Genomic DNA, 115,343 nt, shown 5'->3' with positions numbered 1-115,343 from the left:
ACCGTTTAATTAAGTTTACTGCACTATCAAAAACCCTTGAGCATGATGCTTGAGGGTTTTTTTGAAAAAATCTATGATATGTGGTTGATTACGCTATCGCTCCCTCATTCATATTCTAACCAAATGGTTATATTGATCGCTTTTAAATCATTACTCCTAACTCATGCGGGTACGACTCAATATACGTATGGCGCATGCTACGTTCTTCATCAAATAACCACGCGATGACTTGCTTGTGTACCCTATCGCTATAGAGTAAATCATAATGGCTTAACCCATAAAAAATTGCTTTGCGCTCTTCAGGGACAAGCAGCGCATGCTCGCCTGTATGCTCACCTAACGCTGATTCTATAGTGACCAAACCATCACCCAACAGACTGGTAGCTTTATTATTATAATGACCTTCAACTAAGGTGGCAGCGACCAAATAAGCTTTTACATGTAGCGGTAATCGTGCTGGATGACGGAATTCTTGTGGCAACACATTGCGACCCTCAAGACACAGCCAATCCTCATCACGAATACTGCCATGACGCAGATCAATAATACCCGCGCTGCGCAAGTCGCCAAGCTTAGCAAGCGCCCCGGCAAAAGGCAGCTTAGCGATTCTATCTTGAACATAATAGCCAATACGCTCAAGGCTTGCACCTTGATGCGGTGAGCCTAAGGTAATGAGAATACCCACGCGCTGTACCCAATTAAAACCCTGCACTTTGCCAGAAAATAGCGCACTACGCGCCACCAAGCCGCCCATACTATGACCGATTAAATCAATTTGAGTAATATCAGGATGATGATTTACCAGATGCTGGAGCACTTTTGAGAAGTCGCGACCATTACTAGAAATCCGTTGTCCCGTATTATAATCAAGGTATAAAACGGTAACGTCCTGCTGCCTTACTAGGATACGCTCACCCAAACCATCATTTTGAAAAGGATCCCAGCTCAAATGGCTCATACATAGACCATGGCACAATACAATCACGCGTCCTGAGAGCGTGCCTTCTTGCAGATAGCCATATCTATCATAGAGCACCATCGGTATTGCCAGCGGATTTTCATGAGTCACTAGATGGTCACCCATAACCCCATTGAGCACATTGACCAGTCGTTTTAACTTTTCAGGCAGCGGTTGGGCATTTTTTTTATTTAATAGCGTGTCATATAAACGTACCCCTGAGGCGACGTTATCGCCTATCAGCCGTGAGGCATGTCGCACTGTCCCATAGATACGCCCAACCAGACCGCGTTGCCATTTACTTTGATTGCGGTCATTGAAGCGCCCTAATGGACGCAGTACAATCTCACGGTGAATGGCTTCGACAATATCAGTCACTTCAACCACACCCATGGTCGCCAGCTGAGCCAACCCTTCAAAAAAATCAACCAAGGAGACAGGCGTGCGCGTATCTAACTCAGCACTAACATCCACATTTGACGCGGTCAGCTCATCCACAGAGATGTAGTCCAATTGTGCTAATTGCTCATAGACATTATCTTGAAAATTCGCGCTAGATTCTGTATTAACGTTAGAATCAGAGTCAGACTGAATATCAGGCTCATTTTTACTATGAGCAAACAGGTCATGAATGGTATCGATTGGCTTGGTATGGGGCATAATTTTATTTTAATAATTTTGGCGGTAAGGGTGGTCTCATATAGTAGCCTGTTAATGAAAAAAACAGAAGAGAATGATGGTGTTAAGCTTATTCAAACGTACAGCTTATGCAAATAAAAAATCCCAAGTCAGGGCTTGGGATTTTTAAACATAAATAGCACGTTATCTACAAAGCTTGTGCGGCATCAAATAGGGTTACGGATAGTTTGCGTGAGACTGCACTTACTTTAGATTGTAGTTGCTTTAGGTCGGACTTGACGGCGCAAACGATTCTGCCAATATCACATCGCCATCTTCTTTAGTAATCATCACCGTCGCTGAACGCGGTATTTTGCCGCCTGCAACCGCGCCCCACTGATTGCCCGGATGCTGAATATTAATAAATAGCGTCTTAAAATCTGGGGTTAAGGTAATACCAGTCACCTCACAGCCTTCTGGTCCCACAAAGAAGCGTTTAATATTGTTATTATTAGCCGGCGTACCGACGCGGGTTTGCTGCCCTGCGGTCGTGATGGTCAGCGCGCCGTCACTCACATTACCGGGCAGCGCAGCAAGCAACATACAGCTACTGGTATCGGTATACGCGCCATCATCGGTTTGAATCCATAGCACCCCACGTGGGTCAAAATACAAGCCGTCTGGGGATGAAAAATCATTATTATCGTTTAGTTTTGAGAGATTTTCAGCCGATAAATCATGAGGCGCGGCGAACAGATAGATATCCCATTCAAAGCTTGTGGCTGCATGGTCGCCACCCGCTTCTGCCCAGCGGATAATATGACCATTATCATTGCCACGGGCTTTACCACGCGCCTCATAACTGCGTGGGTTGGTAGCTGAGACTGGCTGATCATCGCGTGTACCACGATATTTATTATTGGTTAAGGTCACATAAACCTCACCTGTGATTGGGCTAACCGATACCCATTCTGGGCGATCCATTTTGGTGGCACCCAATACATCTGCTGCTGCGCGCGTAAAGATAAGCACCTCATCTTGTCCATTAAAAGGCAGCTCACTATTGGTAGCATCTAATCCGTTTTGACCGTGAATGAGTGGTTGCCAACGACCGCTACCATCATCATTAAATATGGCAACATATAAGGTGCCCTCATCCATATACTTGCTACCAGCTTTTAGACCGCCACCAATATCGTTATTTGACCACGTGGCTTTGGAGACAAATTTATAAATATATTCGCCCCGAGCGTCATCACCCATATAAAATACAATCGGCTTGCCTTGCTCAACAGGGGCATAAGCGCAGTTTTCATGGGCAAAACGACCCAATGCCGTGCGTTTTTGCGGCACAGACTGCGGGTCAAAGGGATCAATCTCGGTGATATAGCCAAAGGTATTAAACCCATAACGATAGTCTTCCGCTGCCGTGACCCCAACCGCAGTCATATCCCAGCGCGAAAACTCATCCATTATCTTGGCATCTTTAGCCTCAGGCGTGTGCCAGAGATAATCCCAACTGGGGAAATTCTCTTTTGCCCCATAACGCTCTCGACCATAATGTTGCCCTGCCGTCAGTTGGCTGGCATCTTCACCACGGGCGAATACCCCTAAGAAATTCTCTTCTGTGGTCAAATATGTGCCCCAAGGTGACAGACCTGCGCCGCAGTTATTATTAATGCCACGCGTCTGATGCCCAGTGGGATCAAACTTGGTTTTGACCAAATCAGAGCCTGCCACTGGACCGGTCAATTGCGCCACTGTACTGCTGGTAATACGGCGATGATACTTTGAATTGGGTACCATCTCATAACCGCTACCATCAGCACGGCGCTTCATTTCAACCACAGCAACGCCATGACAATTGACCTCACGGCGTACATCACTGGCAAGCCTACGATTTTGGAAGATAGGCGCAGCATTATTGTCTTTAATTAAATGATAGCCAAATGGACTAAGCTCAGCGCTATTCACATATTCATGATTCATGACCAGCAGCCCATTATCAGAAGCCTTTGGGTCATAAGCGGCACCGTTTTTGCCAAAGAACCACATGCCATCATGGTTGTCACCCATGCGCCATTCAAACGACTCAGCCGACTGCTCGCGATTGTCCTTCCAGTCCTCAATGCCTGCCATCAGTGGCATACCAAGCGGCAATATCATCTCTGCCTTATAGCCTGCTGCCACACTCATCTCTGCCGCTTTAGAATGAGCAACGGCTTTGAACTTTAAGCTTTCAGGGCGGTTTAATGTCCCTGATGCAGGAATAGCCGCCGTATTATCGTTTTTAATCACGGGTCGCCCACCAAACTGACTGTCCTCGCTATTACAGCCTACCAACGGCAGCGTACCAAAAAAAGCGGCGGCGGTTAATCCGGTACCCCCTTTTAATAAACTGCGACGGTTGAGACGGCGACTGATAATGGTTTGAAAATCAATATTATTACTAGGGTTCGAGTCTTCAATTTCTTCGTGAGCAAGATTTTGCTTATTAGATAACAGGGTCATGTTCGGTCACCTTGGCAGTTGGTTTTGCAGGACAGGCAGATTCAATAAATAGGCTGTGAATTACATTAAGCATAGCGCGTGTAACAGAGATACATTACGCTGTATCCTACTGAGCATTGATGACGGTTTGATGACTTTTTAATAACATAACGGTTTTTGGTTAAATGCCCTCCATTTAAAAGCTCTACATTAAAAACAAAAAAAATCCCAAGTCAGCGCTTGGGATTTTTTTGTTTAAGAGTGTTTTTTTGACTAATTACGCGACGCGCATTTGCCATTCATGCGTACCCAATACCAAACGCAACTCATCGCCTGCCTGTAAGACGCCAACGCCACTTGGCGTACCGGTCATAATTACATCGCCTGCTTGTAAACTAAAAGCATGACTAATCTCAGCAAGTAATTCATAGACGGGAAACAACATCAGCGCGCTATCGCCATCTTGCTTAAGCACATTATTAATATATAGCTGATAACGCACCTGCGTAAAATCGTCAAAGGCGAATGGGTCAACCCAATCCGCAAGCACACACGCACCATCAAAACACTTGGCACGTTCCCACGGCTGACCTTTGTCTTTGAGTTTATTTTGCAAATCACGCAAAGTTAAATCCAGACCCAAAGTTACACCCCCAATAGCAAGCTTTGCCTGCTCAGTAGTTGCGTTGCTTAAGTCCGCCGCTAACTGAATGCATAGCTCTGCCTCGTAATGGGTCTCACCAAAAACCGCAGGATTTGGGCGGACTAAAGTGTTTTTAGCAGCAGCAACACAAGAAGCAGGTTTCATAAATAGTAGCGGTGACGTTGGCACTTCATTGCCGAGTTCACGTGCATGAGCGGCATAGTTACGACCCACACAAACGACTTTGCCGATAGTACTGCGCGCGTTACGATTTGCATCCGTATAAAGCTTTTTTTCATCACTAAAATGTACGCTATCTACAATTAAATCGGCAATCGGAGTGTGGGAAGATTGGCTCATAACAGGCTCTCATTAGAATGTGGAATCAGACTACTATCTATGATTTTTTACTACTTTTAATAGGCTACTTAAACTATTTAAACTTAGCTTCATCAACAAAGCGATACTTAGCAGGGATTTCTTTTTTCTCATTGCCTTCATCAGCGGTAAATAGCAATTTCGCGACGCCATTTACTTTTACTGAATCGATGCCTTCAATATTTTTCAAATCTGATAACTCAGGTAAATTAACAGGAATAGGCGCGTCGTTAGGGTTGCCACTCCATGTCCAAATTTTTGAGAAGTCTTTGCCTTTATCATCTGGAATTTCATTGGCAATCACATATTTATTTAAAATAGTACTAAAATGCAATGAGCGAATACCGCCGCCACCTAGATTTAAAAAGATAGGCTTGCCAAATACTGGCGCTGCATTTTTCTCAAACACTTCTGCTGGGTTCTGAATGGCGACAATAATAGCAGACTCGCCTACCATTGGAGCGCGCAAACCTAGTAGTAAATCTTCGGTTTTATGCGCATAGGTTAAGCCTTCGATATTTAGGGTATCAAAGTCAGGCTCTTGACCGGTTTTTGCTTTAATGGCTTTTATCAGCGATTTTGAGTGCGTCAATTCGTCACGTAATGTTCTGACACTACTCACATCTTGTACCACATCGCCTACAACCCGAAAGCGTATCAGCTGTTCACGATTGTGACGACGTTTGCCGTTTTTTTGCGACGAGTGAGAGGTGGTTAGATATACAAAACCATGATGGTCTGCCGTTAAGCCTTCTAAATCATCAAGCTTATGCTCAAAGCCTTGACTCAGCTTTAGGTTATCATCTGCATTTTCAATCAAACTGCCATTGTCTGAAATCTTTAAAATATTCAGCGCCCGATGCTCTTCATCTTCAACGATGAGTACGCGACCATCTGGAAGCTGCAAGGTTGCTGATGGCTCATAGATATCGTTAAATTTGCCCATGCCGTCTTCTGTCAAAGCGGGTGATGAGGCAGCATTAACCGAACTGCTGGGATAAAAAAATAAAAACAGACTGACCACAATAGCCGTCAATAAGGATGCAAGTATTGCTAAGCGAAGAACTGAAGGGGATGTTGCTTTGGACTGTGCTTGGCTCATATGGCGTCTCATAGTAAAGATAATGTATAGAACTTATTATAAAACGCCCTAAGGATACTCAGGAAATAAATTCTAAGCGTTAAAGTAACTCAATAGTCTGTTTAATGATTCTTTCTGCCTCAAATATTACTACTTGCTTACTCATAAACTATTTGGGCACTAAAAGACTCATCATTCGCAAAATAAAAAGGCAATTTAATATCAAACGCCTTTCTATTTATGCCTATTTTGTAGTTTGGTTAATCGGTAAATTTCTTATAATCAAGCATGACATAACGGGCATGCACGGCTTTTTTCGCATCGCCTTCATCTGCCATAAACACCATCTTAATCGTGCCATTGACAGTAATAGAATCGACGGCTTCGATATTTTGCAATGGCGCTAATTCTGGCGTGTCTATTTTTAACGGTTTGTCTTTAGGATTGCCCGACCATGTCCATATTTGTGCTTGCTTGTTGCCAGCGGTATCGTTGATTTCATTGGCAATGACAAACATACTTAAAACCGGATCAAAATATAGCGAGCGAATACCGCCACCATTTAAATCAAGGAAAATAGGCTGACCAAAGACCGGCGCTGCATTGCTGGTAAACATCGCCTCTGAATTGACAATCGGTACGATAATCGATGATTTTCCTGCCATTGGTGTACGCAGTCCGAGCAAGATAGAGCGCGTGCTGTTGTCATATGCTAAGCCCTCGATATCCAGCTTATTAAAGTCAATACTGGTATTCATACGGGCTTTAAATGCCGCATCAAGTACGGGCGATTTAACCATCGCATCACGCAAGGTGGTGACCGATGCCACGTCGCCTGCGATATTACCATTGACACGGAATCTGAGTAGCTGCTCACGGGTTGGATCGCGTTTGCCACTGGTATCCGATGAATGTGAGGTTACTGCATAAATAAAGCCTTTATCATCAGCGGTTAAGCCTTCAACGTCATTAAGCTTGCGTCCAAAGCTGCGTGTTAACTGCAAGCTTGCAACCGGATTTTCGCTTAAGCTACCATCAGGCGCAACCGTCATAATATTCATCGCCCGCTGTTCTTCATCTTCAGCCACTAATACGCGACCATCAGGCAGTTGCTGTACCGCAGACGGCTCATAGACTGCGTTTAGTGTACCCAAACCTGAAGCATCAAGCTGCGGCACCACCTCGGTACCTGCTGTCGGGTAAAAGAATATCAAAGCTTTTAAGAAAATAGACGCCAATACCGAAAGCAACATACCCCAGCGGAAAATCGCATAGGACATATTTAGCATTTTACCGTTACGCGCGGCAATTTGACCGAGCCAATACAGCTGATCACTCATGGCATGATAGGTCTCATCGCGATCACGCATCAAAATCTGCATACGCTCCCAATATTCTTCGCGGGTCAACTGCATACGATCTTTATTAATCAGCAGATTGACTTCGCCATCTGAGGAGCGATTGGCACGCGCTAAGTACTCACGAAAATCACGAAAATGCGCTTCACGTTTGATTAACGCTTTAAACCATTTAGAAAAACCAGTGAAATAGTGCGCTTTTTCAGGAGAGGCAGCAAGAATAGCAAAAAAGATAGAGGCAGCAGCGGTAAACATAAACATGCCAGCAGGCACCAAAAATGCAGCTGATGAGACAAAGATAAACGCCCCAGAAATCATCAACGCTGAGATGATAATGCCGTTTAGCGATATCATAATATTGGCTTTGGTCGCAGCCAGCGCGATTAAATCAAGCTCAGTACGTAAAGCATTGCGAAACATGGTTTCGACTGCTTTCGATGTGCCTAGCGGGGCTTTCGCGTCTGCTTCAACGGTGGTGTCTTTACTTGGTTTTTCAAAGCTAATATTCGTGCTCGGCTCTGGCTGAGCTGGCTTTTTCTTCTTCTTTTTCTTTTTCTCACTTAAATCTTTGGTTAAGCGTTCATCTAGCGGCTCATTTAGATTGTCATCTAAAGTTTCAGTCAAACTTTTATGCAATTTATCATCTAAATTGTCATTAATATTATCATTAGATGCGGTATCTAAATCTTTGCCTAGATAGTTTTGAAGATTTTTGTTTGAAATTTCACTCAACTTTCACCTACTTTTTCAATAAAACAACGTTGGAAATAACTGACAATGGCGTCTTAGCAAATAAGGAAAACAAATAATGCTTTAACGTCAAAAAAGGAACGTATTGAGACCAATACGCAAAAACATAGCGCTAGTGCATTGCCCTAGCAAGTTGTATGGGTAACATATTCTATACAATTATGGTCAAATCCGCCATTAGAAATAACTCATTAACAGTATCAATGAATAGCGGATAAGGAATATCAGAGAAGAAATAACGGCTAAAGAGTAGCAATCTAAAGGGCGTTCGGCGTACGTACCTCAGGTGGCACATAAGTCATATAGCGGTTCATACGTTTTTCAAACAGTCTAAAACTGAACAAAATCACCCATGATAATAAAAGATAGACGATACCTGCGGCAAAGAACAATTCCATCAAAGTATAAGTACGGGCGCTAATAGTACGCGCAACGCCAGTAATATCCATCAAAGCAATCGTCGATGCCAAGGCGCTGCCTTTAAGCATAAAAATAACTTCATTACTATACGCTGGAATCACAATACCAAAAGCACGTGGTAAAGTAATACGCGTCAGCTTCTGCCACTTCGACATGCCGATAGCGTCTGCCGCTTCAAGCTCTCCCACAGGAATGGTCTGAATTGCACCGCGAATAATCTCGGCTAAATAAGCGCTGGTATTTAAAGTAAAGGCAATAATCGCACACCAATACGCTTGACTCAGCACTGGCTCCCATAAGAAAGAATTGCGAACAAACTCAAACTGTCCTAAACCATAATAAATCAGGAATATCTGTACTAAAAGTGGCGTACCGCGAAAAAAGAAAATATACGAGAAGGGTAATAGCTGTACCGCCCAGCTTTTAGACAAACGCAACTGCGCTAGAATAAGCCCAAAAAATAGCCCGACAATACCTGATATCACTACCAATTGTACGGTTAATACCGCACCGCCTAAAAGGTCGGGTATATGATCAAAAATAACCTGCCAGTTCCAATCCATAAGACGCTCCCCTTACCCTTTAACTGATTGATGGGTTAGTTTTTTAGCATACCGCGCTGCTGGATTGGCGCGCCATTCAAGCCACATCATAAAACCTGTGATTAACATGGTCAGCCCTAAATAGATAATTGCTGCCGCCATATAAAAGGTAAAAGGCTGCTGGGTCGATTGCGCCGCACGCGAGGATTGATACATAATGTCTTTGAGACCAACGACTGACACCAAGGCGGTATCTTTTAATAGCACTAAAAACAAATTGCCCAAACCCGGTAACGCAATCTGCCACACTTGCGGCAAAGTAATGCGCCAAAAGGTCTGCAAAGGACGCATACCAATGGCTTGTGCAGCTTCATTTTGACCAATGGGAATCTCTTGAATCGCCATCCGCAATATTTCAGTTGCATAGGCACCAAAGGCAATCGATAGCGCCATGACCCCGCCCCAAAAGGCACTAATCTCAATATAATCGTTATAGCCGAATTTTTTGAGAATGGTCATGAGCAGCATAGAGCCGCCATAGTAAATAAAGAGCACCAATAACAGCTCAGGAATACCGCGCATCGTTGCCGTATAAACGGTCGCAATCTTACGCAGTAGCCAGACGTTAGACAACTTTGCTGTGGCACCAAGTAGACCTAAAATCATGCCAATAGCAACACTGGTTGCGGCAAGTTTTATGGTGACGGTTGCGCCGCTTAGTAATAGCGCGCCAAATCCTTGTAAATCAAACACAATTGTCCACTCAGTCTCTTTATAGGCGTCAGTTAACGAAATAATGATGAAAAAGCCACATCGCTTATAGATTGTCTCGGTGTTCGCAGCAGAGGCACGCACACAAGGCTATTCTCACAGATGAGACCTGTATCATGGGATAACCGATTGACTCGGCAAAAATGACTGGTGATTTTATCATATTCATGAGGCAGCATGTTACTGCTTGCAGGCAAAACGAGGGGCAAAATAGGCAGTTATGAGCTAAAAAGCGCGATAAAAAGCAGAAATTTAACGGTACTGAGCAGTCAATTCTAAAAACTGACTTATTTTTATCAAATAAATCAGCCTTTTACTGCATGGTATTAGAAAAGATGCCTACAAGTGATGTAGTACCTTTTGCTCATACTTAACAGAAAATTTAGGATTAACTAGCAAACTTATGCTGGTATTTTATAATGCTAAGCGTTAAAGATTTTTACAGATTTTAATTACTTTTACTATTGATAAGTGGCTTATTTATAGTCATACCGTTAGCCACTATTCCATCATCGCTTGTTATACCGAATAATGGAGTGCTAGTAGCAATCATGCCTCAAATAATTTTTTAAATATAGCGGTGACTATATTCACACCTATAGTATTCATAAGAAATTTATTAATAGCTATTTTGCAGCGCTCTCGACTGGTTTTGGTTGCGCATTGGCAGACGGATTTGATTCTACGGGTACGGCAAAGTATTTTTGATTAATTTTATCGTACGTGCTGTTGGCTTTGATATTGGCTAAAGAATTGTTAATCTTAGCCTGTAGCGCGTCACCGGGACGTACAGCAATGGCAAAATTGTCATTGATGTCAATCTCAGCCCCTTTAAGAATAAAACCGTCGCCTGCAGGTGAATTGAGCCATTGAATGGCTGGTAGTTTGTCAGATATCATGGCATCAACGCGCCCTGAACCCAAGTCTAAAAAGGCATTGCTCAAGGTATCATATAGTTTCATATCGGCTTTTGGATACGCTTTTTCAAACCACTGTGAAGAGATGGTAGCGCGCTGAGCCGCTATAGAATGAGCATTGATATGACTGTCTTGAGCAGGGTCAAAGTTGCTGTCTGCTTTGGCTAAAAATACCAACGTATTGCTAAAATACGGATCGGTAAAGGCAACTTGTTGCGCGCGCTCAGGCGTGACCGACATTGCTGCCACAACCGCATCGTACTTGCCTGCTTTTAGCCCGGGAATAATACCATCCCAGTCCTGCGCAGTAATCTCACAAGTGATCTTCATATCAGCACAAAGCGCATTGGCAATATCGACATCAAAGCCACCAAGCGTGCCATCGGCATTGGTATAGTTAAAAGGTGCATACGCCCCTTCTGTGCCAATACGCAGCACTTCACCCGTTACCGCCGTATTATCAGCGCCACCTGTAGCTTTTTTATCAGCCCCATCTTGCGACTGACTACAGCCTGATAACGTTAACGTACAGACAGCCACACTTGCTAGAATTGGATTTAAAAATTTACTCATATTCATCCTTGACTGTCTGTTACGTTAAAAACTATCAGGCGTGCCTGATAACTAATTACTATCATTGGCTATGACGACCATTGATTGCTATGCGCTGCCTTTATTTTGCTGCTTCAGCTTTCTTATCTTGTTGCGCGACTGCTTCGGTGGCTGCACCATTCACAACTGCTTTTTGAGCGGCGGCGGTAGAGCTGGTGCCAAAATAGCTGCCAGAGATTTGATCATAGGTGCCATTAGCGCGGATTTCAGCAAGGGCTTTATTAAATTTAGCCACTAATGGATCGCCTTTACGGAAGCCAATACCCATAGCATCTTTATCAGTGGTGATTTCTTGCCCTTTGACTTCATAATCTTTGCCAGCAGGGGTTTTTAACCAATCAATACCGGTGACTTTATCCGACATCATGGCGCGTACACGACCTGAAGTTAGGTCTAAATAGGCATTGTCTTGGGTATCATAAAGTTTGATATCTGCTTCAGCATGCTCATCTTGCAGATATTGTGAGGCAACCGTGGCACGTTGTGAGGCAACCGGCTGACCTTTTAAAGTACCAATGCTGACATCATCACCTTTTTTACCAATCAAAATAATGCTGGTATGAAAGTAAGGGTCTGAGAATTCAATTACTTCTTGGCGCTCAGGAGTAATTGAGATGCCTGCCATAATCGCATCAAATTTTTGCGCATTTAAGCCCGGAATGAGACCATCCCAATCTTGCGAAATAATATCGCAATCTGCTTTCATTTGCGCGCACATGGCTTCAATCAGCTCAATTTCATAGCCGATAAGTTTGCCATCGGCATCGGTATAACTAAAGGGCTTGTAGCTTGATTCGGTAGCGATTTTTATCGTAGATTGCTTACCATCAGTGGCATCGACTGCGCCATCTTCGGCTGGTGTGGTGCTATTGCTACAGCCCGCCAGCATGAGCATTGCAGCGCTAAGCGGGGCCAGCCACAAGGCTTTATAAGTGATTGACATTGACATGATTGTGTTTCCTTTATGAGTAAATTTACAGGTATATGACCTGCAAATTATTGACCCCTAATATATCTAACCCAAAGATGATGTACAAAAAAGGCAGTTGGTTAATAGCCTATTGACCAACTAAACTATTGACCGAAATTTTGCTGCTCAAGTAACGCCAGCTTACCGTTGCTACGAATGGCACTCATTGCTTTATTAAAGTTTTTTTGCAGCGGATCACCTTTACGAACAGCAATGGCAATATTGTCGTTATTGTCAATCTCATCGCCGACGATACCAAAGCCTGCTGGGTTGTCTTTTAACCACGATTTTGCAGAGACTTTTTCTGCTAAGACGGCATCACTACGACCTGATTTTAGGTCTAGATAGGCATTATCATAGTTATCATACAGCTGCACGGTATTGCCGTCTTTACCTTCATAATTGTCTTGTAAGTACGCGCCTGGCGTGGTTGACCGTTGACCACCAAGGGTCAGATTTTTAATAGTTTTTGGGTCAAAGCTGCCTTTGGTATCGGTCAGCCATACCATCGTATTGGCAAAATACGGCTCAGTGAAATCTACTTTTTCTTGACGCTCAGGGGTGATAGACATGCCGGCAATCACTGCATCGTATTTTTGTGCCAACAATCCAGGAATAATGCCATCCCACTCTTGGGCGACAATTTCACATTTGACTTTCATCTCATCACATAACGCATTGGCAACATCGATATCGTAGCCTGCAAGACTGCCATCCGCATTAGTATAGTTGAACGGAGGATACGCGCCTTCGGTGGCGATACGTAAGGTTTTGCCCGCCGCACCCTTATTATCAGCATTGGTATCAGAAGCATCTTGGGATGGGCTACAGGCACTAAGCGCTAGGGCGGCGGCGATGGTCATCGATGACCATAATAGGTGAGAAGTCGACATCGTACATTCCTTAGATTCCGATACTGGTTTCTGATATTGGTTTTTGACAAATGTTGCTGATACTTTTGACCTCTGACATCCATGCCAGCCAACGAAAACAATAACCATTTTGATAGGCGATAAACTCGTCGATAATACCTGACTCAAAAATCAAAAACAAACGTTTTAGGCATTGACTGTCATTATGCGGTAATAAAAGGTCTTATGAAAGACCCCTTATTGTTGCAATAGTTATAACCATGATTGCCATAACTATATTAATAGTTAGGTGAATAGTCAGTAAAAAAAGCTTCTAGCGATGAGACGCCATAAAGTCTCTAACGCGCTCAGATTTTGGATGGTCAAATACCTGTTCTGGCGTGCCAATCTCTTCAATAACCCCTTGATGTAAAAATACAACTTGGCTAGAAACTTCACGGGCAAAGCGCATCTCATGGGTAACAATCAGCATGGTACGCCCTTCTTCGGCCAGCTCACGCATAACCGCCAACACTTCATTAACCAGCTCAGGGTCAAGCGCTGAGGTCGGCTCATCAAACAATAATACTTGTGGATTCATCGCAAGGGCACGAGCAATTGCCACACGCTGACGTTGACCGCCGGATAAGTTCGCCGGATAAGCGTCTTTTTTATCTAGCAAGCCGACTTTGGCAAGCAGTTTTTCTGCATCGCTAATGGCTTGGTCTTTTTTAATCTTTAGAACCTGCGTTGGTCCTTCGATGATGTTTTGCAAAATCGTTTTGTGCGGCCACAAGTTAAAATTCTGAAACACAAAACCCACGCGCGCGCGTAAGCTTTCTAACTGCTTGGTATCTGCCGCCTGTAGCTCACCCGATTTGCTTGGCTTTAACTTTAGCGCTTCATTACCGATAGTAATGCCGCCTTGGGTTGGTTTTTCTAGCAGATTAATGCAGCGCAAAAGGGTAGATTTCCCAGAGCCGGATGACCCCAAAATGGAGATAACATCGCCATCATAAGCGGTCAATGAGACACCTTTTAGTACAGCCAATGAGCCATAACTTTTATGCAGGTCTTGTATGTCTAGCGCGATAGGACGCGTCGAATCTTTAGCGATATCAGGCATGGTGCAGCAGACTTCCAGTAGTGGTGAATAGATGAGTGGCGATAGATAAGCTATAACAATAAAAATATAGGACTGGCTAAATATTACTAAGAGATACCGCATTAAAAAGCCCAGAATGCGATAGCAATTCTGAGCTATTTTATCATTTTAATGAGCGCTGTGCTGCGTTATACGAATACGCCGCTACATAGCACGGCGCATTGATTGTAGGGTGCTTATTTTAAGCCACTTACTTTAATAAGTCGAGACATGCTCCTCTGACTCTGTGCCATCTATAATCTCGACATCATCAGCCGTTGCTACTGCAACATCATCATTTACGCCATCGGTCGTTGCCATACCATCATTGGCACTCGCCACGGCTACATTATCATTTGCCGTCGCCACCCCTGTCGCTTCTTGCTCAACTTGAGTTTGAGCATCGACTGCTGGGTCAGTCACAACAGGCTCATCTTTTTTACCGCAAGCGCTTAGGGTTAATGCCGCTGCTGCTAGGGTGACCATGAACCATTTGTTGTGCGTGGTTGCGGGCGAATTTTGCTCTGCTACTGTCTTTGATATCATCATATTCTCTCATCTGTAGTATATGTCAGTGATGCTTGGACATCTTCGATTTTTTGACTATTTTTTGATTGTACGGGCTAACTGTTTGCACTGACTAACTATACTGACAAAAAAAATCTTAACCTTAGTAATTGCTACAGCGTTGTGTTCATGATGCGTAACCAAGTTATCATATTTGGTAAAAGCGCATAAAACATACTGAAGCATTCATCTGTCATTTGGCACTGTTATAAAAAATTTGTAGCTATTCTTGAGGTTAGCGCTGGGCTTACTATCGAGCTTTTACTGTTCATAAAACAGCAACCCTGCTGGGTTTATAGACAGAACACTGATTAGAATTAAGAATGTAATTCACAAATTCAACTTTACTATCCGCCTAATCTGCTCTATGTTAAATAGCATGACGCTATAAAAGCGCATATCCTTCTGTTTTTATCTTAATATCCTGCTATAGCGCAGTTTATTTGCCTGTTGATAAGGGTAGTGGCATTAAATGCCCCTACTGTTATCAAACGACAGTCATAACGAGCCATTCTCAATACTTATATCATTGCATCACTTATAGGCAGCCTACTGACATTAAAATTGAGCGATAATTTCTGTAGCGCTATTTGACTGTGGTTTATCGCCTATCTATTATAACTATTTATAACTATCGGAATAAGGAAATTCATCTATGAGTCAATCGACTGCTTCAGATATCCAAACCTATATGAACACTGTTGGCAAGCAAGCACGTGCCTCCTCTCGTGCCCTTGCCGCTGCCAATACTGGCATTAAAAATGCAGCATTATTAGCCATCTATGACGAGCTATCTGCTAATAAGGACGCTATTTTAGCAGCCAATAAAGTCGATATGGACAATGGGCAAACAAACGATTTAGATGCTGCCTTACTAGATCGACTAGAGCTAAACGATGCCCGTTTTGACGGTATGCTGCAAGGTTTAAAGGATGTATCAAATCTTCCTGACCCTATTGGCGAAGTGACGGATATGACCTATCAGCCGTCTGGTATTCATTTGGGAAAAATGCGCGTACCGCTTGGCGTGGTTGGGATGATTTACGAGTCGCGCCCTAACGTTACTTTAGAGGCGGCTTCATTAGCTTTGAAATCAGGCAATGCCATTATCTTGCGCGGTGGTTCAGAAGCCTTTGAATCGAATCAAGCGATTGCCAAGTGTATTCATCAAGGGCTTAAAAATGCAGCCCTACCTGAGCATAGCGTACAAGTGTTACAAACCACCGACCGCGCTGCGGTTGGCGAACTGATTACCATGACTGAATATGTCGATGTGATTGTGCCACGTGGTGGTAAAGGCTTGATTGAACGTATTAGCCGCGATGCTAAAGTACCCGTGATTAAGCATTTAGATGGTAATTGTCATACTTTTATTGACAGTGATGCTGAGGCAAAAATTGCGATTGATGTTAGCGTCAATGCCAAAACGCATCGCTATGGTACGTGTAATACTATGGAGACATTGTTGGTAGATGAAGCGATTGCGGAGACATTATTACCGCAAATTGCCGAAGCCATTGTTGCAGCCGATGATGCCATGCAGCTGCGTCTTGATGATAAATCGCAAGCCATTTTAAATAATAATGCCAAGCTTAGTGGTCATTTATCAGCGGCTACCGATGCCGATTGGGATACCGAGTATTTAGCGCCGATTTTAGCGATTAAAATCGTCAGCGGTTTGGATGAAGCGATTGAGCATATTAATACTCATGGCAGTCACCATACTGATGTGATTATCACTGACAATTATAGCAAGTCGCAACGTTTTATCCGTGAAGTGGATTCTGCTAGCGTCATGATTAACGCCTCTAGCCGTTTTGCTGATGGTTTTGAGTACGGACTTGGCGCTGAAATCGGTATTTCAACCGACAAAATTCATGCGCGTGGACCGGTTGGATTGCAAGGGTTGACCTCACAAAAATGGATTGTCTATGGTCATGGTGAAACTAGAGCGTAATTATCATTCAAAATTGTGTTAATTTGATATAAAATGTATCTTTTATAAAAACGTCAGCGTTATTGCTGGCGTTTTTTTATATTTTAATGAATTACCTAAATTACTAATACGTTCAATTGTCATGAGTTAACTGGTGAACAAGTGGTGTTCTGATATGAACCAAACACTTCGCCAATATCATTTAACTATTACCTTTATAGAATCTTGCTAGAAAGCTACTTTTTGTATACATAAAATAGAGTTTATGTATAGGTAACTGATAGTAACATGACTTATTAGTAAGTTTATTAAGGCTGTATTAAGCATGAAAATTTTAATGTTTTTAAAGCCTTAGCTGACGTAATAGTTGATATTTTTGGGAAATTGCTTGGGCGCATGGCTCTAGGCGCAGAGTCACGATAAATGCTGGTACATTTGCTCTTTCAGCGACTTATGATTTAAACCTAAAATTAAGATAATACCAGCCTTATCCCGAATTTAGGTTCATTTATATTTATAAAAGGAGGGACTTATGGAAGTTACTTTGAATGGATATTACACGCTCATTTTAGCGACGTTAGTATTACTACTTGGGCGCTTCTTGGTCAAGAACATCAAGTTCTTAGAGGATTTTAATATTCCAGAGCCTGTCGCAGGCGGTCTGATTGCTGCTGCGATTGTATATGCGCTTAACTTAGTATGGGGTTTTAGTTTTAACTTTAACCAAGCATTGCAGACTGCGACGATGCTAATGTTTTTTGCCTCTATTGGTCTGAGTGCCGACTTTGGACGCCTTAAAGCAGGTGGCTCACCGCTGCTCATTTTTACGATTGTCGTCTCGGTTTTTATTATCTTGCAAGATGTGGTTGGGGTAGCCATGGCAAGCATGCTTGGGCTTGATCCGCTGCTTGGATTGGTAACCGGCTCTATCGCTTTAACTGGTGGGCATGGTACGGCAGGCGCATGGGGTGTCGTGTTAGAAGAGCAGTATGGCGTGGTTGGTGCCACCACTCTGGGTATAGCGGTTGCTACTTATGGTTTGGTCGCCGGTGGTCTGATTGGCGGTCCTGTGGCGCGTCGATTGATTAATAAAATGGGCATTAATCCAGCACCAATAAACCCAAATCAAAGTGAAGTGGAAAAGCTTGCTGGTAAGCAGTCGTTATATAGCACCAAGCATGATGAAGACAGTGATGACAGACAAGAAGAGATGTTTGAAAAGCCGGATAATATTCGTCTGATTACCGCCTCGTCTACTATTGAAAGTCTGGCTTTATTTGCAGGCGCTTTAGCCTTTGCTGACTTGATGACTATCGTTGCGGAAGGCACAGCATTTGAGTTGCCTACGTTCGTTTGGGCATTGGCAGGCGGCGTGATTATTCGTAATGCGCTGACTTTGGTCTTTAATTTTGATATGTTTGACCGCGCCATTGATGTGATTGGTAATGCGTCATTAAGCTTATTTTTAGCCATGGCATTGTTATCACTAAAACTGTGGGAATTGACAGATTTAGCTGGTCCAGTGTTGATAATATTATTGGTGCAAACTGTTGTCATGATTGGTTATGCTTATTTTGTTACCTTTAGAATCATGGGCAAAGATTATGATGCTGCCGTTTTAGCAGCGGGACATTGTGGTTTTGGTATGGGCGCAACACCAACAGCGATTGCCAATATGCAGGCGGTGACCGATCGCTATTTGCCATCACCTAAGGCATTTTTGATTGTACCGATGGTTGGTGCGTTCTTTGTTGATATTGTGAATGCGACGGTATTGCAGATATTCACTAAGTTGCCGTTTTAAGCTGTTGATGCAACGTAGTTAGACTAAAATGAATAAGGCTGGACTACGATAATGTAGCTCAGCCTTTTTATTTGTTATTAAACCTCTCTATAAAGATTTGAGTGAACTAACCTAGATCATTAACTAGTATTGAGAGAGTGATATTAGTAAAAAAAACTTATCAAGCAAAGGAAGAAGAGGAAGAAGAGGAATTATGAAATTTGTCGATAGCAAGTTATTTGGGAGAATTCACTCACCAGAGTCTATTGAAGAATTATTAACTTTAGTAAAACAACATACTCCTGAAAGACGTAATGTTTATTTCTGGAGAGGTCAAAGCAATATTCAATGGGCTATTCACAGTTCTGCATATAGAAGGTTAAAGAGAACTATGAGTGAAGTAACTGAGTGGCAAATGCAGCATTACGAGAAGCATTTGCTTGAACACGCTACTCATCAAGGGTATAGATACGATAACAGCAGAAAGCTTACAGATTTAGAGTTGTTAGCAAAACTTCAACATCATGGTGCTGCTACGAGACTGATTGACTTTTCTAGAAGTATCATGGTTGGTCTTTGGTTTGCTTGCTCATCTGAACCAGAACAGGCTGGGTTATTATTTGGATTTCATTCTCATTTTGTAGGAGGAGGCGAAAATAGAGGGGGAGTGACAGACTATGTTGAAGTATTCAAGGAAATAGAAAATGGTAATAACCCTATTGTATGGCATCCGCCAGTAGTTTCCAAACGCATTGCCTCTCAAAATGCTCAATTTCTCTATAGTCAAGTTGTCGAAAATAGTATTGGTAGTTTGGCTCTTAGTGACAGTCTCGACCCGTACATCTCTATAAATATAAGTCCTTCCTTTAAGAAATTGGCTTTAAAGGAACTATCAGAAACTTTCGATATACACCATTTAACTTTATTTCCTGATATTGACGGTTTTGGTTATGCTAGCAGCTTTAGGTTTGACGAGTATCAAAATGAACGATGGTAACAATTATAATTTGAATAGCGCATGCTAAGGTTCTTACGCCAAAAATTTAACATAGAGAACAATCACTTTACCGCAGGTTTTGCTAAAAATAGAAGACCTGCCAACAAAAAACCGCCTAGTAAATACTAAGCGGTTTTTTTATGACTTTTAATAAGAGCAATTAAAAATTACTGATTTTTAGCATAGACCGGAAGCTCTTTACAGATAGCTTCCACCTTACCACGGACTTCAGCAGTCACTGCTTCATCACCACGGCTGTCTAATACGTCACAAATCCAACCAGCTAAATCACCTGCTTGCGCTTCATTGAAGCCGCGAGTCGTAATCGCTGGTGTACCAATACGGATACCAGAGGTCACAAACGGAGATTTTGGATCATTAGGCACGGCATTTTTATTTACCGTAATGTGCGCATCACCCAACCATTTATCTGCTTCTTTACCAGTCATTTCTTGCTTAACCAAGCTGATAAGCATGAGATGGTTTTCAGTACCACCAGAGATGATTTCATAACCGCGTTGTTGAATAACGGTTGCCATAGCTTGGGCGTTTTTCACCACTTGCTGCTGATAGGTTTTGAAGTTGTCTTCTAATGCTTCTTTGAATGATACCGCTTTGGCAGCGATAACGTGCATTAATGGACCGCCTTGATTGCCTGGGAATACGGCTGAGTTCAGTTTTTTCGCCAGCTTCTCATCACGAGCAAGAATCATACCTGAACGAGGTCCACGTAACGTTTTATGCGTGGTCGTGGTAACGACGTCAGCAAACGGTACTGGACTTGGATAAACGCCAGCGGCAACCAGACCAGCAACGTGAGCCATATCAACCAATAAATACGCGCCAACTTCGTCCGCGATATCGCGGAAACGCTGCCAATCAACCACTTGTGAATAGGCTGAAAAACCAGCGATAATCATTTTAGGCTTATGTTCACGAGCAAGAGCGTCTACTTGGTCATAATCAATCAGACCAGAACCTTCGATTAAGCCATACTGCACGGCATGGTAGTTGATGCCTGAAAAGTTAATGTGCGCGCCGTGGGTTAAGTGACCGCCCGCATCAAGGCTCATACCAAGAATAGTATCGTTGGCTTTTAATAACGCTAAAAATACTGCTGAGTTGGCTTGGCTGCCTGAATGTGGCTGTACGTTCACATATTCTGCACCAAACAATTCTTTTGCACGATCAATTGCCAATTGCTCAACCACGTCTACGTGCTCACAACCGCCATAATAACGCTTGCCAGGATAACCTTCGGCATATTTATTGGTTAAATCAGTACCTTGTGCTTCCATCACGGCTTGTGAGCAATAGTTCTCTGAAGCAATCAGCTCAACATGGTTTTCTTGGCGAAGGCTTTCAGCGGCTAACGCATCAGCAAGTACGGGGTCAAATTCCTTAATCGAGATATCTTTAAACATAGTTATACCCTATATGATTTCTTTTATAAAAAGGAAGCTACTAAAAGATAGAAGCCTGCAATCAGCTTATCATGCTTAGCAATAGTGTTGCTGCGCTCATGTATACCTTATGCACAACTCGTATCGCTGTAAACCAGTGTAGCATGAAATTTTATCTGGCGAGCGCGAAAAAATCTCATCCTAGACTGATTAAATAACAAGTAACGACGGTATTAATGATGGTATAAATATAAGTGACTAACAGACGATAACCTATAAATATAAAGCATGATTTAATGTAAAAAATTTATTGAATATATCGTCGATACAATTTAAGAACACGGACATAGAACGGAAAAAGCTGTCCAATTGGTCAGCTTTTCTGACTCAATGCTAATGTTTTTAATCTACATATATAAATTTAATTTTTTAGTATTTGTTGGCAGAACTGCGGCAAAAAAGTCTCACTTATCAGCAGCGTACGCCCATACCAGTCGTAACACGTTTGGCGACACCAGCCCTCATCCGTAGGATAGATAGAGCGTTGATTCGGTAACGTTCGGCAGCGCTTAAATAAAACATAACCAATTGGCGTGCCCTTAAGCTGTTGCAACCGTCGCGCCTGCCCTTGCAAGCTTGTTAAAGGGAATATACTTTGTGCTGTCACCCACGGCAATTCATCATTGCCATATAATTGTGCTTCACGTACCCACGCCAGCTGCGGTCGATTTAGCGTCGCGCCTTGCAATCCTAACTGCCGCTTTTGGGCAATTGATAATAGGCGGTAGCCTTCAAAGCTACGCACCACGCGTAACGGTTGACCGGATTTTGCCTCAAGCATGGCGGTCAGCGAGCCATTAGTATCGAGCCATGGCAGCAATGCTGGCGGCGGCGATACTTTTGCTGACGTATTAAAGCGATTAGGGCACATAGTTAGTAACTGCTAATAAGGTGTAAAAAATACAGCATGAAATAAGAATATTAAAGCGTGCTATCAAAGTCCGGCATATTGTCCGCATTAAAAGGTAAAGCCGCGTGCGCCTGCTGACGATACTGCGCCATATGAGCACGGTCTTGGGCGCAAAAGTCACTAATTGCAGGTATAAAACGCGCGTCATAAATACGATGTAACGAATGCGTCGTCGTTGGGATAAAACCGCGAATCAGCTTATGTTCCCCTTGGGTTCCGGGGTCAAAAAATGATAAGCCTTGTTCAATTGCAAATTCAATCCCTTGGTAATAACACAGCTCAAAATGCAAGCTGTCGTACTCACCCAGCGCGCCCCAGTAGCGACCATATAAAGTAGTGCTCAGTGACTTTTTATCTTCATCGGGTACATCGTATAAAAATAAGCTACTGGCAATAATTTCTCCAGCACCATCATAAGCTTGTGCTAGCATCAAATGCTGCGGCATACGCTCTGCCAATGTACGAAAAAAGTCAGCGGTGAGATATGGTTGCTGCCCACGAACGGCATAGGTCATCACGTAGCAATGATAAAAGGTTTTCCAATCGTCATCGGTAATCTCATTGCCACATTTTCGGTGACAAACAATACCTTGTTCGGCTACTTTACGGCGTTCAGCACGAATGGTTTTACGTTTTTTTGCTCGTAACGTGGCTAAAAAATCCTCAAAATCTGTGAAAGGCTGACTATTTTCCATGATGTTTTTATTTTGCCACAAGAACTGGCAGCCCTGACGTTCTAAAATAGGAATATCAGCGGTAGATAAAGTATTATCGTCTGATGAAGATTGCAGCTTTTTGAACGCGCGTTCTAGTTCTATATCAGTTGACGCTGCTAGCGCGGCAAACTCTGAAGACACAAATAAGCCATGCCAGCTTGACGCATCTACTTGCTGGGCAAGATTATCAATACCCGCCATGGCTGTTTTAATAATTTCAGCATTAAGGCACTCGCCTGCTGCCAACCAAAAGCGCTCACCGGTAATCGGGGTAAAAGGCACACTCGTGACCAGACGCGGATAATAGTCTACGCCATAACGCGCATAAGCTTCCGCCCAAGCATGATCAAAAACGAACTCACCACGATGATGACCTTTTACAAATACGGGCATGACCGCAATAGGCTGGGCATTGTCTATCATAGCTACTTCATCAAATCTGGCAACATTATTGTCATCAGCGCGGTATATCATAATAAAAATCGGCAACCATCCTGCCGGCTCACCTATCGCACCCGTATCGATAAGCGCCTGCCAAAAGGCAAACGTCATAAACGGCGTGTCTGGTGTCTGCCATAAAGCTTGCTGCTGCCAGCCCATATCGCCCACGAGCGCGTACTGTAAACTCATAATGGTCACTGATTTCTGGATGAATAGGATTAGCGTAGCAAATTTTTACCCATAAGCGGGCATAATTTGCAAAATTGCTGTAGATATTGCTGCCATTAATAGGCAAATTAAGGTTAATGATATCACTGTCATCTTTAGGAGACACGCATGTCTACTTTATCGACTACAGCGTTTAGTACAACTATCAAATCTATCGTTACAGCAACTTTAATCAGCAGTTGCGTACTAATGATAAGCGCCTGTGATTCTCAAGATATTACCAATGAATCAACCGTAGGTAATAACAATATCGCACAGACCAATCCGGAAATAATTGTGCACAACAGTATGCAAGCTGAAAATTCTAACACTGACTTTAATGACCAAACTGTCAGTCCATTAGGCTATGGCGGGCTTAGCTTTGGGCAAACCATCACCCCTGAGATTATTACCAGTTTAGGATTGACCAAGGGCGAGCATGGTTACGATGAATGCTACTATTTGGAGGACGCAGCTAAAGACAGCGTCAAGCGTGACGGTGCTGTCTTTGAGCCAATATACTATCAAATAATAGATGGGAGATTGGCTCTGATTGGGGTTAATGCTGCTGATATCGACTTTTATACGGGTATCCGTAATGGTGATAAAGTAGATAAGATTATCTCAGCCCATCCTAACCATTTAAGTTATAGCATGGATAAATACGATGAAACAGGTGACTATTACCATTTCATTTATGACGTCCCAAGCCAAGCAAATGCTTTACCTTTACAGATTAAATACACGATGAAGGGTGGTAAAAAAATCGCAAATGCCAGTAGTATGACTCAACCCGTAGATAAATGGTCAGCTGAGCAACGAGCCCAATTACAAGGTCAGGTTGAAACCATTGAGCTGGGTATACCAGATGCTATTATGCTGGTTGAAGGCTGTTCATAGTCGTTTTAGTTTAATGGAAAACAAAAACCGAAGGAAGTAACCACATCACTTGTATGGAAAAGATGTTATTTGTCTCAATGACTGGTAGAATATGGTTCTTAATAGTTTATTATAATTCAGATGCATGAGATACGCGTGAAAGCGGTATACTTAGTTCATGATGCAAGATTGACATCGCCTCGAATTTATAGTGAGTCATCGACAAGTATCGACTGCCATGCCTGTATCAGCACTGTGCTACTCTACGGTAGACTGCCTTCTTAACATGAGTTAATAACAGAAAAACCATTAACAGAAGCCAGTCTGTTCATTACATGGTTTATCCTGCATCTGATTTAACTACAGCGCCTAGTATTTATTACCACGTAACGTATGGTTATTGCTCAGTAGAGTATTGCAAATTTTAGTATGACCAAAAATATTGCAAGGTTTAGTCATGCAATAAGACGCTGTAGAGCTATTAAATAACATGATATCTAAGCTCGATTATTAACAACAACCAAAAGGAATGCATTACTACATGTCAAATATTATTTATACAAAAACTGACGAAGCCCCAGCGCTTGCTACCTTATCTTTTTTACCTATTGTTAAAGCTTTTACAAAAACAGCTGACATCTCTATTGAAACGGCTGACATCTCTTTAGCCGGTCGTATTATCGCGTTATTTTCTGAGTTTTTACCAGAAGAGCAACGTATTCCTAGCGCCTTTGTTGCGTTAAGTGAATTGGTAAAGCAGCCTGGCGCTAATATCATTAAATTACCAAATATCAGTGCTTCTATCCCGCAGTTAAAAGCGGCGATTAAAGAGTTGCAGGATAAAGGCTATGACTTACCAGATTACCCAGATCATCCAGAAACGGATAAAGATAAAGACGCGCGCGAGCGTTATGACAAAATCAAAGGCAGTGCCATTAACCCTGTGCTACGTGAAGGTAACTCTGACCGCCGTGCACCAAAAGCGGTAAAAGCATTCGCCAGAAACCATCCTCATTCAATGGGCGCATGGAGTGCCGATTCTAAGTCGCACGTTGCGACCATGGATCATGGTGACTTTGCAGATACTGAAAAATCAGTAACTCTTGATAAAGCCACTGATTACCGTATCGTTCATATCGCAGAAGACGGCACAAAAACTGAACTAAAAGCTCCAGCGCCATTACTTGCTGGTGAACTCATTGATGCAGCAATCTTAAGCCATGATGCATTAGTAGAGTTTTTAGAAGAGCAAGTTAAAGATGCTAAAGCAGAAGACGTGTTGTTCTCATTGCATCTAAAAGCCACCATGATGAAGGTTTCTGACCCAATTATCTTTGGTGAAGCGGTTAAAATCTTCTTTAAAGAATTGTTCGCTAAGCATGGCGATACGTTTAAAGAACTTGACGTGAACGTAAATAATGGTTTTAGCAATCTACTTGCCAAAATCAAAGAACTACCTGAAGCAAAACGCGCTGAGATCGAAGCGGACATTGAGACCATCTACAAGAATAACCCAGACCTTGCTATGGTTGACTCAGATAAAGGCATCACCAACTTACACGTACCAAGTGATGTAATCGTTGATGCGTCTATGCCAGCGATGATTCGCAGCTCAGGTAAAATGTGGGGCGCAGACAACCAGTTGCATGACACCAAAGCCGTTATCCCTGATAGCAGCTATGCGTGCATCTATGATGAAACCATCAAATTCCATAAAGAGTTTGGCGCATTTGATCCAACGACTATGGGTTCAGTACCAAACGTTGGCTTGATGGCGCAAAAAGCTGAAGAATATGGTTCACATGATAAAACTTTCCAGATGACAGCACCTGGTAAAGTTCAAGTGCTCGACAGCGAAGGCAATGTATTGACTGAGCATCAAGTTGACACTGACGATATCTGGCGCATGAATCAAGTAAAAGACGCTCCGATTCAAGACTGGGTAAAATTAGCAGTAACGCGTGCCCGCGCAAGCGGTACTCCAACCGTGTTCTGGTTAAACCACAAACGTCCTCACCATGCTGAATTGATCAAAAAAGTTGAAAAATACTTAAAAGATCATGACACCGAAGGTTTAGATATTCGTATCATGCCAGTACGTGAAGCGACTCGTTTCACTTTAGAGCGTCTAAAAGAAGGTAAAGATACCATTTCTGTAACTGGTAACGTATTGCGCGATTACCTAACAGATTTGTTCCCAATTTTAGAGCTCGGCACCAGTGCAAAAATGCTTTCAATCGTTCCACTTATGAATGGCGGCGGGTTGTTCGAGACAGGTGCAGGCGGTTCAGCACCGAAGCACGTACAGCAATTGGTTGAAGAAAACCATTTACGTTGGGATTCACTAGGTGAGTTCTTAGCTTTGGCAGTATCTTTAGAGCATTTGGCAGTGAAAACTGACAATGCTAAAGCGCAAGTATTAGCTGATACGCTAGATAAAGCGACTGAAAAACTGTTGTTAAACAACAAATCGCCTTCACGTAAAACAGGTGAGCTTGACAACCGTGGCAGTCATTTCTATCTTGCTATGTACTGGGCACAAGAGCTTGCAGCCCAAACTGAAAACGCTGAATTGGCAGCACAGTTTGCACCACTTGCTGAAAAACTTGCCAGCAATGAAGATGCTATCATTAAAGAATTAAATGACGTTCAAGGTCAGCCTGCTAATATCGATGGCTACTACTTCTTTGATGAAGCGTTGGCAACTAAAGTCATGCGTCCAAGCCAGTTATTGAATGATACGATTGATTCTTTATAATCATGGTTATGCAACATGATTATTAGAGATAGTTATTAAAGATGGTTATTGAAGATAGTCATTAAATAACCAAGCTTATTAAGCGAATAAAACAACACCTCAACAGTTTATGATTGTTGGGGTGTTGTTTTTTTAGAAAATTTATTTTGACGACCTATTTTGGAGTATAGAGGTTATGGCAACCAGTCTAATTTTATTTAACAAGCCTTACGGTGTCCAAAGCCAATTTCGCGATGATAATGGCAATGCCCATACTACCCTTGCGCCTTACTTTACTGATAAGTCACTGCGCATTGCTGGACGCTTGGATGCAACTTCTGAGGGGTTATTGATTTTAACCAATGATGGACAAGTTAATAAAGCCATTACCCAGCCACCGCGTGCCACGCAGTTTAAAAATAGCAATAAGCAAGGCAAAACCTATTTGGTACAAGTTGAAGGATTGGTCAGCGCTGCACAGTTGGCAGAGCTAAGCGGTGGCGTGATGCTAAAAGATGGCAAAACATTACCCGCTGTCGCAAAGGTCGTGGCAGAAGCAGAGCTGCCTATACAGTTGTGGCAACGTAATCCGCCCATTCGTGAACGCAAAAACATACCCACTTCTTGGCTGATGCTAACCATTTATGAAGGAAAAAATCGCCAAGTGCGCCGGATGACGGCTCATGTGGGCTTACCATGTTTGCGTCTGATTCGCTGGTCGGTGGCAGGCTTTGAACTAGGAGAATTGGGCGTTGGTAAGTTTGTACACGTTCATTTAACTAATGAGGATTGCCGCCGATTGGGAATTACTCATTAGTTAAGGAAGTTACAAGCTTTTAAGGGTAGCGCCTCGAATGCGTAAGGTTTATCTGTTAATATTAAGTTTACTATGCTGTATTCCCTACCAACCTTTTATTATTAGCACTCATATTATTATTAGCACTCGTAATTAGAGCTTGTTGTTATTACTGTTTATTTGTAATACATAATCTCTTATCTATAACCAAACTGAGTGGTTTTCGCTCATTTTCACGCCTGTTTCAATTGAGGACATCTCATGACTATATCTAATACATCATTACGTTCATCGTACCGTTTTGCCTATTTAGCTACCAGTATCGCAGCAGCGTTTGCCCTAAGTGCTTGCCAGCCCAAATCCGAAGATACCGAAGCCACACTGACAGAAGAGGTTGCGCCAGAAGCTGAAGCACCACTTGCAGATACAGCAACAGACGCGCATGCTGGTCATGATATGTCAGCAACACCTGATATGTCCGATATGCTAAAAGAGTATACCAAGTCGATGACCGATATGCATGCTGAGATGATGGTTGGTATGGGTTATAACGATCCGGATACTGCCTTTGCCAAAAGCATGCTTGGGCATCACCGCGGTGCAGTTGATATGGCAAAAATCGAGCTGAAATATGGCACTGATGCTGCCATGCGTGAGCTTGCCCAACAGGTTATCGATTCGCAGCAGCCTGAGATTGATACTATGAAAAAATGGCTTGCTACCCATCCCGATGCTGCAAAACCAAAACCTGAAACGGCAGAGATGCAGCAGGCATTTGCCGCCGGTATGGATGCCATGCATGGCGAGATGATGGCAGGCATTGCTGACCCTGTGCCAGACATGGCATTTGCTCGTGGCATGCTCGCTCATCATATTGGTGCCGTCGATATGGCGAAGGTTCAGCTAAAATATGGTAAAGACAAAGAGATGCGCGAACTTGCCCAGCAAATCATTGATGCTCAACAACCTGAAATTAAAATAATGCAAGAATGGATGGCAATGTCTGGCAAAAATGATGGATTGATTGAAGACGAATTGCTTGAAGATGAACAAGAGCTAAAAGAAGAACAGCAAGCAGAGCAGCATGGTAAGAATCACGCTGACAAAGCAGGTTAATTATTTTAAAAAAACGTATTTTAATAAAGTGTTGTTATAAAAAACCTTTATACTTTTAAACCCTTAATTTTATAAAAGCTCATAAAAAGCCCTTGCAAAACTACTGTTTTAGCAAGGGCTTTTAGTATGTCTTTATCCATTTATACCGCTATATATTTAATTCTGATACTTAATTACTGAGACTTAATTACTAATAATGCGTCATAACCTCTAGCCACGCGCTCCATGCAGGTTCGCTTGGTTGCTTTTGAGCATTATTTTCTGTGACCTTGTTTTCTGCACTCTTATCAGCTTTTGCTAAACGCAAATTAACCGTATGCGGATAAGACGGACTTTGGCTAAGTTGTTCTTTATCTTCTACAGTATGCGGCGTAATCGTTACCCGTAACAGCTCATCACGGCGGAATAAATGACAGTCAATAGGTTGCTGGGCACTTCTCACCGTTGCCAGTTGCTTGGTATCCGCTTTGATACCACCAAGGGCAATAATCACATCATTTGCTGATATCCCTGCTTTGGCAGCAACGCTATCACGCTGAACCCGATTGACCAGTAGCCCTGCTAGCGTTTCACTACAGCGCATGCCCCACGGTACGTGTTTATGCACATTTTCCTTACTATCAGCTTGCATCATAATGCCATTATCGGACAGTAAAGTCTCTAGTGGCAGCTCATCAACCCCATTAACGTAGCGACTCTCAAAATCTTCCCACTCTGCTATCGGCATAAATTGCCCAATTACCACACTTATATCAGCGCTACTAATACCAATACGGCAGTTGTCATTGGCTTTAACTTGCTTATAAAATGCCTTAACCACGTCAAACAAACGATAACGACCGGCACTTTTTTCTAGCAAAGTTAAGTCCAAACAGAGCGCCACCAACGCCCCTTTATTATAATAACTGATACCTGCGTTGCCAGTATTTTCATCATTACGATACAGCTTAATCCACGCATCAAAACTCGATTCAGCAACGCTTTGATGGGCGCGTCCATGGGTTTGATAATAACGGCTGATTTGGTCGGCAAGTAGGGTTAGATAACTGGCTTTATCAATCACCCCAGATGCTTGCAACATAAAATCGTCAATATAAGAAGTAAATCCTTCGAAGACCCAAAGCAGTGGCGTAAACGCTTCTTGTCGCAAATCAACGTTTAGCATCACATCCGGCCGCACGGTTTTCACCCACCACGCGTGAAAATACTCATGACTACATAATCCTAAAAAACGCTGATAACTGACGCTTGCCAGCTCAGGCTCATTAATACTGGGCAAATCACGGCGCGGAGTAATCAGGCTGGTGGAATTGATATGCTCCAACCCGCCATAATCATTGCCACTGGCATAAGTCATAAAGGTATAATCGCTAAAGGGCGCATCACCCAGCCAATTCAGATACGTCTGGCAAATCTTAGTCACATCCTGCTGCAAACGACCTAAGTTGGCGCTGTGCTTGCCTGAGAGGAAAAAGCGATGGCTAAGCGTTTGATGCTCACTGTCTCGAATAATAAAATCAAATCGGTCTTGCACTGCAATCTCAAACGGATGGTCAATTAATTGCTCATAACTGTCGGCATATAATCCATAGACATGCCCAGCACCGTATTCACTGACGCTGCGTAAATGAGTGGCTTCTAGCCCACACGCCAACACCACTTTGTCTTCATTTTTATCTGCTAAAAATGCAGCAGGTACGAGCAAGCTTACTTGTATCGGCGACTGCTCTTGCCCTGCAACGGCTAATGCTAGTGAAGTAAAATTACCATACAAACGCTGTTGGTCAACATAGGCTGTGCGCACCGACAAATCATAGCAATACACTTCATAATTTACCGTTACTGACTGCCCTGCCTGCACATCTGGTAATTGCCACGTATGCTTGTCAATTTTTTGGGCGCGGTAAGATTTACTATCTTTAATAGCACCATTATCATCATTGCTACTACTATCATTGCTAATTTGATAATGCACTGCCGTGATATGGCGGGCAAATTCACGCATCAAATAACTGCCCGGAATCCATGCTGGCAACCACAATTGCGGCGCATCATTATCCGCAGTAAAAGAGAGCGTCATATCCACCAAATGCTCATAATAACGCGCAAAATTCACGCAATAATGAATAGCAGTCGGCAATGTAGCATCGGTCGTCAGTACTTGAGTCATAGTCTTGTCTTATAGTTAGCGGTATTATAATTAAGGTTCTTATCGTTATAGTCGTAATATGAATTTTATAGTCTTAAACTTGTCATTATAAATGGGTAATATTAACTTTATCATTATGGTAAGAGTCCACACGCCAAAACGCAACTGCCAAATATTTACTTGTACTTAATCACTGATAGTTAATCACTCATAGTCAAGTACTGACAATTAATTATTAATACGCTAACTTTGCCTCTCATCCTCTAAAATCGGTAACGCTTTCTAAGCTTATTTAATGCAATGAGCGCATAAATTTGCAAAATATACTGAATAATTTAACTTTTTTCACACTTTTACCTTGAAAGTTATTGTCGTCATCGCAATTAAAGATGCTAACTGCTATAGTTTCTCTAAGAAATAGTTACTTTAAAAAACAGTTACCCTAATAAACTGATGATAATTGACTAATGACGTGGCTATTTGGCTGGCTAATTGGCTTTTTTAGGTTTATTGCAACCGTATTTAAATTTTAAATCAAAATATTTAGGATAATTTATGACTACTATCGCAAAAGACACCGCCGTCAAATTTAACTACACTCTTAAAGATGACGAAGGTAATATCCTAGACCAGTCTCCAGAAGGTCAGCCATTAGCGTATTTGCATGGTCACAGCAACATTATTCCAGGTCTTGAGCAGCAGCTCGAAGGCAAGTCAGCTGGCGAAACTGTGAATGCAGTTGTTGAGCCTGCTGATGGTTATGGCGAATATCAAGAGCAAGCAGTACAGCATGTACCACGCTCTAACTTCCAAGGCGTTGATGATATCCAACCAGGAATGCAATTCCAGTCAGAAGCTGGTGGTCAAGTCATGTTAGTGACTGTAACTGACGTCACTGATGATGAAGTGATTGTTGATGCTAACCATCCATTGGCAGGCAAACGCTTGACGTTTGATGTAGAAATCCAAGAAGTTCGTGCCGCTACTGAAGACGAGCTGAACCATGGTCATGTCCATGGTGCAGGTGGCGTTGAGCACTAATCTAACCCGTCAATTTCGATGGTTAGTCTAACTGCTTAAACCAAAGAGCCAGTATTGCCTTAGCATTGTCTATGGCAATACTGGCTTTTTTTATTAATTATAATTATTGAAAATTAGTGAATCATTGAATACTACATTAAATAGTACAGACGTAAAAAAACCATATAACGGCAAGCGCTATACGGTTTTTTTACGTTTACATCCTTGTTCGTTATAAGCAATCTAATCCCGATATTGACCATAACTAAGCAGGCTTCCAGCCCTACCATCCATGACTAGCAGTTCATCCCTGAAACAATCTATAAGCTATTAATAACTTCCAATCCCTAGTTATTATTAATAGTATCGTTAAATTGTGCAGTGGGTCTATCATCGCAGATTGACCTTGCCTTGATAAGAGGTGGTAACGTCATTGCGTGTAAGCATATGCTTACGTTTCTTCTTATCATTGAATTTTACGATACACTATATTATTTTATGGCTGGTACAGATGCTTTTTGTGCTGGACTGGCTTTTGTATCAGCATTTAATACTTGAGGTTCAGCACTGAGCATCAAGTAAGCAGCTTCATTAATATACGCTTCATCCTCTGGTAGTTGCGGGCGCTCTAATGCCTTCATTTGGCTACGTTCTTCAAACTTGGCGTCCATTGCGGCTTGATAAGTATTCCAATTGGTATAAGGACTCTCGCCACTGGCTTTTAAGCGTAGATTTTCAGCTGCTAATGAGCGTTGTTCGACCAGCTTCATTTTGGCGCGGCGGTTATTAATATCTATGACAATTGGCTTTTTACCATCTTCCATATCGCGAATTTCATTGATGGCTGATAAATAAATAAACTGGGGATTTTTCTGCTGGCGAATTTTAGATTGTTGGTTTAACGTGGCAAGCGTGCTGGCTGTAAATTTGCCTTCAGGCTTATAAGGTGAGGTACTAATGGTATCCCAAGGCAACGCTTTTTTCTGTGCACGTTCACCAAAGGTTTCATCATCATAAATATTAACCAGCTCAACATCGGGAACGACGCCTTTATTTTGCGTACTGCCACCGGTAATACGATAGAATTTGCGCTGAGTTAATGTCGCTGAACCGAGTGCTAAATTATCCAGCTGAATTTGCGCTGAGCCTTTGCCTGTTGTGGTGTTACCCACTACCAAGCCGCGACCATAATCTTGAATGGCTGCTGCGAAAATCTCACTGGCAGACGCTGAAGCTAAATTGGTCAATACCACCAACTTACCATCGTATAACTGCTGACCGCCATCATCATCACGAAACACTTGGACATTACCACGGTTATCACGGATTTGTACCAACGGTCCGCTCTTAATAAACAGCCCGAGCATTTTTGCCACTTCATCAAGCGAGCCGCCCGGATTATTACGTAAATCTACCACTAAACCGTCAATGTTTTGTTTGTTCAATTCTTTAAGCGCATTTTCGGTGTCAATACTAACGCTGCGATAGTCCTCACCATTCCGGCGGGCGCGATAGTTTAGGTAAAAACTTGGAATCTCAAGCACGCCAATACGTTTAGGCGTGGCATCAATATTAGGTCGTTTGATTTCAACCACGCGCTGGGTAACGCCAGACTCTTCTTGTTGAATGATGTCACGTATCACCGTCACCGTACGGGCGCTGGCTTCGGGTGAATTTGGCTGACGTACTTTAAGAGTCACTGGCGTACCGCGCTTACCACGAATGAGGCTAACAATTTCACGCGTTGACCAGCCCACGACGTCAGTCATGGTTTTGCCGTCTTTAGCAATACCGATAATAAGGTCATTGGGCTTAATTTGTCCGCCTTTAGACGCAGGACCACCTTCTACTAAAGTGGCAATACGCGTGTAATCGGGATTTTTACGATCTGGACGAATAGAAACCCCGATACCTTCTAGTTGTAAGCTTGACTGAATTTGCAACTCATTTGCCTGAATGGGCGCGTAATAGTTGCTATGCGGATCATAAGTCAACATGGCGATATTAAGGATGGTTTCCATCACTTCATCATCGCTTAAACGCTGCATTTGTTCATGCTGACGCGATAGACGATTAAGCAGAATCTCATTTGGCGAGCGCTTATCATCACGTACCAAATCTTGCCCACGCGTGATATCAGGATTGGCTAAAAATACTTTTTCTTTTGCCTTTTCGTCTTCTTGACCTAAGGTGATACTAATCAGCTGGAATTTTAACTGGCGCGTCCAGTAATCTTGCTGGGCTTTTTTGGTTTTAAAGTGTCCCAGTTTTTCACGATCAAGAATAATGGTCTCTTTACCTGTTAAGCTTAACTTGGTATTTAGCAGCTTTTTGGTTAGAGCAAAGTATTCGTTAGAACGTTCACGGTAGCGCTCAAATATGTCGATACCTGCGGACAAATCGCCACGTTTTAGGCGGCTTGCAAACTCATTAGCATATTTCTTTTTGAATTCATCGACATCAGATTGTAAAAACAAGCTGTGATTAGGGTCAAGACTATCGATATACATGGTTAGGATTTCGCTGCCCATCTTATTATCGAGCGGCTGATTAAGATAATGACTGCGGTCAAGCAACGCTGCAACTTGTCTGGTGGTTAGTTTTTGTTCTGGAGTCTGGACGACACTTCCGGTTTCCGTATTTGCCACTGCTGTGCCGTAGCTTTGGGTCAAAATAATACCGGCAACGCCCACTGACGCAATACTGAGTAACCACTGTGCAGGTTGTTTTTTCATCATATACACCTAATTGTCTCAAAAATTTTATAACGGTAAATCCAACGATAGTTACCGCAAATAAGGATGCTTAGCATTGAATCATTGCTTAAAATAACTGGTGAGCATTTCTTATTAAACTTCTTATTACTTATTAAAAGTCACTTAATATTATCACGATCCTCTGTCTTGAACTGTCTCAAACTGTATAAACATCTTACACCTCACTTCAATAGGCATTCACATTTCAGTTATATTTGTTTTATTTTTAATTACTTTATAATCTCTTTATAGTTGGGGCAAAGCTTGCAATATTGACTTCACACTTCAATCTTATCATCTGTCATTATAGTTTTTCGTTATAGTTTGCTAAGTACAACGTGAGGGTGATTAACTGCCGCTTTATAATAGTATAATTAAAGCCAACGCTTTTATAGCAAATCTACGTATAACGAATTGTTCTTACCATTCTATTTTCTATAAGTCATCACCATAAGACAACCCTTTGGAGAGCACGCAATGTACGGCGTCTTAATGATAGATATCGATAGCACGGCATTAACGGCTGAAGATATAAGTTTAATCAAACAAGCACAAGTGGGCGGGGTAATCCTGTTTGCGCGCAATGTGTTACACGCCGCGCAAGTGCGCGAGCTGTGCGACAATATTCGCTATCATAATACGGATATTCTTATTGGTGTTGACCAAGAAGGCGGGCGCGTTGCGCGATTACGTGACGGTTTTACGCCGCTGCCTGCAATGGGTAAACTGGGTCAATTGTTTGATAAAAATCCCAGTCAGGCATTAACCTGCGCTTATGATTGCGGCTATTTAATGGCGGCAGAAGTGTTAGCAGTTGGCATTGATGTGAGTTTTGCGCCTGTTCTTGATATTGATGGCATTAGTCAGGTAATTGGTGATCGTAGCTTTCATGCTGATCCGCAAATCATTATCGCATTAGCCGCGCAACTGATGCGCGGTATGAAGGCAGCAGGTATGGCAACGACGGGCAAGCATTTTCCCGGTCATGGTTCTATTGCGCCAGACTCGCATGTGGCAGAAGCCGTTGATAATCGTCCAATGGCAGATATTATGGCGCATGATGTACAGCCATTCATACAGACGCTACCATTGTTAGATGCGCTGATGCCCGCGCATGTTATCTTCTCACAAGTCGATGATAAACCTGCCGGATTTTCCAAAATTTGGCTGCAAGATATTGTGAGAAAGCAGCTAAAATTTGATGGGGTTTTATTTTCTGATGATTTATCTATGGCTGGAGCGTGTGCGGTTGGTGATATTAGCGCCCGTGTCCATGCTGCTATTAAAGCAGGCTGCGATATTGCGCTGGTCTGCAATGATAGGGTTGCTGCCCACGAAGCAGCTGAAGCGGCTCGCGACTTACCCTACCCCAATCAACGCCGTATTAAAACCATGTGTGGTCAAATACCCGTCTGGCAAGGAGATTTAGAGTCAACGTGCCAACAGTTCCCTCATTGGCAACAAGCTAAAGAGACTATTTTACAGACGTTTTTTAGTTCGCAAACGCTGACAGCATCAGCCAATGATGCTTGTGACTTGGCAGACCCAACCAACTATAAGCTTAATAAGCTTTAAAATGAATACAATTTAAAGCTAATAAATTTTTAGTTTAATATCTTTTCATTTTAATAATAGGTCTTACTGATAAACTTGGTCAGTAAGGCATTTTTATAAAATCCTTCTCTATTAAAAAACCGCACCCTATAAAGAGTGCGGTTTTTTATTGAATATTATTGCTAAACAGCTTATAAAACTTATTATCTATTGAGCCTTAGCATTTGGGTCAAGTACTGTGCCACGGCTTGGATCATCACTATCTGGCAATATGTCATCATTATTGCTGTCTAATGGATTCAAATCTGGGTCTACTGTTACCGTAGGAGAGTTAATGGCGGTAGCCGCGCCATCGGTTGCAACGACTGTATCATTTTGAGCCGATTCGTCATAGACGGTGAACTCAATACGGCGGTTACGGAAGCGACCTTGCTCAGTCGAGTTGTCCGCGATTGGGTCAGTTTCACCCATACCTTTGGTGATAAGCTTCTCAGGATCAGCACCTTGCGACACCATGTAATCTTTCATCGCTTGGGCGCGCTCTTGTGACAGCTTCATGTTATAAGCGGCGTCCGCAGTTTTATCCGTATGACCAATGACCATCAGCTTCATATCAGGTACTTGTTTCATCAAATCCACAGCGCGGTCAAGCAGACGTTTGTTTTCATCAGGGATAACGGCTTCATCAACAGCAAAATTCACCACTTGCAGGCTTAAGGCACGCGCAACGTCACGCGGGCTTGGATTCTCACCAAGGTTATCCATGGCAGCTTGAGAGGCTGTTAAGCTATTGTCAATTTCGCTTTGTTCATTTAATGGACCTTCAGCAATCACAGTCATCGCAGGAACGGCAGCTTGCAAATCACTCACTAGCTTAGTTAGAGCAGTAGCATCAGGCGCGTTTACGATAATTTCTTCACCTTTAATCACTACGCTGGCATTAGGGACGCTTTTGATGATTGGTAAAATAGTCGCCAATTGGGCAGCGGCTGGCATGTCCATAGCAAAGTTATCATCCACATCTGCCTTACACTTATTGGCATCGGCACCAAACGCGGTATCCATGGCATTCATTACTGTGGTCTTAAGCGTCTCATCACCAACATTCATACGGCAGGCATATAGAGTATTTGCCATATCACCTGTGGTAATGCGTAAAGAGGCAGGTTCAACTGTGGTCGCAACGGCGGTTTGCTTGTCGCCATCCGTTTGCTGCTCTGTCACCATAGGCGTCGCGACAGGTTCAGGATTATTCTGACAGCCTCGTAGTAGCGCCCATGCCAATGCACCTAAAATAATCAAACCAATAATCGGTAGCAAGGCTTTCATAAAGCTGCCGCTTTTTTCTTCGGTATGCTGGAGAGGCGCCATACTCGTGGTATCAGAAATACGTGTGCCCGCTGGTGCTGCTGCAACCATACCCGCTGGCACTACAGCCGCTGCCCATGCCGGAATATGGCTATCAAAGGTGCTGCGATTGTCATTCAAAAACTGCGGTACAGGAGTCGTCCCTGCCAAGCTTTTAATCTCATGATAGGCTAAAGGCGCTGCCATCGCGACTAAGCCACGCGCAGCAGTGCCATCAACATTATGGGCAGTTGCAAGTTCGCGCGAAATACTGTCGCGCTGGCTACCTTCTGTCCACACTCGATCATAAAAACCCTGATCATCACGAGCAATGGTGTCATTACCAAAGCGCTCATAGGTGTCTTTATCCGCTAAGCGCGCCGCAAAAATCGCATAAAACTGCTCAAGTAAATTTTTCTTAGCAGGGCTATGGTCATCACCTAAGACTGCTGGGCTGACCGTTCGCGTTAAATGACTGATAATATCCATAATATACTTCCTCCGATTATAATTATTTAATGTCCATTTTTACATTGTCTTCTGTGTAGCATTTTTATTTTTGAGATATGTTATAAAAATATTATTTAACGCGCTTAACGGAATAGCGCGACGTCCTTATTATAGAATTGTGTGGGGTGTTGTCACAATCGACTCGCTGTTGTGTAAATGATACGAGAGGTAATCTTTCTGTTGTAACGCGTAACTAGAGCTAGCATTGGCTACGAATACATAACAAAAATGCTCCATACAAACGTTAAGTTGTATGGAGCATTTTATGTAGCGCTTTTAGTTGCACTTTAAAGATAAAGTATATTGCTTAATTCGCAGCATTTTTAATAGTCGCCTGATCTATAAAGACTGGCTTCTCTAAATCTGCTGTATCCGTATTCATTGGCATTGAAGATTGCGGCAATGGATTGTTTTGCGATGGTTGTGGTGGCGGTGCAACACTGTCAGTATTGTTATTATAAGCGGGTGGTGGGCTTTGCTGATTGCTAATGACATTATTGGCATTAGTAATGGGCGCGCTGCCGTTATATTGCATGGTGCCATTTACGCCATTATTAGACATACCGTTACTCGAACCACCATTATTATATGCACTATTATTATAGGTTTCATCATAAGTGTTGGCTGGCGGCTGCACAATGCCAGTAACAGGAGCGACGGTAGAGGCTGGTGCGGTAGAGATGATATTGAGCGTTGGCAATAAGTTGCGCACCCCGCCCACTAGCTGCTGAAGCTGACCGTTATCTGGCGCGTCTAGGCTCATGCTGTCATTTTGCAGTTGTAAGCGCGCAAATGGCGTGGCACGCATTAACATAAGGACATTAGGTAGGGTGTCGATATTGACATTGGTCAAGCTGGTAGCAACCCCTGACTGGACGCTAATCTCACAGATGCTTGCCTGCTCACTAAAGCTGGTCTGTAACGCTTGTTTTAATACCGTCTGTAAACCGATATCGCCAACCGTTGCTGAGCAAGCGTATAGATTGCCACTGTTGTCGACGCTTACTAGCAACTGTGCAGGGGTCAACGGCTGGACAGGTGGGGCAATCTCAGGCGTCGGTTCGCTAACGGGTGTGCTAACCGCCGTTTCTACTGGTACATCTTCCTTATCTTTTTTAAAGACGAACAGCCATAATAGTAAAATGGCACTGAGCGCCGCTGCCAATAATGCTAAACGGACTATTAAATCATTACGTTGATTGCGCGCGCGTATTTCTGCACGGCTGACATTGGCATCATTATCAGGTGCACGATAGGCTGCAGGATTGGCATGAATCGCATCCATACTGTCAATCATGCCGCCAATCAGATGCGCGGTTGCTGTCTCGCCAGTCGTTGACTCAACGATGACCGGCACAGAATCTGCAGCCAATAGCTGGTCGGTATGCGCGGCCGCTTTTGGCACTTGACTGTTGTTATAAATCAGCGCATCAGGTGCCAATGCTGACGCTTCATTAACCACAGCGACGACAGGTGCAATGACTGCTGCTGCCCATACTGGTAAATACGGGCGGATAGCAGATTGATGAAGCTGTAAAAACTCTGGTAGAAAATGCCCATTAGCGACCACTTTAAGCTCTTGATAAGCTAACTGAGCAGTGTTAACCACCAGCGCTTCGGTGGTTATTTCTGGAATGTGATGGGTCGCTGCCAATTCTTGAATCAATAAATGGCGCTGGCTGTCTTGCTGCCACAACTGTTCAAATAATGTAATGCGCACGTTGGATGAATCTACAAGGTTTTGTTCAATGTATTTTTGCTCATTAAACTGTAGCTGCTGATATACCTCAAGCACCGCCAAACGGCTAACCATGAGCGCATAAAAATGTTCTAATAAACTGATTTGTGCCACGTTGCCGCTGACGCCCAGTACAGCTGGGGTGACGGTTTGGTCGAGATGGGTCAGGATGTTCATAGTGAGGATAGTTACCAAGGTTGATGAATGTTATTGATTATTATTGTGGGCGCTTATCGTTGTAGGCAATTATTTGGGCGCTTATTAAAGTATCGTTATTACTGATGGTTACCACAAATGCTGTTATTACAAAGCTGTTGTAAAAAAGACGTTCAAGCATAGCGAAAGCCAGACGCTTAAGTTAGGCAGTCATTGAGCTTAATTTGTATGGGTATGTAACTTCTGTCGACCCATGATTGTGATTTTACGGTAAATTATCTAAGATAACCGGACATTACTAGAATTATTTTCCTTATCTGCTCTATGCGTTACTCTTATGCTCGTTTTCATACGTATTTACTGGCGACCACTCAAATATTGCCAATAAACTGTGAATGACTTTATCTATCAGGCTTGACCTAAGGATTGTGCTTTGCTCAACCATACGACGCTTATTATTATCATCACCGTTATTATCAGCTTATTGGCATGGCAAAATAAGGCACTGTTTAATCGCTTGATTTTTTATCCGCCAGCGATAACAACTAAGGGCCAATGGGATCGCTTTGTGACTCATGGCTTTATTCATGCCGATAGTATGCATTTATTATTTAATATGTTTACGCTGTACTTTTTTGGACGCGCTATTGAGGGCTTATATCGGCAGTTTTTATTTGGTTATGGCTTTGTTGTTTTTTACGTCATTGCTATTATCATTGCGATGATTCCAAGCTATCTTAAGAATAAAAACAATGCCAGTTATCTCAGCCTTGGCGCATCAGGCGGCGTGTCAGCGGTGCTGTTTGCGTTTATCTTACTCGCGCCTTGGGAGACGCTGTATTTGTTCGCCATTGTACCGATTCCAGCCATCTTATTTGCAGTGGCGTACGTGGCATATAGTATTTATGCCGATAGACGGGGCGGCTCGAATATCAATCACATGGCGCATCTCTGGGGCGGCGCATTTGGTATAATTGCTACTATTGCGTTGCAACCATCAGTGCTGCCCCATTTTATCAATGCATTATTATCGCCTAGCTTTTAGCATAACACCGCCATTATATTTTCTAGTTTAAGAATAACTTATGGTTTTGGCACTTTTTAATATTTAATAAATAACACTTTTAATAAATGATACTATTTTATGATTATAGACATTATTGGTGATGTTCACGGTTACGCAGATAAGCTGACTGGATTGCTTGAGCAATTGGGCTACGTGCATAACGGTGAGTGCTATATGCCGCCAGAGGGACATCGTGCGCTCTTTATTGGTGATTTGATTGATCGCGGTTCGCAGCAGTTGGCAACGCTTGAAACCGTCTTTGCGATGCTCGATGCGGATGTTGCTGATGCGGTGATGGGCAATCATGAATACAATGCGTTGGCTTTTGCAACGCTTGACCCTGACAACGACAATAACAATACTAGTGCCAGTGCTCAGCATTATCTGCGCTCGCATACTGAGGTGCATACACGCCAACATGAAGAATTTTTAGCGGAAGTGCCCTTTGGCTCTGAGCTGCATAAATACTGGTTGCAGCGTTTTTATGAGCTTCCATTATGGCTAGAAACTGATTATGGATGTTTTGTCCATGCCTGTTGGGATGTGGACAGCATGGCGGTGTTGAAACCGCTACTCACAGCGGATAATTGCCTGACGCCTGATGCCCTTATCAAGACAGCGCAACAAGGGTCGATATATTATGATGCGCTTGAGCGAGTCTTAAAAGGGGTAGAAACTGCACTTCCTGAAGGTTTGGTCATGGTGGATAAAGATGGTTCAGCGCGTACACAAGTTCGCGTCCGTTGGTGGCTAGATGAGCTAAACACCCGTACCATTCATCAAATTGCGCGCGCTCCGGCGTCGGGCTTGGCGCAAATTCCAGTCGATGCTATGGCGGAAAATATCAACTTTGCTATTAAAACGCATAAACCGGTGTTTGTCGGACATTATTGGCTAACGGGCAATCCTGAACCGCTTAGTATTCAAGTCATTTGTACCGATTATTCCGCAGCGGTTGATAGTGGATATTTAACTTGTTACCAGCTGGATACCAAGCAGCCCTTACCCCTGAGTGCCAATAATTTTGTGCAATATCGTCACGACTAGAACATCTATATACAGTCTATAAATGCGATTGTTAACGTGATTATTATAGTGGACAACCCTAATGACTTTACAACAAGGATGAAACTTGGCTTTACGGCTGGGGTAAAACTTTTGTATGATGGTCGTTTTGAGGATATCGCATCATGAGCACTATATCTGCTACTGTCAATACGAGTGAGGCACCCGCGCCTATCGGCTCTCCTGCTGGTCAGCCACTGGTTGGTATCATCATGGGCTCACAATCAGACTGGGCAACCATGTCTGCTGCCGCGCAATTGTTAGCCGACTTTGATATTGCTTTTGAATGCGAAGTGGTATCGGCACACCGAACGCCTGATAGATTGTTTGACTATGCAAAAAGCGCAAAGGACAATGGACTACATGTCATTATCGCTGGTGCCGGTGGCGCAGCCCATCTGCCCGGTATGTGTGCCAGCCAAACGCCATTGCCAGTATTGGGTGTACCCGTAAAATCATCTATGCTGAGCGGTTGGGACAGCTTATTGTCTATCGTACAAATGCCAAAAGGCGTGGCAGTTGGCACATTGGCTATCGGTTCTGCCGGCGCTTATAATGCCGCACTGCTTGCCATTCAAATCTTGGCACTTCATGACAATTTAATTGCCGAAAAGTTGCATAACTTGCGTCATGCTCAAACTGAAACTATTCTTGCTAGCCCAACGCCAGGTATTATTAATAGCTAATTCAAGACTCTATTTTAATAGCTGGTACTAATAAAGCACTTTTATATAGTTTTATAAATCTCTTTTATATAGATAGCTTTTACTATACAGTTTTTATAAATCGTTTACGCAGTATAAGGTGCCTATAGTGCACCTTTTCCTATTTTAATTTAGCATTATAAACTGCCTTTTTTAACGTGCCTTTTTTTAACGTGCCTTTTAACTCAATTAATATTCTATTCATTGCCCACTCAAAGAGCCTGCCATGACCACACCCAACGCTTATCCTATGACCCAAACCATTCGAACTATCGGTATTTTAGGCGGTGGTCAGCTTGGCATGATGCTCGCTGAAGCTGCCCTACCGCTTGGCTATCAGTGCGTATTTTTAGAAGACAATGCGGCTTGCCCTGCCAGTCTTTATGGGCGCGTCTTTAGTAATGAACAATTAGACGATTTTATTGCCGCAGCTGATGTGTTTACGTTAGAGTTTGAAAATACGCCCACTGCAACGGTTGAGCAATTAGCAAAATTATCTGCTAACGGTAGCAAACAAGGCATGTTTCCGCCACCAATTGCCCTTGAGATTGCGCAAGATAGATTAAAAGAAAAGCAGATGTTTAATGATTTAAACATCGCAACCGTACCCTTTATGGCAGTGAGTTCGCAAGCTGAATTACAGCAGGCGTGCGACAAATTGGGATTGCCAATTGTCCTTAAAACCAGTCGTGGCGGTTATGATGGCAAAGGTCAATTTGTCATCAAGCAAGCCAGTAATATCAAAGCAGCATGGCAAGAACTTAAAGATGCGGTGAGTGGCAAAGGCAGCTTAACGCCAACGCCTGCACCACTGATTGCCGAAGGATTTATTCATTTTAGCCGTGAAGTCTCTATCATTGCTGCACGCGCACAAGACGGTCAAGTGCGCTGCTATGACTTGGTAGAAAACCATCATCATCACGGCATTCTAGCTAAAACCCAAGCGCCAGCGGTAGGCACCAGTCATTTATTTCAGCAAGCAACTGATGCGATAACCACAGTGATGAATCGTTTGGATTATGTCGGTGTAATGGCATTAGAGTTATTCGTCACCAAAGACGCGCGCGGTAATGATTGCCTGCTTGCCAATGAGATTGCCCCACGTGTACATAATTCAGGGCATTGGAGTATTGAAGGGGCGATTACCAGCCAGTTTGAGAATCATATTCGCGCGGTGGTTGGACTGCCGCTTGGCGATACCGACAATGTCCATCCCTCCATTATGATTAATGTATTGGGGCAGTATCCGGATATTAGCGCCGTCCTTGCTATCGATGGCACCCATTATCACAGCTACCATAAAGGCGAGCGTGACGACCGCAAAATCGCCCATATTACCTTAATGCCCAATGACGTGACTGATTTAGAACCAGCGTTGGCGCGTTTGGTTGAAGTACTGCCGAATAAAGTAGGAATGGATAAAATCAGCACGGCAGTTAATGATAATAAAGCCATTCTTGATACTGAAAACAGTCAACAAGATGACACTCGAAATCCTGACAGCACAGTTAAGGCAAAAAAATAATGCAAATTTGGGTAGATGCCGATGCTGTGCCGCTAATCGCTAAAGACCTGATTATTAAAACAGCTGAGCGTACACAAACGGTAGCGATATTCGTCGCCAATCAGCCGATTAAGCTGCGCAAATCACCGCTATTGGTCATGACCGTGGTGCCGTCAGGGTTTGATAAGGCAGACGATTATATCGTTGACAATATCCAAGCCGGTGATTTAGCAATCACCAGTGATATTCCTTTGGCAAACGATATTCTGGATAAAGGCGGTAAAGTTCTCACCACGCGTGGTATGATTTATGATAAAAACAATATCAAGCAAAAGCTGAATATGCGCGATTTTATGGACACTATGCGTGGCACTGGCGTATTAGAATTGCAGCAAATGAGCGGGCAAAAACCGTACGGCGATCGCGATAAAAAAGCCTTTGCTGACGGGCTTAATAAATTGGTGCGCGGTTAATTGACGTAGCTGTTTACCTGTTTCTTCGCTCTTATTTTTAGAAAAAATCAAGCCAGACCGCTAGGGAAAGGGATAACCGCTTGTAAGTTTTTTGCGCCCGTGAGCACCATAAGCAAACGGTCAATTCCCACTGCAATACCACTACAAGGCGGCAGGTCATCACAAGCGGCAAGTAGATGCTCATCAATCGGCATGACAGGTAAGTTATGCTGGCGACGTAACGCGTTGTCTTGCTCAAAGCGCTGGCGTAACGCTTGCCCGTCTGCCAACTCATCATAAGCATTGGCAATCTCAATGCCATTGATATACAGCTCAAAGCGTTTTGCTACCAGATGACCGTCCTTATCAAGGGCGGTTTTTGCTAATGCGGCGGTCGCTGGCGGATAATCAATAATCAAAGTTGGCAACTCATGACCCAAATTTGGCTCAACGGCATGACTAAACAATAAATCCAGCCAACTTTGCCGACTGTCTTCTGCTAATGTAAAATCAAAGCCAGTTAAACCTTTGTCTTCTGCCACCGCCTGCAATGCGTCGATACTGGCAGTGAGTGGATGAATACCCACAAAGTCCATAAACGCATCAACATAACGATAATGGTTCAGCACGACCGTAGTGCCATAAAGCGCGGTTAATAATGTGCCCAGCTCAGCAGCTAAATCAGTCAAACTATAATGCGGTTGATACCATTCCAGCATGGTAAATTCAATATTGTGCCGCGTGCCGATTTCATTATCACGAAAAACGGGACAAATCTGATAAATAGGCACACGCCAGCTGGCAAGTATTCGTTTCATGGCAAATTCAGGCGAGGTATGCAAATAGTAGCTGCGCAGTCGGTCTTGATAGATGACATTGGCGCTTACCGATTGTAAAAAGGTATCCGTATTTCCCGCTTGTGATAGCAGTGGTGTTTGTACTTCCAATACCTGCCTTGCCGCAAAAAACTGGCGAATATTATCCAGCATTTTGGCACGCTTTCGCGCCATGCTTAGCGTCATGGTTGGTGCATAGATATTGCTAGAAGAAAGCGGATTGCTGGATTGGCTCATCATTATTTACTGTGTCTTATAAATTGTAAAAATTGGCAGTTAAATACTGATTTTTAATTTTAAGCTTGCCACTCACGGCGCAAATGATAATCGCGGCGGAGCTGGTCAAAATCTGCGCCATTTACTTGCCCATTCTTAAGCTTGGAGCGTAATGCTTGGTCATCTTGCATAATGTCATAAAACTTGACCAGTCTATCTGGATGAGCTTTTAGCTCTGACCATTGATACATATTGACGGGTAGTAGCTGATGCATCGAAAAAGATGGAATAACATTAAACTGCTCACATAACGCATCATAAATCATTTGCGTGCCTCGCAGCTTACCTTCTAAGGTATAGCCTGCAATGTGCGCCGTAGCAATCGCTAATTTTGATAATAATGACTCAGCAATTTGTGGCTCATGTTCAAACACATCAAGCACTACTTGACGACCGGTTTGCTCAATATCTGCCTCTAACGCTGCCGCCTCAATAACAGGACCGCGTGCACTATTGATTAACAATGTCGTGGCAGGCATGGCTTGTAAGGCTGCCGTGTCAATCAAATGCCGCGTAGGATACGGACTGCTATTTATGCCCGTCGCATCGGTCAGCGGCACATGCAAACTAATCGCATCACTTTGGCTAATAACTTCATCAAAGCTGGCATTATTAAACGTTGACGGCGGTAATAACGGGTCATAACCAAGCACTTGCCAGCCCAAATCGGTTGCATATTGCGCCAGTATACTGCCGATATTACCCAGCCCGATGATACCTAAAGTAAGTGACTGCTGCCAATAGTGCGGACGCAAGGTCAACATCGCTGTCAGTACATATTGCGCAACCGAATGCTTACTACAACCGGCAGCATTGGCAAAAGTGATATTGCGCTCCGCCAAATACGCCTGATCGACATGATCCGTACCAATCGTCGCTGACCCAATAAAGCGTACACTATGATTGTCCGCCAGTAATGCAGCATTAATAGGCGTCACTGAGCGTATTAATAAAACGTCCGGTTGCTCTTGTGCCAGTAGCTCTGCCGTAATATCACGCCCTGCTACGGTGATGATATTAACCGCTTGCGCATGCTCTTCGCCCAATGTATTTACATTAAAAAAATCATTGAGACTGGCAATATTGCTATCAGCAATAATGGTCAGTTTACGCGTGACTGTTGTCTCGGCACTGGCATTATCAGTATTAAAAGTAGAAGAGTTAGTAGGCATTTTATTGCACCTCAATTATGAAAATAAAGAAAAGTTGCTCAACACGGTTTTTAAATGCCGTTTTCTAAAATGATATTGCTAACTAAAGCGCCATGCACAGTATACAAAACAGCTATTTTTTAATAAAAAAAAGGTAAAGGACAGTGACAACCGCCCCTGTTTTACAAAAAAAACCTCTGAAAAGCCCTTTAAAATATGATACTGAATAACCTTAATTTAAAATCTAACGTTCTAGTAATCGTTTTTCGCGCTAGTCTTTTTTAACATCAATATCAATTACGCCATTAACATCGTCACCGCGTTCAGTCACTAGTAATGGTAACAAAATATCTGCCTCGTCTTCTTGCGGTGCAAAAATCTCATTTTTATGTTGCGATATCCATTCACGCCAGACCGCAAGCCCAATTGCCAACACCACCGGACCGATAAATAAGCCCACAAAACCAAATGCCGTTAATCCACCTAAAACACCGATAAATATAATAATAAATGGAATTTTAGTTGCACCGCTAATTACAATCGGGCGAATCAAGTTATCGACCCAACTGATTACCAAAATGCCCCATAGCGCAAGCCCAATCCCTTCAGCATTATAGCCTTGGCTTAGCAGCCAAACTGATACCGCACCCCAAGCAAAGGGCGTACCAAAAGGAATCAGCGCAATGACAAAGGTCACAATAGTGAGCAAAATAGGACTGGGCGCGCCGGCAAAATAATAACCAACACCCGCTAGCACTGCCTGCGCTAATGCCGTCAGCCCAATGCCATAAACCACTGCCCGCGTGGTACTGCCTACCGAATCAATATAACCATCAATACGATTGCCAATGATATTACGCAGCGCTTGGCGAATTTGGCGAATTAAGCTAGTGCCATCACGATAGAAGAAAAAGAGCGTCATCAATGCCATACCGAGCTTGGCAAGACTACTAAACACCACATCCAGCGCCACCTTACCATAATACAGATGCGACTGAATCCATGTTTGAAAGGCACTCAAGGTACCGGCAGGGTCCTTGTTAATTTTCCATAAAATGTCTTTGATTTGCTGACCAATAATGGGCAAGTCTTTTAGTGAATCGGGCACATCAACATAACCGACCTTAACCCGATAAATAAAATTGGTAATCAGAGTCATCGCTTCTTGCTGCAGGATAAATAAACCAACGACCAATGGCACACCAATGATAAGCGAGATACTGACGGTCATAATTGCGGCACTAAACCCCGAGCTAAATCTGACCTTTTCATTAAAAAACTTATAAATAGGAAATGTTACATACGCTAAAATCGCCGCCCACAATGCCGGCACGATAAAAAACTGCACCACCTGAAAACACAGGATAAATAATACGATTAATAAGGTAATCGCCAGCAAACGCTGAATAATGAACTCTTTGGTCCAGTTTTCCATCATAGTGTATTAATTAATCAGAGATAGCAGAAACAAATGTGTCCGTGCTATGAAATTTAGAGAAAAGACAATGCTATATATTGCGCTACCAAATAGCCGTACTAAATAAAAGTAGCGGATACAGTAAAGGTGTTCAACATAAACATGTCAGCGAGTTGCTGCCAAGATAATGGTCAACCGTTATTATGCAATAAGCGACTTCAAATAAATAATACTATGTTGTAATTTTTACTTACAATTTATCTCAGCGCCCATTCTATATTAAGCCAATAAGTGATTAACGACCTTATGAATCATGCTTGTTAGTTTACAGACTTCATTGGCATATTATTCATTGGTACATTAAGCGTAGGAAAACGTTGCAGCGTTCTCGTTGGCGGAAAAATTGATGGTATACTAACAGGATTATTCTGCATGTTTAATCCATGCTGACAGACCGTTAGCCCTATTTCACACCTGATGATAGGCGTTATTAAAGCCAGATTTAGGGGTTGCGTTGTGGCGATATATTTTTGCCTGTACGCAGCGGGCTTTATGAGCAAGTTGTTATTTTGATAAGTAGCCGGTACACGTTACCGCTATAGATTGCTAATAGGGCTGCTCTAATATATTGATCATAAGCACTATTTACTCATTGCTATTTAACAATCACTATTTAATAACCGTGATATTAATAACCTGTTTTTAATGAAGCGCTTCGGTGACACTTACCATGCATAGTCATGGGTTGTTCTAAGCCAAGCTTTATTTTCCCCATTTTGAAAGACATATTGATAGGAACAATAACAATGTCAAAAGACAATAAAACCGCTAACCCAACCGTAAAGGCTGTGGCAAGTGAAGCCACAGTAACGCCGGATAGCATCACGTTTGCGCTGGCTCAATCGCATTTTTTAGTAGGCGATATCAGCGCCAACGTTGAAAAAATGCGCGCTCTTGCCCTAGAGGCACGCGAGCAAGGTGCGGATGTGATTATCTTTCCAGAGCTTGCGTTACTTGGTTATCCGCCCCAAGATTTGCTACTACGCCCAAGTCTCTCCGGTCGTATCAAAAGCGCCCTGGCGTCGTTAAGCGATATCAATGATATTGTGATGATTATTGGCTATCCGCACGTCGACCATCATGGCACGTTTAACTCTGCTGCCATTTTGCATAATGGTCATCAAAAAGGCTTTTATCATAAGCAGTATCTACCAAATTATGGTGTGTTTGATGAACGTCGTTACTTTGATAAAGGTCGCAATCAAGTTTTATTTGACTATAAAGGCATTACCATCGGTCTGCTTATTTGTGAAGACTTGTGGGAAAAGAACCTTATCGCTGAGCTAAAACAACAAGGCGCTGAGTTGATTGTCTGCTTAAATGCCTCGCCATTTGAAGTCAAAAAACAAGAAACGCGTAAAATAATGTTGGCAAAACGCAGCCGCGATCATAAGCTGCCGATTATTTATGTCAATGCGGTTGGCGGTCAAGATGACTTGGTCTTTGATGGCGGCTCAATGGCAGTTCAAGCCGATGGTAGCGTGGCGCACGAAGCCGCCCGCTTCATGAATCAGCTGATGTTTGCTACTTTAAACGTTAATAACTTGACCTTTAACACGCAAACCAAAGCGCCATTAACCTTGAGCCGTGAGTCAGAGATTTACCAAGCCTTAGTAGTTGGCTTGCGCGATTACGTTAATTATTCAGGATTTACCGGTGTCATTATCGGGCTATCAGGCGGTATTGATTCAGCATTAACCCTATGTATTGCCGTCGATGCGCTGGGCGCTGATAAAGTCTATGCGGTCATGATGCCGTACGAATATACCTCAAAAATCAGCTTAGAAGATGCGCAAGCGCAAGCCCGTCGCCTGAATGTCTCTTACACGGTCTGCCCGATTTTTGATGCGGTTGAAGGTATCCGCCATACCTTAGCGCCTTTATTTAACAAGTCGCCTGCGGACACTACCGAAGAGAATATCCAAGCGCGCGCACGCGGTGTTATCTTAATGGCATTATCCAATAAATTTGGACATTTAGTCTTAACCACAGGCAATAAGTCTGAGTTAGCAGTAGGTTACTCGACTCTTTATGGCGATATGGCAGGTGGTTTTGATGTCTTAAAAGACGTTTATAAAACCCAAGTTTATGATTTAGCCAATTATCGTAATCGCTTAGAGGACACGCCGGTTATCCCTGAGCGCGTCATTACCCGTCCACCATCGGCTGAGCTGCGCGCTGAGCAAACTGACCAAGACAGCTTGCCAGATTATGATGTGCTTGATGGTATCTTAACGCTTTATGTCGATGAAGACTTGGGCTATAAAGATATTATTGACAAAGGTTTTGATGGCGATATGGTCGCCAAAATCATTACGATGGTAGATAATAGCGAATACAAACGCCGTCAAGCGCCTATCGGCACTAAGGTCAGCCAAAAAGCCTTTGGTCGTGAGCGCCGTTATCCGTTGGTCAACAAATGGACGCTAAAAGGCTAATTTCATCTTAGCTGCTTTAGCTCTGTATTACAGACGATAAGCCAGCATGAGACATAGTGTTTATAATATCCAATATTAGCTGGGTGCTTGCCCAGCTTTTTTAGGTTTAGAATATGAGTTTTTTCTAAAAAAATTCCATATTCATTTCATTTTTAACTTACTTCTCTTCTATTATGCTTAGCCTTTTCCATCTTGATCTTCCCTATTATTAACGGTCATTTTGTCCGATTTATATCCGAGTATGTCATGAGTTTGCTAACTGCCAGTCTGTTTATTTTCATATTAATTGCGCTTAGTGCTATTGTGTCCAGCTCCGAGCTGGCACTGGCGTCTTCTCGTAAAATTAAGCTGCAAGTCATGGCAAAAGAGGGCGACGTTCGCGCCTTAGATGTGCTCAATGTGCAGGAGCAACCGGGCAGCTTCATTACTGTGGTACAAGTGGCGCTCAATGCGGTAGCGATTTTAGCCGGTGTCATCGGCGAGTCAGCGGTCAGCCCTTATTTAGAGCGCTTATTTGGTAATGAAACGGTTGGTTCAGTATTATCCTTTATTCTAGTCACCAGCGTTTTTGTGCTATTTGCGGATTTGATGCCCAAGCGCTTGGCAATGTCTAATGCCGAACCTATCGCGGTCAAAATGGTTCGTCCGATGATGTTTTTAATCTTTATCTTTAAGCCGATTATTTGGGTATTTGATGGTGCGGCAAATGCTTTTTTTAAAATGCTTGGGATATCAACTGTACGCCAAGACGATATGACCTCAGAGGATATTTACGCCATGATGGATGCAGGCGCAGAGGCGGGCGTACTAAAAAAACATGAACACCATCTGATTGAAAATATCTTTGAGATGCAAGAGCGTACCGTGACGTCGGTGATGAATCCACGTGAACATATTGTCTATTTTGATAGCCAAACGCCTACTGAACACGTGGTTTCGGTGATGATTAAACAGCCGCACAATAAGTTTTTAATCTGTCATGATGACGACCTAGAGCATATTATTGGTTACGTGGAATCACGCAGCTTTTTGGCGTCGGTACTCGAACAGCAAGAAGTGGGCTTGACCGATAAATCCTTGTTAAAACCGGCGTTATTTATTCCTGATACTTTATCGCTGTTTGAAGTGTTAGAAACGTTCAAATCAACAGGCGCAGACTTTGCAGTGATTGTGAATGAATATGCGCTGGTTGTTGGCGTTATTACCCTAAAAGATGTGATGAGTATCGTGATGGGCGAGCTGGTGACATTGGAGGAGCAGCCTATTGTGCAGCGCACGGATAACTCGTGGCTGATTGATGGGATGACACCCATTGAAGATGTGATTCGGGCGTTGGGGATGGTCAATCTGCCGCACAGTGAGAACTATGAAACCATTAGCGGTTTTATGATGTTTATGCTGCGTAAAATTCCAAAGAAAACCGACAGTATTAAATATGCCGGTTATCATTTTGAGATTTTGGCAACCGATCATCTTAAAATCAATCAGCTGTTGGTGACAAAATTTGATATTGAGTAGTTTGGCATCGAGTAAGGTGTTATTAAGTAGTTTGATATTAAAATACTCAATATTGAACCATAAAATAGCTAACGGCTAATGCTTATGAAAAGGATTAGCCGTTACCCTCCCCCTTTTAACCTCGCGCGCCAAATATCGCTGTACCAACGCGCACCATCGTCGAGCCATTCGCAATGGCATCTACCATATCGTCACTCATACCCATGCTCAGCGTATCCCAAGCACTCAGTTCTGGATGCTGCTGTTTAATGGTGTCAAACAGTTGCTGGGTACGCTTGAAAGCATCAGTATTTTCTTTAGCAGGAATAATCATCAAACCGCGCAGTTGCAAGCGCTCATAGCTTTTAATCGTGTTAATAAGGGTAGATAACTCATCCGGTTGACAACCTGACTTGCTGTCCTCTGCGTCAATATTAACTTGAATCAGCACATTAAGTGGCGACATATCTTCTGGACGCTGCTCGTTTAGACGCTTGGCAATAATATCGCGCTCCACGGTTTGCACCCAATCAAAATGCTCAGCAATATCCCGAGTTTTATTACGCTGAATACTACCAATGTAATGCCACACAATCTCTGCACAATCCGTGTCATCCTTTAATACAGTGATTTTCTCAATTGCTTCTTGCAGATAATTTTCCCCAAAATCATGCTGACCTTGTTTGGCAAGAGTAGCAATCATGGCAGCGGGCTTAGTTTTTGAGACTGCTAGTAATGTCACTTTTTCAGTATCCGCATGTTCTGCCTGCGTACACGCCTGCGCAACTTGCTGGCTTACCGTATTCCAATTATTGATAAGAGATTCAGAACTCATAAATTACTCATTGTTGTCAGTTAAAAGAATAAAATTTAAATGTAGCAAGAAATCAAAGCCACTAGGGCAATAAAAAATTCCAATAGGCAGCGCTATAGCTGTACCCTTACCCATTATTTAATGTACTATTGTCTATTAATAAGAATAAAAAAACGCATAGCTTGTCATTAGTCACCATCATTACATAAGCTATTTTTACATTTAATAGCCCTTATTGATGGTGAAAGCTAAAGAGTATTGTTATTATATTGTTACAATAGCTACGGTCGATTAACAGCCCTTGGTAATTTACGAGAATCAGGCACGTGCATCACCATTATTTATAATAAAACAATATGACCCATTCGATAAGTTACTCACTTTTATTCATAGCTCCTTTGTTATATGTGCTTTTTATATTTTCTGTCTATTTCTATTTCTATTTGTCGCCAGTCACCGCTAGGAATTCTTTACCATGAGCGAAAAAAATAATTTAAGTATTGAAGATTTGCTGCGCTTTACGGTCAAGCATAAAGCATCGGATTTGCATATTTCTGCTGGTATGCCGGCTATGATTCGGGTTGATGGTGAGATGACCCGTATTAATATGCCAGAGATGACCCATCAGGTAGTGCATCAGCTTATTTATGACATTATGAATGATAAGCAGCGCGCAGATTTTGAAGAATTCCTTGAGACTGACTTTTCTTTTGAGATTCCGGGTTTGGCGCGTTTTCGGGTTAACGCCTTTAATCAAAATCGCGGCGCTGGTGCGGTTTTTCGTACTATTCCCTCTAAAGTGTTGACCATGGAAGATTTGGGCATGGGTGAGGTATTCAAGCGAGTCTCAGACTTTAAACGAGGCGTGGTGTTAGTCACCGGTCCAACAGGTTCAGGCAAATCAACGACACTCGCAGCAATGATTGACTATATCAATGAAACCCGCAAAGAGCATATTTTAACCATTGAAGACCCGATTGAATTTGTGCATGAATCTAAAAAAAGTCTAATCAATCAGCGCGAAGTTCACCGTGATACTTTAGGTTTTGAGCCTGCATTACGCTCGGCATTGCGTGAAGATCCAGACGTGATTTTGGTCGGTGAGCTACGAGATCTTGAAACCATTCGCTTGGCATTGACCGCTGCCGAAACTGGTCACTTGGTCTTTGGCACATTGCACACCAGCTCGGCTGCCAAAACCATTGACCGAGTGATTGACGTTTTCCCTGCAGCTGAAAAAGACATGATTCGAGCAATGGTTTCAGAATCGTTACAAGCGGTCATCTCGCAAACCTTATTAAAACGCCAAACCGGTGGTCGAGTGGCTGCGCATGAAATCATGCTCGGTACGCCTGCGATTCGTAACTTAATCCGCGAAAACAAAATCGCCCAAATGTACTCCTCTATCCAAACCGGAGCCGGCGATGGCATGATTACCCTCGATCAAACCCTCAAAAATTTAGTGGCAAAAGGCACAATTAGCAAGGATGTGGCGCGCCCTTACGCCAAACAGCCGGAAGCTTTTATATAAAATAAAGGCATCAATAGTTAGCGGTTTTTGACCCCTGTTTGTGCTTTACGGCAAACGTTAGTCAGACTAACTAATAACAAATACTACTAACCAATATTACTAACCAAAACGCTATGATTGTGGGTACGATATGGATTTCGATAAACTACTGCAACTGATGATTCAAAATAACGGTTCTGACTTATTTATTACCGCAGACGTTGCTCCCTCGATGAAGATAAATGGCAGTATTCGTCCGGTAGGAAAAACACCACTGACGCCTGAAAATACATTAGCACTGGTCAACAGTATAATGAGCAAAAACCAGCAGCAAGAATTTGCTGAAACCAACGAGTGCCAGTTTGCCATTACAGATGCCGCTCAGCAAGCGCGTTTTCGGGTCAGCGCCTTTATGCAGCGCGATATGGCAGGTATGATTCTGCGGAAAATTGAGAATCAAATCCCCACTGTTGAAGAATTGCGCTTGCCCGCCTCATTAAAAGCACTTGCCTTAAAAAAGCGCGGCATTATTTTGTTGGTTGGCGCAACGGGTACGGGCAAATCAACAACGCTTGCCGCGATGATTGGTCATCGCAATCAAAACTCCCAAGGTCATATCATTACTATTGAAGACCCCATTGAATTTGTACATCAGCATCAAGGCTGCATCATCACCCAGCGTGAAGTCGGTATCGACACTTTGACCTTTGAGGCAGGATTAAAAAACACCTTGCGCCAAGCGCCTGACGTTATTTTAATTGGGGAAATTCGCAATCGTGAAGTCATGAGTTATGCCATTCAATATGCTGAAACTGGGCACTTAGTCTTTGCTACCTTGCACGCTAATAATGCCAACCAAGCCATTGACCGTATCATTCACTTTTTTGAATCTGACCGTCATAGCCAGCTGTTTATGGACTTATCCTTAAACCTTCAGGCAATTATTGCGCAGCAGCTTATCCCAACGCCAGATGGCAAAAGTCGCCGTGCCGCCATTGAGATTTTGTTAAACTCGCAACTGATTAGCGACTATATTCGTAAAGGCGAGGTACACGAGATTAAAGACGTCATGACCCGCTCGCGCGATAGTGGCATGCAAACCTTTGATCAGGCGCTATTTGATTTATATGAAAATGGCGAGATTACCTATAATGATGCCATCAGTCATGCCGACTCACCCAATGACTTGCGCTTAAAAATTAAATTACACAGTAAGAACGGAAAGCAAAATCTTGATGCCGGGTCGGAACATTTATCTTTGGATATTACCTAACCTATCTTTTGATTAGCATAACAACCTTACAAAAAAACAGCGCTTATTATCAGCGCTGTTTTTTTATTTGTCTTTTTATCTATCGTACATGATTAACAACGACAAAGAAAAAAGTTGCCAGTCATATTTTACTGGCCCTTTTAATCAGTAAAGTCTTACTTAGCACTATCGCGACACGCTTGATTGTTGCAAATACCGTATAGCACCAGAGAATGTCCTGACAGTTTAAAGCCGTGTTCTGCAGCAACTTTCAACTGCTCACTCTCGATAATATCATTATGGAACTCAATAATAGAGCCGCACACATCACAGACTAAATGGTCATGATGCTTGGCTTGAGCAATCTCAAATACCGACAAATTATTTTCAAAATTATGACGCTCAACGATGCCCGCTTGTTCAAACTGGGTGAGCACTCGGTAAACAGTGGCTAAACCGACATCTTCTCCTTGTTCAATCAGCGCTTTATACACTTCTTCCGCGCTCATATGATGCAGTTCCGCACTTTCAAGCAATTCTAAAATTTTGATACGTGGCAGAGTAACTTTAAGTCCTGCTTTACGTAAATCTTGATTGGTAATAGAAGCCATAATGTATCCTTTGACTGTGACAGTCTTCGCAAATAAAAGTAAATAAAAGGTCATCAATATAGGGGTTATAAGAGCCGCAACGAGCCATTTGCTATAATAATAGGAGGTTCATAAAAATAACGGCAAGCAATAGCTTAGCATTATTTACTCATGTTAGGGTAAGTGCATGAATTTACACCATAAACACAGTATGATAGCCAAGAGGATGCGGTAAATAATGTCGTAAGTGGTAGGCAATTGCAAGTAAATGACGTATCATTTATCAGTGATTGCCGGTAAGACTTGCATTCGCTGCACTTAGCCGCGCCTAACCCATTTCTTATGAGTCATCTTACCATGATAAAGCCGTTAATTTTTCGTACCCTAAATCCTAATTCTAACCCTTTACGCACACTGACGATGAGCGCTGTGCTCGGTATGACAGTTGCTCTGTCGGGCTGCTCTATGCTGAGCGTCTATAAAATCGACTTACCGCAAGGCACACCAATTACCCAAACCGATGCGCAAAAGCTCAAAGTTGGCATGAACCAAAATCAGGTACTGTATATTCTTGGCAGCCCTGCTATCAGAGACACGCTAGCACCGAATCGTTGGGATTATATTTACGACTATAAAGCTGGTACGGAAGGACGTCGCAAAGGGATTGCTGATGTAAAAAATGCCAGCCAGCATTTGATTATTTACTTTGATGCGAATGGTATTGTTACCCGTATTGAAGGTATTGAAACCCTACCTACTGCTTAATCCATATTCATAATAAAAGTTGCTGTATTAAAGATGATCATTTGCATTGGTAATTTAAAAAATGGAAATCTTTAAGCTGGCAATAAAAAAGTGACACCCCTTAGGATGTCACTTTTTTTATGTCTGCATTACCGTTACGCATTATTGATTATATTTGACTTTTTGGGTGCTTTTATTTTTGCGCTGAGACATGGGGTCTGCGCTTAAGCTGCGATATACCTCGATACGATCTAGCGACTGCAGCACATAGCCAAGCGGTTGCTTTTGCGCATAAATGCCCACATGCCAACGCTTAGCGGTCGGTGTATCTAGCTGCGTAACCGCTTCACACCATGTTGCCAACTCAGGAAACTGAATCAGCCACTTTGCTTGTGCCAACGCTTCATATAAAGTTGTACCTGTTGCAACTTGTAAGCTCTGATAATGTTGGCGCTCAGCAGTTTCAGCATACGCCAAATGCACCGTGATTAGCTCAGCCATTGCATCACCCAACCTATCAATGCCAATATCAATGCCAATGGCACGACCAGACGAATCGCAATGCGCCATAAGTTATATAAGCCTTCATTACTAAAGTTTAATGACTTGCGCAAATGACTTATTTTCATACGCCAACCTGCAAAAATCGCCAACAATAACACCGCTATAGTACTGATAATCACCAATATGCCTACCAGCCATGCAGTCGGTAGTGCTATCACCAGCACCAAACCGATCACTAAAGTTATGAGTAAGCTGACTATTAATCCAAACTTATGCGCCAATTGCTGTGCCGCATAATGGAGCAAGTAGCTGGCAACAAATATCACCCCAACCCAATATAGTAGCTGACCAATAGGCGGCAACGCCAAACCACTGATAAATAATGCCACCATCCCAACAACAAGCTGCAATAGCCAAATTGGCAAGACTAATTTGGTCGCGCGATAATTGCTAAGCTGGGCATTCTTTGCCGCACGCACACTGTTAGCATCAAGCTGACTGTCATCCACTGCAGTAATAGCTTGCTTAGTCACCAAATGCTGACCAAACCAGTACAGACCCGTACCTGCGCCAACGCTGACCAATGCCAGCGCTACGGCATGCGCCCATTCACTTAAGCCAATATCTGTCATGGCAAAATTGACTGACGGCACACCGCCTACAACGCCCATGACCAAACCTATGACCATAAGCCCTAAACCAATGGGCAATGGCGCAACCCCAAGCAGGCTAAGTAACACGCTAATCACCATTAAGCCAGCTGCAAGCGCAAAACCTGGGATAGCAGGACTACTGTCTAAAGCCGTTAGCGCTGACAAAATGCCCTCACTGGCACCTGATATCACTAAGGCAGCAATAACGATAGAGACGAGCGCTGCCAACCAGCTAAAACTGCGCCATAAAGGGCTGGCATCGGCCTCACGCGTTAGCTTCTGCATCCCAGCAACAGGTGCTTCAGTACTACGATAAGCCAGCGCTATCTCGGCATAAATGATTGGTAATGACACTAATACCATCGCCAATAACCAGAGTAACCAAAAGTCAATCTCACCAATAGACGCCGGAGCAAACCAGCGAAATAATAATAATGGCAATAATGCTGCCATAAAATAAGAAGCATAGCGGATCATCATAATCTTAATCCAAACGAACAAAAGTGAATATCAGAGAGTCTAAATTAGGGATAATAAAACAGCAATCATGAAATATAAAGTGATTATAAACCATCTTATTTTGACAAGCTTTCTAAGTATAGTTTCATACAAGAATAAGGGCTCAGTAGCAAAGAGTATGGCTATAAAAAAACCCCGAAATCGGGGTTTTTTTAAGATAGCATCGTGCCGTAGTGACTCAAGCAGTGCAAGCTAAGCAGCGCTTTCGTCGCACTAATTAGTGAATCGCACTCACATAATCTGACAAGATACGAATATCACGATCTGACAATCTTGAGGCAACCGTTTGCATCATGCCGACTTCGCCTTCTTTCGCGCCATCATTGACACGCTTTTGATCTTCACTAGCGATGTCATCTTCACGACCTGCGGCACGGAATAATTTGAGCTGGGTTGCAATATATTCAGCATGCTGACCGCCTAAACGCGGGAATGCTGCCCATGTATTACCAGCGCCCTCTGGACCATGACAACCTGCACAGCCAATAACGCCGCGCTTTTTGTCGCCACCCAAGAATATTTTACTCGCTTCTTGCGCGGTTGCTGGATTGCCATAACCCACACCCCAAGGCTTTTGGCTGGCATAATAGCCGGCAACGTTGGCTAAATCTTGCTGCGATAAGTTAGCAACTTGTGATTGCATGATACCGTTTTTGCGGTAACCCGCTTTAAAGTTCACCAATTGCTTATATAGATATTTGACGTTTTGACCGCCCAAATTTGGTTGCGCAGGAACGATACTTACCCCGTCAACACCGTGACAAGCAGCACAAACCGTTTCAGCGATTTGTTTACCTGCATTAAGGTCATATTCAGGAACAGTGATAGCAGCTTGTACGCTGAAACTTGCAACACATAAGCTGGCGGCAGCGATTAACTTTTTCATGGATACAGATCCTACTAACTCGACGGAAGCATTATTTAGAATGATTGTAACTTGGGGAAAATATACAAAAAAAATAGCCAAAACTTACGATGAGCTACCGTATCATTGTCAGAGGTAACCCGTACAGTTAAGAGCTTTATCACAATCTGCCTGAAAGTACTTACTAACATCAGGGTTTATTTGCGATTATTATAGCAAGACTTTATACAATTTGCCTACTTAATCGTAGCATCTAGACGTTTTTCTGTTTACGTTACAGGCTATAAGCTATCTTCGAAAGATAGAAGCTATAAAGATGGGAGTTATAAGTTAGAAATTATAAATTTACAATATACAGGCATGTTAAGAGCCGCACTGTTTACTGACTCATATACTCAATCAACTGACGGTAATCCTCATCTTTACAATCGGCACAAAGTCCACCTGCTGGCATTTGCATCATGCCACTCTTTACGCCATTTACTAACGCCGGCATGCCTTTTTTCTTAATAGTCTCCCATTTCGTCTTATCGCCTTTTTTGGGCGCGTTTAGCGCACCACTATCATGACAGACTGCGCATGAAGCTTTATAAAGCGTGGGCACATCAACCGCAGATGCCGAGCTAATAACTGCCATACTTAGTAGAAAAGCGGAAATAATGCCACGGAATACATTGAATATAGAGCGCGTATCTTTTAGAGATTGAGTAAGAAACTGGATGAGGAAAGACATAAGATATCTCCTATCAGGTGTGCTATTTGCCAGCTACTTTGCTGGCTGCGCATTATAGAGAAACTCGCTAGATATGGTTATATTATACGCTTTATATAAGGTTCTTTTAGCTATCATAACTTGTTTTAATCTGCATTGTCTGTTGACTTACATACCACTGAGAGACTTATATAAGTAATAACGTAATAGTTATTACGATAATTTTTGCTAAGCAGTCCATCAGTTTAGTGTTATGCTGTGTTTATTTTTTAATTTTCGCATGTTAATGAGTCAGTTATGAGTACCCCGTTTAAAGATGTCGCCGCTGAGCATGCGGCTTTTAATACCAAAGCCCGTCAACGTATTCAGCAAACTGAGTTTATGACCTCAGCGCCTACCTTTCGTCTATGTCCTGCTGATATTGGTTTTGAGGTAGCATTTGCTGGTCGCTCGAACGCCGGTAAGTCGTCCGCAATTAATGCCTTGACCAATCAGCGTCAATTGGCACGGTCATCTAAAACGCCTGGGCGCACGCAGATGATCAACTTTTTTAGTATTGGCGATACCGATAGACGCTTAGTGGATTTGCCCGGTTATGGTTATGCTGCCGTGCCACTTGAGATGAAAAAAGAATGGCAAGTGGAGTTAGAAGAATATCTGGTATCACGCTCAAGCCTTGCTGGTTTGGTAATGATGACCGATATTCGCCATCCATTAAAGTTTTTTGATGAGCAAATGCTACATTGGGCAAAAGCAGGAAATCTGCCAGTGCATATTTTGTTAACCAAAGCAGATAAGCTCAAATATGGCGCGTCTAAAAATGCACTGCTCAATACTCGTCAAGCCCTCAAAAAATTAGGCTTAAACTGCACCATCCAGCTTTTTTCAGCGCTTAGAAAAGAAGGGCTGGATGAGTTGGCAGGGGTTATGGGTAACTGGTATCGTTACAAGCTAGATGATGATAAAAATGGCGAACCCGTTCTTGATGAGCAATATGATATTAAAAAGCATCATGTTATTGATAGCGAAATAAATGTTAGTGAAAATGAAAGTACTGAGCAAATCACTGATGAACCAGTAGCTGAATCAAAAGATTCTGAATAACCTTCATCAAGTAAAAGTGTAATAAAAAAGGCTTTATCGGATTAACGATAAAGCCTTTTTTTACTCTAAAAACAAAACTATAAACATTAACCACACAGTAAACTGACTAACTCTTGCGGGGTATCTACCTGATAACTCGGTTGCTCGTCAGCCAGCTCATCACCTGATGCTGTACCATAATTAACTGCAATACTGGTCATACCCAATTTATTTGCCATTTGAATATCATAAATACTGTCACCAATAAATACAGCATTGGCAATGCACTGTTGGGTATGCGCTAAAATATCACTGAGCATTTGCGGGTGCGGCTTCGAGCCGGACTCATCGGCACAGCGCGTCACTTCAAAATAACGCTCACTGTTTGATGCAGCCAGCACTCTATCTAGACCGCGACGTTTTTTACCCGTAGCAACTGCCAATTGCTTACCTGCATTTTGTAAATCTTGTAGCATGGTTTCAATAGGGCTAAAAAAAGGTGTGCGGTGACTTTTAGCAATATAATACTCACTATAGCTTTTTTCAATTGCCAGTTTTTGCACCGAGTTAGCTGCTGGGTACAATATGTCTATACCGGTTAGCAAACTCAATCCAATGATACCTTTAACGGCTTGGTCTGTAGTCTGAAAGCCATGCGCCTCGCCAGCGATATGCATAGATTCGACGATTAAGCCAATCGAATCCATTAAGGTGCCATCCCAATCAAAGATAATCAGCGTTTTGTCCATTAAACCAGAAGTTACAGTTGGGGAAAGCTTTGAATCATTAATGCTTGAGTCGTCACTATTTAAATCGGCAGAAACAAATAATGCACTGTCGCGATCACTTTTTTGCTGACTCATCACTTTACCCTTCTATAAACTTTGTATAACGGACAATGATAACGGCTGACGATGCAAGATTAGGAGAATTAAGCTATACAGTCGGTAGCTCTGTACCTTCTGGTAGTAGAGCGGCGATATCTTCTGGTAATGGCGCGATAATTGGCTCGTAACCCGGAATATCTAAGCGCCACGCATGTAAGCACAGACGATGAACACCAGATTTATCATGGACGTTATACTTATCATCACCCAAGATAGCATGACCGATATGTGCTAAATGCACACGAATTTGGTGCGTACGACCAGTCAGCGGTTTGGCTTCTATCAAGCTTACTGGTTGATCCGCTATGGTAAAACGGCTGTGTACGATGATATTAGTCTGACTTTCTTTGGCTTGTTCATCTTGCTTGTCAACCTTGACACGGCGCTCACCGCTTGCCAACGTATAACGTAATAATGGCGCATCGATAGACTGCTCATTGAGCACAGGCTGACCTTTCGCCAAACATAAATAATGCTTTTGAATGGTTCTGTCGACCAGATGCTGCTGCAACGCTTTTAGTGAAGAGCGTTTTTTAGAGATCATTAATAGACCTGAAGTATCTTTATCAATACGATGAATCAGCTCTAGGTATTTTTTACCTGTCACTTCACGCATGGCTTCGATAACCCCAAAATCCAGACCGCTGCCACCATGTACCGCAATACCCGATGGCTTATTTAGTACTAGCAAACCCTCGTCTTCGTAAACCACACGCTTTAATAAGCTTTTGGCAAACTCAGTACTGATAATTGGCTTTTCACGAGTTGCTAATACCACTGGCGCAATACGCACCACATCTTCACGATGCAATCTATCATGTGCTTTACAGCGTTTATTGTTCACACGAATCTCATCCGAGCGAATCATTTTATAAATATGTGGTTTTGGTAGACCCTTTAAACGATTCAGTAAAAAGTTGTCTAAACGCTGGTCATGTTGATGGCGCGTTACTTCGAGATAGTTGACCTTAGCAAAGTTGCTAATCTCATCGTCAGCGCTTTGCGGACGGGTTTTACTGTTGAAAATAGCAGGAGCTTCAGGGGCAGTTGCGTCGTCAGTCATTTTTGAATTCGTCATTTTTAGGTAGGTATTTACAGAAAGATTTGCTATAGTTTAGCATGTTGAGCGCCAATTGCGCATCGGTTCCGGCAATATTCGTTATTGTCATGACCTGTTACGTACCATCATGACTACAAGCTAGTTACGAGGTACCCGATATGTGCTGCGCGTCTCATGTTAATTTTAGGACAATATGCTTGATAATATAAGGCATGGCGTTCATTAAATGGTAGTAATACCACTCATAATCAGTATGTGACTCTGAGCCTACTTGCTCAGCTAGCAGCTGATACCCGTATACAATTTACTCAGTTAGCGCATGATCACGATTTGCTAGACACATTTTATGAGCAGGCGCAGTTGAGCAAGTGATGATAGTTTGACGTTAAGATTTTACTGCTGCCCACTTATTGGCGGTCAAACAGAATATACATTGAAAGAATCATATCTATTGCATTGATAATCCAATGCTCGATTCTGTTTGCCAAGTACGCCCCGCTGAATAACCGCACAGCGACATACTAACTGACGCTAACACTGATACTAGTGATGTTGAAACGTAACACAAAAAGATAAGAGACAAACCCCTGTTGCCCATGAAGTGTGCTACTAGGAATTTGCCCAAAAACGATAAGCCGATTTTTATATAGATTTACGCCCTATATAAATGCCAATCTGCAAGATATAAACTGTGAGAGACATTCGTTGTAATCATCACCAATAACTGAAGATAGCCTTACACCCTTTTTCAATTATTTTTAGAAGATTTATTGTGCGTAACTCTTAATATTTATAGTCGTTTAGATTGAGCAGTTAAGGTTGATAGAAGGATAATATGCATCAATAGCCATGACTTATTACAATATATGGCACGCATGATGTTTTTTTATCATAATCATTTTAATTTGTCTTTTTATTCACGTTTAATGCCACACACGCCGTTATCAGTTGCTGATGTAGCCATTAGCGCGACTTGCTGCTGCCCTTTTTCTGCTTATTAACACCGTCACATCCTGATTATGCGTACTCATAGGATAACAATATGAAACGCATTTTAATCAACGCCACCCAAAACGAAGAGATTCGTGTCGCCCTTTGTAAAGGCAATCATCTGTACGATTTCGATTTAGAAAACCGTACCCGTGAGCAAAAAAAATCCAACATCTATAAAGGTCATGTCACCCGCGTTGAGCCGTCACTTGAAGCCGTGTTTGTCGAATATGGCTCACAGCGTCAAGGATTTTTGCCGATTCGTGAAATTTCAGCAGAATACTTGAGTGGCAATCCACGCGACGAAAATATCAAAAAGCTGATTAAAGAAGGCGATGAGCTGATTGTTCAGGTTGAAAAAGAAGAGCGTGGTAATAAAGGCGCTGCATTATCAACCTATGTGTCACTTGCTGGTCGTTATTTAGTACTTATGCCAAACAATCCACGTGGCGGCGGTATTTCACGTCAAATATCAGGCAAATTGCGTGAAGATATGAAGCGTATGCTGAGCAATTTGGATTTGCCAAAAGGTATGAGTGTCATTATTCGTACCGCAGGCATTGGCAAAACCCAAGAAGATTTGCAACACGATTTAAACCATTTGTTGAATATCTGGCAAGCTATTCAAGAACAAAATGAGAAATATCCGTCACCGCGTTTGGTACACCAAGAAGCGGGCGTCGTTACCCGTGCGGTACGCGATTATTTACGTGATGATATTGCTGAGATTTGGATTGATAACGAAAATGCTTATGTTGAAGCGGCTGGTTTTATTGATGCAGTCATGCCTACCCAAGCGGACAAATTGCGTAAATACACTGATTATGAGCCAATGTTTGCGCGCTTTAACATTGAAAAACAAATTGAAACTGCCTATCAGCGTGAAGTGCGCTTGCCTTCTGGTGGCTCAATCGTCATTGACCAAACTGAAGCGTTGGTGTCTATTGATATTAACTCCGCTAAGTCTACTAAAGGCTCAGACGTTGCCGAAACCGCTTATCATACCAACTTAGAAGCCGCAGATGAGATTGCTCGTCAACTACGTTTGCGTGATATGGGCGGCTTGATTGTCATTGATTTTATTGACATGAATGACAATAAGCATCAAAAAGAAGTTGAAAAACGTCTGGTTGATGCCACCAAATACGACCGTGCACGGGTTCAGTTTGGCGATATTTCAAAATTTGGCTTGATGGAAATGAGCCGTCAACGCTTGCGTCCCTCATTAGAAGAGTCGACCGGCTATATTTGCCCACGCTGTCATGGTAACGGCATGATTCGTGACTTGCGCTCATTGTCATTATCCATCATGCGCGAGATTGAACAAATTGCCTTAAAAGAACGCCAAGGCGAAGTGCAAGCGGAAGTACCAACTGATATCGCAGCTTTCTTATTAAATGAGAAACGCGATAGCATCGTCTATCTTGAACAAGATAGCGGCACACGCATTACTATTTTACCGCATGCCCATTTAGAGTCGCCTAACTTTAAACTACACTTTAATCGTGATGGCTTTGCCCCTTCAAGTTATGAGCGTATTAGTGACACTCAGCAACAAGAGCATAGCGGTCTAGGCTATGAGGTTGATTGGCAAACGGCTGAAAAAGAGCGCCCTGAACAGCAGCCCACACGCCAGCCACGTAAAGCACCGAACCACAGTCAAAATCACAGTGCTGACAGCAATGCACAAAATGATGGTACACAAAGCACTTCTGGTGCAAGTAATACCAGTAGAAATAACCACGAGCCAGTAAAATCAACCCGCGCCGTGCAAAACGCAACTCAGAACAATGCTGCACAAGGCGCTGCTGGGCAAACTACTGCGCCACAAAGTGCGCCTATTCAAAATACGGCGACACAATACAACACAGCTCAAGTTAATCCTCAAAATGTACAGCCTGCTCCTGTAGCCGCGCAAGTTACTGCCGCGCAGCCGCAAGCCGTCGCTTGGTTATCTAATCTGTTTGCTCAAGCACCACAAGCTCAGATTACAGCCAGTGTCAGCAGCCATGATGCTGCCGAAGCCATTGAAGCGTTAGTTAATAATGGCGCGCAAAGCTTAGGTTCATTTGGACAAGTTAATAATGATGTATTGACCACTGCCCAAGCCGCAACTGTTTCCCCTTCTCATCAAATCGCGAATCGTGAATCAGAGCCAAGCCGCAACTCGCAAACTGCACGCGCTCAAAATGGCAATGCTACTGACGATAACACTGCTAACAATATCAATCATGCTAATGCCGATAGTGATACCAGTGCTGACGAGAGAAGAAGACGCAAACAGCGCAAATCAAGAGCTGCAAAGCCACATCAACGCCGTGAGTCGCGTGATGAGACAGCAACCAATGATGAGCGTCATACAGATAATAAATCTGCAAACGTTAATGTTGCTGTTTCTATTATTGACACGGATACCGACGACAGCCGTACAACGGATAATAAACACGACAAACGCAGCCAAGATAATACACGTGGTCGTAATAACCAACGTCCAAATAGCGCCCGTCAAAATGATGAGAGCCGCGACACTGCTGATGAGGAAGTGCAAGCAGCAACGGAACAGACGCGGAGCAAACGTAAACCGCATAGTCAACGTAGCTCACGCGGTAAGCTTGAACGTGGCGAGACCTTAACCGCTGATCGCAATAATAAGCAGTCGTCGCAACACACCTCAAGTCAAGCCAGCACTAATGGTAAAGATGCAGGTTTGCGCCACCAGAACCCTAATGAAGTCAGCTTACATGTGAACGTTGCGTCGCCTAAGCACAAAGCGCCCGAAGTGGTTCATCTCTCATTAGATGACAGCAAGTCTGCAAAAGTTGCAGCTATGTCCGTTGATAAGCCTGTTGACGAAACGCCAGTACAGCGCGACTTGCCGAAAGCTGACAGCGTAGCACCGATTCCTACAACTCAAGCATCAGCAGCGCAACCTGCAGTTACGGCTGAAAATGTAGTTGAAGAAAAGGTACAAGCGACTGTAGCGGCTGAAACAATCGTGCCAGTAGTAAGCGAAAACGTACAAGCCGAAACTTCTGCTTTGGTTACTGATGAGTCTATGACGGCATCTACGCTCAGTGAAAACACTGGTGACAGTCAAGACGACACAGCACATGACACCACTGAAAATAATCAGTCCATTGTTGATGCTGCCTTGGCAAATGAAAAGGTAGATGAAACTATCATCAAAGCTGACGATCAAGCAATTCAACAGGAAACTCAGCAGACAAGTCAGCACGTAACACCACAAGCCGAGCAACAAGCTGTTGAACCTGCTCAGGTGGTAGCTGCCCCTACTACCACTCCAGTAACTCAAGCAGTTTCTGGTGAAGTAGTAACTAGCAAGACGTCTAAAGCAACTGACAGCGACAGCAAGCCTGATGTTGCTCATGCTGCCAAAGACATTACGGCAAATAAATCGCCAGCGCTACTTGAGCTGACCCATGCAGCATTGTTTGGTAAGCGTTATGTGACGGCTAATAAGTTTGGTCAAGCCAGCAATGACCCACGTGTGGTGCGTCAGCAGGTACAGTCTAAAGACACATTGACAGCACCGACTGCTCAAGTTAAGGCAGAGCAACCGGTAGCAGCGCCTGTCATTCGTGGCACGGTCGGTGACTTTATCCAGTCAATGCTTCCTGATGCTCAAACCCGTCTGCTTAATGACGGAGTAATTCGCAGCTTTATCGAAGCGATTAGCATGCATAATCAGCAGGCGCAGCGTACCGCCGTGGAGGTTCTGCCAAGTAGTAATCAGGCTCAACCAAGTCGTTCGGAGACAATCTTCGACTTTAGCAATTATGGTTACCAGCCGCTCGCAGCGGATTATCTAAGCCGCTTTGAAGCGATGACGCAAGCGGTCAGTCAGTTTGCCGCGGCACAAGGTAAAACCGCAGTTGAGCCACGTCCTATTACTCAACGTGCCAGCAACGATCCACGTGGACAGCATCCTGACTATCAGGTACAAGCGGTCACTTTGCCTATAGAAGCGATAGAAGAACCAACAGAGCCGACAGCGCAGACAGACAGCGCGCTTGCGGACATTACGATTACAGAAAGTGAGCTTGACGTGTCTAATATCGCAGCGGATGCACTGGTTAGTGAATCGCAAGCCGATGACGTGACTGAGCAAAGTGCACAATTGCTACAAGCGGAGCCACTGCGTGCACCTGAGCATGCACCTGCTGATACGCAACCATCTGCAACCGAAGTAGAAGCCGAAGCACAAACAGAAGCAGCTATGGAGTCCGTAAAAGACGACAGCCAAGCGAATAAGTCAAAAACCACCATTGCCAGTTATAAAAATATGATTGAAAATGTGGCAGAGCAACTGTTACCGCAAATGGGCATGTTTAACTTAACCACGCCCAAGGTGCCAAAAGCGCGCAGTCGTAAACCAAAAGCCGAGCATAAAAAACCTGCACAGGTGGATAAAGTAGAGCCAGAAAATACAGACAGCAGTAATAGAGATGCTAATAATATAGATGCAAACACTATGGACAACAGTAACGACTAATTTGTTATTTCATGCTCTGCTATTAACGGCAAAGCCCCAAAGTTGTTAGCAACTTTGGGGCTTTTTTTGGCATAAATACTTAGTTTTAGCAGCTAATACGACAAACATTATCTTAAATATTGAGCTTTTAACCTCTTATTTATATTTTATCCTGATATTAATGAGTAGCAGAAGAATCAGTATCTTTATCACGCATTTTTCCAATTAAAGTTACTATGGCAACCACAGCAGATCCAACCAGCAGACCAACGAAACCATTTAATAACATCGTGGTTAAGCTCTCAAAGATACCTGTTAAATGAGCTAAATCTTCAACGCCATGATGTAAAAATCCAATACCGTGAACCAAGATACCACCACCGACCAAGAACATCGCAAGCGTACCGGCAATCGATAAGAATTTCATTAATTTTGGGGCAAAAGACAATAGAAATGCGCCAATTTTCTGCTGCACAGTGCTAGACTTTTTCATCAGATACAAGCCTAAATCATCCATTTTGACGATGCCAGCCACCAAGCCATATACCCCTACGGTAATCGCTACAGCAATAATAGCAAGGACTAAGCTTTTTTCTAAAAGCGTCGCACCGGCAGCAACAGCAGAACCCAAAGCAATGACAATAATCTCTGCTGAGAGAATAAAATCTGTCCGCACCGCGCCTTTGATTTTATCTTTTTCAAACGCTACTAAGTCAATAGTCTCATCCGCATTGGCACGCAATCGCTCGTTTTGTGCTTCATCATGCGGCAGTAAATGCGGCCAAAATTTATGAATGACTTTTTCAGCCCCTTCATAAGCAAGGTACAAACCGCCACACATCAGCAAAAATGTCACTAGCGGCGGATAAATGGCGCTAATCAACAGCGCTGCTGGCACCAGAATTAACTTATTAATAAAAGAGCCTTTTGCCACTGCCCAAACCACAGGCAGCTCACGATCAGCTTTGACCCCAGTGACTTGCTCAGCATTTAATGCAAGGTCATCACCCAATACCCCAGCGGTTTTTTTGGCGGCAACTTTAGTCATTAACGAGACATCATCCAAAATCACGCTAATGTCATCTAATAATGTTAATAAACTCGCCCCTGCCATATGTGCTCCTTAGCGTCAATTCGCTACTAAAAATAAAATGTGTTAAATGAGATGTTAGTTAAATAGATAAGCAGATAAAGCATTAAATAAATGCGCTATTATCAAAATATTATTACGCTCAATATAAGCAGTAGAGTACCGAGTCAGCGATGCAGATAAAACAGCATAAATGTATCTAAATTATGATTGTTACGCCTTTATTTAGCGAATATTTACCTAAAGTGTACCTAGCCCCTAATGAAGGGCAGTTTTGGCTGTTATTTATAAAAATATGTTAAGATAAGGTTGGCTAATTGCCTTTTTTTATCATGCACATACGATTAGGCGCACCTGCCTATAGGAACGGTTTTATGTCCTTGTTCAGATTTTCTAAAGCTTGTGATTCAACAGCTGTGGTTTCAACTAACCTGCTTTCTCGCAGCCTTTTAACTGCCACATTGGTCGTTGTTGCGGCAGGCTGTACCAATAATGCAGCAGACGCAACTGGCAATGCGAGCGTTGTAAAGAGCAGCCAAGCCACAGCTAGTAAAACGGTTGCCAACAGTGATACAGCAGTGGTCAAAGCACTACAAGAAAACCTAAAAGCCTCAGGTATCGAAGAGCGTATTACCTCGGCTGAAGCGACAGCAATGGATGGTATTTACTGGGTAACTGCTGATGATTTACCGCCATTTTTTACAGACAAATCTGGCAAACATATTATTCAAGGACAAATCATTGCCGTTGGTAATGGAGAACCCGTTGATATCGGTGGCGCATTGGTCGCCCGTACTGCGCAGCAAGCACTCAAAGCAGTTGATAAAAAAGATATGATTATTTACCCAGCCAAAGGGGTCACTAAAGCCGTTGTTTATACTTTTACCGATGCCGATTGCCCTTATTGCACCAAATTGCATGAAGAAATGAACGAGATTAATGCTTTAGGTATTGAAGTACGTTACCTAGCATGGCCACGTAGTGAGCAAAGCGTGCCAAAAACAGAAGCCATTTGGTGCAGTAAAGACCGCGTTGCTGCGATGAATCAAGCCAAATCGGGTGCTAACATAACAGCAGCACGCTGTGACAGTCCGGTGCGAGAGCAGATGGCGCTTGGTGCCCGTTTAGGCGTACGCGGAACACCGGCTATTTTTACCGAATCAGGTGAGCAAGTGGGCGGTTACTTGCCAGCTGCGCAACTGGCGCAAGCAGTTGGCATAAAATAGGTTGATCTATCATCAATAAAACAGGCTAATGATGCGCTGTTATGAGTACTAACATTGAGTTATGCATACTAGCGCTGAACAGTCGTAAACTGTGAGTGATTAACAAGATTACTCGCATTAAATAAAAAAATATAAGCAGCGCTGCAATAAGGTAGACGCTGCCCGCGCTTGACGGTATGATAAGATGATGCAGGACAGCAGAATCTAGCGCAGTAGATAAGGATATTACCCCTTCTATTCATTATTCTCAGTGGCAACATCCCTATATTTGCCTGCTATCTATTCGCTATTATTACTATCAGCTACTCCCATTTAACGTGCTCCTATTTATAGCGCCTTATAAAGCATGCTGTTCGTAACATTAATTTGTCTATTATTATTCATGCCTGTATCACTTCTAGGTATATAACGCATGCGTAGCTATCGATATTTCTTTTTTCTTTTACCCTTTCATCTATTTAATCTCTTGAGGATACTGTGAGTAAATCCATCAAATTAGCGATACTTGGTCTTGGTACTGTTGGTACTGGCGTGATCAATCTCATCAATGACAATTTAGCCGAGCTTAAACGTCGCAGCGGACGCGATATCATCATTACTGAAGTCGGCACGCGCCGTCAACGGGACGATATCGACCCGACTATTACGCAAAATAGTGATTTAATGGCAATTGCTGCCAGCGATAATGTTGATATTGTTATCGAGGTGATTGGCGGCACTACCCTTGCTAAAGACATCATTATTCATGCTATCAAGCATGGCAAGCATGTGGTCACTGCCAATAAAGCATTACTGGCTGAGCATGGCAATGAGATTTTTGCCTTAGCAGAGGCGCATAATGTGCACGTGGCCTATGAAGCGGCGGTTGCTGGTGGTATTCCAATTATTAAAGTCATGCGCGAAGCCTTGGCTGCTAATAAAATCGACTGGCTTGCTGGTATTATTAATGGCACGGGCAACTTTATCATGACGGAGATGCGCGATACTGGTCGCCCGTTTGCTGATGTCTTAGCCGAGGCGCAAGCACTGGGTTATGCTGAAGCCGATCCAACTTTTGATGTCGAAGGCATTGATGCCGCGCACAAACTTGCCCTACTTGCCTCGATTGCCTTCGGTATGCCGCTGCAGTTTGATAAGGTTTATTGTGAAGGGATTACTGAGATTACCCTGCAAGATGTCAATTATGCCGAGCAACTGGGTTATCGTATCAAGCATGTGGGCTTTGCAGTTCGCCGTACCAATGCTGAAGGTGAAGAAGGCATTGAGCTGCGTGTACACCCGACGTTGATTCCGCAAAATGCGCTATTAGCCAATGTCAATGGTGTAAAGAACGCAGTATTGGTGAACTCGCATCCACTTGGTCAGACCCTTTATTATGGTGATGGCGCTGGTGCAGGCGCAACGGCATCCGCAGTCATGGCAGATGTAATGGATTTGGTTCGCGTCTTAGGCTGTGAGCGTTCAGAAAGCAATGCTCAGTCAAATACAGATACATATAGTCAAAAAGGACAAATAGGGCATCATGTACCGCATTTGTCTTTTATGCCTGAGCAACTCTCGAACACGCCGATATTACGTGCTGAGCAAATGATTACCGGCTATTATCTGCGCGTCCATGCCTATGATAATCCTGGCGTTCTCGCTGATATCACTCGTATTTTGAGTGATGCTGGTATTAATATTGATGCGATTTTACAAAAACCGGCGCATAAAGTGGGTCAAGTACCGGTCATTATTTTAACCTTACCTGTGGTTGAAAGTCAGATGAATCTTGCGATTGAGAAAATCCAAAATCTGACGGCGGTTACTGATAAAGTGGTGCGTATTCGCTTGGACGAGTTGGCATAATTGTTGGCGTAATTAGTGTCGTTGCCATAACTGCAATTATTTATGCCAAGCTCTAGTTAATCAGCGAAATGGTTTTCAACCCTACTAGCCGATGACTATTGACTCATAGGTACGCACTATCATGACTATTTTTCATAAAAACTTGTTATAACAGAGAAGAAGCGGACGTTATAGCAAGTTTTACTCAATAAATAAAATAGGATAAATAATGATGTCAAATGACCCCATTGTAATTGTTAATAGTGCGCGTACACCTATGGCTGCCTTTCAAGGGGCATTAAAGGATGTCAGTGCTACCGATTTGGGCGCAGCAGCAATTAAAGCTGCGGTTGCGCGTGCAGGCCTTAGCGTTGATAGTATTGATGAAGTGATTATGGGCTGTGTGCTTACTGCGGGTCTCGGTCAAGGTCCTGCCCGTCAAGCTATGCGTAGTGCTGGACTGCCCGATACCACAGGCGCGGTGACGATTAATAAGCTATGTGGCTCTGGGCTAAAAGCCATTATGCAAGCATGTGACGGTATCAACGCAGACAGCTTTAATATTGCAGTGGCAGGTGGTATGGAATCCATGACCAATGCGCCTTATATCATGCCGGGCGCACGTAGCGGCTATCGCATGGGTCATAAAGAAGTCAAAGACCATATGTTCTTAGATGGTTTAGAAGATGCCGAAACGGGCAAATTAATGGGTCAGTTTGCGCAAGAAATGGCAGATAAAAAAGGCTATACCCGTGAGCAAATGGATGCTTTTGCCATCGAATCGCTCAGTCGCGCTCTAACCGCTATTAATGACGACCATTTCAAAAATGAAATTACTCCAGTCACCTTTACTACCCGTAAAGGCGACACTACCGTTGATACGGATGAAGAACCCGGTCTTGCCAATGCGGAGCGTATCCCGAATTTACGTCCTGCCTTTGCCAAAGACGGTACGATTACTGCCGCTAATGCCAGCTCAATCTCAGATGGTGCGGCAGCTGTCGTATTAATGAAAGCATCGCAAGCATTAGTAGAAGGTTTAGATTATCAAGCACGTATTATCGCTACTGCCTCAAACTCACGCCATCCGAGCGAATTTACCATTGCCCCCATCGGCGCTATCGAGAAAGTATTGGCAAATGCAGGTTGGACAGTTGCTGATGTCGACCTATGGGAAATTAATGAAGCCTTTGCGCTCGTGACCATGGCAGCAATGGATGAGCTTGCTATCGACCATGCAAAGGTCAATATCGAAGGTGGTGCTTGTGCACTTGGTCATCCTGTTGGCTGCTCTGGTACACGTATCGTCGTGACCCTGATAAACTCTTTACAGCGTACAGGCGGTAAAAAAGGCGTTGCCACTCTATGTATCGGTGGCGGTGAAGCAGTCGCTATTGCTATCGAATTGCCATAAACTGCAACCCTCCTGTATCCGACTACTGAGTAGTTAGAATTCATAGCTAAACTACTAACTACTAACTACTAACTACTAACATTAAGGTTCCCAATTTTAATAATCACCGCATTGATAAGCTCAGTGCGGTTTTTTTATGGCTGTAATTATGATTAAAAATATTAAAAGCAGGAAATAATGTCGAGTGTTGTAAAAAAGCGTTAACTTATACGCGTGCGTTGTTATGGCGTTTACAGCCTATTACACGTAATTACGTCAGATGCACACTTTGCTACCTTGCTCATATATCTCCTCAAAAAACTGAGTGTTACGATAATCACAAGTTGAGGCAACAGCGATTAATTAAACAGATAAATTAAATATAATTAATCATTTTTGGTAGTAAAAGAAATTAGAAAAACCAACCTACCATTTATTACTCAACGACAGATTTACAGTTTTTTATAATCAGCGTTAATGTTTAACGCTATTATTTTGAGTTTTACTTTTAACCATTAATAATTAATCGAATAACTATTTATTCATATAAAAAGGATATAACAATGAGCCAATTAGTCCGTTTACAAGACATCCAAGCTACTCACCGCGATCTTATTGGTGATGACTATTATGATCCAACAGGTAAAACTGCTTATGGCGTCGATGAAGACAAAATCGGTAAAATTGAAGGTGCATTAGTAGAAGATACTACTGGTCGCATCCGTTACTTAATCGTTGATGCAGGCGGCTGGTTCAGCTCAAAAGAAGTATTAGTACCAGCAGGTCTGGCTCGTATCGTTGGTGATGACGTGTTCTTTGACAGCTTAACCAAGGCACAAGTTGAAGCCATGGAAGCCTATGACCATGATTATCAGTATAGCTATAAAGAGCAGTATGAAAACGACCGTAAAGCGTTTGTTGCAGATACAGTACCAGTTGCAGAGCGTATGGAAATTCAAGACCACGCTTATAATGCACCAAATACCCTTGAGCTATTAGAAGAGCGTTTGACGGTTAATAAAGACCGTATCGTTGCAGGCTTAGTGAAAGTAGGCAAGCATGTAGTAACCGAAGAGCGCAATGTAGATGTTAATCTTGAAGAAGAGCATGCGCATATCGAACGTACTAATGTAGATCGCCCAACAGATCGCCGTATCGGTGATGTTAATGGCAACGAAACTATTGAAGTTGAACTACAGGCAGAACGTGCACGCGTTAGTAAAGAAACTTATGTCGCTGAAGAAGTCAGCGTCGGTAAAACAACTGAAAGTCATGTTGAAACTATCGTTGAGACTATCCAGCGTGAAGAGTTAGACATCGACCGTGATGGTAACGTTGTTGACCGTGATGGCAACTTGTTTGACCGTGATAACATCACTGCTGAAGATGTACGCCGCGCTCGTGGTATGTAAGACGCTTACTTATTATCGCTTTTATGTTCTTATCTTTAAATGTAGTGAATATACAGGCATTAATAGTCAGCAACTGAGGTTTGATACTCAGTGAATTAAGGCCAGAGCCTGTCTCTGGTCTTTTTTTATTTTTATATCACAAGATAGCAGTTATGGTTTATATCAGTTTTAAAGACTTGTAACTGCGAATAGATGAATATGTTTTTACTAAGCCATACCTCCTTTATTATAAAATTTTATAATAGTCGCTTTATAATAATGCACATTTGAAAAGGACTTAAACGATGAATAACGACAATACAATTAATAATAAAATCAGTAATGACCATGATCTACATACCAATGTGTCAGCTACTGACCCTGCTAATGCCCAAGCAGCCAAAAGTTACACGGTTAGCGATACTTTAGATAAAAACAAAAGTGCAAATCAAACCGATATTAGCCACATAAATAACATATCAGGTCAAGGCGGACGTCTAGAGCTACTAGAAGAGCGCCCGGTCGTTAATAAAGAGCGCTTGGATGTTGGTCAAGTCACCATAACTAAGCATACTCGTACCAAAACCATTAATGTGCCTATTGAGCTGATTGAAGAGTATATTACGGTAGAGACTAAATACTCCGATGACGATAGCAAAGCTTTATTGGTAGGCAATTATGATGATAAAGATATTGTAAAGCATGTCGATCCAACCTTAGACAAGCATGCCGTAGTGACGATTAATGGTAAGCAAGTTGAGATTGGTGATGCGCCCCTTGAGATTGTTATCTCGCGTCAAGTGGCTGTAATTACCAAAGACACCCATGTGATTCAAGATGTTGAAATCAGTAAAACCACTCATGTACATACTGATACTATCCCTGTGATGTTGCAACATGAAGAGCTTGAGGTTTTTGAAGAAGGCTTTTTAGATCATAAAGGCGGACGTCAGCTAAAAAAATAAAATGAATCAGTCATCATTAAAACATTGATTGATTTGGATATTTTGACTGTGATATTACATAAATAGCACGCACAAAAAAAGCAACCTAATCGTTGCTTTTTTATATGGGACATGATTAAAATTTATAGCTGTAAGTTATATTGTAGCCTAAATCATCAGAATACTAGCCAATTTATTGAGTTTTATTACAGTCATAAGTACTCACTTTACTGGCGTCTGCACCTGCCATACGCATCACACCGGTGTCGCGTGCTGCATGCGCTACCCGCCATTGGGTAAAGCCTTCGCTACCATCAAGCGCACTATCCGCTTCATAGACTTCAGGATTGGTGCCGTCATTGGTTTTGCCTAAAGTCAACGTGCCCTTGTCCGTTGCAAGGATAACATCATCTTCTTCGTATGTGGCTTGCACCTTGAGTTCAGGCGAGCAAAGATAATTGATTTGGGCACGCTCTGTATTTATGTTGGCAACGGTATCATCGGCAACTTCGCTCTCTGAAGGATCGTCGGTCTCTAATATGGTTACATTAGGATCGGCAGGCTCAGCTGACATCGGTACTGCTTCTTCCGTCTGAATGCTATCGTCTTGATTGGTTTCAGCATCTGATTTTGGCTGACAAGCAGTAATGCTAAGCGCACCAGCAAGTACACTCATAATGAGGACAGAAGGTCGCACATGTCCTAAACTCATAACACTCTCCTAATTTAATATGGTAATTACTATAGCCTGTCTAATGATTGACGCCTATATTGAATTTGTAAGCACATTTTAGTAGAATTATTTTATCTTGCGGAACAGAGCATTGATTCATGGACGTTAGTCTGTGGTTAAGGGCTTGTACTTCGGAATTATAAGTTAAATTTAATATTAACTAAGCGCATAAAAAAGCCCAGCACATAACCTGCGCTGGGCTTTTATTAGCAATGATAAAACTTGATTGTCACAAGATGAATAAGATAATTAATCGCATCAGATAACGATATTAATTAATAACTTAAACCATTAGATTTTGCCATGGCATTGTTTGTATTTCAGTGCTGAGCCACATGGACATGGTGCATTACGGCTGACATTCATACCGGCATAAGGATTGGGTTCAGCATTCTCATCGCCCATTACAGCGGCAGAGGCAGTAGAACCACCAAGATTGACGCGCATCTGACCATTCGCACTTGCATCCGACTCTGGTTGTGACTCGCCTGCTAAATTTGCCACCTCATCGTGCTCGAAATGCATCTGCATTTGTGCAGCTTCTGCACGTTGCTGTGCCTCTAATGCATCTAACTCTTCTTGAGTTGGGATATGAACTCGTGATAAATCTTGCACGGTTTCAGATTTAATCGCGCCCAGCATCATTTGGAACAGCTCAAACGACTCACGTTTATACTCTTGCTCAGGATTCTTTTGCGCGTAACCACGCAAGTGAATGCCTTTGCGCAACTGATCCATTTGGGTTAGATGGTCTTTCCAATGCTTATCAAGACTTTGGAGCATGAAATGACGCTCAAGCTGCGCGGCACTTTGGACGCCCATTTGCTCACGGCGACCCCGATAATGCTCAAGCGCGGTGTCAATAATCTTGGCACGTAGCCCTTCTTCATCCAAACGGCGGTCGGCATCGAGCCAATCATTAATCGGCATATACAGCTTAAATTCGTTCTCAAGCTCATCCTCTAGCCCATCGACATTCCATTGGTCATCGACAGAACCTGGCGGAATAAACTGGTTAATCATGGCGTTATAAACATCATAATGCATGGCTTCGATGGCGTCTTTTAATTCCATATCTGCCAGTAAATCATCGCGCTGACCGTAGATGACTTTACGCTGATCGTTTGCCACGTCATCGTATTTTAGCAAGTTTTTACGGGCATCAAAGTCACGGCTTTCAACTTTACCTTGGGCATTTTCAATCGATCTTGAAACCATTTTATGTTCAATGGCTTCATCTTCTTTGAGACCCATAGCGCGCATCATATTAACCACGCGGTCACCGGCAAATATACGCATCAAATCATCTTCTAGCGATAAAAAGAAGCGCGACATGCCGGGGTCACCTTGGCGACCAGCACGACCACGCAGCTGATTATCAATACGGCGTGACTCATGACGCTCAGAACCAACGATATGCAAGCCGCCTGCCGCAACCACTTGGTCATGCTTGATTTGCCACTCGGCTCTTAGACGCGCCATTCCTTCAGGGCTGACCGCCTCAATATTTTCAATAAATGACTGCCAGTTACCGCCTAAGATAATATCCGTACCACGACCTGCCATATTGGTGGCGATAGTCACGGCTTTTGGGCTACCCGCCTGCGCGATGATTTCGGCTTCGCGCTCATGCTGCTTGGCGTTTAGGACATTATGCTTCACGCCTTCTTGATCAAGCAGATAAGACAACTCTTCACTGGCTTCAATCGTTGCAGTACCAACCAGTACCGGTGCGCCTTTTGCCTGAATCTCTTTAATCTCGCGGATGATGCCTTGGTATTTACCGAGTTTGGTTAAGAAGATCTGATCTTCCAAATCTACCCGCGCAATCGGCTCATGAGTTGGAATAACGATGACATCCAAGTCATAAGTGGATTTAAATTCTGCCGCTTCCGTATCCGCCGTACCGGTCATGCCAGATAACTTGTCATATAGACGGAAAAAGTTCTGGAAAGTCGTGGTGGCAAGGGTTTGGTTTTCCGCTTGAATCTCAACACCTTCTTTAGCTTCAACGGCTTGATGCAGACCTTCTGACCAGCGACGACCGGGCATAGTACGACCGGTGTTTTCATCAACGATGACCACTTCGCCATCATCAACGATGTAATGGACGTTTTTCACAAACACATGATGAGCACGAATGGCGGCTTGCACGTGTGCCAATAATGGCAAACGACTTGGGCTATACAGACTTTCATTTTCGCCAAGTTCGCCCACTTCGATTAAGAAGCGCTCAATTTTCTCATAGCCTTTTTCGCTAATTTCAATCTGACGATTTTTTTCATCAATCCAAAAATCTTCTTCTTCATTATTTTTATTAGCTTCTTCATCTTTTGAACGAATAAGCACTGGAATAATGGTATTAATCAGTGCATACATTCGCGAAGAATCTTCCGCTTGACCCGAGATAATCAGTGGCGTACGGGCTTCGTCAATTAAGATAGAGTCAATTTCATCAATAATACAGAAGTTTAGTGGACGCTGTTTTTTCTCGCCCAAGCTAAAGACCATATTATCGCGTAAATAGTCAAAGCCGTATTCATTATTGGTGCCGTAAGTGATGTCCGCTTGATAGGCATCGACCTTTTCTTGCGCCGGTTGCTGCGAGTAAATCACGCCAACGGTTAAGCCTAAAAAGGCAAATAAAGGACGGTTTAACTCGGCATCACGCGCTGCCAAATAGTCGTTGACCGTGACCAAATGCACGCCTTTACCACTAATGGCATTCAGATACATCGCCAATGTCGCCATCAAGGTTTTACCCTCGCCGGTTTTCATCTCGGCGATTTTACCTTCGTGCAAGGTGATACCACCAATCAGCTGCACATCATAGTGACGCATGCCGTTGACGCGTAACGATGCTTCGCGGCAAATGGCAAAGGCTTCTGGTAATAAGGCATCCAAGCTTTCGCCGTTTTGATAACGGTCTTTAAGTTCTTGGGTTTTCTGTTGCAGCTGCGCATCAGATAAGGCTTGTACTGCTGCCTCTTGCGCGTTAATTTTGGCAACGACTTTACGCATGCGTTTTAGTTCGCGCTCATTTTTAGTGCCAACCACACTGCCTACAATCTTTGATAACATAATTTTTTAACCTATGGAATATTAGATAATCAACAAAGTCACCTTAGCAAAGTTGCGCCAGAATCAACGAATCTGTCGCCCTTTTATCGTTCGACTCAGTACTACCTAATCAAGTATCGCCCAATTAAGTGTGTCGATATTATATATGGTTATGGCGCTAATGGATACAAGGGCAATGGGCAGTTATTTGCAGCGGTCTTTAAGCCGTCAGTCATGGTAAAATAGCGCTAAATATTCGTTTAAATCAGATTAAATCCAAGCGAAACATAAGCCATAAAAGAGACTGTGCATGACCGAAACAGACGCCACATTGCCGCGCAACAATCATCATCTGCGTAATCATTTAAATAATAGTCAGCAGCCCAAAACAGACAGCGCAGACACGCTTATCATCGGTACAGAAACCTATGATTTAGCCGACCATACGCCAATGATGGTGCAATACTTGACTATGAAAGCCAACTATCCCAATGCGCTATTGTTATACCGGATGGGCGATTTTTATGAGTTGTTTTTTGAGGATGCCAAACGTGCCGCGCAACTGTTAGACATTACTTTGACGCGACGTGGTACGGATAAAGCAGGTAATACCATTGCCATGGCAGGTGTGCCGTTTCATGCTGCGGATAGTTATATGGCGCGGTTAATTGCGGCTGGGCAAACGGTGGTGGTCTGTGAGCAAATCGACGAAGCTACTGACACTATGCCAGTTATGGGCGAGAAAAGTAAAAAAGAACATGGTAATAAAAACGACAAAGGTGCTACGAAAGGAAAAGCCAAACCGCCAACCATTATGCGCCGTGAAGTGGTCAAAACCCTAACCGCAGGCACGATTACTGATGATGCTCTGATTGCGCCCAATCATACGCCCACGGTGGTGGCTATTGATATCACTTTGCCAAAAGGTAACAGTCATCAACCGTTACAAGCTGCGGTTAGCCAATTGGACTTGGCAGCAGGTACGTTGACCACGCAAAATTTGAGTGTTGAGAATAAAGACAATTCTGACAGCATAAATCAAACTGAACAATTACAAGCGCAACTGCTTACGGTACTGGCGCGCTTTGCGCCTAGTGAATGTATTATCAGCGAGGCAATGAGTGACCGCCTTGGTGAAAGTATTGGTGAAAAATGGCTGTTATGGTTACGCAGTCATCTTGACTGCCCCATTATCGAAGTGGCAGCAACCGACTTTCACCGTGACCATGCCAGCGCCACCCTTTGTGAGCAGTTTGGCGTTCAGCGTCTTGATGGACTGGGAATTGCCGATGCCAAGTTAAGCCAAACCAGCTGCGCCGCCCTGATTCATTATGCGCGTCAAACCCAACAGCGCCATGTACCACAAGTTAATCAACTGATTGTCGAACAGCATGATGATTACCTTATTATTGATGCCAATAGTCAGCAAAATCTTGAGCTATTTACGCCTGTGAGCGCAAATGGCACCGCTTTAATATCGGTGGTCAATCATTGCAACACCCCTATGGGCAAGCGCCTACTGATTCAGCAAATGAAACGTCCATTACGCGAGCATAGCCGAATCAATCAACGCTTGGATGCCATAACGCGCCTGCTAGATACCAATCCTGAACTGGTGAGCAATCTACGCACGACGCTAAATACCATTGGTGATATCGAGCGTATCAGTAGCCGTATTGGACTGATGAGCGCCCGTCCGCGCGACTTGCGCAAACTTGCTGACGGTATTACGAGCAGCAATCAATTGACCACTCTATTCATCGAGTCTGACATTCTGCCCGAACACAGCGGCTTATTGCCTATGTTAATGCAGCAATTACCTAAGGAATTACCAGCCATACGAACGGTTGCCGAGCTGATTGAACGCGCCATTATTCCTGAGCCTCCGGCACATATTCGTGATGGCGGTATGATTGCCAGCGGTTTTGATGCGGATTTGGATCGCTTAACGCATTTACATGACAACATTCAAGCCACCCTTGATGACATGGCAGCACGAACCCGCCAAGAGCACCACCTGCCCAGTCTTAAAGTTGGCTTTAATAAAGTCAGCGGTTTTTATTTTGAGCTGCCAAAAATGCAAGCGCATAATGCGCCCGAGCACTTTATCCGCCGGCAAACATTAAAGAACTGCGAGCGCTTTATTACCGATGAGTTAAAAACGCTGGAGACAGAATATCTGAGCGCGCAGACTTTAGCTCTTGCCCGAGAAAAACAGCTGTATCAACAGATATTAACCACGTTAAGCCATCATTTAAGCGAGCTGCAACAACTCAGCGCGGCAGTTGCGCAAATAGATGTGCTGAGCAATTGGGCACAACTTGCCCGTACATATCAATGGCAACGTCCAGTGATGCGCCATGATAGCGGTACAAACCATAATAATGTTGCTAACTCAAAAACCAATACCAGTATTGATATCAAAGCCGGTCGCCATGTCGTTGTTGAAGCGGCACTCAATGCCAAAAATCACTCTCACGCTGAACAGCCAAGCGCCTTTGTCGCCAATGATTGTCAGCTGGGTAGTAACTTGAATGATGTTAATGATAAAGGTCACTCTGAGCGGCTGATGCTGATTACGGGTCCCAATATGGGTGGCAAATCCACTTATATGCGCCAAACTGCGCTCATTGTACTGCTTGCCCATGTTGGCAGTTACGTGCCAGCAGCGAGCGCCACTATCGGTGATATTGATCGTATCTTTACCCGTATTGGTTCAGCAGATGACCTTGCCGGTGGCAAATCCACCTTTATGGTCGAGATGATAGAAACCGCCACCATCTTGAACCAAGCCACCGATAAATCTCTGGTACTGATGGATGAAGTCGGGCGCGGCACCGCAACTACAGACGGGCTTGCCATTGCCCATGCTTGCGTCAATCGCTTGCTTGATATTGGCTGCTTGACATTATTTGCCACCCATTACTTTGAGCTGACCCAACTGGCAAAAAGCGCTTCTGACCATCCAGACAGTAGCCACACTAATGGTATTCGTAACGTCCACGTTGCCGCCAGTGACATCGACGGGCAATTATTACTGTTACACCAAATCCGTGACGGCGCGGCAAGCTCCAGCTTTGGGCTGCATGTCGCCAAGATGGCAGGCATCCCTAGCCAAGTGCTAGAGGATGCCCAGCGCTATCTACAACAGACCCTACAGGCAGATACTGATGACAAAACTGACTTAGCTAAGTCACAAAACGAAAAACGAGCACCGTATTATAGCGATAATGCGACTATCGATAGCATAGCTATTGCAGCACAAACGCCTGATATCATCGACAATTTACAACAAAAACAACTGCTTAGACTATATGACGCTCTCACCACCCTCGACCCTGACAGTCTGACGCCCAAACAAGCGTTAGACATGCTATATACTCTCAAACAAGGTATTAATCGCTAATTGGGTTTGTTAAATGGTCGTAAAGGCGCTAAAATATGTCTTATTTTTATTTAAACGCCTTTTAACTGACGTTTACTTATTTCACCCTATTTTTGCCGTAGCTTTGACCATACGGCACACCAACCATAGGTAGCCGCCGCCATGACCTTTGTCGTTACAGATAACTGCATCCTTTGCAAGCACACCGACTGTGTCGAAGTCTGCCCTGTGGACTGCTTTTATGAAGGACCCAACTTCCTCGTTATTGACCCTGATGAGTGCATCGACTGTGCACTGTGCGAGCCTGAATGCCCCGCCAATGCCATCTTCTCAGAAGACGAAGTACCAAAAGGCCAAGAAATCTATATTCAGCTCAATGAAGAACTGGCGCAAAAATGGCCTAATATTACTGAAATCAAAGACAGTCTGCCAGAAGCTGAAAAGTGGGATGGTGTTGCAGATAAATTACAGTATCTTGAGAAGTAACTGATTTATTGAAATGGCTTAACGTCTAAAGTTAATAAAAAACCACCCAATGGCATACAGCTATGAGGTGGTTTTTTCTGTTCATTTTTTATGGAGATAACTAATAATCTTACTGACAACCCTTCGGTAAATATGAATGAGGTATCCCTGCTGACGCTTGACACTGCCAAGTGCCATTAGCAGCGCGGTCAAGACTAAGGTGCTGGTTCTGTAGATAGCCTATGTTTTGAATTTTGCAGCGTACGGCATTGGGTGTTGCGGCAGTTGCATGCGGTGTGGTAACAGTAAACTGGCAATATTTAGTCTGCTCTGGTACATTCAGACCCTCCGGTGAGAATCCTGTAACTCCTGCACCCTCATTAATTAATATCTGATAAGGCAGTCGAAAATGATTGAGCTCTTGATAGATAGTAGTTAGTTGAGACTGTCTAATCTGCGATTGATAGCTGACCGCTGCTATGGCAGCCAAAATACCAATTACTGCAATCGTTAACATCAACTCAATCAACGTAAAACCAGATTGGAGTGTAACGCTAACGTGACGCTTCGAAGTTTTTAGCATAGTGGTACTGACTTTCATAGGTGATAAACTGTTAGTACGGACTGCTTACCATTTTGGTTTTATAGATAATAAAAAAGCCAAACATCACGTTCGGCTTCCTATATTTATTACTAAGCTATATGTATATTATATATACTTATTCTGTTAAAGCAGTAATTGTAGCTCCAGGAGTACAAGTGCCCGATACATATTTTGTATCTACATCAGTAGCACATGACCATTTGCCCGTTGCTTTAGTATAAGTGTTTTGAATATGTTTATCTTTTAGATTACTATTCACTTTAGAACCAAATTTATATTGGATAGTATATGTATCAGCAGTCACTGCCCATGCTGGTGCTATTGCTGTACCATAAGTACCGGCTAGCTGAACGCCTAGAACGTTAGTAGCAGCAGCTGGATCACCAGTTGATGCACCAAATGCTGTGCCGGTATCGATTTTTTCTTGTGCAGCGCTCTCAATGCCTTTAAGCAACGTTATTGGCTCTGCCATCTGTGAGCGCGCAATATAGTTCTGATACTGAGGAATAGCAATCGCAGCCAAGATACCGATAATAGCGATTACGATCATTAGTTCGATTAAGGTAAAACCTTTTTGCATAGTATTCATAGCATTTCCTTTGGGTAATATGACGACAGTGTGATGACTATCTAATTCCGGAGTGTCACTAGCTGTCAGTTATAAGTATGGGGTATTCATAGTAGTGGTGTCAGTCACGCTAATGCTAATCACTGACTGGTCTTATTATTATTGTTGCAGATACTGTGCCAACTTTTGGCAATCGTTATTTTTTTAATTCATACTAAAAAATTGTCCATATATCCTTACTAGAAATAAGGATATATGGACAATAGTATGACAAAAAGGAAGATAAGTTAGGGTAATGCCGCTATTACTTAGAACAGAGTAGCGATACTCAGCAAAACTAGGCGACATTTTTTGTCACTAGCTCATTGTTGCTGTATCCTTACCCAAAAATGTCACTGTTTAGCAGCGTATCATTGTATTTAAGTGCTGATAGTTTGAGATTGACATTTTTTGTCCAGCTTCTGAACTGATATTTTTCGTTAATGGCTTATGTTTATCACAACTAATCGCACCGCATGTTAGTTCCATTCCTCATTAGTACCGCATACACTGTTACGGCACTTGATACCCTGATGGTTTAAGCTAAGAGTACCATCGCCTGCCATTTGAGTGCCGGGTTTGGGCGCGGCAGAGATTGTCCATAGAGCCGTAATAGGGCTTGGGGTAATGATAACATTATAAAGCGCTGTGCCTTGTTTTGGGTAGTCGCCCGTAAAGGGTGTTAGCTCTGCGGCAGTAATGGCAGTATAACTGCTCTTTGCCACCTTTTTACCTTCGATTTGGCTTGCGATATTATTTATCTCGCTCATCATGTCAGTACGTTTGGTTTTAATGACATGGCGCTGATAAGTGGGATAAGCAATCGTGGCTAAGATGCCGATGATCGCTAGAGTAATCATCAGCTCAATAAGAGTAAAGCCTGACTGTGGTTTAAACCTTATACTTGCCTTTGTCTGTATCATTATCACCATTCCTCTTGTCCGGTGCCGCAATCGTCCGCTGTTAGGGTGACGCTGGTATTTTTACAGCGAGTGCCAGTGCTGGTGAGCATAATGACGTCACCACCCTTAGCACCGCTATTGGCATTTGGTACAGCAAGCATTTTCCATGTACGACCGATGGTAGTATTAAGTCCTGTTGTCAGTAAGGTCTTAGTAGAGTCTATACCATCAACGAGGGTGATTTTGTAGCGGTAATTGCTCGACGTGCTGCCTGTTGGTACATAGATGGTATTACTATCAGCATCATAAGCATAGCTGGTCGTAGTGATCTTGTTGACTGTGGTCAATTTTTGTGGAAGGAATCCTTGATACGTCAACGCTCTAGCGCGCCAACGGTCAAGCTGAATCTGTAGTTGAAGCATCGTGGCTTGAGTTTCGCGCTCTGCATTGATGATGGCATAGCGGCGATAACTCGGTACAGCAATCGCCGCCAATATACCGATAATAGAGACAATAACCATCATCTCTATTAAGGTAAAGCCAGACTGACGCGCTTTAATACTCGCAAGGTATTTTGGCTTAGTGGCGATGCAATCAGCTGAGTGCAACATCAGTTTGCCTCAAACCATTGGGTGGGCTTGAGCACGTAACGATCACGGAATATCAAGTCTGCCATTGAGCCGTCACCACCAGTGGTGGTTGCGCTGCCATAACCGTTGGGATTGGTGATTTCAGTACCCGTTAAGAAAGGGTTAGGTGCAGTGCCTTTTTTACCATCCGAGCCGTAAGCTAAACGGTCACTTGCCCGTTCATTTAAGGTGCGCGTACCCAGTAATACGGTGGTATTGAGGTTTTTATCATTGACCGCCCCAAGACTTAACTCTTGAATACCCTCACCTGCGGATATAAATCCACCCGTACCACTGACTGAAGTATTGTTCTTATCCATGCATACGCCATAAGGCAAGCAATATAACTGATGCTCAGAACCGCCTAGTACTTGCGCTTCACAGATATTTTTTTTATTAAATGCCATATTAGGGTCATAGACAGAGACATATAGATAATTATTAACCACGCGGTAATCGCCCATGGCTTTAATATGCGGTACTTTTTCAAAACCGCCAAAGCGCGTTAACGGATAGTACCATCCGTATTTGGTTTTATCTTTCATCGGTTGGGTCAATGCTAGCTTAGCTTCTGTCGTATTCACCGTAAGCTTACCGTCACCCAGCTCGACCAAATGCTCGTTATTATTAAGCTCTTTAATTTTCAAGGTAGACAGCTCAGCGGTCAACACATCAGCACGGGTGACATCACTATCGATGATGCCATACAGTCTGTTTGCTTGTTTAATATCACTACGATGCTTGGATAGAGGTGAGCTACGATCTCCTGAGGCGATATTTACCAACGCAAATAAGGACTGGGAACTGTCTTGATAAAAACTTACGACTGGACGGTTATAAAAACGGTAGGCGATAGGATTTATTACCGTACTTGCTGTATTACGTTTGGAGGCATCAAGAAGGCGGACGACTCGCACATTGTTAAATGCCTTGCCTTTTTCATTAATAAAGTCCGCACGGAACACATTACCACCCATATCAGCGAAGTACAGATGATCGAAGAGTCCATCATTATTACGATCTAACGCCGTAACACCAGCGACAATACTATGCTTGTACAGGTTACTCCATGACCAAATTTTTGCGCCAGTCTTGGCATCACTCACATATATCGAGCTGCCTTTAGTAGCGTTAGTCGGGCTAAATGTTGGGGCTTCATACTGCATATCATAGCCACCCCCAAAGATAATGACGTCTTTATATTTGCTATCGCTTGCTGACTCGTTCAGACGTGCAGTGGTGACAGTATTCCATATTTGTCCGACATTACTGTAGTCACCGTTAACCGTAGTGGTCTGAACACCACTAATATTTTGATGCAATACAGGTGTGGTATTCGTCACGTCAGGGGTAATGCTAAATAATATTTTAGGTAAGTTTTTATCTGCCAAATCTAAACCATAGAGACCATCGCCGCCCATACGAAAGCCACCATAGGCGGCAAGCGGTAAAAAATTACTGGTGTTGGTCGCATCATTGACGTCATTAGCATTAGGTTTATATAAAGAGACTTTGCGCGTTTCCGTAACAGTAGCACTACTATAGCGATATTTTGCACTTACAAGCCATGGTGCATCGACACCAAATGCCAAATCCCCCATTGCATCTTTGACCAGTGCGTCCGGTTGCTTACGGAACATCTCTTGTAGAACCAGCGCCCATTGCTCTTTACCTGATTTAGATTCCACCATATGTAGGGCGCCATCCATCGTACCAAACAATAAATAGTCATCGCGGTTATTTGCAGTTACATTACCCGCCTCATCGACCTCAGCACTGTAAGATACTAGTGTAGGCTTTGAGTGCACTACACCACCCACTTGACGAATAGGTGATAAAGGTAAGAAATTCTTCATATCCATTTGGTCGATATATAGTGGCTCATTAACGTTAGTAGGATTTCTATAATCTTCCATATATTCAACGTTATATCCTAAAAAATTTAGTAATAAACGCTTAGATTGCAGCATGGTCAAGCGTGCAGAATATACAGGATCATTAACATCGCGAAAGGTCGTCGGTACGCCACTAGAGTTGACACTCAGCTGTACTACGCCACTAGGGATAGTGGTGTCACTTCCTGCGTCATTTTTACCGATATAGTTTTCGACAAATACGTTACGGGTACTGGTTGGTGCCTGGGAGTTTGCCGCTTTCAGCTGCGCATAAAACCCACCTGCAGTAACAGCAGAGTTTCCTGAACTTAGATAAGGTGTCGGCTGCCATAAGTCAGCAGTGCTGTCTTTTAATGAACCGCCTTTTTTAGTATTGTCATAGAGCCTGCCGCCATTACGACCGTATAAAGTACCATTTTTAGTCTCATATTTTTTAAGGTTACCCGGCCACACTCTATAAGTATCTCCAACTTTTGGCTCAAGCAACGGCAGATAGGCATATGGTAGGGTGGCACTGGTTTGGTACGGGTCATCAGGTACACTAATAGTACCTGCAGGAATGGTATTAATGGTCTGGTTTAAGTCAGTGATGAATTTTTGCACACTATTGGCAATATCAAGCGATGTTTCTGCGTAAAAGAAGCCACCATTACCATAATCTTTTCCGCCCCATTTACAAGCATTTTTGGCATCTAAATTGGTTGCAGCATCACAGTCATAAGTACCGTCTGACTTTTTAGGGATGCCAGCAAACGATGAACCAAAACCTGCTACCGCAGTTTTAATACTAGTTCCTGCAGGATTTTTTGTCGGGTCATATAAGCGCTTAGCATATTCACCAATATACTCCCAACCGCCAGTCTCACCAGGGAATAGATTCGACTGTAGCTTTGGTGATAGCAATCCTGTAGGCTTAGTAGTGATACCAAAGCTGTTCGTTAACGATTGGTTAATAATGGCACTTGCCATACTGTCTTTAGTTGAGTTGGGCGCACCGTCAGTTAAAAAGTAAATACCATTACTATCGCAACTCTCTTTACTACTACCCTTAATGTAGGTATTACTACTGGTATTTTTAGTATCTGCTGCTGAGTATCTGAAGCCACCCACATTGTTGTCTGTAAGATCCGGCTTTAGTGTAAACGGGTTGGTACGATAAGAAACCAAGCCGGTAATATTTTCACCGTAACTCCAAACCGTACCAACGATAGGCTCAATATCAAGTGGCTCTTGCGCAACTTTTAACCAACCCCCATAGCGCCAACCAACTGGTAACGTATCATATGTATCCCATAGATTTTTCATATCTACAGTCTTATTCGTTGCAGTTTTAACTTTTGTGTTAAAGTCAGTTTGATCTTTAATCCTCGTCCAAGTACCGTTTGCTTCTGGATAGTAAATTCCGCCACTCACAGTTCCCGTCGAGATAGTATTGCCAGACCGACCTGGCCAGTTATTAACGCACTGCTTGACGGTGGCACCAATGGCTGTTGTATCATTCGTACCAAGCTCGACACAGACAAAGTAGATTTGCTTATCTTCACTTGCTGATTTTTGCTTGACCATGTAACCATCATAAATGATCTTGATATTTGTTATATTGGTTAAGGTACTGTCCGTACCGGTTCCCGTACCCATCATATACGCGCCAGCCTCAGCATAGGCGTGCGCTGTTGGTGTACCACTGGATGATTTGATCACGTTTGGATAGGTATTACTGGATAGTTTTAAATTAACGTTTGTCGTACCATCTTCATTAGTAGTAGTATCAAGTGACTTAATGTCTGCTAATGCAGCAGCGATTTTTTGTCGCTGAGAGATCGTCAAAGGTGCTGAAGGCACCAATATCCGACCTGAGTGACCATCAACCAGCTTATTAGTTGCCGTACCAATATTCATCTCCGTTTTCGATGAAAAGTGCCCAAGCCCCATAAAAACTTTATTGTTAATTTGGTCACTAGCAAGCAGTGGTAATAGCGCATCTTTTAGCCGTGACAGTCGATCAAGTTCTGTGACCCCGTTTTTAGTACAACCACGCACATAATAAGGAAAAGACTGATTCCCGATAACCACACTTCTATAAATTGAGGTTTTATCTTTGGTTGGACTACCGACAGTGGTATCTGTCAGATTATATTTCCATTCAAAAATACTATTGGTATTATTTCTATTGTTTTGATATTCGCCAACACCGATGCGATCGCACAAGGCAACATCTACATCCCCCGGACTACCAAATGGGTTATTTTTTGGCAGTACCAATGAGCTGATACCCATCGAACCCGAGGTATCAATCATCATCATCAAGTTGGTACGGGCGGCGGCGGCGGGCTGGTAGATGCTTAGGTCGCCCATTTGACTGATAACCCCTTGTTCATTCACTGCTGCCTGTGTCATGGTCATGCACAACAAACTAATGATAGCGGTGCTTAGACTCGAGACAGATAGGCAATATTGGGTTACAGGTAAACTGTGATATGGACAAAGAGATTGCATAGAGCTATCAAAACGATTCAGTGGCTTTATTTTCATGAAAATATCTCCTGAGCACGGCTATGATGGATACGAATTTATCAATACTATCGTTTACCATAATTGCTAATTACAAAAGTAATTAAGCCCATGCTATATTACTAAGTATATGTTTTTTATATATTATTTAATAATGCTTTATGATATGACCTGCTAATAATATTGCTAGTCACTATCATAACTGCCAACAATATATATCAGCTGTCCTTACATAACTGACTAGATGCTACACTATTTGTTGTAGTACCGAAAAAATTACAAAACTCACCACTTTGGATGTTGATAACATCAACCTGTTCGAACAACATTTTATTCGGAATATTATTATCCTTCATACATTTAGCGATACCATTGGTACTGTCTGAAGCATCTTTTGTAAAACATTCTCGGATATTATTAGTTTTAGCATTGCCATACGATGGCAGTACGGATGTCGAATAAATATTGAAAGTATGCATTTTTGCGGTTTTAGCCTCTGTGTCTGAGCCTAGCGTCATATGATTAAAAGCACGCGCATCGGCCGCTTTATTGACATTCTTAACCATCACTTGCGTCATAGTCGTATTTCGGGCGCTTGTATAGTCGCCTGATACCGCTGGGTCACAATAGCCTTCATTATTACTTACTAACTTACCGGTATTACGCCGTATCACAGCATTGTCAATATTAAAAAAACCCGCACGTGGGCGATAACAGAAGTCAATAATATCGTTGTCAGCACTATCGTTCAAAATATAATAGCCAAAAAGGCCAGTAAAACTCATGATTTGCTTATGTTCTTGACTGAGTGGATCACCGTTGACTGACATCTCAATTTTATTATTCACGCTATCAGATGATTGCAGTAACACAGTGTTGATTTGATCACTGGTCGCCAGCTTTAGATCGATACTACTATTACGTACCGCAATCACACCGACTAGCATAATAAGAATTAAGAATAGTAAGACCACGATTAAGACCGCGCCGCTTTGACTAGATGAAGCGAAGGGTGTGGCGTGAGGTCTGTGACTGATCATGGCAATCTCTCTGTAATTATATAATTCAGCGACGGCTTCCACTGGCGCAGGGGTGTTATATATACACCAGATTCTTACATCATTAAGGCGCGCTACTATCTATAATCCGCATGATTCGTGCATTACGCAGCAGTATATTGGTCTCATAGACCCGGCGCAGATACTTTGGCGCATCAGTTTGGGTTTTTAGAGTCTGAGTACTACCAAATATTTCAAAGCTCTCAGTGCTTGCCTCAGGGCTATTGGCGGTACTACGCGCTAAAACAGCAATTCTAATATTAACGATGGGCGGTTTATCACCTATTAGCGCCATATACTCTGCGACTGTCATGTCTGCATATTGATAGCTTATCTTGCTTCCATTAGGTATAGATTGTTGTGTACCTAGACGGATATTAAATTGATCAATATTTTCGATAATGGTTTGACCACTATTTTTATTAGCAAAATCTGTAAATCTATTATCAATAATACGACCGGCATCACAATTTAGGTTTAAATTTTTTCTATCTTTTTTCGTTTTGTCACTGTCTTCTTTTATAAAATAACGAGTGATTACTCGGGCATTTGGAGCAACCTCTTCACCTTCACAATCGTAAAGCGTTCGACCAGTAGTATTGATATATTGAATGGTTAATTGGTCACTACTAACACCAGTATTTGTCAAGCTGCCATTCCACCTGTTACCAGTATTTCCTGTGGTTGCCATGTCGCCGCTTCGAGTCAAAAAACCACTACGAAGATTGTTTTTTGTCATAACATTACTTCTAGTAGACGCGCTAGCAGAATCATCAGCGCTATCTTCATCTGCTTCATAGCTGCTATCAAACTTGCCAGCAGTCAGTACAATGCCACCATTTACAGTAATATCGTTGATAGATACGCCATCATTGCCCAAATTCGCCAGCCGCACTTGCGGTTCTATAGCTTGTAGACCAAAAACCGCCTTGTCCTGAATCTCAGAAGCTGCAGTTTGAATGCGGTCTACTCGCTGACTGGTCAAAAATACTTGCATAACGGCGGCTGATATCAGCAAACCTAATACCAGTGATATCATGAGCTCAATCAAGGTAAAGCCTTGCTGATGTCGAATATTATTGGTAACAAATGTAGAAGCAATATTTTTCATCAGTACGCCTCCACGATGATGCAGGTGCTACCGCTTTTATAAACACCCATTACTGTTGAGCAAGCCAATGTATCCGTGTCATTCATTATAGGTTTGGTCTCACCCCAAGCAGCAATAATACATTTAATCTCAGAAAAACTAGCCGTACCAGGACAGGTGTTCATACTTACTTTAATATCATATTCTTTAAGTTTCTTGACCGCTGCATTTGCTTCTTTTATAGCAATCTGTTCTGAAGTACATTTATCACTCAGTGCTTTACAAGTAGTAGCAGTAGCATCAGGGGTATTAATGGCATCTTGGTACGTTTGCGTTTTCAAAGGATTAGCGCGCATATTTTCGGCAAGCCCACGTACCACGCTAAGCGCTTGCGTCCGAACTAAGCTCTCTTCTGTGGCTTTAACAGCTTGGAGTTGCAAGGCACTAAAGCCAAGTACCGCGACCGACAATAATAAGACAGCGACCAGTACTTCAACCAGACCGACACCATTTTGGGAGCGTATATTTTTCATGGACAGGTTCCTCCCAAGTTAGTAGTGATATTAGCAACCCTACTGACTGTAATTTGTCTGGGGCTGGCGGTCTGGGTGCTATCACAAATAGTAAACGTGCGCGTATCTGCCGTCTTGCTTGGTTTAAATTTAATATTGGTAACAGCCACTCCACCACCATCAACCGCTTTAACGGTACTTTTGACAGAGTACGAATAAGTAGTAATATTCAGTGAATTGCCACCGGTAATGACAATAGAACCGGCAGCAGTACCATTATTGTTAATCGTAACCTCAACATCTTGCCGCCGAATCACACTCTCAACCTTCGCTTCTTTTAAAGCATTCTGTAGCGTTGCTGTGGTAGATTTCACCCGCTGATTGGCAAGTTGATTGCTAATATTAGGAGCGGCAATACTGACAATAATAGCAAGGACAGCAATCGTTACCATCAGCTCAATCAGGGTAAACCCTGAGCTGCTTTTTGGTTGTCTATATAACGACTTATTTACGAACGTTTTCACATCGTTATCCTACTATTATTTTAATAATTCAATACTTAGCACAGTGACCTTTTAAACTACTGTAAAAAACCCTTAAGCGTTTAATTTAAAAGGATTCATACCATATAGCCTGCAATTTTCGTTCCACTATCTTAAATAACGGTAACATAACTGTTACATTACTGATAGCTGTTAGAGGTTTGATTATTTATGCAAGCGTTGGCTGCCGTGCGCTAGGGCGAAGGCGCTGATTTGATAGGAAGTGGGCAAAGGATCGAGAGTTTGAGTACGAGGTATATTGATATTAATGCTGGAGGACGGCAGTAAAGTACCTGCCAATGCTTGTAAGCTGGCACCGGTAGTGGCTACATCATCAAATAAAAGCAATCGCTTAACAGGCGGCGGCTCAATAACGCAAAAAGCATCGGTAAGATTGGTTAAACGCTCAGCTCGCCCAAGTCCGCGCTGGCTGACTGTCTCATCAATCCGCTGCACGCCATGCCAAATCGGAATACGCCAATGCTTTGATAAATATGCAGACAATATGGTCACCGGATCAAACCCGCGTGCTCTCAACCGACTGGATGTTGTCGGCATCGCAACAATAACGCTATTATCCGTATGACAGCCGTTAGGACGTGGTAATTGGCGTAATACATGTACCAATAGCGGCAGTTTGGTCATGTCTTCTTGGTGTTTAAACCCATGAATGGCTTGGCGAAGAGGATAATCATAGTAGCTTGCTGCTTGAACAGACAGCGAGGTATCAGCAGCGATATCCACAGAAAAAGGCTCAGGCAACCACGCGATATTATGATGACAGTCGGCACATAACAGCCCACTATTTAGATGCTGGCTGAGTGAAGAGAATATATGAGGCGCACTAGATGATGCAAAGCTATCTTCTTTAGGCTGCGGCTGCAAAACGCTCGCTGCCACGCGGCACAGCTGACAGCGTTTATTCACATATTCTGCCAGCCACAGACCGCTTTGATAAGGCGCTAAACGACGCATATGTCTACCATAATTCAATGTGCCGTCCACTTATGTATCGCTAGTGCGTACTGTTTAGACACCCTGTAAATCTATTATAAGCCTTTCCAATCATTGAGCATGATGCCAATACCAACGCCGGTATTTTTATGATTGTAGTCAATAATAGACTCGCCATAGCCACGGAACAGCTGTATATAGCCATTCACGTTATTGGATAGCGGATAGACGTAATCGACTTGCATAGCACCATTTTCGGTTTTGGGATTATAGCGCAAGGTGCCACTGATACTTTGTTTGTTAGGGAAGTCATATAAAAAAGTGACATCGCCATAACCCATGAAGTCTTCGATATCTGGGTTGTCATCCGACTCGCTATTGCTGTCTGTGTTGATGCGCGTCCATAACCGCGGTACGACGGAGAATTTGCCCCATTCTGCACCCGCCATCAAATAAGCGCGGTTCCATGAGCGTGATAAAGGGTCAGACTGACCGTTTGAGTGATGTGACGCCCCTACCCCAAGCATGCGCAAACGACCACCAAAAGGCAAATTTGCTTTTACCGGTTGGGTAATAAAAATCTCAGGCTCATAGTCGGTGGCTCGAAACGGTCGCGAGTTGTCTTCATTATAAACTTGCCAATGTGACAGCTGGCTATACGCAAACCACATGTCCGCTTGAGTACCGAATAAATCCTCTGCGACTTTGGTCTTAATCGACACTTGCAGCTTTAGCTCAGCGTTACGCATCTCATCTGAGGTATAAGGTCGTTCTAGATCTTGTGTTGGACTACTTGGATTGCGGTTGGGGCTACTGTTCACGAATATCGGCAACAGGTACATCGGACGATGCGGACGCGCTGACCATGTGCCGCGCTCACTGTTTTTATCCAAATCATAAGCCAAGCTTAATGGGGTATATTTTTCAATATCATTTTGGGTAACGCCCACGCTCTCTAAAATCTCAGCCTCTGTTTTTGGGGCGCCTTGATGCAAATGCTGCGGCGGTACAGACTGACTGGCAACCACAACCGTCTTTGTATTCTCGATAGTAGAATCATCTATGCTCGTCATGTTTTCAGCCAATACCACTTGCGGACTGCCTGAAATGGTGCTTTTGAGGGTTTTTGCTAAGTCTAACGGCTGTTTAGCGGTTATATAGCTTGGGGTGATACCCTGATTGGCAACTTTATCAAAACACGCCAAGCGTGCGCCATCGGTCAATACGTGCGTACATTCGATAAAGAGCTGCTTTTGCGCCGCAACTTCATCAGTAGTGAAACCAAGATTATTATCAACACGAGCTTCAGGATACTTTGCACGCTTATTGACCATACTCGCCTTGATGGCGCTGGTTTGTGCAATGGTCACAGCTGGCTCGACAAACTCAGTATTTTGCACCGTCTTAGGCGTGATTGCTTGTGCTGATACGGTAGCGCAGCTTAGCAAAACCCCGATACTGACCGTTAAATAAGTTGGCGTGCCCTGAAATATAGCGCGGCGCTGCGGTGAGAAAGTATGAGCAAACATAAATGTCCTTTATCTTACTGGCACAATAGCCAGCAAAGTCGCAGAGGTATCGGATAGGGTAAGAGGCGGCACAGCTCAACATCATTGGTCAGCTGGCTCAGATAAAATAAATTCAGGTAATAAAGGAATTGAAGTTATAAAAGCAGCAATGCTCAATAAACAATGCCGCTATAAAATGTTACTTTATTGTAATGAAAATAGAGCTCAGTTACTAGAGGTGATTGATGACTCAATAATGACTGACCGTTATCCTCATTAAATCTCCTGTTTGCCGTTAAAAAACAGCAATGTCATCATTGCATAGATCATGCCATTCTTATCTTATTCATAACGTACGCCATTACTATCAATCCAGCCGCCTTGATGCCGCGCCGCTGGGTCATGATGCGTCCAATGTACCAAGCCGCCTTTATCATTATAGACATATTCACCATAAAAACTGATTGGCGTGCCTTTTGCAACATCAGCCACGCGCGGTGCTAAGTCAATATTATGCACCAGTAATAAAGTCTGCTTGGGCGTTACATCGGTCAGCTCAATCAGGATTTTTTGATGGCGGCTACCCTCATTATCATCTAGCAATGCTTTAATAATCGTGCCGCAGCCCTGCACCTGACGGTCGGATTGCTTGGCTTGAAAGGCTTGCATAAGGATGTCATTACGACAATGATTGGCAGCTTGTTTGTCTTTTTCGACGGTATTTATACTGCCGTTATTATCTTGAGTAACGGTAGGCGCTAAGGTATCGTTTGGCTGACAACCACTCAATGCAACTGAGAGGGAAAATAAGCTGGCTGCTAAAAAATAAGGTTGCCGTATAAAGGTACAGGTACGATTAAAAATAGTCATAGAATGAGCATCGCTTATAAGGTAAAAAAATAGCTTAGAAATAAAGATAATATTATAGAAGAATGGATAACATAAAAACAAACGAGCCAGCAACTGCATGATAGCAGCGCTGGCTTGTTTATTTTGGTAGTCTGATGATTAATACGTATTAATAGAGGGTTATTTATTCAGCATCGTTAATGTTTCTTCAAACACTTTGCGACCGACTTCACCGACTTGTTTATTGACCAATTCACCGTCCTGATAATAGAGCAATGTCGGTGGACCAAATAATTGATAACGCGCCAAAATGGCTTTTGAATCAGCGGTAGTGTCCGTAATATCTAAGCGCACCAATTGCCAATCCGCCATTTGCGCAGGGCGATTGGTAAATAAATTTTTATCCATAATACGGCATTCAATACACCAATCCGCCGTTACATCCACCAACACTTTAGGGTTGGCAGCAGTAATCGCATCCAACTCGGCAAGCGTGGTTATTTTGGTATCTGTCGCATTATTATTAAGAGCAGGCTGACCGTCAATTGTTTGTGACATTATCGGAGCCGCACTCAATGACTCTAGCGGATGCAAGCTGTCATCATTGCCCAATGCCGCACCGATGATTAAACACGCCGCCCAAATACCCGTAACCAGAGCAAGCGCTTGGGTTAACATGCGCCCCTTGCCTAACCAGCGCCACGCCCACATTGCCACAACCATAAACCAAAGCGCCCATACTAACAGCATAACAGGCGAGACAAAGACGCGCTCAATCAATAGCAAAGCAACTGCGAATAATAATAAGGCAAAGCCTTGCTTGACCCAATTCATCCATTCGCCCGCTTTTGGCATAATTTTGCCTTGCGTTGCGCCAATTAAAATCAGCGGCGCAGATAAACCAAAGCCTAGCATAAATAATGCGGCAAACCCGAGCACTGGATTACCTATCGTTGATACTGCAAGCAATGCGCCAAATAAGGGTGCAGATACGCAAGGTGATACTACTAGCGCGGATAAAAATCCAGCTGCTAAACTTCCGCCTGCGCTGCCTAATTTACTATCACCCGCTTGGCTTAAGCCTTGCATTTTACTGGCAATTGCATGCGGCAGACGAATGGTAAATATCTCCAACATATACAAGGCAAGCAGCACAAACACGATGGCAAAGCCGATGAGAATAACAGGGTTTTGTAGCCAGCCGATAATCCCTAACGACTCACCAAATACGGCAATAATCGCCCCTAAAATACCATAAGCAATGGAAACGCCCACCGCATAACTGGTGGTTAAAATCACGCCTTTTTTTACGGTTGGGTTTTGCTGACGGGCAACGATATTGGCAACAATCGGCAGCATTGGTAAGACGCAAGGCGTTAATGCTAGACCTAGACCGGCTAAGAATAATAAACCCAATGCCAACCAAGGATGCGATGCCAGCCCAAACGGATCACTATCCTCAAGAGAGTTAGCCGCAATTCCACTGCCGTTAAAATCGCCGTCGATATTATTAGCACCACTATCAGCGCCACTTATCGTATTACTGTCTGCGCCAGAAATTGTATTACTATCGGCACCAGAGATGCTATTGGTTGCCTCACTATCTAACGCTGCATCTTCTGCAGTACTATTCTCTAACTCGGTACTCTCTAAACCAGTACTGACTAAATCCGCACTCTTTACAGAGCCGTTATCGACCAAGGCAGTATCACTAGCAGCATTCGTAGCAGCACCTGATACCGTATTGACTTCGCTGGTCGAACTCACATTTTTTGATGTTGAATTAGCCGTTACTTCTGTAGCGGTAGCCGTCGTCTTTGCAGCACCACTCGTTGTATTAGGCGCACTGGCAGCATTGACAAGTGTTGTTTTTTGGGGAGCCGCAATCGTTACCGTGGTTTTAATTTTTTCAGGCGGATAACACAGTCCGGCTTTCGCACAGCCTTGCCAGCCAATGGTCAAAGCGGCATTATTAATCGCTTTACTACTCGACAAAGTCGTCGTTGCCACTACATTGATCTGATCAAATACTGGTACGCGCCCAAAGGTTGGGTCGTCAATCATGTTGGCACGTTGGCTAAAGGTAAAAGGTGCTGCCGTTACGCCTGCTGGCAAGTCCAACTTAATGCGGTCTTTGTAAACGTAATGTTCAGGCGTGATATCAAAGTTAATCGCTAAGCGTGTGCCATTGGCAACTGCTTTGGTGGTACTACCAACCTGAAACGCTTTATCAACCGATAAGAATTTCGGCTGAGTTGCGCTTTGATTATTACCAAATAAATCACCCAAACTGGCAGCATGGGTCGTCATGGTGGTGGCAGTCAGCCCAGTCAATAGCGCACTACTAACAATAGCCGCTGCAAAAAAAGGCGAGGCTTTAGCAGTAGTTTTAGTAATTAATGATAATTTCTTCACAGGTGTCTTTATAGACATGAACGGCTACCTTGTATTGCTAATAGTAAAACAGACTGACTTATGCGACCGATTAAGCTAAGAGCATTCTTGTCGAGCTCTCTTGCCTTTGATTCTGGTATGGGCATTGCTTTTCACAACTTAATATGACTGCTTTATAGTCATCAATTACTTACGCGATGCTGCAACATTAACGGTGGTTTTAATCTTTTCAGGTGGATAGCACAGTCCTGCTTTAGCACATCCCTGCCAGCCGATAACGACAGCAGCATTTTTGATAGGTTTGCCAGTGGCTGAGGTCAACGTGGTAGTGGCGACCATATTTTTTTGCGTAAATACGGGCACTTTACCAAATGTAGGATCATTGATTGATACGGGCGACTGGCTAAAGGTAAACGGCGTTGCGCGTACCCCTTTCGGGAAGTTTAAGGTCAGCTGGTTTTTATAAACATAGTGACCCGGCGTGATAGCAAAGTTAATCGAAAATTGCGTACCTGCAGACGTCGCTTTACTACTACTGGTCACTTGAAACGCTTGGTCAACGGATAAGAATTTTGACTTTGCGGCGTCATTATTGCCAAATAAATCACTCAAACTTGCCGCTTGCGCAGGCATCATCGTTAAGCCTGCCAGCAATGAAGTTGCTAAAAGCGCAGCTACCGATACTGAAGTTTTACTGCGTACATTATGTGCTGCTTTAATACTCATAACTAATTACCTTTTATTGCTATTGCTCATCAATAAGATGTCGAGCTGATTCGTTATTAAAATAATTAAGCATTCATTCGACTAACTTTCAGCAGAATAAAAAATATCAACCAATAATCGCTCACTGGTTGATAATCCTTTTGGGTCATAATCCTTGATTGGACTGGTAAGCTCAACTTACTTATATAAGATTGTTGCTGAATATAAGGGTATAACTGAGCACAGTTTTATAACTGGACACAAGATTATAACTGGGCATAAATATCAGCATCTTGCGACTCACCGCCCTGCTGTCCATCTGCGCCCAGCGAGAACAAATCATAGACGCGCCCCTCAGAACCGGGAGCCACATATTGCAGCTCGTTGTCCCAACCATCTGTTGGATAGCCGCCTTTAATATAACCGCCTTCAGGATAGTTTTTAGCGTCAGCTGGCGGCGTGGTTAAGGCGTCCAAACCTTGCGCCGTAGTCGGATAACGCGAATTATCAATCTTATACATATCTAGCGCATTAGACACGGTAGCAAGCGCCGTCTCCGTTGTTTTTACTCTTGCTTTATCACTTTGTCCCACTACTTTTGGCACGACCAAACCAGCAAAAATAGCCAAAATCACAATGACGACCATGATTTCAATCAAGGTAAATCCCGACTGAGATTTTTTATATTTATGAGAATGGCGACCAGCTCGGTCAAATGTCGACTTAGACGATTTTAATTTCTCTATTTGCGTATCTATTGTTATTGGTGTTTGTAATTTTATTGGCATTTTTATAGTCATAGAGGCGATCATCACAGTTGGCTATTAAAGGAATACGTTCGGATTTAATGCTTAAATGATAATCACTATAGACGATGGTTTTATATTTATCTACCCTTGCTTAGCATTCTTAATAGGCACCGTCCTATCGTTTGGTGATAGTCAGTCTAACCGCAGCGTACTACCCTAGTATTGTTATTTTATTACCGATTGGTTACTTGTAAGCTATCCGCTGGAAATAGTGATGATAATCATCATTCAGTCAAAGCCATTACCAAATACTATAGCGCAACGATGCAATGCCCCCTAGTAAAAACAGCGGTGAGACAACAATATACAACAGTAAGTAAAACTTAAGAAACCTAAATAATGGTTAAGTCAAATTGATAGGTTATTGCGGACTAGAAGAAAGGTCTATCAGAAATAAAAAAAGTGACATGGCTCAGTGAGCATTATTGGATAAGTAAAATTTAGCGCCACCTATTCTTAACCTGCCAAATCATTCATATTCACAATGGGCAGCATTACTGCCATCACAATAATCATGACCACCACGCCCATTAACACCAACATCAACGGCTCAAGTAGTGACAGTAAGGTACTAATAAAATTGGTGGCTTCGGCTTCTTGCATGGTAGCAGCGCGACTCAGCATATTTTCAAGCTCGCCTGAATTCTCGCCACTTTTAATCATTTGCACCATCATCGGGGGAAAATAAGCCGATTTTTCCAACTGACTCGATAAGCTTGCACCTTCAGTGACCCTATCAGCGGCAGAAATAACAGCGCGTTGAATATGCAGATTGGTAGTCACCGCCGCACCAATATGCAACGCTTCAATCAACGGCACACCTGAGCGCACTAAAATAGCAAGGGTACTGGCAAAACGTGCCGCATTAAGACCTTTTGACAAGCGCGCAAGGATAGGCAGCTTGAGCACCAAACTGTCTAAACTTAGCTTGCCTGCTGGCGTCTGGGCAAGACGATATAAAAAAAAGCTACCGCCACTAATCACTAATAACATCAGCCACCACCACTGGGTAATGACGTTGGACAGGGCAAGTACCACTTGAGTAATCAGCGGTAGCGCCTGCTCAGATTGCTCAAATACCTTCACAATCTTGGGCACCACAAAGCTCATAAGTCCCATAATAACGGCAAGCGCCATTATCATTAACACAATGGGATAAACCATTGCGCCTTGGATTTTCTTTTGTAGAGCAAAGCGGTTTTCAGTGTAATCGGCAAGCTGATTAAGAATTAAATCCAAATGCCCCGACTTTTCCCCAGCAGCAATAGTGGCAATATAAAGCGGTGGAAAGCTGGTCGCTTGTTGCAAAGCGCGCGCAAAGCTTAACCCTTCTAACACATGCGAGCGTACCGCCAGCATTAAGGATTTGATATGAGTTTTTGGCGATTGCTTGGCGACGGCAGCGAGGGTTTCTTCTAACGGAATGCCCGCAGCAAGAAGCACTGACAGCTGACGGGTTAATAATGCCAACTCATAAGCAGAAGGTTTTTTATAGCGGCTTTTATGTCGGCTTTGGCTATTGTGAGTGGCATTGACCGCGCCCACTTCCATCGGTGTCCAGCGTTTATCTCGCAGCTGCTGGCGCACTTGCCGCGCAGAATCGCCTTCTAACAGCCCTTTTTGAACCGTGCCCTGTTCATCCAATGCTTTGTAATGGTAAGCGGGCATAGCGGTGGTATCCTACCAAGTTGTAGCGCCAAAGGGAGGGTAAAAAGTAACATAATACGAGGAAAAATATAGAGTTGATACCATTAAAATAAAGCAGTTAAAAGAGAGCCGTTAGGATTTTAAAATAGCGGCGTAGAATCGCTACTTTCTGGCATTAGTCCTTGCAACAACAACATATCCAAATGCTGCTGCTGCAATTTTTTATCGAAGTCATTAACCTCGGTAATCAGCATTTTCTCAATGCGTTTATCAGAAGCATAAACACTTAAGCGAGCACAAATAATCGCCAGCTGATAGATGCGTTTTTTACAATAACCATCTAATCCTTGCAATAAGCGCACCATATGTGGCGTCTCAAGGCTGGCATAATCATAATCGATAACCACATCTTGACCGAGGGCAGTAACGCTGTAAATAATCGATAAGTGCGCACAAAAATAACAGCTGAACAGATAACCTATCACATGACCGATATAATAACCGCGATCATAAGTAAAGCTACTGACCCCAAAATGACCCAGCACATAACTGGTTAGGCTGGCTTGGTCTAAAATAGGTTTGGGATGTTTTAAAGCACCGACAGTCGGCAAGCATAACGGATTATGTCCCTCTTGTACCGTGATTTGCCAGCCAGCTGGCTGTTGGGCGGGCATATGCTGGACAATATCCGTAATAATATCGTCAACCACGTGCAGCTGCTGCCACAAACGCGCCAATGCTTCGGTATCGATTAGACCGCGCTTATCAAGCTGTTGTGTCAGCTCATACTGCTGATATTCTACAAATTGGCGTTTAAGAATTTGTACCAAATAAGTAGGACGAGTATGAACCGACGCCATATACAACTGTCGGGTGCGCTCATGCTGCCACTGATAATGCAGGACACGCATACGCTCCACGCTCATCTCACTGCTATCGGACACAAAAGAGGTATGAGCAAAAAGAGGATGATCGGATAAAGAATGATGCGCCATATCTACCGCAGCAGGGACAGTAAACAATGCCAGTAGCCCCACTTTATCTAATATGGGCAGGGTGCTAGATTGGCTATTAGTAACAGGAATGGATGCTGCTCCAGTCTGGCTTTCAAAGTCATTATAATCAGTAGAAGAGGCAGATATACTCTGCTTAATAGCTGCCTGAACAGCAGGTTTAACGGTCGGTTGGGTCATAATATACCATCACCAGTAGAAAGTAGATGTAGGCATCATCTGTAAATAACTGGGCAACCATTTACTAGGTAACCGCAGTTAAAACTTAATGAGTTAAAAATGCTCAATTAAAAATAGACATTTAGCTAGGCAATAAATGCTTAAACAGGAACTCAATGCAGATGGCTTACTGCCCCATAGTACCTGAAGCCAGCGTCTTTGTCAGCCATTGTAGCTGCTGTCATCTGGTGCCAGCTTTACCTATTAAAACTTTATCAGCATTGAACCTTTAACCAACACCTTAACTGCTTATGTACAAATGACTACTGACACTTTTCTTTTAACAATAATCTTCCATACTATTATGATTCTGCGTGCGTCTGCTTTTGATATTGTTGGCGATATGCTTTTGGCGATAACCCATAAACACGTTTAAAGGCTTGGCTAAAGGTCGAGTCCGACGCATAACCGACCAATTCACTGATACGACCAATACTGTTTTGCTGTAAGCGTAAATAACGTGCCGCCAGACGCAGACGGTAATCAATCAAATAAGTCAGTGGCGGCATGCCCACGCTGTCTTTAAAACGTTGGGCAAAGCTTGAACGTGACATCCCAGCAACTTCCGCCAACTTATGAATCGTCCAATTACGGCTTGGGTCATCGTGCATCACTGCCAGCGCCTTAGCAAGATAGGGATCTTTCATTGCCCGTAGCCAATTATCCGTCGCCTCAGGCAAGCGCTCAATATAGGTGCGCAGGCACTCAATCATCATGATACTTGCCCAATGATTAATCACCGCTGTTTTACCCATCCGCTCATGCTCAGACTCTAGCGACAGTAATTTAATAGCAACATCAATTACCTCCAAGCGACTTTCAGGTAAATCCGTAATTTCAGGCAAAATCGACGGCAATACGGACAATAGCGGACGTATCATATCCTTATCGTATTTACATTCTATCAATATTAAATGCGCATCAGAATCAGCTACGTTTTCATTGTCACCATTGAGCATAACACTATGCGAGCTTAGTCCTAACAGCTTATTATCTAAAGCCTGAGCAGTATCACTATGATAACCTGTAGCATACGACACATGCTGATGGGTGTTTGGAATCATAATCATATCACCAGCATGCGCTTGATGGTCGCTACCATCGATTTGAATACAAAAACTGCCTGATACCACTAAGTAAAATACAATCGTATCTTTTCTAGTCAGGGAAAACGACCAATTACCCGAACCTTGTAGACGGTAATACTTCGTCTCGAATAAATGCACGTTTTCTAACAACATGCTCAACGCGTCCATAAATTCTATCCTCAACCCAATATAACCAAGTGCGCAAACGTAGCAAAGTAAACCACCTGATAGCCATTACACAAGAACAATCGCTAAATATGGACTGTTAATGGGAATATACATACGCTGCACACACCTTGCTACTCATGAATCCATGACTTACTATCTTTAATACAACTCATACCGATATTATCGTAAGGTTTACAAGCATACAACCGATACAAATAGTTAGCATTAGAGGGGACGTAGAAAATCAATGAGCAATCTTTAGAAGATAAGAATAAAAAAGGCAAACGCAAAAAATTGCCAAAGGAGGCAAGTGTTTTAAAAGATAAAGTAGATATTAATAAAAGGTAGGATATTGCAAATAAAACAAGAAAAAATAAAACGAGGGGAACATCAAAAAAATTGGGGCGACTGATGGGACTCGAACCCACGACAACCGAGATCACAACCCGGGGCTCTACCAACTGAGCTACAACCGCCATAAAGAACTATTGCTAACTGTGAGCAATATCATGCAGGCTAAATGGTGCGCCTGGCAGGGCTCGAACCTGCGACCACCTACTTAGAAGGCAGGTGCTCTATCCTGCTGAGCTACAGGCGCTCTTGAAGGACTTTTATATATGCTAGCAGAATCATAGTAACAGAAACTAAACTATTATACATAAAAAAAAGCCTGAAAGGCTTTCATAAAATAGATGGTCGGAGTGATAGGATTCGAACCTACGACCCTCTGGTCCCAAACCAGATGCGCTACCAAACTGCGCCACACTCCGATGCTTATCTATCATCTCGATACTTTCAATCATTAACTCGTTATTGGTAAGAACCGCTAAGTTGTTAGTGTTTGTCGCTATCGAGGTGCACATATTAAGGGGTTAAGGCGATTGTGTCAACACCTATTTTCAATTATTTTATAATATTTAGCATTTATTTTGATTTATATGGATTTAATCTTATTTTTAAGGGTGAATCGGCACTTTTTAAGCCAGATACCCAAGCTGTTTACCTAAAATTCGCCATATTTAGTAAATAATTCATCATAATTTATATTTTATGACGTTGGGGCAATATGATTTAGTATGTTTATTTTAATAATTTGCGTCTAGTTTTGCTGATTTAATGTGCCTGTCATTAAATTAAAAGGCATTAACCACAATTTAGCCTGTCGACGGTCAGTATTATTTGTTGGCGTAAGCAGCACGGGCGCACGCTTATAGTCAGTGGTTGGATACACCAGCCACACTTGCTCTGCCTGATACGCTTGCGCGTAACTGGTGAGCTGGTAGGCGTCGCTGGCGCTGATATCACGCGGATGTGCTAAGTGCTTCCATTTAGTGTCGATAACATGGCTGCACTGCTGAAAAGGATTAACCTCTTTATTACCAATATCACTGTTTTCATTTTGCTGAATATTATCCACACGATAAACCAGCATATCTGGCTGAATAGATAGACACGCCTGCCCACTATGATCGCGGAGCCAAACATCACGCGGCTGATAGCGTAATTCGTAGCGAGGCGTTTTAGACTCATCTTGCGACACAAAAAAATCGCTAAGGCACTGACTGACCCATTGCTCAAACGCTTGATTCATATTAATCAATAAGCACAAACGCAAAGGCGCGTGCGTTGGTAGCGTATGAGAATGTGTCGATATGCTACTACCCGCCTTAATGTTAGGCTGCTGCGCTTGTAATAACCAATAGGCAATATCTAGCAGCTGCTGGGCGGTTTGTCGTTGTGAGGATGACAAGGGCTGGCTATTGAGTTGACGTTTAGCGCTAATATATATGGGTTGTAATTGGTGCAACTCATGTACAGTTAATGGCGTAATCGGCTGCCAAACTTGCCATTGGGGCATTATTAACTGGATGTGCAATAATTGAATTTGAAATAAAGGAGCGAGCAGCATAAAAGCGCTTTTAATAAGCCGATTGTGCAGCAAATCTTGACTTAAAATACTGACTTCACTGACAAACTTATGCGGCTGAGCACCATGACGGCGCAGCTGCTCTTTGATAAGTAACTTACCTTGTAGCCGTGCCTGCGTATCGATTTCTAGTTGATAATTTTTATTGGGATAATAGCGGGTCAATTTTTGCAAAAACTGCGTTATAAGCCATGTTGATAACGGCAATGTTTGGCTTGTGAGTGCGCTTAAGTGAGGACTAAATTGACCCATATGCTGAGTATGAGGCTGTGCTTGCCACGCGTTTTCAGGATTAAATAACGTGCTTAGCATGCGCTGTACCCACTGCCGAGTGGATGCAATCTCATCATTTTGTAATGCGTTATTTCTTGCCATACCAGCAACTGGTTTGGGTAATATCTCCAGCGTCATATCACTAGGCAATACAATGATGCCAATATAATGTCCGACTTTGAGCTGCCATTGCCCGCGCTGCCGCTGGATGCTAAATACAGCAAACTCTTGCGCCATTAGCCACATAAAATCGCTAGCGTGGACAAAGTCTTGCACAGTTAAGCGCTGATGTTCAAACACGCTCATAATCGAGTCATTATGGGCGACGAAAGCGCCATGATTGACCCTAACTCGTTGCTTTTTCTGACGCTCAGCATTTATCATCAATATATCTTATCCATATAGACGCTGATAAACCGCCACCTGCGCAAACGCACCTGTTTTAGCTATTAAATCTGGATTAATGCTATAGTTGCTATGGCTCATCCTTGGTTCAAAAAAAGGCTGTTGAGCGCCAAAATTTTGCTGTTTGTGGGTAGGATTATTTGGTTCATTACGCAGGTTCGATTGCAACAGCAACGCTTGACTATCGTGAATAAATTGCGCGGTAAAAGGCTGCTGCTCATCGCAAAACAGATACTGCAACAAGCTCACTTGTCCGCCAGTGACTTGCACCAATTGCGGAAGAACTTGTTCAATTAACACTGTTTGCAACTGCACTATATCCTTTACAGTACAAAAAAAGGCATGACCCAATTGTGCTTCTGCTCCTAAACTTTCAATAATTCTTTGATTAAGACCCATAAGCAACTGAGCTAAATCAATCTCGTTTATAGGGGCATTTTCGTTGCTACTATTATCATCACTTAAGACTGTAATCGTAGGTAATAATTCTGGTCGCGGCGGACAGTCAATAAAGCGGAAACGGCGGCGCATGGCTATATCGAGCGGTGCTAGCGAATGGTCTTGAGTATTCATCGTGGCATAGATATCGACATTGGCAGGCACGCTAAATGAGCGTCCAGAGTATGCCAAATTCACTTGCATGGCATGGGCTTGTCCGCTGCGTTTGTCTGGCTCAATTAAGCTGAGCAGCTCGCCAAATACCCGTGAGACATTGGCGCGGTTGAGCTCATCGATGAGCATCGCATAACGCTGATTCGGGTCATTTGCAGCGCGCTGGCACAACTGCAAGAACGCCCCATCTTGAATACCATAGCTGATTTGCCCTTGAGTATTGCCTCCCAACACCGGGCGAATCCCTTCAACAAATTCCTCATAGCCATAGGCTTGATGAAAACTTACCATACTAAAGCGCGACTTTTGCATCGCGTTAATGTTTGTCTGTGCTTGCTGATACTCTAGCAACTGCATGGACAATTCAGCCAATAACGGCAAACATTCGGGCAGTAAAAACCACGCGCCACTGTTATCTTTATCAAAATAAGCTTGGCTCGCGCGTTTCTTATAATCGACCGTTTGTGAGGCTATCGAACTGTGCATTTGCAGTACTGACCACGCCGTATTGCTTAAGTTTTTATCGCGCTCATTATGTGCCGCTTTTGCTATAAAAAACTCATGCGCTAAAATTTCAGGTACTTTTACTAATTCTTGCTGCTGGTGCTTAAAGTCCAATAAAATTAAGCATATTACTTCACGCCAGCTCAATTCATGCAGCAGTTGCGCCAATAGTTGAGCTTTATCAAGGGTTGGTAAATAATCGGTGTATTGCTTGGCAATTTGCAGTAACTGGTAGGTTTTTCCCGTTCCGGCAACACCGGTATAAATGATATTAACAGGCGTATTCGGCATAACTTTACTCAATAAAAATAGGTCATAAAACGTTTAGCGATATGTGTCATCTTAACGACAATAGTTTGTGAGCGCGGCAGTCGATGCTAATCATGGCTGGCTGACGGTCGATAGTGCTACCATTAAGTGCGTACAACATTAGCCAGCATTATACAGGGTTACTGCTGGGTTATTTAGGCGTAGCAGGTCACTTATCAGGATAACTGGCCATTGATTAAACATGCTAAAACCCGTCATCTTAAGGAATATCATATGTCTGAACTATTCAACAAACTAGTGGCTACTTCAGGTGCCGTATTGCCTGCCAAGGTTGTCGATAAATTTAATCCGAAAAATGATGCCAGCAATAATACTAGTAACGATATCAGCAATAAAAATACTAACGACACACTTAAACCAGTCAGCAATCAATTTACCAAATTATTAGCCGTCACTAAATACCTGCCAGCAGGCATTCGCGCCACCGTGTTATCCAAAGCGTTCGGTAAAGTCGTGCCCTACGTGGGGACAACTGGCGTCTATTACGAGACCGTCGAACCCAATAAAGTGGTGGTCAGCTTAAACAATACTAAAGCAGTACAAAACCATATCGGCTCCGTGCATGCGGTCGCCGTTACCCTTCTTGCCGAAACTGCGACAGGTTTTATCTTAGGTGTAAATTTGCCTTCTGATCGTGTGTTATTAATAAAATCTTATGCGGTGAATTTTTATCGTCCGCTAAAAAAAGGACAAATCGCAGCCATCGCTACCTTAACCGATGAACAACGCTTGGTTATTTTAAACACGCCTAAAGGTGAGATGGTCATTCCGTGTGTGATTAAAGACCGCGAATCTGACAGTGAGCGCGACTCTATCGTGGTTGAGATGACATGGGCGTGGATACCAAAGTCGGAACTCGAAGCCCGTCGCCAAGGCAAAATCGAGAAGTCAGACTAGGACATAAATAAATCCCAAAAGCCGACTAAATTTGATAAGGTAGAGACTCAAAATTAGTAAAAATATAGAGCTTGGTTTTTAATTTATAACCAATTCTAAAACCATAACGGCTATAACCATCCTTTATTATCCTGCCATTTATCATAAGGAAAACATCATGTCTACTTATACCAACAAACTGATAAGCGCTTTTTCCTCAGCATTACTAACGGGCGCATGTCTGTTTACTGTCACCGTAAGCGCCAATGCGGCTGTCAGTCCTGATGCCGACACCGTTGCCATTACTCATAAAAACGCTAAGGTTAGTAAATCTAAGCCGATTTTTTATGGCGATGGTGGCGCTTATCCGTTCTCTGATGCCGTGCGTGTTGGCGACACGCTGTATTTATCAGGGCAAATTGGTTTTAAAAATGACAAGTTGGTGAAAGGCGGTGTCAAGGCAGAAACCAAGCAAATTTTTGATAATATTCAGGCAATTTTATTACAGTACGGTTATCAAAAATCAAACTTGATTAAATGTAGCGCCATGCTCACGGATATGAAAGACTTTGCTGATTTTAATAAAGTTTATCAGACCGAATTGGCTAAGCCATATCCGGTACGCTCAACGTTTGGGGTGGCAGGATTGGCAGCAGGTGCTAGCGTCGAGATTGAATGTATCGCGGCAAAATAACGCTTCATTTTAAACAAATTAAAGTAGTGATTAAGTTGTTAAATTAAATAAGCAAAGCGTCTTCTAATAAGGCGCTTTCTTTAGTCACGCGCAGCACTTCCTCAAGTGTCGTCTGTCCACTCATCACTTTACGCAAACCATCGGCACGAATAGACGGTGTTTGCTGGCGCGCATAGGCTTCAAGCTCAAATTCTGCCGCATGGCTGTGAATCATACGGCGCAAACTATCATCAATCGGCACTACTTCATAGATTGCCGTCCGCCCTTTAAATCCGGACTGATTACATTTATCACAACCGACAGCTTTGGGCAGATTAATAATCGTTTCAGCATTGATATTAATTTCGATAAATAATTTACTTTGTTCAGGGTCAGCCTGTTGCCAACTATGACAATTCTTGCATAATGTACGCACCAAACGCTGCGCCACCACGCCAATCAGCGATGACGATAATAAAAATGGCTCAATGCCCATGTCTTGCAGTCTTGTGACCGCACCAATTGCAGTATTGGTGTGCAAGGTCGATAGCACCAAATGCCCGGTCAATGACGCTTGTACCGCAATCTCAGCCGTTTCAATATCACGGATTTCTCCTACCATGACCACATCAGGGTCTTGCCGTAGCATGGCGCGCAGACTTTTGGCAAAGGTCATATCGACCTTATTATTTACCTGCGTTTGCCCAATACCATCGAGCTGAAACTCAATCGGATCTTCTGCAGTCAAGATATTGCGCGTCTGATCATTGAGATCGGTTAGTGCCGCATATAGGGTAGTGGTTTTACCAGAACCGGTCGGACCAGTCACCAGAATAATGCCATGCGGACGGTAAATTAAGCGTTTTAATTCATCATAATCATGCTCAGAAAGTCCAAGATAGGTCATATTCAGATGACCCGCTTGTTTATCCAGCAACCGCATCACTACCCGTTCACCAAAGCTTGAGGGCAAGGTCGATACTCGCACATCAACCTCGCGTCCCGCCAGCCTTAGACTCATACGCCCATCTTGTGGCACGCGTTTTTCGGCAATATCGAGCTTTGCCATGACCTTAATACGTGATACTAATAAGGGAGCTAATTGGCGTTTTGGAGTGATAATTTCTTTGAGCTCACCATCAACCCGGAAGCGCACCACTAGCCTTTTTTCAAAGGTTTCAATATGAATATCAGAAGCATTTAGGCGAATGGCTTCCGACAATAGCGCATTAATCAGGCGAATAATGGGCGCATCATCTTGGCTGTCCATCAAATCTTCGGTTTCAGGGACGCTGTCAGCTAGGCTATCAAGGTCAGGATGATCCTCTAAACCGGCGGCAATATGCTGCGATTCACCCGTGTTACCTGCATAGGCGGCGTTCATACGTTTTTCAAAATCATCGCTACTGATACTGTCATAAACCGGCACGCTGCGCACACCTTGCTGCTGCAAAAAGCGCACCGCTTCATTAATGGCTGATAACGGTGTGGCTTTGGTCAGCACCAAAGTCGGTGGCATATCAGCATCAATCGCAAGAACAATTAATAGCTGGTGACGCTTGGCAAAACTGTATGGCAATTGCAGCATAAGGGCGACCTAATCAATAAAGTAGTCAGTTAGCAAAGGTTCGAGAATGGCTTAAAAAAGCGATTATAGAAGCGTTTAACGAGCAAAATAAAGGGATGAATAGCACAGCTGATAAGAAGATAAAAAGTCATTGACGACGTATCCTTGAACCTGAATAATGGATAGCCGTCAGCGCTATTCTAAGTACTACCCTATCAGCGCAACTCTATTGGACATACTAGCATTTTGTACGCTTATATAAGTGCTGCTTTTGCGCATGATTGGTATTTGCACAAATAACGCTTTGCAGCATGATGCTGGTTTATGCAGTCTAATATGTTATCTTTATTATCCAAATTTTTATTTTACGCTTTTTTCTTTGTGTTCTTATCGCCCGTCTGTCCTAGGATTTTATATGTTGCAAGCCATGACCCAAGCTCAATCCATTATCACTGGTCACTCTCCGCTTACCAATGATACTTTTACCGTTGGTAGCCGTACGTTTTCTTCGCGCTTGCTGGTTGGTACGGGTAAGTATAAAGACATGAATGAGACTGGAGCGGCAATTGCTGCGTCGGGAGCTGAGATTGTGACCGTAGCGATTCGCCGTACCAATATCGGTCAAAATCGTGATGAGCCCAATTTACTTGACGTCATCTCTCCAGATAAATACACCATTTTGCCCAATACAGCTGGTTGTTTTGATGCTGAAAGCGCCATTCGTACCTGTAAGCTTGCTCGCGAGCTGTTAGGCGGGCATAATCTGGTCAAGCTTGAAGTGTTGGGCGATGAAAAAAGCCTGTATCCCAATGTGATGGAAACGCTTAAGGCAGCAAAAGTGCTTATTGATGATGGCTTTGAGGTCATGGTCTATACCTCAGACGATCCGATTGTCGCGCAAGAGTTAGAAAGCATGGGCTGCGTAGCAATTATGCCATTAGGCAGCTTGATTGGTTCTGGTTTGGGTCTACTTAATCGCCATACCCTGAGCCTGATTATTGAAAATGCTAAAGTGCCTGTCTTGGTCGATGCCGGTGTCGGCACAGCATCAGATGCAGCAATTGCCATGGAGCTTGGCTGCGATGGCGTACTCATGAACTCAGCGATTGCCAGTGCGCAAAATCCTATCATGATGGCACACGCGATGAAACATGCCGTATGGGCTGGTCGTGAGGCATTCTTAGCAGGACGCATGCCGATGCGTAGAATGGCGCAGGCAAGCTCACCACAAACGGGTTATTTTTTCCAATAATGTGGCAATAATGACTCTAAGCATCAAAAAAACTATTAAAAATAATTCCTCCAAGACAGTTAATTGAATCTTAAAGTGAACGCTTTATTTTAAAGGACACGACATGAGAGTGTTGACGGCAGTTGATCAGTTATTTTTACTTCTTGAGTCACGTAAGCAGCCCATGCACGTGGGTGGATTGTTTTTATTTGAACTGCCAGAGCTGGCGCAAACTGCCGATTGCAACTTTGTTCATGAATTGGTGCAGCAGATGCAGACGGCGACCGTGCCGCCAAGCTTTCCCT

The 115,343-nt window shown here is 43.1% G+C and carries 86 protein-coding genes and 3 tRNA genes (1 of these 89 only partly in view); 32 read left to right on the top strand and 57 right to left on the bottom strand.

What is annotated here, in order from left to right:
- Positions 1-142: 142 nt before the first annotated feature.
- The 12 genes from AAEY78_RS01435 to AAEY78_RS01380 form a co-directional block, all read right to left on the bottom strand.
- Positions 143-1,618, bottom strand: coding sequence for an alpha/beta fold hydrolase (locus tag AAEY78_RS01435; protein ID WP_352336665.1), 1,476 nt, complete (start codon positions 1,616-1,618; stop codon positions 143-145).
- A 243-nt stretch (positions 1,619-1,861) separates the two neighbouring features.
- Positions 1,862-4,087 carry a PhoX family protein gene (locus AAEY78_RS01430; RefSeq protein WP_352336664.1) on the bottom strand — a complete coding sequence of 742 codons (2,226 nt, stop codon included), beginning with the start codon at positions 4,085-4,087 and terminating at the stop codon, positions 1,862-1,864.
- A gap of 256 nt (positions 4,088-4,343) precedes the next feature.
- Positions 4,344-5,069, bottom strand: coding sequence for a fumarylacetoacetate hydrolase family protein (locus AAEY78_RS01425; RefSeq protein WP_352336662.1), 726 nt, complete (start codon positions 5,067-5,069; stop codon positions 4,344-4,346).
- A gap of 73 nt (positions 5,070-5,142) precedes the next feature.
- Positions 5,143-6,189 carry a DUF3616 domain-containing protein gene (locus AAEY78_RS01420; protein ID WP_352336661.1) on the bottom strand — a complete coding sequence of 349 codons (1,047 nt, stop codon included), beginning with the start codon at positions 6,187-6,189 and terminating at the stop codon, positions 5,143-5,145.
- A gap of 239 nt (positions 6,190-6,428) precedes the next feature.
- Entirely contained in the window at positions 6,429-8,258 is a 1,830-nt protein-coding gene (locus AAEY78_RS01415; RefSeq protein ID WP_352336660.1) for a DUF3616 domain-containing protein, read from the bottom strand.
- A gap of 275 nt (positions 8,259-8,533) precedes the next feature.
- Complete coding sequence (locus AAEY78_RS01410; RefSeq protein WP_182406155.1) at positions 8,534-9,259, bottom strand: ABC transporter permease; 726 nt, start codon at positions 9,257-9,259, stop codon at positions 8,534-8,536.
- A gap of 12 nt (positions 9,260-9,271) precedes the next feature.
- A complete protein-coding gene (locus tag AAEY78_RS01405) occupies positions 9,272-9,991 on the bottom strand; it encodes an ABC transporter permease (protein ID WP_182406154.1) in 720 nt (239 codons plus the stop codon).
- Between the two features lie 644 nt (positions 9,992-10,635).
- Positions 10,636-11,499, bottom strand: a complete 864-nt coding sequence (locus tag AAEY78_RS01400) for an ABC transporter substrate-binding protein (RefSeq protein ID WP_352336658.1) — start codon at positions 11,497-11,499, stop codon at positions 10,636-10,638.
- Positions 11,500-11,599: 100 nt separating this feature from the next.
- Positions 11,600-12,487 carry a transporter substrate-binding domain-containing protein gene (locus AAEY78_RS01395; RefSeq protein ID WP_352336656.1) on the bottom strand — a complete coding sequence of 296 codons (888 nt, stop codon included), beginning with the start codon at positions 12,485-12,487 and terminating at the stop codon, positions 11,600-11,602.
- Positions 12,488-12,612: 125 nt separating this feature from the next.
- Positions 12,613-13,401: a transporter substrate-binding domain-containing protein gene (locus AAEY78_RS01390; protein ID WP_352336654.1), complete on the bottom strand. Its 789-nt coding sequence runs from the start codon at positions 13,399-13,401 to the stop codon at positions 12,613-12,615.
- Positions 13,402-13,693: 292 nt separating this feature from the next.
- A complete protein-coding gene (locus AAEY78_RS01385) occupies positions 13,694-14,485 on the bottom strand; it encodes an ABC transporter ATP-binding protein (RefSeq protein WP_352336652.1) in 792 nt (263 codons plus the stop codon).
- Between the two features lie 234 nt (positions 14,486-14,719).
- Positions 14,720-15,052, bottom strand: a complete 333-nt coding sequence (locus AAEY78_RS01380; protein WP_352336651.1) for a hypothetical protein — start codon at positions 15,050-15,052, stop codon at positions 14,720-14,722.
- A gap of 673 nt (positions 15,053-15,725) precedes the next feature.
- Between AAEY78_RS01380 and AAEY78_RS01375 the strand changes: the two genes are divergently transcribed.
- The 3 genes from AAEY78_RS01375 to AAEY78_RS01365 all read left to right on the top strand — a co-directional run bounded on the left by AAEY78_RS01375 (position 15,726) and on the right by AAEY78_RS01365 (position 19,786).
- On the top strand, positions 15,726-17,027 hold the full coding sequence (locus AAEY78_RS01375) for a glutamate-5-semialdehyde dehydrogenase (protein WP_352336649.1): 1,302 nt from the start codon (positions 15,726-15,728) through the stop codon (positions 17,025-17,027).
- Between the two features lie 511 nt (positions 17,028-17,538).
- Positions 17,539-18,810: a sodium/glutamate symporter gene (locus AAEY78_RS01370; RefSeq protein ID WP_352336647.1), complete on the top strand. Its 1,272-nt coding sequence runs from the start codon at positions 17,539-17,541 to the stop codon at positions 18,808-18,810.
- A 193-nt stretch (positions 18,811-19,003) separates the two neighbouring features.
- Positions 19,004-19,786: an FRG domain-containing protein gene (locus AAEY78_RS01365; protein ID WP_352336645.1), complete on the top strand. Its 783-nt coding sequence runs from the start codon at positions 19,004-19,006 to the stop codon at positions 19,784-19,786.
- Positions 19,787-19,953: 167 nt separating this feature from the next.
- On the opposite strand, the gene glyA is transcribed toward AAEY78_RS01365, so the two are convergent.
- The 3 genes from glyA to AAEY78_RS01350 all read right to left on the bottom strand — a co-directional run bounded on the left by glyA (position 19,954) and on the right by AAEY78_RS01350 (position 23,505).
- Positions 19,954-21,210: a serine hydroxymethyltransferase gene (gene glyA / locus AAEY78_RS01360; RefSeq protein WP_352336643.1), complete on the bottom strand. Its 1,257-nt coding sequence runs from the start codon at positions 21,208-21,210 to the stop codon at positions 19,954-19,956.
- A 400-nt stretch (positions 21,211-21,610) separates the two neighbouring features.
- On the bottom strand, positions 21,611-22,120 hold the full coding sequence (locus AAEY78_RS01355; protein WP_352336642.1) for a chorismate--pyruvate lyase family protein: 510 nt from the start codon (positions 22,118-22,120) through the stop codon (positions 21,611-21,613).
- 50 nt (positions 22,121-22,170) lie between these two features.
- On the bottom strand, positions 22,171-23,505 hold the full coding sequence (locus tag AAEY78_RS01350) for a GNAT family N-acetyltransferase (protein WP_352336640.1): 1,335 nt from the start codon (positions 23,503-23,505) through the stop codon (positions 22,171-22,173).
- A 147-nt stretch (positions 23,506-23,652) separates the two neighbouring features.
- Here AAEY78_RS01350 and AAEY78_RS01345 point away from each other — a divergent pair, with 147 nt between their 5' ends.
- From AAEY78_RS01345 to copM, 4 genes are all read left to right on the top strand, one after another.
- Positions 23,653-24,423, top strand: a complete 771-nt coding sequence (locus AAEY78_RS01345; protein ID WP_352336638.1) for a hypothetical protein — start codon at positions 23,653-23,655, stop codon at positions 24,421-24,423.
- Positions 24,424-24,943: 520 nt separating this feature from the next.
- Positions 24,944-27,160, top strand: coding sequence for an NADP-dependent isocitrate dehydrogenase (locus tag AAEY78_RS01340; RefSeq protein WP_352336637.1), 2,217 nt, complete (start codon positions 24,944-24,946; stop codon positions 27,158-27,160).
- 175 nt (positions 27,161-27,335) lie between these two features.
- On the top strand, positions 27,336-27,956 hold the full coding sequence (locus tag AAEY78_RS01335; RefSeq protein ID WP_352336635.1) for a pseudouridine synthase: 621 nt from the start codon (positions 27,336-27,338) through the stop codon (positions 27,954-27,956).
- A 240-nt stretch (positions 27,957-28,196) separates the two neighbouring features.
- Positions 28,197-29,051, top strand: a complete 855-nt coding sequence (gene copM, locus AAEY78_RS01330) for a CopM family metallochaperone (RefSeq protein ID WP_352336633.1) — start codon at positions 28,197-28,199, stop codon at positions 29,049-29,051.
- Between the two features lie 190 nt (positions 29,052-29,241).
- Here the strand turns inward: copM and AAEY78_RS01325 are convergent, their stop codons facing one another.
- Complete coding sequence (locus tag AAEY78_RS01325; protein ID WP_352336631.1) at positions 29,242-31,221, bottom strand: M61 family metallopeptidase; 1,980 nt, start codon at positions 31,219-31,221, stop codon at positions 29,242-29,244.
- A 534-nt stretch (positions 31,222-31,755) separates the two neighbouring features.
- On the opposite strand from AAEY78_RS01325, the gene AAEY78_RS01320 reads away from it, so the two are divergent.
- Entirely contained in the window at positions 31,756-32,241 is a 486-nt protein-coding gene (locus tag AAEY78_RS01320; RefSeq protein WP_352336629.1) for an FKBP-type peptidyl-prolyl cis-trans isomerase, read from the top strand.
- Between the two features lie 470 nt (positions 32,242-32,711).
- On the opposite strand, the gene AAEY78_RS01315 is transcribed toward AAEY78_RS01320, so the two are convergent.
- Positions 32,712-34,955 carry a carboxy terminal-processing peptidase gene (locus tag AAEY78_RS01315; RefSeq protein ID WP_352336627.1) on the bottom strand — a complete coding sequence of 748 codons (2,244 nt, stop codon included), beginning with the start codon at positions 34,953-34,955 and terminating at the stop codon, positions 32,712-32,714.
- 498 nt (positions 34,956-35,453) lie between these two features.
- Here AAEY78_RS01315 and nagZ point away from each other — a divergent pair, with 498 nt between their 5' ends.
- The gene (nagZ, locus tag AAEY78_RS01310) at positions 35,454-36,551 is read left to right on the top strand and encodes a beta-N-acetylhexosaminidase (RefSeq protein WP_352336626.1); all 1,098 of its coding nucleotides are present in this window, start codon (positions 35,454-35,456) and stop codon (positions 36,549-36,551) included.
- A 186-nt stretch (positions 36,552-36,737) separates the two neighbouring features.
- Here nagZ and AAEY78_RS01305 read toward each other — a convergent pair whose 3' ends face one another.
- Together AAEY78_RS01305 and AAEY78_RS01300 are read right to left on the bottom strand one after the other, a co-directional pair.
- Complete coding sequence (locus tag AAEY78_RS01305; protein ID WP_352336624.1) at positions 36,738-38,366, bottom strand: OmpA family protein; 1,629 nt, start codon at positions 38,364-38,366, stop codon at positions 36,738-36,740.
- A 328-nt stretch (positions 38,367-38,694) separates the two neighbouring features.
- Positions 38,695-40,302, bottom strand: coding sequence for a hypothetical protein (locus AAEY78_RS01300; RefSeq protein ID WP_352336622.1), 1,608 nt, complete (start codon positions 40,300-40,302; stop codon positions 38,695-38,697).
- 412 nt (positions 40,303-40,714) lie between these two features.
- Between AAEY78_RS01300 and AAEY78_RS01295 the strand changes: the two genes are divergently transcribed.
- The 5 genes from AAEY78_RS01295 to AAEY78_RS01275 all read left to right on the top strand — a co-directional run bounded on the left by AAEY78_RS01295 (position 40,715) and on the right by AAEY78_RS01275 (position 45,093).
- Positions 40,715-41,326 carry a rhomboid family intramembrane serine protease gene (locus AAEY78_RS01295; RefSeq protein ID WP_352336620.1) on the top strand — a complete coding sequence of 204 codons (612 nt, stop codon included), beginning with the start codon at positions 40,715-40,717 and terminating at the stop codon, positions 41,324-41,326.
- Between the two features lie 99 nt (positions 41,327-41,425).
- On the top strand, positions 41,426-42,394 hold the full coding sequence (locus AAEY78_RS01290; RefSeq protein ID WP_352336618.1) for a metallophosphoesterase: 969 nt from the start codon (positions 41,426-41,428) through the stop codon (positions 42,392-42,394).
- Positions 42,395-42,537: 143 nt separating this feature from the next.
- On the top strand, positions 42,538-43,098 hold the full coding sequence (gene purE / locus AAEY78_RS01285; RefSeq protein ID WP_352336617.1) for a 5-(carboxyamino)imidazole ribonucleotide mutase: 561 nt from the start codon (positions 42,538-42,540) through the stop codon (positions 43,096-43,098).
- Between the two features lie 244 nt (positions 43,099-43,342).
- Positions 43,343-44,641, top strand: coding sequence for a 5-(carboxyamino)imidazole ribonucleotide synthase (locus tag AAEY78_RS01280; protein WP_352336616.1), 1,299 nt, complete (start codon positions 43,343-43,345; stop codon positions 44,639-44,641).
- Positions 44,641-45,093, top strand: a complete 453-nt coding sequence (locus tag AAEY78_RS01275) for a YaiI/YqxD family protein (protein WP_352336614.1) — start codon at positions 44,641-44,643, stop codon at positions 45,091-45,093. The genes AAEY78_RS01280 and AAEY78_RS01275 overlap by 1 nt, the downstream gene beginning before the upstream one ends.
- A 47-nt stretch (positions 45,094-45,140) precedes the next feature.
- Here AAEY78_RS01275 and epmA read toward each other — a convergent pair whose 3' ends face one another.
- The 3 genes from epmA to AAEY78_RS01260 all read right to left on the bottom strand — a co-directional run bounded on the left by epmA (position 45,141) and on the right by AAEY78_RS01260 (position 48,773).
- Positions 45,141-46,148, bottom strand: a complete 1,008-nt coding sequence (epmA, locus tag AAEY78_RS01270) for an EF-P lysine aminoacylase EpmA (RefSeq protein WP_502943597.1) — start codon at positions 46,146-46,148, stop codon at positions 45,141-45,143.
- A 56-nt stretch (positions 46,149-46,204) separates the two neighbouring features.
- A complete protein-coding gene (locus AAEY78_RS01265; protein WP_352336613.1) occupies positions 46,205-47,356 on the bottom strand; it encodes a 4-phosphoerythronate dehydrogenase in 1,152 nt (383 codons plus the stop codon).
- Between the two features lie 250 nt (positions 47,357-47,606).
- Positions 47,607-48,773, bottom strand: coding sequence for an AI-2E family transporter (locus AAEY78_RS01260; RefSeq protein WP_352336612.1), 1,167 nt, complete (start codon positions 48,771-48,773; stop codon positions 47,607-47,609).
- 785 nt (positions 48,774-49,558) lie between these two features.
- Here AAEY78_RS01260 and AAEY78_RS01255 point away from each other — a divergent pair.
- Together AAEY78_RS01255 and paeA are read left to right on the top strand one after the other, a co-directional pair.
- Positions 49,559-51,250: an NAD+ synthase gene (locus AAEY78_RS01255; protein ID WP_352336610.1), complete on the top strand. Its 1,692-nt coding sequence runs from the start codon at positions 49,559-49,561 to the stop codon at positions 51,248-51,250.
- A 246-nt stretch (positions 51,251-51,496) separates the two neighbouring features.
- A complete protein-coding gene (gene paeA, locus AAEY78_RS01250; RefSeq protein ID WP_352336609.1) occupies positions 51,497-52,768 on the top strand; it encodes a polyamine export protein PaeA in 1,272 nt (423 codons plus the stop codon).
- A 115-nt stretch (positions 52,769-52,883) separates the two neighbouring features.
- On the opposite strand, the gene AAEY78_RS01245 is transcribed toward paeA, so the two are convergent.
- Complete coding sequence (locus AAEY78_RS01245; protein ID WP_352336608.1) at positions 52,884-53,582, bottom strand: YggS family pyridoxal phosphate-dependent enzyme; 699 nt, start codon at positions 53,580-53,582, stop codon at positions 52,884-52,886.
- Between the two features lie 454 nt (positions 53,583-54,036).
- Between AAEY78_RS01245 and AAEY78_RS01240 the strand changes: the two genes are divergently transcribed.
- Positions 54,037-55,092, top strand: a complete 1,056-nt coding sequence (locus tag AAEY78_RS01240; RefSeq protein ID WP_352336606.1) for a type IV pilus twitching motility protein PilT — start codon at positions 54,037-54,039, stop codon at positions 55,090-55,092.
- A gap of 130 nt (positions 55,093-55,222) precedes the next feature.
- Positions 55,223-56,344, top strand: coding sequence for a PilT/PilU family type 4a pilus ATPase (locus AAEY78_RS01235; protein WP_352336604.1), 1,122 nt, complete (start codon positions 55,223-55,225; stop codon positions 56,342-56,344).
- Positions 56,345-56,499: 155 nt separating this feature from the next.
- Here the strand turns inward: AAEY78_RS01235 and fur are convergent, their stop codons facing one another.
- Positions 56,500-56,934 (bottom strand): ferric iron uptake transcriptional regulator, encoded by a 435-nt coding sequence (gene fur, locus AAEY78_RS01230; RefSeq protein ID WP_352336602.1) that lies wholly within the window; start codon positions 56,932-56,934, stop codon positions 56,500-56,502.
- A 321-nt stretch (positions 56,935-57,255) separates the two neighbouring features.
- Between fur and AAEY78_RS01225 the strand changes: the two genes are divergently transcribed.
- The gene (locus tag AAEY78_RS01225) at positions 57,256-57,678 is read left to right on the top strand and encodes an outer membrane protein assembly factor BamE (protein ID WP_352336600.1); all 423 of its coding nucleotides are present in this window, start codon (positions 57,256-57,258) and stop codon (positions 57,676-57,678) included.
- 141 nt (positions 57,679-57,819) lie between these two features.
- On the opposite strand, the gene AAEY78_RS01220 is transcribed toward AAEY78_RS01225, so the two are convergent.
- The 4 genes from AAEY78_RS01220 to AAEY78_RS01205 form a co-directional block, all read right to left on the bottom strand.
- Positions 57,820-58,158: an RnfH family protein gene (locus AAEY78_RS01220; protein ID WP_352336598.1), complete on the bottom strand. Its 339-nt coding sequence runs from the start codon at positions 58,156-58,158 to the stop codon at positions 57,820-57,822.
- Positions 58,146-59,294, bottom strand: coding sequence for a hypothetical protein (locus AAEY78_RS01215; protein ID WP_352336597.1), 1,149 nt, complete (start codon positions 59,292-59,294; stop codon positions 58,146-58,148). The genes AAEY78_RS01220 and AAEY78_RS01215 overlap by 13 nt, the downstream gene beginning before the upstream one ends.
- Positions 59,295-59,550: 256 nt before the next feature.
- Positions 59,551-60,219 (bottom strand): c-type cytochrome, encoded by a 669-nt coding sequence (locus tag AAEY78_RS01210; RefSeq protein WP_352336595.1) that lies wholly within the window; start codon positions 60,217-60,219, stop codon positions 59,551-59,553.
- A 358-nt stretch (positions 60,220-60,577) separates the two neighbouring features.
- Positions 60,578-60,931 carry a c-type cytochrome gene (locus AAEY78_RS01205; protein WP_352336593.1) on the bottom strand — a complete coding sequence of 118 codons (354 nt, stop codon included), beginning with the start codon at positions 60,929-60,931 and terminating at the stop codon, positions 60,578-60,580.
- Between the two features lie 276 nt (positions 60,932-61,207).
- On the opposite strand from AAEY78_RS01205, the gene yihA reads away from it, so the two are divergent.
- Positions 61,208-62,014 carry a ribosome biogenesis GTP-binding protein YihA/YsxC gene (gene yihA, locus AAEY78_RS01200; protein ID WP_352336591.1) on the top strand — a complete coding sequence of 269 codons (807 nt, stop codon included), beginning with the start codon at positions 61,208-61,210 and terminating at the stop codon, positions 62,012-62,014.
- 86 nt (positions 62,015-62,100) lie between these two features.
- On the opposite strand, the gene AAEY78_RS01195 is transcribed toward yihA, so the two are convergent.
- Together AAEY78_RS01195 and AAEY78_RS01190 are read right to left on the bottom strand one after the other, a co-directional pair.
- Complete coding sequence (locus tag AAEY78_RS01195; RefSeq protein ID WP_352336824.1) at positions 62,101-62,742, bottom strand: HAD-IA family hydrolase; 642 nt, start codon at positions 62,740-62,742, stop codon at positions 62,101-62,103.
- Positions 62,743-62,929: 187 nt separating this feature from the next.
- Positions 62,930-63,943 carry an RluA family pseudouridine synthase gene (locus AAEY78_RS01190; RefSeq protein WP_352336589.1) on the bottom strand — a complete coding sequence of 338 codons (1,014 nt, stop codon included), beginning with the start codon at positions 63,941-63,943 and terminating at the stop codon, positions 62,930-62,932.
- A 1,039-nt stretch (positions 63,944-64,982) separates the two neighbouring features.
- On the opposite strand from AAEY78_RS01190, the gene AAEY78_RS01185 reads away from it, so the two are divergent.
- Positions 64,983-69,443: an Rne/Rng family ribonuclease gene (locus tag AAEY78_RS01185; RefSeq protein WP_352336587.1), complete on the top strand. Its 4,461-nt coding sequence runs from the start codon at positions 64,983-64,985 to the stop codon at positions 69,441-69,443.
- A 157-nt stretch (positions 69,444-69,600) separates the two neighbouring features.
- On the opposite strand, the gene AAEY78_RS01180 is transcribed toward AAEY78_RS01185, so the two are convergent.
- Positions 69,601-70,536, bottom strand: a complete 936-nt coding sequence (locus tag AAEY78_RS01180; protein WP_352336586.1) for a DUF808 domain-containing protein — start codon at positions 70,534-70,536, stop codon at positions 69,601-69,603.
- A 350-nt stretch (positions 70,537-70,886) separates the two neighbouring features.
- On the opposite strand from AAEY78_RS01180, the gene AAEY78_RS01175 reads away from it, so the two are divergent.
- The 5 genes from AAEY78_RS01175 (at position 70,887) to AAEY78_RS01155 (ending at position 77,314) form a co-directional block, all read left to right on the top strand.
- Positions 70,887-71,738 carry a thioredoxin fold domain-containing protein gene (locus AAEY78_RS01175; RefSeq protein ID WP_352336584.1) on the top strand — a complete coding sequence of 284 codons (852 nt, stop codon included), beginning with the start codon at positions 70,887-70,889 and terminating at the stop codon, positions 71,736-71,738.
- A gap of 477 nt (positions 71,739-72,215) precedes the next feature.
- The gene (locus AAEY78_RS01170; protein WP_352336582.1) at positions 72,216-73,586 is read left to right on the top strand and encodes a homoserine dehydrogenase; all 1,371 of its coding nucleotides are present in this window, start codon (positions 72,216-72,218) and stop codon (positions 73,584-73,586) included.
- A gap of 211 nt (positions 73,587-73,797) precedes the next feature.
- Positions 73,798-74,979, top strand: a complete 1,182-nt coding sequence (locus AAEY78_RS01165; RefSeq protein ID WP_352336822.1) for a thiolase family protein — start codon at positions 73,798-73,800, stop codon at positions 74,977-74,979.
- 542 nt (positions 74,980-75,521) lie between these two features.
- Positions 75,522-76,370, top strand: a complete 849-nt coding sequence (locus tag AAEY78_RS01160) for a DUF2382 domain-containing protein (protein ID WP_352336580.1) — start codon at positions 75,522-75,524, stop codon at positions 76,368-76,370.
- Positions 76,371-76,654: 284 nt separating this feature from the next.
- Positions 76,655-77,314, top strand: a complete 660-nt coding sequence (locus AAEY78_RS01155; protein ID WP_352336579.1) for a YsnF/AvaK domain-containing protein — start codon at positions 76,655-76,657, stop codon at positions 77,312-77,314.
- 172 nt (positions 77,315-77,486) lie between these two features.
- On the opposite strand, the gene AAEY78_RS01150 is transcribed toward AAEY78_RS01155, so the two are convergent.
- Positions 77,487-78,005 carry a hypothetical protein gene (locus AAEY78_RS01150; protein ID WP_352336577.1) on the bottom strand — a complete coding sequence of 173 codons (519 nt, stop codon included), beginning with the start codon at positions 78,003-78,005 and terminating at the stop codon, positions 77,487-77,489.
- 312 nt (positions 78,006-78,317) lie between these two features.
- Positions 78,318-81,107, bottom strand: coding sequence for a preprotein translocase subunit SecA (gene secA / locus AAEY78_RS01145; protein ID WP_352336576.1), 2,790 nt, complete (start codon positions 81,105-81,107; stop codon positions 78,318-78,320).
- 430 nt (positions 81,108-81,537) lie between these two features.
- Here secA and mutS point away from each other — a divergent pair, with 430 nt between their 5' ends.
- Entirely contained in the window at positions 81,538-84,492 is a 2,955-nt protein-coding gene (gene mutS / locus AAEY78_RS01140) for a DNA mismatch repair protein MutS (protein WP_352336821.1), read from the top strand.
- A gap of 141 nt (positions 84,493-84,633) precedes the next feature.
- Positions 84,634-84,957 carry a ferredoxin FdxA gene (gene fdxA / locus AAEY78_RS01135; RefSeq protein WP_352336574.1) on the top strand — a complete coding sequence of 108 codons (324 nt, stop codon included), beginning with the start codon at positions 84,634-84,636 and terminating at the stop codon, positions 84,955-84,957.
- A 109-nt stretch (positions 84,958-85,066) separates the two neighbouring features.
- On the opposite strand, the gene AAEY78_RS01130 is transcribed toward fdxA, so the two are convergent.
- From AAEY78_RS01130 to AAEY78_RS01020, 23 genes are all read right to left on the bottom strand, one after another.
- The gene (locus AAEY78_RS01130; RefSeq protein WP_352336573.1) at positions 85,067-85,519 is read right to left on the bottom strand and encodes a pilin; all 453 of its coding nucleotides are present in this window, start codon (positions 85,517-85,519) and stop codon (positions 85,067-85,069) included.
- A gap of 136 nt (positions 85,520-85,655) precedes the next feature.
- Positions 85,656-86,129, bottom strand: coding sequence for a pilin (locus AAEY78_RS01125; RefSeq protein ID WP_352336571.1), 474 nt, complete (start codon positions 86,127-86,129; stop codon positions 85,656-85,658).
- A gap of 497 nt (positions 86,130-86,626) precedes the next feature.
- The gene (locus AAEY78_RS01120) at positions 86,627-87,070 is read right to left on the bottom strand and encodes a type IV pilin protein (protein ID WP_352336569.1); all 444 of its coding nucleotides are present in this window, start codon (positions 87,068-87,070) and stop codon (positions 86,627-86,629) included.
- Positions 87,071-87,072: 2 nt separating this feature from the next.
- Positions 87,073-87,660 carry a type IV pilin protein gene (locus AAEY78_RS01115; protein ID WP_352336567.1) on the bottom strand — a complete coding sequence of 196 codons (588 nt, stop codon included), beginning with the start codon at positions 87,658-87,660 and terminating at the stop codon, positions 87,073-87,075.
- Complete coding sequence (locus AAEY78_RS01110) at positions 87,660-92,105, bottom strand: pilus assembly protein (RefSeq protein ID WP_352336565.1); 4,446 nt, start codon at positions 92,103-92,105, stop codon at positions 87,660-87,662. Before AAEY78_RS01110 ends, AAEY78_RS01115 begins: the two co-directional genes overlap by 1 nt.
- A gap of 197 nt (positions 92,106-92,302) precedes the next feature.
- Entirely contained in the window at positions 92,303-93,124 is an 822-nt protein-coding gene (locus AAEY78_RS01105) for a PilX N-terminal domain-containing pilus assembly protein (RefSeq protein ID WP_352336563.1), read from the bottom strand.
- An 82-nt stretch (positions 93,125-93,206) separates the two neighbouring features.
- Positions 93,207-94,253, bottom strand: a complete 1,047-nt coding sequence (locus tag AAEY78_RS01100) for a PilW family protein (protein WP_352336561.1) — start codon at positions 94,251-94,253, stop codon at positions 93,207-93,209.
- Positions 94,253-94,765: a type IV pilus modification protein PilV gene (gene pilV, locus AAEY78_RS01095; RefSeq protein ID WP_352336560.1), complete on the bottom strand. Its 513-nt coding sequence runs from the start codon at positions 94,763-94,765 to the stop codon at positions 94,253-94,255. Before pilV ends, AAEY78_RS01100 begins: the two co-directional genes overlap by 1 nt.
- Positions 94,762-95,268 (bottom strand): GspH/FimT family pseudopilin, encoded by a 507-nt coding sequence (locus tag AAEY78_RS01090; RefSeq protein ID WP_352336558.1) that lies wholly within the window; start codon positions 95,266-95,268, stop codon positions 94,762-94,764. The genes pilV and AAEY78_RS01090 overlap by 4 nt, the downstream gene beginning before the upstream one ends.
- Positions 95,269-95,451: 183 nt before the next feature.
- Positions 95,452-96,261: a ComF family protein gene (locus AAEY78_RS01085; protein ID WP_352336556.1), complete on the bottom strand. Its 810-nt coding sequence runs from the start codon at positions 96,259-96,261 to the stop codon at positions 95,452-95,454.
- Positions 96,262-96,335: 74 nt separating this feature from the next.
- Positions 96,336-97,769: a phospholipase A gene (locus AAEY78_RS01080; protein WP_352336554.1), complete on the bottom strand. Its 1,434-nt coding sequence runs from the start codon at positions 97,767-97,769 to the stop codon at positions 96,336-96,338.
- A gap of 321 nt (positions 97,770-98,090) precedes the next feature.
- Entirely contained in the window at positions 98,091-98,618 is a 528-nt protein-coding gene (locus tag AAEY78_RS01075) for a DUF3465 domain-containing protein (protein ID WP_352336552.1), read from the bottom strand.
- A 159-nt stretch (positions 98,619-98,777) separates the two neighbouring features.
- The gene (locus AAEY78_RS01070; protein ID WP_352336550.1) at positions 98,778-101,030 is read right to left on the bottom strand and encodes a cytochrome c biogenesis protein CcdA; all 2,253 of its coding nucleotides are present in this window, start codon (positions 101,028-101,030) and stop codon (positions 98,778-98,780) included.
- 147 nt (positions 101,031-101,177) lie between these two features.
- Positions 101,178-101,717 carry a protein-disulfide reductase DsbD domain-containing protein gene (locus AAEY78_RS01065; RefSeq protein WP_352336548.1) on the bottom strand — a complete coding sequence of 180 codons (540 nt, stop codon included), beginning with the start codon at positions 101,715-101,717 and terminating at the stop codon, positions 101,178-101,180.
- A 245-nt stretch (positions 101,718-101,962) separates the two neighbouring features.
- Positions 101,963-102,484: a type II secretion system major pseudopilin GspG gene (gene gspG, locus AAEY78_RS01060; protein WP_352336546.1), complete on the bottom strand. Its 522-nt coding sequence runs from the start codon at positions 102,482-102,484 to the stop codon at positions 101,963-101,965.
- A 477-nt stretch (positions 102,485-102,961) separates the two neighbouring features.
- Positions 102,962-104,173 carry a type II secretion system inner membrane protein GspF gene (gspF, locus tag AAEY78_RS01055; RefSeq protein ID WP_352336544.1) on the bottom strand — a complete coding sequence of 404 codons (1,212 nt, stop codon included), beginning with the start codon at positions 104,171-104,173 and terminating at the stop codon, positions 102,962-102,964.
- A 119-nt stretch (positions 104,174-104,292) separates the two neighbouring features.
- Positions 104,293-105,345 carry a hypothetical protein gene (locus tag AAEY78_RS01050; RefSeq protein WP_352336542.1) on the bottom strand — a complete coding sequence of 351 codons (1,053 nt, stop codon included), beginning with the start codon at positions 105,343-105,345 and terminating at the stop codon, positions 104,293-104,295.
- A 341-nt stretch (positions 105,346-105,686) separates the two neighbouring features.
- Entirely contained in the window at positions 105,687-106,640 is a 954-nt protein-coding gene (locus AAEY78_RS01045) for an AraC family transcriptional regulator (RefSeq protein WP_352336540.1), read from the bottom strand.
- Between the two features lie 400 nt (positions 106,641-107,040).
- Positions 107,041-107,116 (bottom strand) — tRNA-His (locus AAEY78_RS01040).
- A gap of 45 nt (positions 107,117-107,161) precedes the next feature.
- A tRNA-Arg gene (locus AAEY78_RS01035) sits at positions 107,162-107,238 on the bottom strand.
- A gap of 95 nt (positions 107,239-107,333) precedes the next feature.
- A tRNA-Pro gene (locus AAEY78_RS01030) sits at positions 107,334-107,410 on the bottom strand.
- Between the two features lie 329 nt (positions 107,411-107,739).
- A complete protein-coding gene (locus AAEY78_RS01025) occupies positions 107,740-109,224 on the bottom strand; it encodes an McrC family protein (protein ID WP_352336539.1) in 1,485 nt (494 codons plus the stop codon).
- Between the two features lie 9 nt (positions 109,225-109,233).
- Positions 109,234-110,652 (bottom strand): McrB family protein, encoded by a 1,419-nt coding sequence (locus tag AAEY78_RS01020; RefSeq protein ID WP_352336537.1) that lies wholly within the window; start codon positions 110,650-110,652, stop codon positions 109,234-109,236.
- Between the two features lie 252 nt (positions 110,653-110,904).
- Between AAEY78_RS01020 and AAEY78_RS01015 the strand changes: the two genes are divergently transcribed.
- Positions 110,905-111,588, top strand: a complete 684-nt coding sequence (locus AAEY78_RS01015) for a DUF4442 domain-containing protein (RefSeq protein ID WP_352336536.1) — start codon at positions 110,905-110,907, stop codon at positions 111,586-111,588.
- Positions 111,589-111,745: 157 nt separating this feature from the next.
- Entirely contained in the window at positions 111,746-112,261 is a 516-nt protein-coding gene (locus AAEY78_RS01010; protein ID WP_352336534.1) for a RidA family protein, read from the top strand.
- Positions 112,262-112,304: 43 nt separating this feature from the next.
- On the opposite strand, the gene gspE is transcribed toward AAEY78_RS01010, so the two are convergent.
- Positions 112,305-113,828, bottom strand: coding sequence for a type II secretion system ATPase GspE (gene gspE, locus AAEY78_RS01005; protein ID WP_352336533.1), 1,524 nt, complete (start codon positions 113,826-113,828; stop codon positions 112,305-112,307).
- 406 nt (positions 113,829-114,234) lie between these two features.
- Here gspE and AAEY78_RS01000 point away from each other — a divergent pair, with 406 nt between their 5' ends.
- Together AAEY78_RS01000 and AAEY78_RS00995 are read left to right on the top strand one after the other, a co-directional pair.
- On the top strand, positions 114,235-115,059 hold the full coding sequence (locus AAEY78_RS01000) for a thiazole synthase (protein WP_352336820.1): 825 nt from the start codon (positions 114,235-114,237) through the stop codon (positions 115,057-115,059).
- Positions 115,060-115,162: 103 nt separating this feature from the next.
- A protein-coding gene (locus AAEY78_RS00995) for a WS/DGAT/MGAT family O-acyltransferase (RefSeq protein ID WP_352336531.1) crosses the window boundary here: on the top strand, positions 115,163-115,343 show its 5' end (the start). Its footprint extends 1,211 nt past the window's final position; only the first 181 of its 1,392 coding nucleotides appear in the window; its start codon is at positions 115,163-115,165; the stop codon falls past the right edge of the window.

The organism is Psychrobacter sp. 16-MNA-CIBAN-0192, assembly GCF_040309565.1.
Classification (GTDB): Bacteria; Pseudomonadota; Gammaproteobacteria; order Pseudomonadales; family Moraxellaceae; genus Psychrobacter.
This window is presented reverse-complemented; position numbering and strand designations above follow the sequence as displayed.

Bases quoted from the DNA above. Each gene is read 5' to 3' on its own strand.
- AAEY78_RS01390 (WP_352336654.1), bottom strand. From the start codon at position 13,401: ATGTCGACTTCTCACCTATTATGGTCATCGATGACCATCGCCGCCGCC.
- mutS (WP_352336821.1), top strand. From the start codon at position 81,538: ATGATGGTGCAATACTTGACTATGAAAGCCAACTATCCCAATGCGCTA.
- epmA (WP_502943597.1), bottom strand. From the start codon at position 46,148: ATGATGAGCCAATCCAGCAATCCGCTTTCTTCTAGCAATATCTATGCA.
- AAEY78_RS01180 (WP_352336586.1), bottom strand. From the start codon at position 70,536: ATGGCAGGGGCGAGTTTATTAACATTATTAGATGACATTAGCGTGATT.
- AAEY78_RS01220 (WP_352336598.1), bottom strand. From the start codon at position 58,158: ATGGCTGAGCTAATCACGGTGCATTTGGCGTATGCTGAAACTGCTGAG.
- paeA (WP_352336609.1), top strand. From the start codon at position 51,497: ATGAGTTTGCTAACTGCCAGTCTGTTTATTTTCATATTAATTGCGCTT.
- AAEY78_RS01085 (WP_352336556.1), bottom strand. From the start codon at position 96,261: ATGCGTCGTTTAGCGCCTTATCAAAGCGGTCTGTGGCTGGCAGAATAT.
- AAEY78_RS01435 (WP_352336665.1), bottom strand. From the start codon at position 1,618: ATGCCCCATACCAAGCCAATCGATACCATTCATGACCTGTTTGCTCAT.
- AAEY78_RS01020 (WP_352336537.1), bottom strand. From the start codon at position 110,652: ATGCCGAATACGCCTGTTAATATCATTTATACCGGTGTTGCCGGAACG.
- AAEY78_RS01355 (WP_352336642.1), bottom strand. From the start codon at position 22,120: ATGTGCCCTAATCGCTTTAATACGTCAGCAAAAGTATCGCCGCCGCCA.
- AAEY78_RS01325 (WP_352336631.1), bottom strand. From the start codon at position 31,221: ATGACTCAAGTACTGACGACCGATGCTACATTGCCGACTGCTATTCAT.
- AAEY78_RS01010 (WP_352336534.1), top strand. From the start codon at position 111,746: ATGTCTACTTATACCAACAAACTGATAAGCGCTTTTTCCTCAGCATTA.
- AAEY78_RS01385 (WP_352336652.1), bottom strand. From the start codon at position 14,485: ATGCCTGATATCGCTAAAGATTCGACGCGTCCTATCGCGCTAGACATA.
- AAEY78_RS01130 (WP_352336573.1), bottom strand. From the start codon at position 85,519: ATGCTAAAAACTTCGAAGCGTCACGTTAGCGTTACACTCCAATCTGGT.
- AAEY78_RS01025 (WP_352336539.1), bottom strand. From the start codon at position 109,224: ATGATAAATGCTGAGCGTCAGAAAAAGCAACGAGTTAGGGTCAATCAT.
- AAEY78_RS01110 (WP_352336565.1), bottom strand. From the start codon at position 92,105: ATGAAAATAAAGCCACTGAATCGTTTTGATAGCTCTATGCAATCTCTT.
- gspF (WP_352336544.1), bottom strand. From the start codon at position 104,173: ATGCCCGCTTACCATTACAAAGCATTGGATGAACAGGGCACGGTTCAA.
- AAEY78_RS01100 (WP_352336561.1), bottom strand. From the start codon at position 94,253: ATGAAAAATATTGCTTCTACATTTGTTACCAATAATATTCGACATCAG.
- AAEY78_RS01120 (WP_352336569.1), bottom strand. From the start codon at position 87,070: ATGATACAGACAAAGGCAAGTATAAGGTTTAAACCACAGTCAGGCTTT.
- nagZ (WP_352336626.1), top strand. From the start codon at position 35,454: ATGTACGGCGTCTTAATGATAGATATCGATAGCACGGCATTAACGGCT.
- AAEY78_RS01050 (WP_352336542.1), bottom strand. From the start codon at position 105,345: ATGACCCAACCGACCGTTAAACCTGCTGTTCAGGCAGCTATTAAGCAG.
- AAEY78_RS01350 (WP_352336640.1), bottom strand. From the start codon at position 23,505: ATGAGTTTACAGTACGCGCTCGTGGGCGATATGGGCTGGCAGCAGCAA.
- AAEY78_RS01125 (WP_352336571.1), bottom strand. From the start codon at position 86,129: ATGAATACTATGCAAAAAGGTTTTACCTTAATCGAACTAATGATCGTA.
- AAEY78_RS01425 (WP_352336662.1), bottom strand. From the start codon at position 5,069: ATGAGCCAATCTTCCCACACTCCGATTGCCGATTTAATTGTAGATAGC.
- AAEY78_RS01240 (WP_352336606.1), top strand. From the start codon at position 54,037: ATGAGCGAAAAAAATAATTTAAGTATTGAAGATTTGCTGCGCTTTACG.
- pilV (WP_352336560.1), bottom strand. From the start codon at position 94,765: ATGAAAAATATACGCTCCCAAAATGGTGTCGGTCTGGTTGAAGTACTG.
- AAEY78_RS01275 (WP_352336614.1), top strand. From the start codon at position 44,641: ATGCAAATTTGGGTAGATGCCGATGCTGTGCCGCTAATCGCTAAAGAC.
- yihA (WP_352336591.1), top strand. From the start codon at position 61,208: ATGAGTACCCCGTTTAAAGATGTCGCCGCTGAGCATGCGGCTTTTAAT.
- AAEY78_RS01150 (WP_352336577.1), bottom strand. From the start codon at position 78,005: ATGAGTTTAGGACATGTGCGACCTTCTGTCCTCATTATGAGTGTACTT.
- fur (WP_352336602.1), bottom strand. From the start codon at position 56,934: ATGGCTTCTATTACCAATCAAGATTTACGTAAAGCAGGACTTAAAGTT.
- AAEY78_RS01290 (WP_352336618.1), top strand. From the start codon at position 41,426: ATGATTATAGACATTATTGGTGATGTTCACGGTTACGCAGATAAGCTG.
- AAEY78_RS01260 (WP_352336612.1), bottom strand. From the start codon at position 48,773: ATGATGGAAAACTGGACCAAAGAGTTCATTATTCAGCGTTTGCTGGCG.
- AAEY78_RS01185 (WP_352336587.1), top strand. From the start codon at position 64,983: ATGAAACGCATTTTAATCAACGCCACCCAAAACGAAGAGATTCGTGTC.
- copM (WP_352336633.1), top strand. From the start codon at position 28,197: ATGACTATATCTAATACATCATTACGTTCATCGTACCGTTTTGCCTAT.
- AAEY78_RS01175 (WP_352336584.1), top strand. From the start codon at position 70,887: ATGTCCTTGTTCAGATTTTCTAAAGCTTGTGATTCAACAGCTGTGGTT.
- purE (WP_352336617.1), top strand. From the start codon at position 42,538: ATGAGCACTATATCTGCTACTGTCAATACGAGTGAGGCACCCGCGCCT.
- AAEY78_RS01315 (WP_352336627.1), bottom strand. From the start codon at position 34,955: ATGAAAAAACAACCTGCACAGTGGTTACTCAGTATTGCGTCAGTGGGC.
- AAEY78_RS01000 (WP_352336820.1), top strand. From the start codon at position 114,235: ATGACCCAAGCTCAATCCATTATCACTGGTCACTCTCCGCTTACCAAT.
- AAEY78_RS01280 (WP_352336616.1), top strand. From the start codon at position 43,343: ATGACCACACCCAACGCTTATCCTATGACCCAAACCATTCGAACTATC.
- secA (WP_352336576.1), bottom strand. From the start codon at position 81,107: ATGTTATCAAAGATTGTAGGCAGTGTGGTTGGCACTAAAAATGAGCGC.
- AAEY78_RS01255 (WP_352336610.1), top strand. From the start codon at position 49,559: ATGTCAAAAGACAATAAAACCGCTAACCCAACCGTAAAGGCTGTGGCA.
- glyA (WP_352336643.1), bottom strand. From the start codon at position 21,210: ATGTTTAAAGATATCTCGATTAAGGAATTTGACCCCGTACTTGCTGAT.
- AAEY78_RS01190 (WP_352336589.1), bottom strand. From the start codon at position 63,943: ATGACTGACGACGCAACTGCCCCTGAAGCTCCTGCTATTTTCAACAGT.
- AAEY78_RS01235 (WP_352336604.1), top strand. From the start codon at position 55,223: ATGGATTTCGATAAACTACTGCAACTGATGATTCAAAATAACGGTTCT.
- AAEY78_RS01345 (WP_352336638.1), top strand. From the start codon at position 23,653: ATGTCTACTTTATCGACTACAGCGTTTAGTACAACTATCAAATCTATC.
- gspG (WP_352336546.1), bottom strand. From the start codon at position 102,484: ATGCCAATAAAATTACAAACACCAATAACAATAGATACGCAAATAGAG.
- AAEY78_RS01155 (WP_352336579.1), top strand. From the start codon at position 76,655: ATGAATAACGACAATACAATTAATAATAAAATCAGTAATGACCATGAT.
- AAEY78_RS01015 (WP_352336536.1), top strand. From the start codon at position 110,905: ATGTCTGAACTATTCAACAAACTAGTGGCTACTTCAGGTGCCGTATTG.
- AAEY78_RS01165 (WP_352336822.1), top strand. From the start codon at position 73,798: ATGTCAAATGACCCCATTGTAATTGTTAATAGTGCGCGTACACCTATG.
- AAEY78_RS01335 (WP_352336635.1), top strand. From the start codon at position 27,336: ATGGCAACCAGTCTAATTTTATTTAACAAGCCTTACGGTGTCCAAAGC.
- AAEY78_RS01300 (WP_352336622.1), bottom strand. From the start codon at position 40,302: ATGAACATCCTGACCCATCTCGACCAAACCGTCACCCCAGCTGTACTG.
- AAEY78_RS01065 (WP_352336548.1), bottom strand. From the start codon at position 101,717: ATGAGTATTAAAGCAGCACATAATGTACGCAGTAAAACTTCAGTATCG.
- AAEY78_RS01420 (WP_352336661.1), bottom strand. From the start codon at position 6,189: ATGAGCCAAGCACAGTCCAAAGCAACATCCCCTTCAGTTCTTCGCTTA.
- AAEY78_RS01375 (WP_352336649.1), top strand. From the start codon at position 15,726: ATGAGTCAATCGACTGCTTCAGATATCCAAACCTATATGAACACTGTT.
- AAEY78_RS01305 (WP_352336624.1), bottom strand. From the start codon at position 38,366: ATGGATATTATCAGTCATTTAACGCGAACGGTCAGCCCAGCAGTCTTA.
- AAEY78_RS01070 (WP_352336550.1), bottom strand. From the start codon at position 101,030: ATGTCTATAAAGACACCTGTGAAGAAATTATCATTAATTACTAAAACT.
- AAEY78_RS01365 (WP_352336645.1), top strand. From the start codon at position 19,004: ATGAAATTTGTCGATAGCAAGTTATTTGGGAGAATTCACTCACCAGAG.
- AAEY78_RS01370 (WP_352336647.1), top strand. From the start codon at position 17,539: ATGGAAGTTACTTTGAATGGATATTACACGCTCATTTTAGCGACGTTA.
- AAEY78_RS01320 (WP_352336629.1), top strand. From the start codon at position 31,756: ATGACTACTATCGCAAAAGACACCGCCGTCAAATTTAACTACACTCTT.
- AAEY78_RS01115 (WP_352336567.1), bottom strand. From the start codon at position 87,660: ATGTTGCACTCAGCTGATTGCATCGCCACTAAGCCAAAATACCTTGCG.
- AAEY78_RS01340 (WP_352336637.1), top strand. From the start codon at position 24,944: ATGTCAAATATTATTTATACAAAAACTGACGAAGCCCCAGCGCTTGCT.
- AAEY78_RS01215 (WP_352336597.1), bottom strand. From the start codon at position 59,294: ATGATGATCCGCTATGCTTCTTATTTTATGGCAGCATTATTGCCATTA.
- AAEY78_RS01430 (WP_352336664.1), bottom strand. From the start codon at position 4,087: ATGACCCTGTTATCTAATAAGCAAAATCTTGCTCACGAAGAAATTGAA.
- AAEY78_RS01400 (WP_352336658.1), bottom strand. From the start codon at position 11,499: ATGAGTAAATTTTTAAATCCAATTCTAGCAAGTGTGGCTGTCTGTACG.
- AAEY78_RS01195 (WP_352336824.1), bottom strand. From the start codon at position 62,742: ATGGACAAAACGCTGATTATCTTTGATTGGGATGGCACCTTAATGGAT.
- AAEY78_RS01160 (WP_352336580.1), top strand. From the start codon at position 75,522: ATGAGCCAATTAGTCCGTTTACAAGACATCCAAGCTACTCACCGCGAT.
- AAEY78_RS01105 (WP_352336563.1), bottom strand. From the start codon at position 93,124: ATGATCAGTCACAGACCTCACGCCACACCCTTCGCTTCATCTAGTCAA.
- AAEY78_RS01210 (WP_352336595.1), bottom strand. From the start codon at position 60,219: ATGAAAAAGTTAATCGCTGCCGCCAGCTTATGTGTTGCAAGTTTCAGC.
- fdxA (WP_352336574.1), top strand. From the start codon at position 84,634: ATGACCTTTGTCGTTACAGATAACTGCATCCTTTGCAAGCACACCGAC.
- AAEY78_RS01225 (WP_352336600.1), top strand. From the start codon at position 57,256: ATGAGTCATCTTACCATGATAAAGCCGTTAATTTTTCGTACCCTAAAT.
- AAEY78_RS01380 (WP_352336651.1), bottom strand. From the start codon at position 15,052: ATGATGATATCAAAGACAGTAGCAGAGCAAAATTCGCCCGCAACCACG.
- AAEY78_RS01395 (WP_352336656.1), bottom strand. From the start codon at position 12,487: ATGTCAATGTCAATCACTTATAAAGCCTTGTGGCTGGCCCCGCTTAGC.
- AAEY78_RS01205 (WP_352336593.1), bottom strand. From the start codon at position 60,931: ATGTCTTTCCTCATCCAGTTTCTTACTCAATCTCTAAAAGATACGCGC.
- AAEY78_RS01045 (WP_352336540.1), bottom strand. From the start codon at position 106,640: ATGGACGCGTTGAGCATGTTGTTAGAAAACGTGCATTTATTCGAGACG.
- AAEY78_RS01410 (WP_182406155.1), bottom strand. From the start codon at position 9,259: ATGGATTGGAACTGGCAGGTTATTTTTGATCATATACCCGACCTTTTA.
- AAEY78_RS01080 (WP_352336554.1), bottom strand. From the start codon at position 97,769: ATGTTTGCTCATACTTTCTCACCGCAGCGCCGCGCTATATTTCAGGGC.
- AAEY78_RS01245 (WP_352336608.1), bottom strand. From the start codon at position 53,582: ATGAGTTCTGAATCTCTTATCAATAATTGGAATACGGTAAGCCAGCAA.
- gspE (WP_352336533.1), bottom strand. From the start codon at position 113,828: ATGCTGCAATTGCCATACAGTTTTGCCAAGCGTCACCAGCTATTAATT.
- AAEY78_RS01075 (WP_352336552.1), bottom strand. From the start codon at position 98,618: ATGACTATTTTTAATCGTACCTGTACCTTTATACGGCAACCTTATTTT.
- AAEY78_RS01265 (WP_352336613.1), bottom strand. From the start codon at position 47,356: ATGCCTACTAACTCTTCTACTTTTAATACTGATAATGCCAGTGCCGAG.